At 52.4% G+C, this 115343-nt stretch carries 104 protein-coding genes, 2 tRNA genes, 1 other RNA gene and 1 pseudogene (2 of these 108 running past the window's edge); 59 read left to right on the top strand and 49 right to left on the bottom strand.

Features of this window, described 5'->3' with window-relative positions; all coding sequences use genetic code 11:
• The 3 genes from IPI86_RS22385 to ndk all read left to right on the top strand — a co-directional run.
• Nucleotides 1-594 carry the end of a thymidine phosphorylase gene (locus tag IPI86_RS22385; protein WP_345300247.1) on the top strand. 702 nt of this gene lie to the left of the window's left edge, so the window shows 594 of its 1296 coding nt (coding positions 703-1296); its start codon lies off the left edge, out of view; it ends in the stop codon at nt 592-594.
• A gap of 121 nt (nt 595-715) precedes the next feature.
• Nucleotides 716-4744: a tetratricopeptide repeat protein gene (locus IPI86_RS22380; RefSeq protein WP_345300246.1), complete on the top strand. Its 4029-nt coding sequence runs from the start codon at nt 716-718 to the stop codon at nt 4742-4744.
• 55 nt (nt 4745-4799) lie between these two features.
• Nucleotides 4800-5252, top strand: a complete 453-nt coding sequence (gene ndk / locus IPI86_RS22375; protein ID WP_345300245.1) for a nucleoside-diphosphate kinase — start codon at nt 4800-4802, stop codon at nt 5250-5252.
• A gap of 80 nt (nt 5253-5332) precedes the next feature.
• Here the strand turns inward: ndk and rsfS are convergent, their stop codons facing one another.
• From rsfS to IPI86_RS22360, 3 genes are read right to left on the bottom strand one after another with little or no spacing between them, the layout of a single operon-like run.
• Nucleotides 5333-5650 (bottom strand): ribosome silencing factor, encoded by a 318-nt coding sequence (gene rsfS, locus IPI86_RS22370; protein ID WP_345300297.1) that lies wholly within the window; start codon nt 5648-5650, stop codon nt 5333-5335.
• Between the two features lie 35 nt (nt 5651-5685).
• The gene (thpR, locus tag IPI86_RS22365) at nt 5686-6270 is read right to left on the bottom strand and encodes an RNA 2',3'-cyclic phosphodiesterase (RefSeq protein WP_345300244.1); all 585 of its coding nucleotides are present in this window, start codon (nt 6268-6270) and stop codon (nt 5686-5688) included.
• Nucleotides 6271-6279: 9 nt separating this feature from the next.
• Nucleotides 6280-6660 carry a response regulator gene (locus IPI86_RS22360; RefSeq protein ID WP_345300243.1) on the bottom strand — a complete coding sequence of 127 codons (381 nt, stop codon included), beginning with the start codon at nt 6658-6660 and terminating at the stop codon, nt 6280-6282.
• 129 nt (nt 6661-6789) lie between these two features.
• On the opposite strand from IPI86_RS22360, the gene IPI86_RS22355 reads away from it, so the two are divergent.
• Nucleotides 6790-7296: a DUF1684 domain-containing protein gene (locus IPI86_RS22355; protein ID WP_345300242.1), complete on the top strand. Its 507-nt coding sequence runs from the start codon at nt 6790-6792 to the stop codon at nt 7294-7296.
• A gap of 49 nt (nt 7297-7345) precedes the next feature.
• On the opposite strand, the gene IPI86_RS22350 is transcribed toward IPI86_RS22355, so the two are convergent.
• From IPI86_RS22350 to IPI86_RS22330, 5 genes are all read right to left on the bottom strand, one after another.
• Nucleotides 7346-7621 (bottom strand): hypothetical protein, encoded by a 276-nt coding sequence (locus IPI86_RS22350; protein ID WP_345300241.1) that lies wholly within the window; start codon nt 7619-7621, stop codon nt 7346-7348.
• Nucleotides 7622-7654: 33 nt separating this feature from the next.
• Nucleotides 7655-8293: an RNA polymerase sigma factor gene (locus IPI86_RS22345; RefSeq protein WP_345300240.1), complete on the bottom strand. Its 639-nt coding sequence runs from the start codon at nt 8291-8293 to the stop codon at nt 7655-7657.
• Nucleotides 8294-8429: 136 nt separating this feature from the next.
• Nucleotides 8430-9857: a phosphoglucomutase/phosphomannomutase family protein gene (locus tag IPI86_RS22340; RefSeq protein WP_345300239.1), complete on the bottom strand. Its 1428-nt coding sequence runs from the start codon at nt 9855-9857 to the stop codon at nt 8430-8432.
• A gap of 49 nt (nt 9858-9906) precedes the next feature.
• Nucleotides 9907-11310, bottom strand: coding sequence for a hypothetical protein (locus tag IPI86_RS22335; protein WP_345300238.1), 1404 nt, complete (start codon nt 11308-11310; stop codon nt 9907-9909).
• A 105-nt stretch (nt 11311-11415) separates the two neighbouring features.
• Entirely contained in the window at nt 11416-12480 is a 1065-nt protein-coding gene (locus IPI86_RS22330) for a helix-hairpin-helix domain-containing protein (protein ID WP_345300237.1), read from the bottom strand.
• A 78-nt stretch (nt 12481-12558) separates the two neighbouring features.
• Here IPI86_RS22330 and IPI86_RS22325 point away from each other — a divergent pair, with 78 nt between their 5' ends.
• From IPI86_RS22325 to mltG, 4 genes are all read left to right on the top strand, one after another.
• Nucleotides 12559-13713, top strand: a complete 1155-nt coding sequence (locus tag IPI86_RS22325) for a cysteine desulfurase family protein (protein ID WP_345300236.1) — start codon at nt 12559-12561, stop codon at nt 13711-13713.
• Between the two features lie 113 nt (nt 13714-13826).
• On the top strand, nt 13827-15317 hold the full coding sequence (locus IPI86_RS22320) for a baseplate J/gp47 family protein (RefSeq protein ID WP_345300235.1): 1491 nt from the start codon (nt 13827-13829) through the stop codon (nt 15315-15317).
• Nucleotides 15318-15354: 37 nt separating this feature from the next.
• Nucleotides 15355-15780 carry a Holliday junction resolvase RuvX gene (gene ruvX / locus IPI86_RS22315; protein ID WP_345300234.1) on the top strand — a complete coding sequence of 142 codons (426 nt, stop codon included), beginning with the start codon at nt 15355-15357 and terminating at the stop codon, nt 15778-15780.
• Nucleotides 15780-16943: an endolytic transglycosylase MltG gene (mltG, locus tag IPI86_RS22310; RefSeq protein ID WP_345300233.1), complete on the top strand. Its 1164-nt coding sequence runs from the start codon at nt 15780-15782 to the stop codon at nt 16941-16943. Before ruvX ends, mltG begins: the two co-directional genes overlap by 1 nt.
• 47 nt (nt 16944-16990) lie before the next feature.
• Here mltG and IPI86_RS22305 read toward each other — a convergent pair whose 3' ends face one another.
• The 17 genes from IPI86_RS22305 to IPI86_RS22225 form a co-directional block, all read right to left on the bottom strand.
• Nucleotides 16991-18151, bottom strand: a complete 1161-nt coding sequence (locus IPI86_RS22305) for a hypothetical protein (RefSeq protein WP_345300232.1) — start codon at nt 18149-18151, stop codon at nt 16991-16993.
• Between the two features lies 1 nt (nt 18152).
• Nucleotides 18153-19271 carry a hypothetical protein gene (locus IPI86_RS22300; protein ID WP_345300231.1) on the bottom strand — a complete coding sequence of 373 codons (1119 nt, stop codon included), beginning with the start codon at nt 19269-19271 and terminating at the stop codon, nt 18153-18155.
• A gap of 13 nt (nt 19272-19284) precedes the next feature.
• Nucleotides 19285-20019 carry a hypothetical protein gene (locus IPI86_RS22295; protein ID WP_345300230.1) on the bottom strand — a complete coding sequence of 245 codons (735 nt, stop codon included), beginning with the start codon at nt 20017-20019 and terminating at the stop codon, nt 19285-19287.
• A gap of 146 nt (nt 20020-20165) precedes the next feature.
• Nucleotides 20166-21170 carry a hypothetical protein gene (locus IPI86_RS22290; RefSeq protein ID WP_345300229.1) on the bottom strand — a complete coding sequence of 335 codons (1005 nt, stop codon included), beginning with the start codon at nt 21168-21170 and terminating at the stop codon, nt 20166-20168.
• Between the two features lie 97 nt (nt 21171-21267).
• Nucleotides 21268-23247: an amidohydrolase family protein gene (locus IPI86_RS22285; protein WP_345300228.1), complete on the bottom strand. Its 1980-nt coding sequence runs from the start codon at nt 23245-23247 to the stop codon at nt 21268-21270.
• Between the two features lie 103 nt (nt 23248-23350).
• Entirely contained in the window at nt 23351-24328 is a 978-nt protein-coding gene (locus IPI86_RS22280) for a M14 family zinc carboxypeptidase (RefSeq protein WP_345300227.1), read from the bottom strand.
• Nucleotides 24328-25455 carry a CinA family nicotinamide mononucleotide deamidase-related protein gene (locus IPI86_RS22275; RefSeq protein ID WP_345300226.1) on the bottom strand — a complete coding sequence of 376 codons (1128 nt, stop codon included), beginning with the start codon at nt 25453-25455 and terminating at the stop codon, nt 24328-24330. Before IPI86_RS22275 ends, IPI86_RS22280 begins: the two co-directional genes overlap by 1 nt.
• 57 nt (nt 25456-25512) lie before the next feature.
• Nucleotides 25513-26667, bottom strand: coding sequence for an FAD-dependent oxidoreductase (locus tag IPI86_RS22270; protein WP_345300225.1), 1155 nt, complete (start codon nt 26665-26667; stop codon nt 25513-25515).
• A gap of 79 nt (nt 26668-26746) precedes the next feature.
• Nucleotides 26747-27454: an ABC transporter ATP-binding protein gene (locus tag IPI86_RS22265; RefSeq protein WP_345300224.1), complete on the bottom strand. Its 708-nt coding sequence runs from the start codon at nt 27452-27454 to the stop codon at nt 26747-26749.
• A 14-nt stretch (nt 27455-27468) separates the two neighbouring features.
• Nucleotides 27469-28245, bottom strand: coding sequence for an ABC transporter ATP-binding protein (locus IPI86_RS22260; RefSeq protein WP_345300223.1), 777 nt, complete (start codon nt 28243-28245; stop codon nt 27469-27471).
• Between the two features lie 9 nt (nt 28246-28254).
• Complete coding sequence (locus IPI86_RS22255; RefSeq protein ID WP_345300222.1) at nt 28255-29829, bottom strand: branched-chain amino acid ABC transporter permease; 1575 nt, start codon at nt 29827-29829, stop codon at nt 28255-28257.
• Nucleotides 29830-29837: 8 nt separating this feature from the next.
• Nucleotides 29838-30953, bottom strand: a complete 1116-nt coding sequence (locus tag IPI86_RS22250) for a branched-chain amino acid ABC transporter permease (protein WP_345300221.1) — start codon at nt 30951-30953, stop codon at nt 29838-29840.
• A 77-nt stretch (nt 30954-31030) separates the two neighbouring features.
• A complete protein-coding gene (locus IPI86_RS22245) occupies nt 31031-32362 on the bottom strand; it encodes a branched-chain amino acid ABC transporter substrate-binding protein (protein WP_345300220.1) in 1332 nt (443 codons plus the stop codon).
• Nucleotides 32363-32610: 248 nt separating this feature from the next.
• The gene (locus IPI86_RS22240; RefSeq protein ID WP_345300219.1) at nt 32611-33120 is read right to left on the bottom strand and encodes a cyclic nucleotide-binding domain-containing protein; all 510 of its coding nucleotides are present in this window, start codon (nt 33118-33120) and stop codon (nt 32611-32613) included.
• 61 nt (nt 33121-33181) lie between these two features.
• Nucleotides 33182-34597: a peptidoglycan DD-metalloendopeptidase family protein gene (locus IPI86_RS22235; protein WP_345300218.1), complete on the bottom strand. Its 1416-nt coding sequence runs from the start codon at nt 34595-34597 to the stop codon at nt 33182-33184.
• Nucleotides 34598-34713: 116 nt separating this feature from the next.
• Complete coding sequence (locus tag IPI86_RS22230) at nt 34714-35085, bottom strand: DUF192 domain-containing protein (protein ID WP_345300217.1); 372 nt, start codon at nt 35083-35085, stop codon at nt 34714-34716.
• 57 nt (nt 35086-35142) lie between these two features.
• A complete protein-coding gene (locus IPI86_RS22225) occupies nt 35143-35538 on the bottom strand; it encodes a response regulator (RefSeq protein WP_345300216.1) in 396 nt (131 codons plus the stop codon).
• Between the two features lie 112 nt (nt 35539-35650).
• Here IPI86_RS22225 and IPI86_RS22220 point away from each other — a divergent pair, with 112 nt between their 5' ends.
• Nucleotides 35651-36421, top strand: a complete 771-nt coding sequence (locus IPI86_RS22220; RefSeq protein WP_345300215.1) for an exodeoxyribonuclease III — start codon at nt 35651-35653, stop codon at nt 36419-36421.
• 5 nt (nt 36422-36426) lie between these two features.
• On the opposite strand, the gene IPI86_RS22215 is transcribed toward IPI86_RS22220, so the two are convergent.
• The gene (locus tag IPI86_RS22215) at nt 36427-37353 is read right to left on the bottom strand and encodes a cation diffusion facilitator family transporter (RefSeq protein ID WP_345300296.1); all 927 of its coding nucleotides are present in this window, start codon (nt 37351-37353) and stop codon (nt 36427-36429) included.
• Between the two features lie 248 nt (nt 37354-37601).
• On the opposite strand from IPI86_RS22215, the gene ftsH reads away from it, so the two are divergent.
• Entirely contained in the window at nt 37602-39464 is a 1863-nt protein-coding gene (gene ftsH / locus IPI86_RS22210) for an ATP-dependent zinc metalloprotease FtsH (RefSeq protein ID WP_345300214.1), read from the top strand.
• 64 nt (nt 39465-39528) lie between these two features.
• On the opposite strand, the gene IPI86_RS22205 is transcribed toward ftsH, so the two are convergent.
• Together IPI86_RS22205 and miaA are read right to left on the bottom strand one after the other, a co-directional pair.
• Entirely contained in the window at nt 39529-41229 is a 1701-nt protein-coding gene (locus IPI86_RS22205; protein WP_345300213.1) for a long-chain fatty acid--CoA ligase, read from the bottom strand.
• Nucleotides 41230-41269: 40 nt separating this feature from the next.
• The gene (gene miaA, locus IPI86_RS22200; protein ID WP_345300212.1) at nt 41270-42202 is read right to left on the bottom strand and encodes a tRNA (adenosine(37)-N6)-dimethylallyltransferase MiaA; all 933 of its coding nucleotides are present in this window, start codon (nt 42200-42202) and stop codon (nt 41270-41272) included.
• Between the two features lie 160 nt (nt 42203-42362).
• Here miaA and IPI86_RS22195 point away from each other — a divergent pair, with 160 nt between their 5' ends.
• Nucleotides 42363-43217, top strand: coding sequence for a metal-dependent phosphohydrolase (locus tag IPI86_RS22195; RefSeq protein WP_345300211.1), 855 nt, complete (start codon nt 42363-42365; stop codon nt 43215-43217).
• Nucleotides 43218-43508: 291 nt separating this feature from the next.
• On the opposite strand, the gene IPI86_RS22190 is transcribed toward IPI86_RS22195, so the two are convergent.
• Together IPI86_RS22190 and IPI86_RS22185 are read right to left on the bottom strand one after the other, a co-directional pair.
• Complete coding sequence (locus tag IPI86_RS22190; RefSeq protein ID WP_345300210.1) at nt 43509-44216, bottom strand: aldo/keto reductase; 708 nt, start codon at nt 44214-44216, stop codon at nt 43509-43511.
• Between the two features lie 17 nt (nt 44217-44233).
• Nucleotides 44234-44455 (bottom strand): aldo/keto reductase, encoded by a 222-nt coding sequence (locus tag IPI86_RS22185; RefSeq protein WP_345300209.1) that lies wholly within the window; start codon nt 44453-44455, stop codon nt 44234-44236.
• A gap of 180 nt (nt 44456-44635) precedes the next feature.
• Here IPI86_RS22185 and rnc point away from each other — a divergent pair, with 180 nt between their 5' ends.
• Nucleotides 44636-45343, top strand: coding sequence for a ribonuclease III (gene rnc / locus IPI86_RS22180; protein WP_345300208.1), 708 nt, complete (start codon nt 44636-44638; stop codon nt 45341-45343).
• An 81-nt stretch (nt 45344-45424) separates the two neighbouring features.
• The gene (gene smc, locus IPI86_RS22175) at nt 45425-49036 is read left to right on the top strand and encodes a chromosome segregation protein SMC (protein ID WP_345300207.1); all 3612 of its coding nucleotides are present in this window, start codon (nt 45425-45427) and stop codon (nt 49034-49036) included.
• 123 nt (nt 49037-49159) lie between these two features.
• Here the strand turns inward: smc and IPI86_RS22170 are convergent, their stop codons facing one another.
• The 5 genes from IPI86_RS22170 to IPI86_RS22150 form a co-directional block, all read right to left on the bottom strand.
• Entirely contained in the window at nt 49160-50581 is a 1422-nt protein-coding gene (locus IPI86_RS22170) for a peptidylprolyl isomerase (protein WP_345300206.1), read from the bottom strand.
• A 339-nt stretch (nt 50582-50920) separates the two neighbouring features.
• The gene (gene rpsR / locus IPI86_RS22165; protein ID WP_345300205.1) at nt 50921-51208 is read right to left on the bottom strand and encodes a 30S ribosomal protein S18; all 288 of its coding nucleotides are present in this window, start codon (nt 51206-51208) and stop codon (nt 50921-50923) included.
• Nucleotides 51209-51225: 17 nt separating this feature from the next.
• Nucleotides 51226-51648, bottom strand: a complete 423-nt coding sequence (locus IPI86_RS22160; RefSeq protein ID WP_345300204.1) for a single-stranded DNA-binding protein — start codon at nt 51646-51648, stop codon at nt 51226-51228.
• A gap of 42 nt (nt 51649-51690) precedes the next feature.
• On the bottom strand, nt 51691-51975 hold the full coding sequence (gene rpsF / locus IPI86_RS22155; RefSeq protein WP_345300203.1) for a 30S ribosomal protein S6: 285 nt from the start codon (nt 51973-51975) through the stop codon (nt 51691-51693).
• Nucleotides 51976-52189: 214 nt separating this feature from the next.
• Nucleotides 52190-53251 carry a CehA/McbA family metallohydrolase gene (locus tag IPI86_RS22150; RefSeq protein WP_345300202.1) on the bottom strand — a complete coding sequence of 354 codons (1062 nt, stop codon included), beginning with the start codon at nt 53249-53251 and terminating at the stop codon, nt 52190-52192.
• Nucleotides 53252-53390: 139 nt separating this feature from the next.
• Here IPI86_RS22150 and secG point away from each other — a divergent pair, with 139 nt between their 5' ends.
• From secG to IPI86_RS22130, 4 genes are all read left to right on the top strand, one after another.
• Nucleotides 53391-53615: a preprotein translocase subunit SecG gene (secG, locus tag IPI86_RS22145; protein WP_345300201.1), complete on the top strand. Its 225-nt coding sequence runs from the start codon at nt 53391-53393 to the stop codon at nt 53613-53615.
• Nucleotides 53616-53696: 81 nt separating this feature from the next.
• A complete protein-coding gene (locus tag IPI86_RS22140) occupies nt 53697-55385 on the top strand; it encodes a peptide ABC transporter substrate-binding protein (protein ID WP_345300200.1) in 1689 nt (562 codons plus the stop codon).
• A gap of 38 nt (nt 55386-55423) precedes the next feature.
• The gene (locus IPI86_RS22135; protein ID WP_345300199.1) at nt 55424-56791 is read left to right on the top strand and encodes a dipeptidase; all 1368 of its coding nucleotides are present in this window, start codon (nt 55424-55426) and stop codon (nt 56789-56791) included.
• Between the two features lie 13 nt (nt 56792-56804).
• A complete protein-coding gene (locus IPI86_RS22130; protein ID WP_345300198.1) occupies nt 56805-57683 on the top strand; it encodes a DUF1385 domain-containing protein in 879 nt (292 codons plus the stop codon).
• Between the two features lie 135 nt (nt 57684-57818).
• Here the strand turns inward: IPI86_RS22130 and der are convergent, their stop codons facing one another.
• From der to coaE, 4 genes are all read right to left on the bottom strand, one after another.
• Entirely contained in the window at nt 57819-59186 is a 1368-nt protein-coding gene (gene der, locus IPI86_RS22125; protein ID WP_345300295.1) for a ribosome biogenesis GTPase Der, read from the bottom strand.
• A gap of 122 nt (nt 59187-59308) precedes the next feature.
• On the bottom strand, nt 59309-60556 hold the full coding sequence (locus IPI86_RS22120; protein ID WP_345300197.1) for a CdaR family protein: 1248 nt from the start codon (nt 60554-60556) through the stop codon (nt 59309-59311).
• Nucleotides 60557-60634: 78 nt separating this feature from the next.
• Nucleotides 60635-61510, bottom strand: coding sequence for a diadenylate cyclase CdaA (gene cdaA, locus IPI86_RS22115; protein ID WP_345300196.1), 876 nt, complete (start codon nt 61508-61510; stop codon nt 60635-60637).
• A 159-nt stretch (nt 61511-61669) separates the two neighbouring features.
• Nucleotides 61670-62824 (bottom strand): dephospho-CoA kinase, encoded by a 1155-nt coding sequence (gene coaE / locus IPI86_RS22110; protein ID WP_345300195.1) that lies wholly within the window; start codon nt 62822-62824, stop codon nt 61670-61672.
• Nucleotides 62825-62967: 143 nt separating this feature from the next.
• Between coaE and rnpB the strand changes: the two genes are divergently transcribed.
• The 4 genes from rnpB (at nt 62968) to IPI86_RS22090 (ending at nt 65062) form a co-directional block, all read left to right on the top strand.
• Nucleotides 62968-63405: RNase P RNA component class A (gene rnpB / locus IPI86_RS22105), an RNA gene on the top strand.
• 61 nt (nt 63406-63466) lie between these two features.
• Nucleotides 63467-63781 (top strand): hydrogenase/urease maturation nickel metallochaperone HypA, encoded by a 315-nt coding sequence (locus IPI86_RS22100; RefSeq protein ID WP_345300194.1) that lies wholly within the window; start codon nt 63467-63469, stop codon nt 63779-63781.
• Between the two features lie 48 nt (nt 63782-63829).
• Nucleotides 63830-64651 (top strand): SDR family oxidoreductase, encoded by an 822-nt coding sequence (locus tag IPI86_RS22095; protein ID WP_345300193.1) that lies wholly within the window; start codon nt 63830-63832, stop codon nt 64649-64651.
• 66 nt (nt 64652-64717) lie between these two features.
• Nucleotides 64718-65062: a rhodanese-like domain-containing protein gene (locus tag IPI86_RS22090; protein WP_345300192.1), complete on the top strand. Its 345-nt coding sequence runs from the start codon at nt 64718-64720 to the stop codon at nt 65060-65062.
• Between the two features lie 147 nt (nt 65063-65209).
• On the opposite strand, the gene recJ is transcribed toward IPI86_RS22090, so the two are convergent.
• A complete protein-coding gene (gene recJ, locus IPI86_RS22085; RefSeq protein WP_345300191.1) occupies nt 65210-66934 on the bottom strand; it encodes a single-stranded-DNA-specific exonuclease RecJ in 1725 nt (574 codons plus the stop codon).
• Between the two features lie 88 nt (nt 66935-67022).
• On the opposite strand from recJ, the gene IPI86_RS22080 reads away from it, so the two are divergent.
• The 11 genes from IPI86_RS22080 to IPI86_RS22030 all read left to right on the top strand — a co-directional run bounded on the left by IPI86_RS22080 (nt 67023) and on the right by IPI86_RS22030 (nt 76608).
• Nucleotides 67023-67538, top strand: coding sequence for a hypothetical protein (locus IPI86_RS22080; protein ID WP_345300190.1), 516 nt, complete (start codon nt 67023-67025; stop codon nt 67536-67538).
• Nucleotides 67539-67606: 68 nt separating this feature from the next.
• Nucleotides 67607-67680, top strand: a tRNA-Pro gene (locus tag IPI86_RS22075).
• A gap of 184 nt (nt 67681-67864) precedes the next feature.
• Nucleotides 67865-68209, top strand: coding sequence for a 30S ribosomal protein S16 (gene rpsP / locus IPI86_RS22070; protein WP_345300189.1), 345 nt, complete (start codon nt 67865-67867; stop codon nt 68207-68209).
• A gap of 146 nt (nt 68210-68355) precedes the next feature.
• A complete protein-coding gene (locus IPI86_RS22065; protein ID WP_345300188.1) occupies nt 68356-68592 on the top strand; it encodes a KH domain-containing protein in 237 nt (78 codons plus the stop codon).
• Complete coding sequence (gene rimM, locus IPI86_RS22060; RefSeq protein ID WP_345300187.1) at nt 68589-69140, top strand: ribosome maturation factor RimM; 552 nt, start codon at nt 68589-68591, stop codon at nt 69138-69140. The genes IPI86_RS22065 and rimM overlap by 4 nt, the downstream gene beginning before the upstream one ends.
• Before the next feature lie 24 nt (nt 69141-69164).
• On the top strand, nt 69165-70271 hold the full coding sequence (gene dprA / locus IPI86_RS22055) for a DNA-processing protein DprA (RefSeq protein ID WP_345300186.1): 1107 nt from the start codon (nt 69165-69167) through the stop codon (nt 70269-70271).
• 69 nt (nt 70272-70340) lie between these two features.
• Nucleotides 70341-71432, top strand: coding sequence for a mannose-1-phosphate guanylyltransferase (locus tag IPI86_RS22050; protein WP_345300185.1), 1092 nt, complete (start codon nt 70341-70343; stop codon nt 71430-71432).
• A 198-nt stretch (nt 71433-71630) separates the two neighbouring features.
• A complete protein-coding gene (topA, locus tag IPI86_RS22045) occupies nt 71631-73925 on the top strand; it encodes a type I DNA topoisomerase (RefSeq protein WP_345300184.1) in 2295 nt (764 codons plus the stop codon).
• Nucleotides 73926-73981: 56 nt separating this feature from the next.
• Entirely contained in the window at nt 73982-74167 is a 186-nt protein-coding gene (locus IPI86_RS22040) for a hypothetical protein (RefSeq protein WP_345300183.1), read from the top strand.
• The gene (locus IPI86_RS22035) at nt 74154-75542 is read left to right on the top strand and encodes a class I SAM-dependent methyltransferase (RefSeq protein ID WP_345300182.1); all 1389 of its coding nucleotides are present in this window, start codon (nt 74154-74156) and stop codon (nt 75540-75542) included. Before IPI86_RS22040 ends, IPI86_RS22035 begins: the two co-directional genes overlap by 14 nt.
• Nucleotides 75543-75612: 70 nt before the next feature.
• The gene (locus IPI86_RS22030; protein WP_345300181.1) at nt 75613-76608 is read left to right on the top strand and encodes a hypothetical protein; all 996 of its coding nucleotides are present in this window, start codon (nt 75613-75615) and stop codon (nt 76606-76608) included.
• 95 nt (nt 76609-76703) lie between these two features.
• Here the strand turns inward: IPI86_RS22030 and greA are convergent, their stop codons facing one another.
• From greA to IPI86_RS22015, 3 genes are all read right to left on the bottom strand, one after another.
• Nucleotides 76704-77168, bottom strand: coding sequence for a transcription elongation factor GreA (gene greA / locus IPI86_RS22025; RefSeq protein ID WP_345300180.1), 465 nt, complete (start codon nt 77166-77168; stop codon nt 76704-76706).
• Nucleotides 77169-77247: 79 nt separating this feature from the next.
• Nucleotides 77248-78399, bottom strand: a complete 1152-nt coding sequence (locus IPI86_RS22020; RefSeq protein WP_345300179.1) for a deoxyguanosinetriphosphate triphosphohydrolase — start codon at nt 78397-78399, stop codon at nt 77248-77250.
• 77 nt (nt 78400-78476) lie between these two features.
• Nucleotides 78477-78560, bottom strand: a tRNA-Leu gene (locus IPI86_RS22015).
• Between the two features lie 236 nt (nt 78561-78796).
• On the opposite strand from IPI86_RS22015, the gene IPI86_RS22010 reads away from it, so the two are divergent.
• Nucleotides 78797-81379, top strand: a complete 2583-nt coding sequence (locus IPI86_RS22010; protein ID WP_345300178.1) for a DUF87 domain-containing protein — start codon at nt 78797-78799, stop codon at nt 81377-81379.
• Nucleotides 81380-81524: 145 nt separating this feature from the next.
• On the top strand, nt 81525-82112 hold the full coding sequence (locus tag IPI86_RS22005) for an isoprenylcysteine carboxylmethyltransferase family protein (RefSeq protein ID WP_345300177.1): 588 nt from the start codon (nt 81525-81527) through the stop codon (nt 82110-82112).
• A 163-nt stretch (nt 82113-82275) separates the two neighbouring features.
• On the opposite strand, the gene IPI86_RS22000 is transcribed toward IPI86_RS22005, so the two are convergent.
• Together IPI86_RS22000 and IPI86_RS21995 are read right to left on the bottom strand one after the other, a co-directional pair.
• A complete protein-coding gene (locus IPI86_RS22000; protein WP_345300176.1) occupies nt 82276-82533 on the bottom strand; it encodes a hypothetical protein in 258 nt (85 codons plus the stop codon).
• 21 nt (nt 82534-82554) lie between these two features.
• A complete protein-coding gene (locus IPI86_RS21995) occupies nt 82555-83091 on the bottom strand; it encodes a hypothetical protein (protein ID WP_345300175.1) in 537 nt (178 codons plus the stop codon).
• Between the two features lie 95 nt (nt 83092-83186).
• Between IPI86_RS21995 and IPI86_RS21990 the strand changes: the two genes are divergently transcribed.
• Nucleotides 83187-84002, top strand: a complete 816-nt coding sequence (locus IPI86_RS21990) for an SGNH/GDSL hydrolase family protein (protein WP_345300174.1) — start codon at nt 83187-83189, stop codon at nt 84000-84002.
• Between the two features lie 54 nt (nt 84003-84056).
• Here the strand turns inward: IPI86_RS21990 and IPI86_RS21985 are convergent, their stop codons facing one another.
• The 4 genes from IPI86_RS21985 to IPI86_RS21970 form a co-directional block, all read right to left on the bottom strand.
• A complete protein-coding gene (locus IPI86_RS21985; RefSeq protein ID WP_345300173.1) occupies nt 84057-84962 on the bottom strand; it encodes a c-type cytochrome in 906 nt (301 codons plus the stop codon).
• Nucleotides 84963-85117: 155 nt separating this feature from the next.
• Entirely contained in the window at nt 85118-85585 is a 468-nt protein-coding gene (locus IPI86_RS21980) for an RNHCP domain-containing protein (protein WP_345300172.1), read from the bottom strand.
• The gene (gene rsgA / locus IPI86_RS21975) at nt 85582-86562 is read right to left on the bottom strand and encodes a ribosome small subunit-dependent GTPase A (protein ID WP_345300171.1); all 981 of its coding nucleotides are present in this window, start codon (nt 86560-86562) and stop codon (nt 85582-85584) included. The genes IPI86_RS21980 and rsgA overlap by 4 nt, the downstream gene beginning before the upstream one ends.
• A 614-nt stretch (nt 86563-87176) precedes the next feature.
• Complete coding sequence (locus tag IPI86_RS21970) at nt 87177-87428, bottom strand: RNA-binding protein (protein ID WP_345300170.1); 252 nt, start codon at nt 87426-87428, stop codon at nt 87177-87179.
• 322 nt (nt 87429-87750) lie between these two features.
• Between IPI86_RS21970 and IPI86_RS21965 the strand changes: the two genes are divergently transcribed.
• The 24 genes and pseudogenes from IPI86_RS21965 to thrC form a co-directional block, all read left to right on the top strand.
• Nucleotides 87751-89127: an 8-oxoguanine deaminase gene (locus IPI86_RS21965; RefSeq protein ID WP_345300169.1), complete on the top strand. Its 1377-nt coding sequence runs from the start codon at nt 87751-87753 to the stop codon at nt 89125-89127.
• A 31-nt stretch (nt 89128-89158) separates the two neighbouring features.
• The gene (locus tag IPI86_RS21960; RefSeq protein ID WP_345300168.1) at nt 89159-89464 is read left to right on the top strand and encodes a hypothetical protein; all 306 of its coding nucleotides are present in this window, start codon (nt 89159-89161) and stop codon (nt 89462-89464) included.
• A 38-nt stretch (nt 89465-89502) separates the two neighbouring features.
• The gene (locus IPI86_RS21955) at nt 89503-89814 is read left to right on the top strand and encodes a hypothetical protein (protein ID WP_345300167.1); all 312 of its coding nucleotides are present in this window, start codon (nt 89503-89505) and stop codon (nt 89812-89814) included.
• A 43-nt stretch (nt 89815-89857) separates the two neighbouring features.
• Nucleotides 89858-90172, top strand: coding sequence for a hypothetical protein (locus IPI86_RS21950; RefSeq protein WP_345300166.1), 315 nt, complete (start codon nt 89858-89860; stop codon nt 90170-90172).
• Nucleotides 90173-90192: 20 nt separating this feature from the next.
• Nucleotides 90193-91983 carry an adenine deaminase gene (gene ade / locus IPI86_RS21945; protein ID WP_345300165.1) on the top strand — a complete coding sequence of 597 codons (1791 nt, stop codon included), beginning with the start codon at nt 90193-90195 and terminating at the stop codon, nt 91981-91983.
• 7 nt (nt 91984-91990) lie between these two features.
• On the top strand, nt 91991-92707 hold the full coding sequence (locus IPI86_RS21940; protein ID WP_345300164.1) for a GntR family transcriptional regulator: 717 nt from the start codon (nt 91991-91993) through the stop codon (nt 92705-92707).
• Nucleotides 92708-92794: 87 nt separating this feature from the next.
• Nucleotides 92795-93988: a YgeY family selenium metabolism-linked hydrolase gene (locus tag IPI86_RS21935; RefSeq protein ID WP_345300163.1), complete on the top strand. Its 1194-nt coding sequence runs from the start codon at nt 92795-92797 to the stop codon at nt 93986-93988.
• A gap of 46 nt (nt 93989-94034) precedes the next feature.
• On the top strand, nt 94035-94556 hold the full coding sequence (locus IPI86_RS21930; protein WP_345300162.1) for a histidine phosphatase family protein: 522 nt from the start codon (nt 94035-94037) through the stop codon (nt 94554-94556).
• Nucleotides 94557-94581: 25 nt separating this feature from the next.
• The gene (locus IPI86_RS21925; RefSeq protein ID WP_345300161.1) at nt 94582-95583 is read left to right on the top strand and encodes a BMP family ABC transporter substrate-binding protein; all 1002 of its coding nucleotides are present in this window, start codon (nt 94582-94584) and stop codon (nt 95581-95583) included.
• Between the two features lie 61 nt (nt 95584-95644).
• Nucleotides 95645-96633 (top strand): annotated as a pseudogene (locus IPI86_RS21920) (ornithine carbamoyltransferase).
• Nucleotides 96634-96686: 53 nt separating this feature from the next.
• The gene (arcC, locus tag IPI86_RS21915) at nt 96687-97637 is read left to right on the top strand and encodes a carbamate kinase (protein ID WP_345300160.1); all 951 of its coding nucleotides are present in this window, start codon (nt 96687-96689) and stop codon (nt 97635-97637) included.
• A gap of 39 nt (nt 97638-97676) precedes the next feature.
• A complete protein-coding gene (locus tag IPI86_RS21910; protein ID WP_345300159.1) occupies nt 97677-99644 on the top strand; it encodes a hypothetical protein in 1968 nt (655 codons plus the stop codon).
• 133 nt (nt 99645-99777) lie between these two features.
• The gene (locus IPI86_RS21905; protein ID WP_345300158.1) at nt 99778-101073 is read left to right on the top strand and encodes a BMP family ABC transporter substrate-binding protein; all 1296 of its coding nucleotides are present in this window, start codon (nt 99778-99780) and stop codon (nt 101071-101073) included.
• Between the two features lie 99 nt (nt 101074-101172).
• Nucleotides 101173-102762: an ABC transporter ATP-binding protein gene (locus IPI86_RS21900; protein WP_345300157.1), complete on the top strand. Its 1590-nt coding sequence runs from the start codon at nt 101173-101175 to the stop codon at nt 102760-102762.
• Nucleotides 102755-103885, top strand: a complete 1131-nt coding sequence (locus tag IPI86_RS21895; protein WP_345300156.1) for an ABC transporter permease — start codon at nt 102755-102757, stop codon at nt 103883-103885. Before IPI86_RS21900 ends, IPI86_RS21895 begins: the two co-directional genes overlap by 8 nt.
• A 7-nt stretch (nt 103886-103892) precedes the next feature.
• Nucleotides 103893-104861 (top strand): ABC transporter permease, encoded by a 969-nt coding sequence (locus tag IPI86_RS21890; protein WP_345300155.1) that lies wholly within the window; start codon nt 103893-103895, stop codon nt 104859-104861.
• A 172-nt stretch (nt 104862-105033) separates the two neighbouring features.
• Entirely contained in the window at nt 105034-105765 is a 732-nt protein-coding gene (locus IPI86_RS21885; RefSeq protein WP_345300154.1) for a GntR family transcriptional regulator, read from the top strand.
• 56 nt (nt 105766-105821) lie between these two features.
• Nucleotides 105822-106967: an ABC transporter permease gene (locus tag IPI86_RS21880; RefSeq protein WP_345300153.1), complete on the top strand. Its 1146-nt coding sequence runs from the start codon at nt 105822-105824 to the stop codon at nt 106965-106967.
• Nucleotides 106964-107896, top strand: a complete 933-nt coding sequence (locus IPI86_RS21875; protein WP_345300152.1) for an ABC transporter permease — start codon at nt 106964-106966, stop codon at nt 107894-107896. The genes IPI86_RS21880 and IPI86_RS21875 overlap by 4 nt, the downstream gene beginning before the upstream one ends.
• A 37-nt stretch (nt 107897-107933) precedes the next feature.
• The gene (locus tag IPI86_RS21870; RefSeq protein ID WP_345300294.1) at nt 107934-109064 is read left to right on the top strand and encodes a BMP family protein; all 1131 of its coding nucleotides are present in this window, start codon (nt 107934-107936) and stop codon (nt 109062-109064) included.
• Between the two features lie 78 nt (nt 109065-109142).
• Complete coding sequence (locus IPI86_RS21865; protein ID WP_345300151.1) at nt 109143-110699, top strand: ABC transporter ATP-binding protein; 1557 nt, start codon at nt 109143-109145, stop codon at nt 110697-110699.
• Between the two features lie 166 nt (nt 110700-110865).
• The gene (locus IPI86_RS21860; protein WP_345300150.1) at nt 110866-111738 is read left to right on the top strand and encodes a xanthine dehydrogenase family protein subunit M; all 873 of its coding nucleotides are present in this window, start codon (nt 110866-110868) and stop codon (nt 111736-111738) included.
• 182 nt (nt 111739-111920) lie between these two features.
• On the top strand, nt 111921-114716 hold the full coding sequence (locus IPI86_RS21855) for a molybdopterin cofactor-binding domain-containing protein (RefSeq protein WP_345300149.1): 2796 nt from the start codon (nt 111921-111923) through the stop codon (nt 114714-114716).
• Nucleotides 114717-114811: 95 nt separating this feature from the next.
• Nucleotides 114812-115343, top strand: partial view of a threonine synthase gene (thrC, locus tag IPI86_RS21850; RefSeq protein ID WP_345300148.1) — the 5' portion only. The gene runs 737 nt beyond the window's last position; the window shows 532 of its 1269 coding nt (coding positions 1-532); its start codon is at nt 114812-114814; its stop codon lies beyond the right edge, outside the window.

The raw sequence follows: 115343 nt of genomic DNA, 5'->3' as shown, positions 1-115343 counted from the left end.
CTGATCTCAGACATGAATCAACCGCTGGGCTCTGCGGTGGGTAATGCGCTCGAAACGATCGAAGCCATTGAGCTACTCCGCGGGCGTGCCCCGCATGATTATTATGAACACTGTCTGCATGTTACTGCGCATGTGCTGGTTTTAGGTCAGCGCGCAAAGGATTTGGACGAAGGCCGCGCGATGGCCGAGAAATCCATCACAGATGGTAGTGCATTGGAGAAATTCCGCGTGCTGGTTCAGGCACAGGGCGGTGATGTTTCGTATGTGGACGACATTTCCAAATTCGAGCAGGCAAAATACGTCGAGGTGGTGAATGCCCCTCGAAGCGGATTCATTTCACAGGTCCACGCCAGACTCGTAGGCGAGGCCTCAGTACTGCTTGGGGCGGGACGATCCAAAAAGACCGATCCCATCGACCATGCGGTCGGCTTCCTTATCCACAAAAAAGTGGGGGATCGCGTGGAGGCAGGCGAGCCTTTATTTGAGATCCATGCGAATGATGAGGCAAAATTGGCCGAAGCACGCAAGGCCGTGCTTGCGGCGCATGCGTTTAGTGATGAATTTGTATCGCCATTGCCGCTGTTTTACGGGTAAAATAGCGTATAGCCTTGCGAATTATCTGCGAATCAGGCATACTTAAACTGTAATGCTATCTGGCAGTTTACCCAAAAACTTTGAATATCATAAAAACAGGCAATAAACTAGGAAAACGGTAATGGCAAAAGTTTCTTTGAGAATCTACAACCGCGAAATCGAAGGGCTCATTGATCAAGCTCACATCAATGAAGCCATAGCACATTGCCACCATATCTTAAAAACCTTCCCCAAACATCTTGCAACCTATCGTCTGCTTGGCAAGGCCTATCTTGAATTAAAACGCTATAACGATGCGATTGATATTTTCAGCCGCATTTTGATGTCGGTTCCCGATGATTTTGTTGCGCATGTAGGCATGAGCATCATCCGTGATGAAGAAAACAAACTCGATGACGCCATCTGGCACATGCAGCGCGCTTTCGAAGCGCAGCCTTCCAATTCAGCCATTCAAGGCGAGTTGCAAAGACTTTATGGCCGCCGTGACGGCATGGAGCCGCCCAAGATCCGTATGACGCGCGGCGCACTTGCCCACATGTACGTGCAGGGCGAGTTATATCCACAGGCGATTGCCGAAATTCGCGCTGTACTTGCGCAGGAACCTGACCGTACCGATATGCAGGTATTGCTGGCGCGCGCTTATTTTCATGGCGGTCAAAAGGCAGATGCCTCCGATATGTGCATGCAGTTGCTGAAGCGTTATTTATATTGCTTCGATGCGAATTGCATCATGGTGGATTTGCTGCCTGCCACGGCCGGTGCGGTGGAAAGCACACAGGTGTATCGTATGCGTGTGGGGGAGTTGGATCCGTATACGGCTTTTGCCAAAGGCTCTGTTTTTCAAGCGAACGAAGTTCCCGATGCCTCCATTAACCTGGAGCGATTGGATTATAAAGACGAAGAACCGCCAGCCACTCAAAGTTGGGGATCATCTTCCCTGGGTCTCAGCTCTGGCGCTTCATCGGCCCCGATGCTTTCTTCATCCAACAGCGAGCCTGATTGGCTGAAACAGGGTTCGACGCAATCGTCAGATCAAGGCGCTTCCAGCGAAGGTATTCCAGATTTTCTCCGCGCCGCTGGCTGGGGAGAATCCACGAATCCCGAACAACCCTCCTCTTTTTTTGATGAAGAACCTGCCGGCGGTGACTTGACCCCTGCCGATATTCCTGACTGGTTGAAAGGTCAGGTGCCGACGAACGTTTCGCAGCCTACCGCGCCTCAGCCTGCTTCAGCGCAATCGATAGAAACTCCCGATTGGTTGAGTGGACTCGATTCTGGCTCTGGAGCCTCTTCTAAACCCGCGGACATCCCTGATTGGTTAAGCGGACTTGGTACTGCAGGAGCTGTTGCTGCCGCCGCTTCAACACAACCCGAACCCACTCCTGCACAGCCGGGCAATGTCCCTGATTGGCTGAGCGGACTTGGAGATGCCGAGACAACCCCTGAACCTGTCAGTTCCATTCCACCTGCACAACCGGGCAACGTCCCTGATTGGCTAAGTGGACTTGGCGATGTGGAAACAACCCCTGAACCTGTCAGTTCCATTCCACCCGCACAACCGGGCAATGTCCCCGATTGGTTGAGTGGACTTGGCGATTCTGATTCATCCACCTCTGCCAAGCCTGCACAAACCGATGATGTCTCAGATTGGTTAAGCGGACTCGATGCTCCCAGCACCCCTGCCGCTTCTGCTCCCGCTTCACCCGCACAACCTTCTTCCGATGTCCCTGAATGGCTAAGCGGGCTTGGCGATGCAGAAACCGCAGACTCCATACAATCGGATGATGTCTCCGATTGGTTGAGTGGACTCGATGCTCCCAAAGCCGCTACACCCGCGCCTGCCCCGTCAGGTGATGTTCCTGATTGGCTGCGCGATATTGACGATTCTCAAACTCCAAGCGGCAATGGCCCTGATTCGTTATTTGCAAGTTCCCAGCCGATCGAATCTACACAATCGGATGTCCCTGAGTGGATGAGTGGATTAGGCGAGGCAGGACAGCCCGCTACTTCACAATCCAGTGATTTGCCTGCGTGGATGTCCGGTGTTCCTGATGCCCCGTCTGATGAAACTGCTCAAACGGGCGAAACCTCCGAATGGGTGCACAGTGTGGATGCGCCATCCTCCGCTCCTTCTATTGAAAGCCTCGGCTCGACCGCGCAAGAGCAGGATGATGCCGTGGCATGGCTTGAGTCCCTCGCGGCCAAGCACGGAGCCAAACCCGAAGAATTGGTCACCGACCCGAACAAGCGCAGCGAAACCCCGCCCGAATGGGTCTCGCAGGCTCAGAATATCGAACAGCAAGTTCCCGTCGCTCAAACTCCTGCTCCTGTTGAAAGCCTCGGCTCGACCGCCCAAGAGCAGGACGATGCCGTAGCATGGCTTGAGTCCCTCGCGGCCAAGCACGGAGCCAAGCCCGAAGAATTGGTCACCGACCCGAATAAGCGCAGTGAGATCCCGCCCGAATGGGTCTCGCAGGCTCAAAATATCGAACAGCAAGTTCCCATCGCTCAGACTCCAGCTCCTTCTGTGGAAAGCCTCGGCTCGACCGCCCAAGAGCAGGATGATGCCGTGGCATGGCTCGAGTCCCTTGCAGCCAAGCACGGAGCCAAACCCGAAGAATTGGTCACGGACCCGAATAAGCGCAGCGAAACCCCACCCGAATGGGTCTCACAGGCGACGAATATCGAACAACAAACTCCCGTCGCTCAGACTCCAGCTCCTTCTATTGAAAGCCTCGGCTCGACCGCCCAAGAGCAGGACGATGCCGTAGCATGGCTTGAGTCCCTCGCGGCCAAACACGGGGCCAAACCCGAAGAATTGGTCACCGACCCGAACAAACGCGGTGAAACCCCGCCCGATTGGGTCTCGCAAGCGCAATCCATTGGTGAAGCGCAGGCTTCGCAAAAGGCTGAAGAAGAAAAGCCTGTTCAATCGGAGGCTGTTGAAAACGCACTCAATATCGGCGAACAGCTTTTCGCTGAATTTGAAAATGCTTCCAAGGGTATTCCCTCGTCCGCAGGCGCTGGTGAGGAAACCGAGGCGTGGCTTCGTAAATTCGAGGAGCAGGAAAATCAAGCCGAGTTTCCCCCACAGCCTGAGGCATTCGAGAAACAGGGCCAGCATCGCAATGACATTCCCGATTGGTTGAACGATACCCCGCAGTCTGGTACCGACAATCAATTCGATTTCTCCGATCAAAGTTCTGATGCGCAAAAATCAGAACTGCCCAGTTGGCTCAGCGGTGTTGAGGATGATTCCTTTACGCAAGGTGTCGCTGCCGAACAGAGTAAGCCTCAAAACGATCTTTCGAACTGGTTGAACAGCTTGGATAACGAGCCGGGTCTTCCGTTCGATGAAATGCCCACGCCAGATTCCATTTTGAATGCTTCCAAAGCCTCCTCAAGAAGGAAGCCTATGGATGATGAACCCGTGATGAAGAAGCCAGACCTGCCCGATTGGTTAAACAATGCGGATTCACAGGACGACGCAGTGCTCGAAGACGACTGGCAGAAGCCCATCGAAACTTCCGCTTCACGACCGACCGAGGAGCCTGTCACTGCCAACGAGACAGAGAATCTACCCGACTGGCTGCAGAGCATCGAAGACGAAGAATCTGCGATCGTGGATGAAGACTCGCCACGTTTGGCGGATCGTCCAGCTTCGCCCGCCGATTGGAAGCATGTCGAGGCGCAACAAACACCAGAACCGAAAAAGGAAGTACCTCCAGTGGAGACGCGTAAACCCTTTGTACCGCCCCCGGCTGAACCTCGCGTAGAGGCCCAGCCTCAAATGGAAAGACCCGTCGTTGAAGAACGACGCGCGCCGGAGAAACCGTCTGCGCCTTCCCGGAAGAAAGCCGGGTTGCCTGCGAAACAGCGCCAGGCTGAGGGGCAGGGAACTTCCGCTTCGCTTGGTCAGGCCAAGGCTGAGTTGGACCGGGGCGACATCCCCGCCGCGCTCGATCATTACCGCAAGCTTATCAAGAAGGGCAAGCATCTGGATGAGACGATCCGTGACCTGACCGAATCGATCTATCGTTATCCTGTTGAGGTTGGCATCTGGCAGACTCTGGGTGACGCCTATATGCGTGCCAATCGTTTGAAGGAAGCACTCGAAGCCTACAACAAGGCTGAAGAATTAATTCGCTGATCTGCTGAATCATTGATTCGCTGAATCGTTATACATTCTATTTGGAGGATTTTCTGTGGAAAGAACGCTCGTACTTGTTAAACCCGATGGTGTGCAACGCGGACTCATCGGCGAAGTGATTGCCCGTTTTGAACGTCGTGGGCTTCGGCTCGTTGCGGCAAAGTTCATTCAAGTCAGTACCTCGCTGGCTGAATCGCATTATGCCGAACATAAGGGCAAGCCTTTTTATGATGGTTTGATCCAATACATTACATCCGCGCCTGTCATGGCGATGGTTTGGGAAGGTTCGAATGCTGTGGCCGCTGTGCGCCAGACCGTCGGCTCGACCAAGCCCGCCGAATCTGCGCCAGGCACCATCCGCCACGATTATGCGCTCGAAGTTGGCCGCAATTTGATCCACGCTTCTGATAAGCCCGAAACCGGCGAACGCGAAGTTGCGCTCTGGTTCAAGAAGGAAGAGCTTGTGGATTGGAAACGTGCCGTCGATCAATGGATCTTTGAAAAATAAGCGATCGTAGCTGAAATAGAAAAATCCCGTTCAATTTTTGGTTGAACGGGATTTTTGTTATTGCAAGAGAATCTTCTATTTTATTGCAGGCGCAATAATACCTTTCCATCTTTCCACAATTCTTCAAGGTCATAAAATTCGCGCTGATCGGGGGAGAATAGGTGCACGACTACGTCACCGTAATCGATGACCACCCAGCCGTCGCTGGAGATGCCCTGTCTCTTCCCTTTCTTTTTATGGTCGGAATTAATGCTTTCGATGGTGGAATTGGCCAGCGCATCAAGCATGCGGTCACTGGTGCCGGTACACAGGACGAAATAGTCGGTAAAGGATACGATGTCTTTTAAGTCTATCAGGACGATGTCCTCTCCCTTTTTGTCTTCAAGGGAATTTACGATTTCACGAGCAAGTTCAAGTGCGTTCAGGGTTCACCTCATGGTTTGGATAATTGGACGGAAAATAATTTTGTGTAGACCGACCCACCGGGCTGCAGGTCGCTTTTGAAAAGATGGACGGTATCCATTCTGGCTGTGCCGATATTGCCAAGCTGGGTCGAATCCATTGCGGTTCGGATTTTTTGCAGTTCGGTCAGGCCAATGTTCTGTTTGGCGCGGCCGATGGTAAGATGCGGGGAGAAGGCTCGTTCCTCTTGCTGGTAACCCAGACGTGAGGCTCCCGTTTCAATGCTTTTTTGCAGGGAGGCCAGCTCTGCCGGGGCGTGGATCCCGATCCATAAAATGCGCGGCCGTCTTGAGGTCGGGAATGAGCCGAGTCCGCCAAGTTGCAGGTCAAACTGTTTGTGAGATTCCGCTTCACGAGTCAGCAGCTGCTTGAGAAAGTCAATATGTGAGACGGCGATGTCTCCAATGAACTTCAAGGTCAGATGCATATTTTGGGTGGGAACCCAGCGGACGATGTCATTCCCCAATGTTTGGCGCAGTCGGGCGGTTTGTCTTTCAATGGCGTCCAGTGTACTTGCAGGAAACTCAATGGCAATGAAGGCGCGCAAAAGACTCATGCGATGATTTTATGCCTTCTGTAATACCTGTTCGACGGCCTGCTTGAGCTCGAGGAACCCAACAGGCTTGGTGAGGTACAAGGATGCGCCCGCTTCAAGGCCGGTCTTGATGTCACTGGGCATGCTTTTGGCGGAAATGACAATTACCGGGATGGAGACCAGGTCGGGTTCACGGCGCATGTAGCGCAGGACTTCGAGGCCGGAGATATCGGGCATCATGATATCCAGGATGATGACATCGGGTTTTTCCTGTATGATCATTGGGATGGCGGGCGCGCTGGAGAACATTTTCATTACGCGGAAGCCGTTTACACGCATCATTTCACCAAATAATTCGGCGGCTTCGGGTTCATCTTCGATGATCATAACTGTTTTCTGCAGAGTGGTCATTTTGTACCTCATTACTAAAATAGCATAAACTGCATGAATTGGCAAGGGCGACCCCGGCGTTGGAAATGCTTTCGTAAGAATCCAACCCACATGCCAGTCTATTGAGCATAATATTACTGGAGGAACAAAATGACAGAGTTGGAAGCATTTCGCGCGGAGAAGGATGATTTTTTTGGCAGCCATCCGCAAAGCCCGCTGACACGCGAGCAGAAGAAGGATTTTAATGGATTGAACTATTTCCCTGAGAATGAGTCCCTGCGCCTTGAGGTAAAGGTGGATGAATTCCCCGTGAAGACGAGTTTTGAGATGCAAACCTCGACGGGCGGCGTTCAAACCTATGAGCGGTTTGGCAAGTTCAGTTTTGTAGTGGATGGCGTGCAGGCGGAATTGACGATTTACCAGAGCCAGCATGGATTCTTCCTGCCCTTTGTGGATTCGCTGGCGGGCACTGAAACCTACCCTGCGGGGCGTTATCTTGAGCCTGAGGCCCTGCCTGGCGGGCGCTTTATCGTGGACTTTAATGTGGCGTACAATCCTTATTGTGCCTACAACGAGATGTGGTCCTGCCCGATCACGCCTGCCGAGAATCGATTAAAGGTGGCTGTTCGTGCGGGTGAGAAATTATTCCACGAATAAGCTGACTGGACAATAAAAAGCGACGGGAAATCAAATTTCCCGTCGCTTTTTATTTTGTGTTTTCTAGAATGGCCAGCAGTGCTTCGTATTCTTCGTTGCAGTCCGGGCACATGTCGAGGTGTTCGCGAATGAGTGGGGTGATCTTGTCTGCGTCTTTCGACTGCACTTCCGTTTCAACGAACTCGTCGAGACGGGCATACGTTTCACTACAGGTCAATTCCTCAGCGCGGATGTTTTCCAGAACCTGCAGGAATTTGATGACAACCTCATCCTGTAGTTGTTCCCTTGGTTTGAAGATGCTTTGAATGATATGTTTGATATTCATGCTTCCAGTTTGACGATTAATCTAATCTTAATCTTACTTTTGTTCAAAGGCTGTTAGCAGATCCTGGGGAGTGATATCTTCGAGGGCGAGACGTTTTTTCAGGCGCAGGCGGGCATCGTGCAGGAGCTTGTACAGCGCGTTGCGGTTGGTCTTCATCCGCTTTGCGGCATCTTCCATGGGCATATCCTGCAAGCCAAGCAATACCAGCGCTTCACGCTGCTTGGGTGTAAGTTCCTCTTCCAGAATGCGGCGGACACGTACGAGCATGTCTGATCGCTCTGACGAGGTTTCGGGAGATGCCTGGGGATCAGCGAGCAGGCCAGGGGGCGGGGGAGCGTCTTCGTTTTCAGTCAACTCATCGAGGGAGGCATCGCGCCAACGCTTTCGGCGCAATTCGGTCAACGCAATGCGGATGGCGATTTTGTGAACCCAGGTGGTGAAAAGGCTGCGGCCTTCGAAGGTGTCCAGTTGGTCGAGCACGCGCAGGAGGGTTTCCTGCGTCACTTCTTCCACAAGCGGTTGGAAAAGGGGATTGTCCGAGGAAAGCCAGCGGGAGAGGGCATACGGCAGGCCTTTTTGAATGACATCGCGCAGGTCATTCAATGCCTCCGCGTGTGCCAGCCCGGTAGTCCGTAGATCTGCAAGCCAGATTTCATTGGTACGTGTGGTCATGATGTTTGATTATAAGAGAAAACTGACTTGTAAACGGGGATTCTTATAAAAGTTTGAGACTTTTTGATAGTTGCCCAAAAAACGAACTCACCCGATATTTCGCAGGTGAGTTCGTTTTTAACCATTTTGTGGGAATTTACTTGATTCCTGCGACCTTCAATCCGTCTTGCAAGATGCCCTGCACCTTGTCTTTGTGTCTGGTTTCGCAGTATACGCGCAGGATGGGTTCGGTTCCGCTGAAGCGGATCAACATCCAGCCGCCGTCTTCGAGCTTGAATTGGAAGCCATCTACGGTGACGAGTTCGGTGACTTTCAAACCGCCGAGAGTCTTGGGGTTGTTATCCATGATGATCTTCTTGCGCGCATCGGGATCGCCGCTGAAGGGACTATCCACACGGTCGTAGAAATATTCGCCGCCGACTTTCGCGAACAGGTCTTTCAGGAGTTCGGTCGGCTTCTTGCCGGTCTTGACCATGAAATCGAGCATGTACAACCCAGCCAGGATGCCATCACGCTCGGGCACGTTTCCGCGGAAGGCGTAGCCGCCGCTCTCTTCGCCGCCGATCAGGGCATTGGTCTCGGTCATCTTCGGCGCGACGAATTTGAAACCCACTCCCGTTTCGTGGACGGGAACGCCGTACAGTTCGCCCAGCTTATTCAACATGCCCGTTGTGGACAGGGTCTTGACGATGTCACCGCGTTCGCCGCGGACTTCGAGCAAGTAGTAGGCGAGCAGGGCATAGACGCGCAATTGGTTGATGAATTCGCCGTTCTCGTCGCCAATGCCGCAGCGGTCAGCATCACCATCTGTGATGAGCAGTACATCGGCTTTGTTATCAACAGTGGCTTTCAGGCCCACGTCAATGTTTGGCTGAATAGGTTCGGGGCGCTTCATCTCTGGGAAGGAGGGATTGCGTTCGTTGTGAATTTCGATGACCTTGGTCTTTCCACCCGCCAGCAGGCGTGGGAACCAGCCAGCGCCGTTGCCCCACATGGTGTCGACCATCACGGTCAGACCCGCGTCTTTGATTGGCTGCAGATCGATTAAACCGTCACGGGTAAGGTGTTCAATGTACGGAGTGGCCGCATCGAATTTGACGATCTCGCCAGCGGCAACGGCTTCCTTATAATCCTTGCGTTTGACATCTTTCAAGTCATCGGGGATGGAGGCTTCGATAAGTTTCAATCCTTCGGGGTCGATCGCGCCGCCCGTATCATTGCGGACCTTGAATCCGTTATCTGTCGGCGGGTTGTGGCTGGCGGTAATGTTGACCGCACCAGCGGCCTTTTTATCGAGTACAGCATAAGCAATGACCGGGGTGGGTGTGGCTTCCTCAGTCAGGTAAACCTTCAATTCGTTCCCTGCCAATACCTCTGCGACTGCCGCCGCAAAATGCTCACTGCTGAATCTCTTGTCGTGGCCCACAATGACCCACTGTCCCTTTTTACCGACCGAGAGCATGTACGTTGCAAATCCCTGCGCACAGCGGCGCACGTTGTCGAAGGTGTAATCCTCTGCGATCACCCCGCGCCAACCATCGGTACCGAATTTTATTTTGAACATTGGACTACTCCTTTGATTGAAATAAATTATGTTGTGACTTCGATAAACTTTATCGGCTGCCTAAAAACTCAAAGATCCCGAGCACTTCTCTGATCCTGACTGTGGGAAGGGCGATCAATATGCTTGCCAAAACAGAGAAAATAAATAATACAACAGCCAAAATTAAATATCCTCGGCTTGATTTCGTCAGCAGGGAACCCTGCACGAATTGCATCGCGGCAAGCAGGAGCAGCCCGGGCATGAAATCGAAACTGAAACGCATGGCTGTGAAGTAATACAGGAGAATTATAACCAATGAAATGAGAGATGCCCCGCCCAAAGCGATGACCAGCCATTTTTCGCGCGGATTTTCGTTTTGCGCGCGCAGACGGAAAAGACGGGCCAGCGGTATCAACAGGAACAAAAGATAGGGAGAAGTATAGGGCAGGCCCGCGAGCCTGTCATTCGAGACGATATTTTCCACGGTGCTGATATACGGAAATTCTGCCTGAATTTGATACGGGCGTAGGAAATAATTCAATAGGTTTTCCCATAAATAGCGGATGGAGAACAGATCGTCGAATTCGTTATAGTTCACACTGGCTAGTTGATATTTCAACCCGAATTCGAAAATGGAATCAAACCTGGCCCAGTTGTACCAGCACAGGCAAAGTGCCGCGATAAAAAGCGGAGTTCCCATGGCCCACAAAGCGGCCGTGACCTTTTTGTTTTGCAGCCAAATATAAACTAGAATCGTCGCCCCAAAAAAGATGACCGCAGGCAGGATAATGGTTCTCGTCCCCACCGCAAGCGCCCAATGCAGACTGGCAATGGCAAGTTTCCAGGAATCAAGCTGACCATCCCTGCTGATTGCGCTATATGCCCAATAACAACCGCCGATAAAAAAGAACTGACTGCCGACAATCGCCGCTTCATAAATTTTAGGATGACCGAGCATCAGAGTGGCTGGGCTGGCGAGTCCGATCGCCAGCAGGGCAAGTCCAATGGTCCACGTTGGTAGGTTGTGTGGGAATTTGCGCCAGAAACTCACAAAAATCAGCATCGAATAAATAAATAACCCAAACATGAACGGGAAAACAAGATGCTGGTCGCCGAGCCTGTTGAGCAGCCCAACGGGGAGTATGGTCAACAACACCGCTGGGACTGGCCCCCAATAAATATAGAATCTGCCATTGTAAAGAGAAACATCCCATGGAAAATCCTCCACGCCGCTCTCTTTTCGAAGCACATAATTGTATGGGTCGCTGAGCGAAAGCAATGCGGAAGATGGCTGTTCAAGCAAATGGAGCTGGCCCCGCTTAAACCCAAGCGCAAGCTGGGGATAATAGTTGGTTCCCGATCTTTCGAGGCTGGGGAAATTCAACCAGCCATAAACGAAAGCCACCATGACCGCTGCAAGCAATGCAAAAAGATACACTTGCATGGAGGATGTCAACTTGGTGGGTTTGTTCATTTAGGGTTGATGTGATTTTGCTCGTGGATTTGCGCTTCAATTCGAAACGCGAGCGGATTATAACATTTGAAAAAGAACCCCGAGAAAATGCTCGGGGTTCCGAATTTATGGAATTGCTGTTGGGGTGGGAGTGATTTCCAGTACGGGTGCTGGCGTGGGCGTAAAGGTGGCGGATGGTTCGAGCACAGTCGTGGGCGTGAATGTTGGCGGCGGCAGGGGCGTGGATGTCGGCACGATCTCGGCTTCGCTTTCAGGCAGGCCCATCATCATCAATTGCCAGGCAATGTCCACGTCATCTGCCGCGATGACGGGGAAGGCGGGCAGGTTGCCCAGTGCCAGGTCAAGGCGCATAAGGATCTGATTGAACGCATCTACTTGATAGGTTGGGGCATCCATCAACAATTCGGCCAGGAGATCGCGTGCCGATTGCACATCTGTTTTTGCCAGCCCGAAATTACTTTGCGAAAGATACAATCGCGCCCGCGAAATGGTCTCAATCGCGCGCGTGTACATCACCTCGCGTTTCAACGCAACCATCACGCTGTTATTTTGCGTTGTTATTTCCTCTTCGAGGGTCTTTTGCATTTCCTCCAGCCTTGCAATGCTGGCCGACTGGGTCTCGATCGTTTTCTCAACCGCATCCACGCGTGCATTCATTTCATTCAGTTCCGTCTGCAAAATTTCAATCTCGTCGCGAAGTTCGCGAATGCCCGTTGTATTTTGTTCGATGGGTACGATCACATTCTGATTGATGAACGGCAATCCGTAGTAAAATGCCGCCCCAATCCCTGCAATGATGATGGCCAGAGCGATCAATTGCATCAGCGCACGGAAAAAAACGAGGAGGGCCCGCCCCAATCTCGTCAAGAAGGATGGTTCCTCCTCACGGGCTGATTCTTGTGCAGGCTGATGCCTCTCAATGGGCGCGGGCTTCGGTTCTTCCTCCACTGTGACCATGGCTCTGCTTTCTGAAACATTTTCTTCCCCTTCAAAAGTGGACTGTAACCGTGTAAGCAGGTTTTTCCCCATGCCGCGCACTTTCAGGCAGTCATCAACCGAATCGAACGGCCGCCCTGCGATAATCCCTCCCGCAATCGGACGTGTAATGCCAGGAGTCTTTGTCAGTGTATCAAGGTCGGCCGTATTAAGATAATTGAGGAAGTCGCTCATTCTGCACCTGATTTCGATTGATTGTATTTTCTTATCTATTTTATCACCCCGACAAAATTGTTTGCTATAATCCCTTTCATGATTTATCTCGATTATGCCGCCACAACCCCCGTTGACTCGCGTGTCTTGGATGCGATGCTGCCGTTTTTCCGCGAAACCTATGGAAATCCGTCTTCCGTCCATCGCTTTGGGCAAAAAGCTGAGACCGCCATCGAAGAAGCCCGCGAAAAGGTGGCGTCTGTTTTGCACTGCCGCGCCGATGAGATCATCTTCACCTCCTGCGGCTCCGAATCTGATAACCTTGCGCTTCGCGGCGCCGCCATGGCAAGGCGTAGCACCTCAGGCCAGAAATGGATTTTGACCTCCAAAACCGAGCACCATGCCGTCAGTAAAACTGCCGAACAACTTGAAAAGGAATATGGATTTCTGCTCGAATGGCTCGAAGTGAACGAATTCGGCGGCGTTTCGTCAGAGGCACTTTCCAAGGCAGTTTGCAACGATACGGCACTGGCTTCAGTGATGTACGCGAACAACGAGATTGGCACGATCAACCCCATCGCTGAATTGGCGGGCATTGCCAGATCAAATAATATCCTCTTTCACACGGATGCCGTGCAGGCCGCGGCGTATTTGGATGTCAACACCCAGACCCTCGGCGTGGATTTGATGTCGCTTGGCGGACATAAATTCTACGGGCCGAAAGGCGTCGGCGCGCTTTACGTCCGCAAGGGGACGAAACTTCTCCCGCACATGACGGGCGGGGGGCAGGAATACAGCCTGCGCGCAGGAACTCAGAACGTGCCCTACATTGTCGGCTTTGCCGAAGCGCTCAGCCTCGCTGCCGAAGAACGCGAATCGCGTACGGCTCACGTCAAACCCTTGCGTGACCATATCATTGGCACAGTCCTTGAAGTAATTCCCGAATCGCAATTAACAGGTCATCCAACCAACCGCCTGCCCAATCACGCCTCCTTCGTCTTCAAAGATGTGGATGGTAATCTGCTTTTGCAAATGCTCGACTCAGCGGGGTTTGCCTGCTCCTCAGGCTCTGCCTGCAAAACAGGCAACCCCGAACCCAGCGAAGTCATCACTGCCCTCGGCCACTCACGAGACTGGGCACTCGGCTCCCTGCGCATCACATTAGGAGTCGATTCCACATCTGAACAGGTTGATTCTTTTGTGAAAGAATTGCCTGGGTTGGTTGAAAAAGCCAGAAAGTTAAACCAGAGATAAACGGGGATGAACAAAGATGGACCTACTGTGAAAACACAACTTCGCCGTCTTTCCAATCTCTGTCCTCGAACCCCTAAAATATCCCTGTTTATCTCCGTTCATCAAGGTTATTTTTGAAAACCCAAATCATCACCCTCGAATCACACGATGACCTCATCTCCGTCCGCGATAAATTATCGTGGGCGAAAACGCCGCGCATTTTGCTGGTCTGGCCGAAATACGCGAAGGTCACGCTGCGTATTCTCGATCTCAAAGTTTTGCAACGCCACGCCGATTCACTCGGCGCGCAATTGGGATTGGTTACACGGCGGGCCAAAGTGCGGCGCGATGCCGAATCGCTGGGGATTCCCGTCTTTGCCTCGACGACGACCGCTCAACGCGAACTGTGGCCTGATCCTGTTCCGAGGAGCATGCGCACCCCGAAACCTCCGCGCCGCGACCTGAGAAGAATCCGCGATGAGGTGTATGCAAAAGAACCTGCCTGGCGAACATCCCTGCTCGGGCGCGTGCTCACTTTCACAGTGGGAGTCATAGCCTTCGTAACCGTAGCAGGCCTCTTCGTCCCGCGAGCCGCGTTGACTTTATATCCCGAGACCCAGGTTCAATCCATCATTATTCCTGTTGCGGCAAGTGAATCAGCCGATTCCATTTCGCTTGCTGGCGCAGTCCCCGCGTTGATTGTATCCGTGACTGAACAGGCGGAGCAATCGCTTGCCATTGCCAGTGAAATTTCCGTGCCGAAAGCGAAGGCGAAAGGCGTTGTGCAGATCACGAATTTGAGTCAGAACGAGTTGAGCATCCCTGCAGGGACAGTGGTTACGACCGCTTCTGAAGTGCCTGTAAAATTTGTGACCCTCGAAGACGCCACCCTCACGGCAGGCATTGATGAAGTTGTGGAGATTCCCATCGAGGCACAGCAGGCAGGTACAGATGGCAATGTGCCGAACGATGCAGTGATCGTGGTGGAAGGCCCGCTTGGCCTGACCGTTTCGGTAACCAACCCCGAAGCCATCACGGGCGGCGTGATCTCGCAGGTGACGGGCGCTAACGACGATGACCGTGCGAGATTACGTGAGGTGGTGCTAGAAAATCTGCGCCGCATGGCTGAGGCCGAGTTGCGTTCACAGATCGGCCCTGCTGATGTCTTGTTGGTCGATACGCTTGAGGTCAAACAGATTTTGAACGAGACCTTCGACCCGCCCGCAGGCCAGCCAGGAAAAACGCTGGTCCTGAACATGCAGGTTGAATTTTCTGCGCGCTACGTTTCAGATGATGCCATGAAGGAACTTTCACTAGCCACGCTCAATGCGGCAGGGCAGGATGGATTTGTTTCCACATCAACACCTGATTACAAAGTGATCACCGATCCCTCCACCGATAATTCGGGCATCAGCCATTTCGAGTTGATGGTCACACGCACGCTGTTGCGCGAAGTGGATGAGATGCGTGTCTTCTCCATCGTGCGTGGAGGCAAACCAGACCTGATGAAAGCCGAACTGGCTTCGACCTTGTCCTTGCGCCAATCGCCCGATATTTTGCTTACTCCCTCCTGGTGGCCGTGGATGCCGCTGATTCCGTTCAATATTTCGGTGGAGATGAAATGATCACGAAACAGTGCATCGCGACTAGCCCTCAACGCCTATGAGAATCCTCGCAGTTGACCACGGTGAAAAACGGATCGGCCTCGCCCTGAGCGACCCGACCGCAACCATTGCCAGCCCTTTGAAAGTCGTTGCACATGTTTCGCGCATGATCGATGCCGCACAGGTTGCGGAGATCGCCGCGCAAAACGAAGTCAGGCTGATCGTCATCGGCCAGTCTTATGATGAGGACGGCAATCCCAACCCGGCAGGACGCCGTGCTGGCCGTTTCGCCGATGAACTCAGAAAACAAACTGAACTCCCCATCGAAATGTGGGACGAATCTTTTAGCACTCAGGATGCCCGCGCCGCCCGCATCGAACTTGGCCTATCCCGAAAAAGACGCGGCGGCCATCAGGATGAATTTGCGGCAGTGGCCATCCTGCAATCCTATCTTGAAGCCAAACGGGGAAATGGAAATCCGTAATGAGTGACAGTCAAATCGTAAATCGAAGATCGAGAAACTCAAATCTTCTACGCCGTTATCAACTTCATATCATCCTTGCGGTTGTCGTTTTTTGTTCGCTGACCTGTCTCTACTTTGCGCTAGGCTACGCCCCCGCGCGCGCCTCGCTGTTGTACGGTCCGCCTGCCAACGCGCTTTCCATTTCAGACCGCATCGAATATTCCGCGCGCCTGCTTGCGTATGGAGATACGCTCAAGTCACCGTACGACCCGAACGGTTTCGAGCAATCCTTTTTCGTTGAGCAGGGCGAACTCGTTATTTCGATCGCCAACAGGCTTGAGGAGGCGGGCCTCATTTCAAATGCGCAGGCTTTTTATGATTACGCTGTATATGCAGGCATTGACCTGACAATTCAATCGGGCGAATACACCCTCAGCCCCGCGCTCTCCATCATCGACATCGCCCGCGCCCTGCAGAAATTTTCTCCTTCTGATGCGACCCTCGTGATTCTCCCTGGCTGGCGGATGGAAGAAATTGCCGCATCCATCCCGACCTCAGGCCTGGAATTTTCATCCGAAGCATTTCTCGCCCTTGCGCAGACTCCACCCCCCGCGCTTGAATTTGTTCCCTCATCCTCCAGCATGGAAGGATTCTTCTTCCCCGATTTATATACCCTGCCGCGCTCTACAACTCCCGAGCAATTGTTGGATATCATCGCGCGGAATTTCGCCCAGCACCTCACCGAAGAATTGCGGACAGGTTTTGCCAATCAGGGGCTCGATATCCATCAGGCCGTGACTCTCGCCTCCATCGTCGAACGTGAAGCCATTCATCACGAAGAAGCCCCGCTGATCGCTTCGGTGTACCTGAACCGCCTCGCCATTGGCATGAAACTCGATGCCGACCCAACCGTCCAATACGCGGTGGGGTACAACTCTTTTCAAGGAACCTGGTGGACGAATCCCATCAGCGCCGCCGACCTCGAATTTGACTCGCCCTTCAACACCTACATTTACACAGGTCTGCCGCCCACGCCGATCTCTAACCCCAGCCTTGAAGCATTGTATGCGGTGGCTTACCCGCAGGCATCCACGTATTTTTACTTCCGCGCCGCCTGCGATAACTCAGGCTATCACGTCTTCGCCTCCACGCTGGAAGAGCAGATTGCGAATGGGTGTCCATAAAAAAGCCGCGAATTTCGCGTTCATTCGTGAAATTCGCGGCAAAAATTTTACTTTTTGAAAGGCAGTTTCAAATAGGCATCCCAGTGGGAGAGAGCAAGTTTGTCACAACCGTCACTGCGCTGCAACCCTGTGTAAACCCAAATGGTCGCCAGTTCGCGCACATCCGCAGGCATTTCAGCGATCAGCTTGTCATAGTCAATACCTGTAAAAGCGACAGTGAATTCGAACTGATTTTCAATTGCGTTCTGCATCAGAAAATCAACCCAGCGCGCCTGATACTCTTCGCTGAACTTGTAGTCCTTGCCATAGGCCGAAAAATCATAAGAGGGAGCGCCCGATTCGGTAATGCCGATCGGTTTTCCGAAGGCCAGTGCAGGCGCAAAGAAATCGTCGGGGATCGGGTCAACTTTGCCGCTTTCATACATCCAGCCGTAGGGATAGGCGCTTAATCCGAGCATGTCCAAATAAGGCAGCAGCGTTTCGATCTCGCTTTTTTGTGTGGCCTGATCGCCGCCATCCAATCCGCTCATGTGGCTGATCGTGAATGTGGCGAAGATAGGCAGGTCGGGGTATTCCGCTTTCAAATTCTCGTAAACAAACTTGTGCAATTGCTTGTAAGCCTCCCAACTCTCAGGCGCGTTGACCTGTGCCACGTTCGCTTCGATGCCAATCGCCAGATAATCAGGATGAAAATATTCCACCACGCGGCGCGCGTAATTCAAGTAAGCCGTTTTCACATCCGCATGGTCGAGCGAATAACCATCCCAAGGTTTTGGCAGCGGCTGGTTATCTGACTCTCCCCAATACGACGCCAATTTGGAACGGGTCATATCAAGCGGCGTGATCGAAACCAACAGAGTGTGCTCCGCGGGAATCGCATCTCGCGTTGATCCCCAACTATTCATCAATCCATCGGGTAGGGGAGAATCGGTCAGCGCTTCGGGCCACGGAACACCGCCATCAAAATGCAGGGCGGTCATATCGCCGTAGGTGTTCACGAAGTTGTTCATGCGGGTGATGCCTTCCAGAGTCGCTTCGGGAGGCCAGCGTGTGAAGCCCATGTGAAATGGACGAGATTCCGCTTCCAACGTAACGGTGGAGCTGGTCGCTGCACAAGCGGGTGTCGGCACCGCTGATGCAGTGGATTCTCCGCAGGCTAGCGTTGATATTAACAGCAGAATCAATGCAAGAAAGCTTTTTATTTTCATGTTATTTATTCTTCCGAAATGAATCCCACACCTCAAGCGCAGATTTGGCTGTGCCGTTATATTCACGCAGGCCGACAGAGCCGAACATGCCAAGGGTAGTGATATCATCATCACCGAGTCCCTGCTGTTTCATCATTTTGGCGTAGGAATCAAGGTTGAAATCGTTGAAGAGAAGATAGATCCAAAAGCTCAAACGGCTCCCGATCTGGGTGTGGATGGCATTTAGATAATCCACCTGGCTTTGTTGGTCGCCGTGAAACGGACCTGTGTCAGTGCTGATAAAGCCTCCTTCGGCAACAGCGAGCGGCTTATCGGTCCGCGTGAGAAGCGGGGTGTAATAGTCCGCTGGAATTTGAGAACCATCCTCAAAGGCAATAAACGGATACGACGAGATGACCCACAAATCCAGTCTCGGTTCGAAGATTTCAACCTGATCCCAATTGGTGACGAATTTCTGGCGGCCGATCTCTTCGGGTTGTGGAAATACGTTATTCAAGTCTTCCCATTGAAATGTGACGAAAATTTGCATCTCAGGCGCTTCGGCTTTGACCGCGTCATAAACCTCGTTGTAAAGGCTGACGAAGTTCAGCGCATCTTCGGGGTGGGCATCCATGTAGGTGTTGATCTCGGAGGCCAGCCCAAGGTAGCGCGGATGGAACTCGCGTACGACGCGCAGGGTGTAATTCTTGAATGCAGTGCGGACATCGGGGTTGGCAAAGTTTGCCTCCCAGCCATTGGGCAGGCCCATGAATTCGCGGCGGTTCAGTCCATTGAGCGGGTCAACGACATAAATGATCTCAAGGTTGTTTTGCGAAGCAATGATGTATTGATTGGTGATATCGGTAATGTGCTGTGATTCAACATCAGCGCCCTGCAAAAATTCCTCCCACGGAATTCCTTCCTGAAGCAAAACGACATCCGCATGTGCGCCAAGGTCTTTGTACAATTGAAAGACACTTTCTAGTGACGCTTCGGGCGGGGTCGGGAAGAAGCCGTAGGCAGTTTCGGTCGTATCGAAAACAGATTCTTGCGGCGTGGGCGGGACGGTGGGTGTAGCGCCGCCGTTGCAAGCGAGAATGGCAAGCGCGAGCGCAATTGCCGCGATGATGGTTCGTTTCATTGTGACTCCGAAATTAATTTTGAATGGGTGGAAAGTGAATTGAAGGATGGCTTGGGAAGAGCAGGTTGATCAAAATGGCCCACAGAAAGCCAGATAGAAGCGGAAGAAAAAATGCCAGTATGGCATGCAGGAGATTCGGTTTCCGCGCGCCGCGCTCGGCGGGAATTGTGTAAGCGGGCAGGTAGATCATCAACCCGTAGACAAAGATCCACATGGCGAATTGACTCAAGTTCTGCGCGCCGAATGCAATGGATTCGCCGATGAGTCCCTGTAAACCTAAAAATAGAAAGACCCAGAACGGACTGAAATCGTAACGCTTCAAAATCCATGCCCATGCGAAGAACCACGGGACGAAAACGATGACGCTGTGATGTAGGATGACATCGAAGTAACTGGCCGAGGCGGTGATGTAGGCTTCTCCAACCGCCACGCCAAAGAGCGGCGCGAGATTGGTCATTGTGGTTGTGATGACTTCCTCAATCATGGCCAGCGAAATGCCAAAGAGAATGAACTTGACCTGCCAATTCAACGGAATGCTTTGAACGCAGGTTTTTATTCTGTCGCGGAACAGAACCATGCATGAGCCGCCCAAGGCCACCCAAAGCAGAAGCAGCCCCGAGCCCATCGAGATGATGGCGTGGGACACACGGTCTTCACGTGTGGCAAAATAAACCAGGAGCCAGGTGAGGGAGAGGTATAACCCAAGTAGAACGATGAAACCAGTTTTCAGGCGTTGTGAAATGGACATATCTATAACTGATACAGGCCAATCCCCGAATTTGTTGCAGGAATCAAAAACGGGACTCGTTTTGATTCGAATCCCGTTTTTGGTTTTGGAATGCGGACTTCAGTCTGCAAACGCAAGAGATAACATGGGCTGAAGTCCGCGCTCCTTTAGCGCGTTTGACTTGCTTTTACGAAATACCCGATCAACAGCATCATCAACCCGATCACGGCCATGATCAGTCCCTGCCATAGCACGGGGGTGATCAATGCTTGCAGCATGGTGGCGGCCAGGTCACTGGCGTAGTTTAGAAAAATGGACGGAAGATAATCGGGCAATCTGGAAGTCAATAATCCCTGAAAAATGGCGCTGAAAATAGGCGCGCCCGTGAGACCCATCAAACTTGCGAGTGTTCCTGTCGCCAAAAAAGACGCGCCCCACCAAGTTAACCAACTGGTGAAAGTGTTGACCGCGAAGATGGTCATCAACAGCAGGAAGACAAGCGGCAGAATCGGGCTGAGGCGCATGAATAATCTTGCAATCTGTAATTTTTGGCGCGGGTCATTTTGCAGCGGCGCTTCGTACACGGTGATCTGGTCTGGGATAAGCGTGACCGCTACTTGTAGTTGTGCCTGAATGGCTGGCGTCATTACGGGTTCCAACTCAGCAGGCGGATTGCAGAATTGGATGCTCCCGCCCGAGATCAGGTCAAAGCCCATTTGAGCGAGCTGCATCAGGGTGCAATCGGGCTGTGCTCCCAATATTCCGTAAATGGCTTGCACACCCGAAGGGCCGACCATGCTCGTCTTGAGCGGAACAAGCGAAAGCTGGACGATATCTGCTTGTTGATTGAGGTAGGCAAAGGTCGAGTTTAACAGTCCATCGCCCATGGTCGTAAGCGCATCGGGCGCAAGGATGGTGCGAAAAAACGAATCCCAGGCTTGCACATCCATTCCACTCATTGCAATGGGAAGCTGGCTTTGGTCGGTGGTGATCATCGCTTCGGCCAACACAGTGGGGAGCCTGTTGTAGAAATCGTCCTTTGCGAAGGCCTTATGATAGGTTTCTGCCGAGAAGCCGCGGCGATCAAAATTGAAGAGCAACAAGGCAAAAACCGCGCTCATTACAAAGAGCGCTGCAAAAAGGCCTGCAAGGGATTTTTTGAAAGATTCCATTTTTGTTTTCCAAGGCTGTTTATATAAAACGGCAAGGTTGCGAAACCTTGCCGCTTGAGTGAAATATTATGTGCATCGACTTCGCTTAGCACGAATTTTAGCTGGCTGTCAAAATTTCGATGTAATCCTGGGTTACCACTTCTGCGTTGCCTGCGCCGAGCAGGTCGAGCAGTTCGCTGACCAGTTCGGCTTTGAGGTCGGCATCTTTGCGGCTCCAGGTGCGGCTCTTGATCTCAAGGAAGTGTCCCATGGGCGGTTCTTTGATCTCATCGAGGTTGACGAACAACTCGGTATTCTTATAGCGGATGTGCCAGCGCAAACGATCTTTCGTGATCGAGATCTCTTTCGCAGGTTTGAAATACTCACGATAAAAACGCGCCGTGTGAATGGCAGGCGCAATGAATCGGCTTCGCGAAAGCAGCACATCGTGGCCGATCTCGCCTTCGCGTTTTTGTCCGAGCAAGGTCAGGCGCGAGCGGACATTTTGCGAATTGCCTTTTTCATCGATGAGATTATCTTCACGGAAACGTAGACGTCCTTGGGATGGGTCGTCGAAGAGGAAGTAATCGTCGAATTGCTGGTAATGCTTTTGGGCAGTGACCTCGATCTCGGGGCGCTTCATCGCCTGGACCAATTTGTCTGGTTCTACGATCTTGACCTTGACCTGCACTTCGAAAGATTCCTCCTGCGTCGATCCGCCGAGCGCGATCAGTTTCGAAAGCACGGATTTCTCGCGTTCGATCAGGAAGGTATCGATCTTTCTGGCTACGCCCTGAGCTTCTTTGATCAAGTCCGCTTCGTTGAGGGTGAGCAGGTTGTGGTCACGCATCAGCCACTTGCCGTTGACCATCACATCGGTCACGTCGGTGGATTTGGATGCGAAGACCAATTGTGCATAGGCATTGTTCGGGTCACGGCGGAAACGCGGGGAATTATGGGCAGGGGATGTGTCGACAATGATCAAGTCAGCGCGTTTGCCTGGTTCCAGCGACCCTGTCAAATGTCCGATGTGAAGCGCTTGTGCCCCAAGGCGTGTACCCATTAATAACGCTGTCGCTGCCGGGAGGACGGTTGGGTCATTCGAAGAGGCCTTCGCCACAAAAGAGGCAAGTCGGATTTCTTCGAACATATCGAGGTCGTTGTTGGAGGCGGGGCCGTCAGTGCCGATGCCCACATTCAGGCCGACATCGAGCATTTTTTGCACGGGTGCAAACCCCGAGGCGAGTTTGAGATTCGATGATGGGTTGTGCGAAATGCCCGCGTTTACATGCTGGAGCGTTTTCATTTCACCGACATCAATGTGGACGCAATGCGCGGCAATGACCTTTGCTTCGAGCAGTCCCTGCTTTTTGACGTAAGGCACGACGGGCATGCCCTGTTCGTTGCGCATGTTTTCCACTTCGAAAGCGGTCTCGGAAATATGGATGTGCAGCGGAACATCATATTCTTTTGCAATGTCGGCGCAGGTACGCAGGATCTCGGGTGTGGTTGAATAGGGTGCATGCGGCGCAATGGCTGGGACGATGAGCGGATGTCCCTTCCATGTTTTGATGAATTCACGCGCGTATGCGATGGAATCTTCGAAGGCGGGCGCATCGGGTGCAGGATATTTCATCACCGATTGGCCGCAGACTGCGCGCATGCCCGCTTCGGCTGTGGCTTTTGCAATATCTGATTCGAAGAAATACATATCGTTGAAGGTGGTCACGCCGCTGCGGATCTGTTCGGCGCAGGCGAGTTGGGTGCCGAGGCGCACGAATTCAGGCGAAACGAATTCACGCTCCACGGGCAGCATGTAACCCATCAGCCAGACATCAAGGCGCAGGTCGTCGGCGAGGCCGCGCATGAGGGTCATGGGTACATGCGTGTGCGCGTTGATGAGACCAGGCATGAGCACCCTGCCCTTGCAGTCAATAATCTCATTGGCCGAATATTCGTTTTTGATCTCGGCTTCTTTTCCAACCGCGACAATCGAATCGCCTTTGACGGCGACCGCGCCAGGGTCATATTGGTTCAGGTTGCGATCCATCGTGAGGACGATGGCGTTGATGAATAGTGTATCTACGGTTTGTGTCATTCAGGCTCCTTTTGCAAGTAATTTGTTTTTGGAGTGCGGGCTTTTGTCCGCAATTGTAAAGCCAGGCGCGGATTGAAATCCGCGATCCCGTTTCTGATTGTTTTTATCTGCCCCAATTCAAAAGAATCCCCAATGCGTCTAGGTTTCTTTCGAAATCTGTTTTGGTGTGTGTGGAGAGTTCCATGTCCACTGCAACCGCGCCGCGCTCCACAGCGTAATCGGCGAGAGTGCCTGTGAAGATGCAGCCCGTATCCAGCGGCGGGAATGAGTAATCGGTCACTTCGGCAAGCGCTCTGGCAAAGTCAGTGGATTCTTCATCCCAGGGTTCACCGCCGGGGAAAACACCCAGCGCGGCGCTGTGATAGCTGATGAGCGCCTTGATTCTATGCGATTGCAGGAAGCCCACCAAGGCGCGCGTCTCAGGTTCGGAGCCTGGACCTGTACCACCGGTGGTAGGACCGTAATTCCAACAACCATCGCGATCCCATTCTGCCGCCCAGTTGGTGGGGAAGTTGCGATTCAAATCCACGCCGTGATCGTTGACGCGGCCATCATAGCCATGATCGCGCGCATCGCCATCTGGATTCAAATTGCGCAGGATGTACAGCGTCACATCACTGGGGATGATCTCTGGATTCTCGTAAATGTGGGTGATGAGTTCATCCGCCAACGCGATGGTGTTCCATTCGTAGCCGCCGTGGATGCCAGCCACGATCATGCGCTGACTTTCACCGTTTCCAAAAATATAAACTTCTATGGGGCGTCCCGAAACCGAGTACCCAATGACTTGCGGACGCTTCCCGCCTGAAAGGATAAAGGGTGTGGGTGTTTGCACCACGATCATGGTCGATTTCGGGTTGGGGGTGACCGTCGGCAGATACAGGGCATTCGGGTCTGGTGTAAAAGTGTTTGGCAGGCCTATCGTGGGAATAGGCTGCGCCTCCTGTGCTGAGGCAAAAAAGGTGGGGTGTGTTATCACATAAGCGATTCCCACAAAGGCAATGCCGCCAAGTCCCAGTAGATTCAACGTCCAGGCAAGTGTGACCCAGATCGATTCTTTGCGTTGACGAGGCGCAGGCATTAGTCAAGCTCCTCGATGGTCATTCTCAGCCAGTTCAAAGCCAGGTTCATTGCCCATTTTGGCAAACTGCGCGGTGGACCGCCGTAGGTGATGCGGTGCGTTTTCTCGCCGCGCGGTGTGATCATAGACATTTCAGCAGAGCGGTCTTCAGCGTAAACAGAGACTCCCAGTGCGATGTCTGCTTTTGAGTCGGTTCGGGCGGTGCGTAATGCTTCGAGGAGCTGATCAGGATCGAGATTGGGTAAAGACGCGGTATGTGGAATTTTCCGCGCGAGAATCCCGTCGAGTCCCGATTCGATGGCGGTGAGGGTCCAGCCGCGCTTTGCGATCAAATCCAGTGTAACTTCTTCAAGTTTGTCTTCATCCACACCGAAGACAATTTTTCCGAGTCTTTCGCGAACCTGTGCTTCGATGACTGCGATCATTGCATTTGCTTCATTTTCGTTTTTTGCCTTCGCGGCAATGCGCACATCTACAACGCCTGTGTGCGCAGCGAGTCCAACCGTGGGGTTGCTAAGTTTTTCGAGGTCGGCGATCTTTTCATCGATCATACCTTCACCGAGTCCCGCGCAATGCAATACGCGCACCTTGATGATCTCGTTCAGATTAAATCTTTTTTGCAAATAGGGAATCATGGATTCGTGCAATACATGTTCCATTTCACTTGGGACACCTGGCAGCGAGATGACCGCGTTGCGATTTGTTTCAACAATAAAGCATGGCGCAGTGCCAACGGGATTTTTGATACCGATCGCCCCTTTGGGTACGTACGCCTGCCGTTTTTGATTCTCAGACGGCGTGCGTCCATAGCGCCCAATGGTTTCAACCACCTGCTGCCACAAGTCTTCGCGAAATTCTGTTTCCACGCCCACGGCTTGCGCAACCGCTTCACGGGTCGGGTCATCGACGGTCGGCCCAAGTCCGCCTGTGGTGATGACAATATCCGCGCGTTCCATCGAATTATGGATCGCACTCGCGATACGGTCGGTGTTATCTCCGATGGTGATGGTGCGATACAGATCCACGCCCATGCTTCGCAGTGTGCGCGCGATGTAGCGCGTGTTGGTATCCACGATCTCGCCGAGTAATATTTCCGTGCCGATGGTAATGATTTCTGCTGATGTCATATGCTCTCTTTTTGACCACTGATGAACACAAATAAATCACGTTCATTCACGATTGATTTACACTACATTGTACTCTTGAATTAATCTGCCTTCTTCGAAGCGTTTCAGGTCCAGCATCGAAACATCCACGCTTGAAAATTTTCCATCCAAAATAAACTCGCTCATCAACTTGCCCGAGATCGGTCCATGCATAAAACCGTGTCCTGAAAACCCCGTGCAAAGAAAAAATCCATTCACATCGGTTTTACCGTAGATCGGGTGCGCATCGGGGGTTACTTCATACAATCCTGCCCAGTGCGAAGCGCGGCTTGCTTTCTCCATCAATGGCATGCGCTCGATCGCCGCCTCCAAATTTACCATCTCAAAATCATCGTCCACATTCTGGTCGAAGCCTGGCTTTTCATCCTGGTTGCTCATGCCCACCAGCAGCCCTTCGCCTTCGCGGTGAAAATAAAGTGATTTCGCAAAATCGATCACGAACGGAAAATCAGCGGGCACTTCCTTCAACGGATTTGTCGTAAACATCTGCCTGCGGAGGGGGATGAGCGGGATGTCGATGCCTGCCATTTTTCCAACCTGCCCGGACCAGGGTCCTGCCGCGTTCAGGATCATTCGCGTCTTGATTCCGCCGAGGCTTGTTCGCACCTCTTCAATATTCCCGCCGCTGACAGTGATTCCAGTCACCTCCACGCCCGAGATAGCCTTCACACCCATTTTTTGCGCCGCATTGATATATCCCATTACCACGCCGTTCGGGTCAACCGTGCCGTCTTTCTGGTTGAATGTCCCTGCAATTGCGTCATCGAACTTCATCAATGGCAGCCGAGTGCGGACCTCATCTCCGCTCAGTAATTGGGTTGGAATGCCGAGTCTATTTTGCAGGGCCACGTTGTGCTTGAATTCAGCGAGGTCCTTTTCATTCGTCGCCACGAGAAGGTATCCGCACTGACGATAATTCACCTCCTGTCCGATCTCCTGCTTGAAACGCTCGATCATGGGCAGGCTTGCGATCGAAAGTCTAACGTTGACTTCTGTCGAAAATTGATAACGCACCCCGCCTGCGCATCTGCCTGTGGCACCCTGCCCAAAGAAGTTTTCCTTTTCGAGCAGGACGATGTTTTTGAATCCACGCTGGGCAAGGTGATAAGCCGCACTGGCTCCCATCACGCCGCCGCCGATGATGACAATATCTGCTAAGTTTGGTAGGCTCATGGTTCTCTTTGATTTCGAAAAGACCCGCTTTCACGCCACTGGCGGAAAACGGGTCTTTGACAGTTTCTGTCCTCTTGCTTTATTCCACGCCGAGGTAGGTCTTTTGAACTTCCTCGTTCTTCATCAACTTCTTGGCGTCGTCTGCCAGTACGATCTCGCCAGTCTGCAGCACATACCCGCGATGCGCAATGGAGAGAGCCATCAGGGCGTTTTGCTCCACGAGCAGGATCGTTGTCCCGTCCTCATTGAGCTTCTTGATGATGTCGAAGATTAACTCCACCAGAAGGGGCGCCAAACCCATCGAGGGCTCATCCAGCAGGAGGATCTTGGGTTTGGCCATTAACGCGCGTCCCATGGCAAGCATTTGTTGTTCACCGCCTGAGAGTGTGCCGCCTTTTTGCGTGATGCGTTCTCTGAGGCGCGGGAAGAGCGTTAAAACATGTTCGAGGTCATCTTTGAAGGATGTAATATCCTTGCGGGCATAGGCACCCATTTCAAGATTTTCCATCACTGTCATGCGCGGGAAGATCATGCGGCCTTCAGGGCTTTGGGCTACGCCAAGGGTTGCAACTTCATGGGCGGGGAGTTTGTGTAATTCAATGCCGTCCAATACAACTGAACCTGTACGCGGTTTGTTGAGGCCTTGAATGGTGCGCAGGGTGGTACTCTTGCCTGCACCGTTGGAGCCGATCAGCGTGACGATCTCGCCATCGTTAACCGTAAGGGAAATCCCTTTCAAGGCGTGGATGTTGCCGTAATAAGTGTGGACATCTTTTAATTCAAGCATGTTGTTCCTCGCCTTTATTTGGTGGCAGTGCCTTTACCGAGATAGGCTTCGATTACCCGTTCATTCTTCTGAACTTCAGAGGGTGAACCTTCCGCGATCTTCTCGCCATAATCCAAAACAGAGACGCGGTCTGAAATTGCCATCACGACACGCATGTGATGTTCGATCAACAGGATGGTCAGGTCAAGTTCCCGTCGCAGCCGCTGAATGAAATTGGTCAGGTCGATGGTTTCGTTCGGGTTCATACCTGCGGTCGGTTCATCCAAAAGCAGGAGTTTTGGCTTCGACGCGAGCGCGCGGGCGATCTCCAAACGACGCTGAAGACCATAGGATAGGTTCTTGGCGGTCACTTCGGCGTCATCGCGGCGCAGCCCCACGAATTCAAGCATGTCCAGGGCGCGTGCGCGAGCATCCGCTTCTTCCTTCATGGTGGCGGCGGTATGGAATACCTGTCCGATCAAGTTGGAAGTCAGGCGGCAATGCTGGCCTACCAATACATTTTCAATGGCAGACATATTTGCGAAAAGGCGAATGTTCTGAAAGGTACGTGCGATACCAAGAGCAGTGATATCGAATGGGCGCAGCCCGGAAAGGTCTTTTCCATCGAATTTCATTTCACCGCTGGTTGGGGTGTATACGCGGGTGATCGTGTTGAAGAAGGTTGTCTTGCCTGCGCCATTTGGGCCGATCAGGCTGGCGATCATGCCTTTTTCAATGTTGAAATCAACCTTGTTGACGGCGGTCAGACCGCCAAATGTCATGGTAATTGCTTTTGCTTCGAAGAGAGTCATGTTCGTCTCCTATCCTTTTTTCGCTTTTTTAGACTTAGGAGTCTCGTCTTCAATGGGAGGCGTCTCATTCGAATGCAATTCTGCACGCACTTGGGCATTGGGGATCAATCCTTCCGGTCGAACTGCCATCATAATGACCAGGGTCAAACCGAAAAAGAGGAAGCGGTAAAGGATCGGGTTTGCATTGTCGCTAACCGCTCGTTGTACAACGGGGTCACTGATGGATGGGAGCACAGTGTGGGTCAGGAGTGAGGAGAGGAAATCTTTCAAAGCAGGCAGGAAGAGACGATCCGCTGTCATAATGACCAAACCGCCCACGATCACGCCGTTGATATTACCGATACCACCCAAGATCACCACGCAGAGGATGATGATGGATGCGCTGAAATCGAACACACTCGGGAAAATACCCGCGATATAAGCTGCATAAAATGCACCTGCAAAACCAGAGAAAGTTGCACCCATGGCGAAAGCGGCCAGTTTCGTGGTGACGGGGTTGATTCCCATTTGGGCAGCGGCGAGTTCATCTTCGCGAATGGCCATCCATGCACGGCCGAGGCGGCTATCGCGCAGACGGCGGATGATGAACACAGAGAGCAAAATGATCATGATGATCAGGAAGTACCACGGAATCGGATTGCTGGATTGGAACTCGTAGTTAATAAACGGGATGACCGGGCGACCGATAGGGCTGATTCCTTTTTCACCGGCGGTCAGGTCTTCGTGTTCAACAAATGTGATACACGCCATGGTTGTTTCAGCGCCAAAAAGCCTGATCAAACCGGGTAATATCCAGCAAGTAAAAGGTTCCTTAATGGTTACATCAATCAGATTCCTGAAAAGTACGGGAACGATTTCACCGAACCCCAGTGTAACGATTGCAAGATAGTCGCCTCTTAGCGGCAGGGTGGGGGCGCCGAGCATAAATCCCCAAAGGGCGGCCATTGCGGCAGCGATCCAGATTACCAGCCAAAAGTTCATGAAAATGCCGTGCTGCGGGGATGATAATATGCCAGTTGTGTATGCGCCGATGGCAAAGAAGGCTGCATAACCAAGATCCAGCAACCCTGCATATCCGACTACGATGTTGAGCCCCAAACCTAGAATAACGAAGATCAGAGCGAAGATAATCTGGGCTGTCCAGCGCAAGGCGGTCAATTTATCAACGAAAGGGAATGCCACGATCAAAGCTGCCAGAAGAATCATACGGGCAGTCTGTTCCTGCTTTTCAGGTAAACCACGAAGAGCAGCTAGCAATGTTGTAAAAAGTACGGTTCCCAAGAAGCCGATCAAGTTGCCATACAAAACAGTATTTTCGGCGGCGGGACGTTTCCCGATGGCTTCCTGAACGAAATTATTTTGATAGAGACTCAACCCGACTAGGAGAACGGCAGCAGTCAATGCGGATGGGAGAACAGCCAGAGCTATTTTGAGCGGATCCTTGCGCTCAAACCTTCCAGCCATTCCCATTCCAAGGCCAACGCCCATCAAACAGCCAATGACCGTTACGGACCAGCCGCCGAATAGAAAGGTGAGCAGACCGCCTATAATGCCAAAAGTGATACCTGATCTGATATTTTTCATGGGGCCTCTTAGGCTTTTTGGCCCGTCTGTTCACCAAGTAAGCCGGTGGGACGGAAGAGCAGGATGAGAACAAGTGTTGCAAAGACCAATGCGTTTGTCCAGCGGGCGTTAAGATACCCGTCGCTGAATGATGCCAATAAACCGATTAGGAATCCCCCGAGCATGGCACCGGTGATGTTCCCGATGCCGCCGAGCACGGCTGCTGTGAATGACTGCAAACCTGCGCGGAAACCCATGAACCACCAGGCTGTATTGTTGTACAAACCTGCCATCAAACCTGCTGCACCCGCAAGGCCGCCGCCGATAAGGAAAGTGGCTGTAATTACCCAGTCAATATCAATTCCAAGCATTTTTGCAGCGTCACGGTTTTGTGCAGTGGCGCGCATGGCTTTGCCAAGACGTGTGCGTTGAACAAACAAATAAAGGCCGGTCATTAAAGTAACGGCTAGAATGATAACGAGCAGATCTTTGATTGTCAGTCGAAGCGCCAGCCCGCTGGAAGCCAGTAAATTGACGTCCCAGCCCATACTGGTGAAGAGGACACCGAGCATATCTGGAAACACTTTTTGTGAGGCGCCACCGGTTGTACCGAAGGAGGGAACCAGCCAAGCCTGTGCTGCCCACATGAGGCCGACATTTTCAATGATGAAAGACATGCCAATTGCGGAGATTAGGGGGGCCAGGCGTGGGGCGTTGCGGAGGCGTTTGTATGCGAGCCGCTCAATTGTCGCATTAAGAACTGCACAAACCACAATTGCTATAACCAAAGCAAGAATAAGGCCAAATACGATTTTCCCAGGATCTTTACTTTCCAGAGTGCCTGTTACGGAAAGGACTGTCAGGGAGGTGAACACACCCACCATATAAACATCACCATGGGCAAAGTTGATCAACTCGATAATGCCGTAAACCATGGTATAGCCCAAGGCGATAATGGCAATGATCGCGCCATTGGAAATTCCGATGATAAAAAATTGAACCAATTGAAGCGGGTTGGCTTTGACGGATTCGACGATCACTGGAATATCAAGACCCACGATAGGCCCGATAAGTAACACGATGTATAAAACTGCTGCGGCGATGGCGAAGCGCCTCAAGTTAAATTTCTTCTTGGTGTTTTCCATGGTGCTCCTCTTTTCCTGCTTGTCAAAAAGGATGGGGGGCGGCATTTTCATGCCGCCCCCGAACGTGCGAGAGTTTTTTACTTAAAGGTGCCGACGGCTTCGTACTTGCCACCCTTGACGACATAGAAGGTCATGTCGGTCAGGCTGGTGTCGCCGTTCGCATCGAACGACCAAGTGCCGAGAGCGCCATCAAAATCTTTGATCGCGAACACTGCGGCATTGATTGTAGCGCGGTCGGTGGGGTCGCCACCAGCGGCGCAGACATCTTCGATCGCGCGGAGAGCAACACTCATGGTCTCATAACCATAGACGGAGTAAGGCTCGGTCAAAGGACCATACTTGGCTTCGTAGTCAGTGACGAACTGCTGACCAGAGGCGGGGAGTTCAGCGAAAGGAACACCAGCCACGGAAGCGTAAGCACCTTCAGCGACATCAGCGCCAGCGCCATCAATGAAGGCCTGGGTCTGGATGCCATCGGGACCAACGAATTTGACGGTCTCGTTATCGCCCATGATCGCGACCTTGTCCTTCAAGAGCTGGGAGGCATTGCTGTCAACGACCATACCAACGTAAATGGCATCCGGAGCGGCGCCACCGTTGCTGGTGGAGATCTTGGTCATCAGAGCTTTGTAGTCAGCGGCCTTCGGGTCGATGCCTTCGTGGCCTACAACTGTCAAACCAATTTCAGCGGCGGTTGCTTCGAACACATCAGCAACACCCTTACCGTAAAGTTGTTGGTCATCAAGGATATAAACAGTGGTGGCGCCGAGAGACTTCACGAAGTTCGCGGCAACTTTACCCTGAATATCATCGGCGGCAACTACGCGGGTGTAGGAGCGGGTACCGGTGGGGTAGTAGGAGTCGGTAACACCGGGGAGATCCTTGTCAGCCTTGGTCAAGCCAGGGTTGGTGTTGGCGGGGGAGATCATGGCCAAAGGACCAGCCTGATTCAAAATCGGAATGGACAACTTGGCGGCGCCAGAGTTGAATGTTCCGAGGTAAGCGATGATTGAAGGATCAGCAGCGGCTTTGTTGGCGTTTTCAGTTTCAACTGCGGGATCCCACTGGCCGAGGGCGGCGGAGGCATCATCCCAGGCTTCGTATTCGATGTCATAGGAGCCACCGCAAACCTTGTAGTCAACCTGTTCGAGGCGCAACTGCATGGCGTTAACGATGGTTTGGGTTTGGGTCAGGGAAGAACCGGTCATGGGCAAGCTGGAGACGATCTTCAGGGTTCCCATGGCTTCGGCAGGAGCCTCAGTGGCAGCGGGCTCTTCGGCGGGGGCTTCGGTCATTGCCGGTTCTTCGGCGGGGGCTTCGGTAGCAACAGGAGTTCCACCACCACAGGCTACGAGTACCATGCTGGCGAGAACCAACACGGAAAGTAAAGCGAGCAAACGCTTATTCATTTTTCTTACTCCTCCAAAATATGTTAGGTGAATTCGACGTCCCGCAAAATTCTGCGGGGTTACAAAAAAGAGCGGACAATGCTTACGATGTCAGCCTCACCTCCTTTGGGTGAAATACTTCCTTGTGTTTAAAATAAAACACGAAAACCATAAAATGGATTTTCGCAGCCTACTCTAAACTGGCAAGCCTTCATTTTATTAAACGGCAATGATAAGGGGGTTTTTGTCTAAGGTCAAGAGTTTGTTTTCTATTTTTTGTCGTGTGGTTTATACAACAACTGTTCGCGGATACGCAAATCAGTATTGCGAATTTTCATTGCAAGGTCAGCGGCCAAATTGTACATTAAACGATACCCTAATTGTGGGTAAGTCTCACATAACATAATGAGTTTGTCACGTTGTATGACAAGCAGGCGGGTATCTTTTTGCGCCGCTCTGGCAGATGCGGAGCGCAGACCTTCATCCACAAGGGCGACCTCGCCAAAGGATTGTCCTCGGCGAAGGCGTGCAACGGCTGTTTCCTTTTTATCAGATTCCCCGGTTGCGCCGCGGTTGATCAAAATATCAACCTCACCTTGTGCGATCACATATAACTCTTTGCTGCTGCTGTTTTCCTGAAAGATCAGGTCGCCGGCATTGAAAACAACTTCCTGGCAGAGATTCGCAACCAGCTCGAGTTGAGTAGGTGTGAATTGATAGAAGATATCGCCTTGCTTGAGGAAGTTGACCATGCTGTTCATAGGGCGAGAGTCTAGCATAAATAAAGGCGATGTGCAACCGCCTTTTTCTGCAGAGACAGGCTCGATTAACGCTTCCTGCCTACGGGTAGGTCAGAATCAGCCAATCGAGAGGATCAACCTGAATGCCGTTTACCCACAATTCCCAATGCAGATGCGCACCAGTGACTCGTCCCGTTCCGCCCACCAGCCCAATGACTTCATTTTGCTGTACAACCTGCCCTACTTGAACGTTAATTTGCGATTGATGCCAGAAGCCGCTGTAAACACCCCAACCATGATCGATGATTGTGGCATTTCCACGCACTGTCAGCGGACCGGCGAACACAACCTGACCTGCAGCCGGGGCCGTGATAGGCAGGCCATCGCCGCCGCCGAAATCTAGCCCGGTATGAAAGCCGCTAATCTGCATTTCTGTTCCCTGCCCAATATAGGTGCGACGATTGCCGTATCTGGAGGTGAAATAAGTGGATTCGGCGTATGCGATCGCGGGGGAGATGAAATCGCCGTTCCAGTATTTGATTGGATTTGAAGGCAGGGTGATTTGAATAAGTTGCTGTAATTCAGGTTCGGTTACAGCTGGATCGATGGTGGTAGGATCAACATAGAACAAAGGGTCGTCGGGATAATTGCCCGAGACGATCAAAATGAACTGTTCAAAAGATTGCTTGCTTCCATCTGGAAGTGTGGCTTCCAACCGCAAAGGATAGATACCTGCTGGCAACAAGGCATGCACACCTTGTAATGCCACTTGCGTTCCATCTTCCATTGGAAAGAAATGGAGCGCATGGTCAACGAGGAGACCGTTCAATGTCACATTTGGAATCGTCTTTACCTTGATGACACCAGTACCGCCCTGTTTGATGGGGAGATCGCGTATCTCTGCGCTGATAAAAGCGGATGGTAGGCCGCTGGTTATTTGTTCGCTATTGCTTTCGCCGGGTGTAAAGAGTATGTCGCCTGGCAGGCCATCCCATGAACCCGACAAGTCATTGTTGTGTGCCAATGACCAAACATCCGTATTCTGCTGAACTGCCAGTTCAAGCAGAGATTGACCCTGCGTTGTTGAAATACGCTTATTCAAACCCTGGCTTCCCGATTGCACGGGTACGATCATGCTGACGCCTACATAGAATTCACTTGGGCTTACAACGTGATTTAATTTTTTGAAGAGACTTTCAGGAACCTGTGTCTGCCGCATAAGGCTGCGATACGAATCGCCGAAATTGACGACCTCGGTGCTTAGTGTGCCTGTAACGCCGATCAAGCCCGGAATGACCAGCGGCTGCCCTGCGCTAAGTTGATTGGCATTGGTGATGCCGTTTGCCGTCATGAGGTCGGTAAGGTTTACGCTGAAACGCTCTGCAATGGATGAAAGGCTGTCGCCGGGTTGGACGATGTAAACAGGTCCGCCCGCATCTTGCGCAAGGACGGGCTGAGAGGGGAATATGAAAAAAGACGAAAGAAGAAAGAGGAGAGTGACAATTTTTTTGAACATGGGTTTCCAGAAAAGGATAATTCATCGTAAGCGAAGTCCGCAGCAGTTGAAGGATAGGTTGCAATATACTCAGTATTTGCATCGAGCCATGCTTCGACTTCGCTCAGCGAGGGTGATTACATATTCTTGAATTCGACTTTGTCGCCGATCTCATAATCCCCAAAACGATTCGGGTGAATTTCCAGGGTGTATTTTGCGTCTGCCTTAGGGAAATAAGCAGGATGCCATGATTTCGCCACGATCTTATCGACAACGGTCATTTCAGAGTTGATCCAAAAGACGGCCAGGTCGAATGGGACGAAGAACATGTGGATGGAAGTGTCGAGGCGCGAATCCCGTTTTTCGACGAGGAGCAGGCCATCGTTAAGTTCGAGTCGTTTGCGGAACATCAGTCCGCGCAGGCGGCAGGAAAACGAATCACAATACCCCACATGGGCGGGCTGTTCGATCGGTCGGTTTAAGTTGTGAACAACAATGGGGTGCGGCATGAGGATTATATTAAACAGGGCAGCTTGTTTGCCGCCCTGCCAAAAGTGAAATTGATGTCAGGATGATAATTTATGGCCGATGACTTTTTCGACGCTATCCATCAGTTCCTGCGGACCGAAAGGCTTGGCGATGTAATCATCTACTTTTGCGATGTGCAGGCCAAGCACCTTGTCAATGTTCTGGGCTCTGGCTGTAACAACAATGACCGGGATATCACGTGTGGCAGCATCAGCTTTCATTTGTTGATATACTTCCCATCCGTCCATTTCAGGCATCATCAGATCAAGCAATACAAGATCGGGGAGTAATTCGCGAACCATCTTTAACCCCTCTTTGCCCCCAGGTGCACCATGAACATCAAAACCGCGACGCCCAAGAATGAGTCGTATGAGTTCGATCATTTCTGGTTCATCTTCAATACATACGATATGTTTGACAGATGTGTTATTCATTGTTCTCCTGACTCTTGCAGAGTGCTGCATAAATGGCCGGGTTGTGTAAGATAGTGAATTATGCAACAAGCATTAAAATAAGTTTACCATAAAAAAGAATATGGAATTGCCGATGAGAATCATTACATGGAATGTAAATGGAATTCGTGCCAACCTTGGCAAAAACGCATTGGATTGGGCTTTTGCACAGGAGCCTGATTTTCTTTGTTTGCAGGAAGTGAAAGCGCGCGAAGAACAATTGAATGAAGAGCAGCGCGCCATGTTGAAACTTCCCTTTGTGTGGAATGCAGCACAGCGCCCGGGCTACAGCGGTGTAACGACTTTTTTCAAACAACAGCCCGACGAGATCGTGACAGGCATGGGTGCGGATACCTTCGACGTGGAAGGCCGCGTCATTCAGACCCTTTGGGCTGGTTGCCGTCTATTCAACATTTACTTCCCGAATGGCACCCGCGGACATCACCGCGTGGAATACAAGCTTGCCTTTTACGCTCATCTGCTCGATTTGTGCGATGCCCTTCATGAAAAAGGGGAGAGCCTCATTATCACCGGAGATTTCAATACAGCGCACATGCCGATCGATCTAAAGAATCCAAAACAAAACGAGAAGACATCGGGATTTTTGCCTGAAGAGCGTGAATGGGTGCAAAAGTTCCTCGATCACGGATTTGTGGATGCGTACCGCAGGTTGTATCCAGAAAAGGTCGAATACACCTGGTGGACATATCGTATGGATGCCCGTAAGCGAGGAGTGGGCTGGCGTTTGGATTATTTCCTTGTCTCGGAGAATTTGATGCCCTTCGTAAAAGACGTGATCATCCATGACAAAGTGATGGGTTCGGATCACTGTCCTGTGGAATTGGTTTTGGAATCACATCCCTAATTTAGCTAAGCACGGTCAAGGCTGGTGTCATCCCAGGAGGCGGGGTCGTTGAGCGATTCAAGGTGCGTGAATACTGTAACGTTTGGTAGAACCTTGCGAATATCTGCTTCAATGCTTTCGAGCAGGCGATGACCACGCTGAACTGTCCATTTACCGGGGACAAGGATATGAACCGATACAAATCGCCGCGCACCAGATTGGCGGGTGCGCAGTGCGTGATATTCCACTTCATTTTTTGTATATGAATTCAAGACGTTCTTTACGAGATTTTGCTCTTCAACCACAAGAGCTGTATCCATCAACCCCAGCGCCGACATGCGCACAATGCGGAATCCGGACCAGATGATATTCCCTGCCACGATGAACGCCACGATCGGGTCCAGCCGCTCCCAGCCTGTCAGCACAACGAGGCCGACGCCTGCCAACACGCCGACGGAGGTCCATACATCTGTCATTAAATGATGCGCGTTTGCCTCCAGAGTAATGGAATTGTATTTTTTACTGGCCCGTAATAAGATCAACGCAACGATCAGGTTGGCCAACGAAGCGGCGACTGAAACGCCCAACCCCAATCCAACTTGTTCGAGAGGTTTTGGCGTGATTAATCTTGGAATGGAAGTTGCGATAATGCTGATGGCTGCGATCAGGATTAAGGTCCCTTCGACGCCGCTGGAGAAATACTCGGCTTTGGTGTGGCCGTAGGCGTGGTCTTCATCTGCGGGGCGGGCGGCGATGGTTAACATCGCTAGGGCCATGACTGCGCCTACAAGATTTACGATGGATTCAAGCGCATCTGAGAGCAGACCCACAGAACCGGTGAGAATGTAGGCGGTTGTTTTTAACGCAATGGTGAGTATTGCCGCGCCGATTGAAAGCCAGGCAAATTTTGTCAGGAACAGTCGATCATTTGGGTTGGATTTCGCGGTTTCCATAGGGGTCATTCTATTTTAAAGCCTGCTTCTGGGTTAGTGACATTTATCCTTGCTGGCGGAAATGTGTGGGGATTCTTCGGGGAGATCCGCTTTTGATTGCTTTTGCAAGCAGTTTTCGGCTAAAAATGGCCACGTTGAACCCAGTCAAAACGGGTCGTATTAGAATATCATATAATATTTGCCCAGTACGCGTCATCTAATGATTGGGCTTGGTATAATCCAGCCGTAAGTCATATTTGGAGGATTCCGTGAATTCCCGTAGTCAATCGTTTTTTGTGTACTTCCTTCTGATCGTTGCCATTGGCGCCATGTTCTACATGGGCCTCCGCGAAAATTTGAACACAGAAAAGCCGCTCACCATTAATGAAGTGGCTTTGGCTGTACAAAAGGGTGAAGTCGCCCGTATCGCTATTGATAGCGACGACACTATTCGTGTGATCTTTAAGAACGGTGTGGAAGAAGGCGTTGAGTCTCGTAAAGAACCGGATGCCACGTTTGTGGATCAGCTTCGCAGTCTGGGTGTTACGACGGAGCAACTCGCCCCTGAAAATGTAGTCATCGAAGTGAGCGCTCCCTCTGTTTGGGCGGGTGTTTTAAGCGGTGCAATTTATATCCTGCCTGTCATTTTAATGGCTGGCGTGTTGTGGTTTATCTTCCGTCAGGCGCAAGGCAGCAACAATGCGGCCATGTCCTTTGGCAAGAGCCGCGCGCGTATGTTTAGCGGTGAGCATCCTACCGTTACCTTTGCCGATGTAGCCGGTGCTGAAGAATCAAAGCAGGAATTGGAAGAGATCGTTGAGTTCCTCAAAGAACCGCAGAAATTCATTCAGCTTGGAGCGCGCATTCCGAAGGGCGTTTTGCTCGTTGGCCCTCCAGGAACAGGCAAGACTTTGCTTGCGAAGGCTGTTTCCGGTGAAGCGGGTGTGCCGTTCTTCTCCATCTCTGGTTCTGAATTCGTGGAAATGTTTGTGGGCGTTGGCGCAAGCCGCGTTCGTGATCTTTTCGATCAGGCCAAGAGACACTCTCCCTGTATTATCTTTATCGATGAAATTGATGCCGTCGGCCGTCAGCGCGGTGCGGGCCTTGGCGGTTCACACGATGAGCGCGAGCAGACGCTCAATCAAATGCTTGTTGAAATGGACGGTTTCGGCACCGACACCAATGTCATTATCATTGCCGCAACCAACCGCCCCGACATTCTGGACCCAGCCTTGCTTCGCCCCGGCCGTTTTGACCGCCGCGTCACGCTGGATCGCCCCGATGTGAAGGGACGCGAAGCCATTCTCCGAGTGCATGTGAAAGGCAAGCCATTGGATCCGACGGCTGATCTCGCCACGGTTGCCCGCGGCACGCCCGGATTTGTTGGTGCTGATCTTGAGAACCTTGTTAATGAAGCCGCGATTTTAGCTGCACGCCGCAACAAGAAATCAATCGGTCAGTCGGAAATGGAAGAGGCCATCGAACGCGTGGTGATGGGACCTGAACGCAAATCCCGTCTGATCTCTGACGAAGAGAAACGAATCATTGCCTACCATGAAGCTGGTCATGCCATCGTGGCAAATGCCATCGCTGAAGCAGACCCCGTCCAAAAAGTGACCATTGTTGGCCGCGGACAGGCTGGCGGCGTGACCTGGTTCCGCCCTGATGAAGACCGCATCCTCATGTCTCGCAAGAAGATGCTCGCGACATTGGCCATGGCCCTCGGTGGCCGCGCCGCAGAGGAACTCATCTTTGATGACATCACCTCCGGCGCATCCAATGACATTGAGCAGGTGACCCGCATGGCACGCGCCATGGTCACCCGCCTCGGCATGAGCGCCGAAATGGGCACCATGACCTACGGCCAAAAAGAAGAGATGATCTTCCTCGGGCGCGAGATTTCGGAACAGCGCGATTACTCTGAAGCCGTGGCCGAACAGATCGACCGCGAAGTCCGCAAGATCGTGGAAGAATCATACAAGATCGCCAAGAACACGGTCAAGAAATACCGCAAGCAATTGGATATTGTCGCCAAGCAGCTTCTCGAGGTTGAATCGATCAACCGCGATGAATTTGAAAGACTCTTCCCGTCACCTTTGGGCAAGAAGAGCGGTACTCCGCAGATCGCGTAACAGTTTATAAATTAAGAAGAGGCTTCCCAAACGGGAAGCCTCTTTTGTATTAACCAATTACTGATTACTTTCCACCTTCTTTATGCTGTCGCACCAATTCACGGCGCAGGATCTTTCCAACTGTTGTCTTCGGCAGTTCGGTGCGGAATTCATAGTGGGTGGGGACCTTGTATGGAGCGAGATGTTCCTTGCAGAAGGCCTTGAGTTCGGCTTCGGTCAGGGTTTCGCCGGGCTTTACCACCACCCAGGCTTTGACGGTCTCGCCGCGTTGTGGGTCGGGGATGCCGCCGACGCCCACTTCCAACACCTTCGGATGATCCATGATGGCTTCTTCCACTTCGCGCGGCCATACCTGGAAACCGCCCGGCTTGATGAGTTCTTTCTTGCGGTCGACGATGTAGAAGTAACCATCCTCGTCCATGCGGGCGATGTCACCGGTGAACAACCAGACCTTGCCATCTTTCATCTCGCGCAGACTGTTGGCGGTTTCAGTGGGCATGTTGTGATACCCCTTCATCACCTGCGGCCCGTTGACAATGATCTCGCCGATCTCGCCCTGGGCAAGTTCAGTTTCACCATCATCAAGGCTGATGAGTTTTATATCCACATCGGGTAACGGCATGCCGATCGAACCGACTTTGTTTTCACCTTCAAGCGGATTGCAGTGAGTGGCGGTCGGTGCTTCTGAAAGGCCGTAGCCTTCAAATACTTTGCCGCCCGTTAATTTCTCGAACTGTTCCTTTGTCTCGCGCATCAATGGGGCAGACCCGGAGATACAAGCTTTGATGGAAGACAGGTCGTATTTGCCCGCTTTTACATCAGGATGATTGTTGATGCCGTTATACAGCAGAGGAACGCCGGGGAAAATTGTGGCCTTATATTTGCTGATATTGTCCAGCACATCCTTCAAGTCACGGGCGTTTGGCACCATGACCATGCTTGCGCCGTTCGCCATTGCAAAATTCATCCCTGCCACCATGCCATACACATGGAAGAGGGGAATGCCCATCAATACCACTTCATTCCCAGGATCAAGCGCAGGCATCCATGATTTGATCTGGAGCGTGTTGGCAACTACGTTGCGATGCATTGCCACGGCACCCTTCGGCACACCCGTGGTTCCGCCGGAGTATTGGAACAGGGCTGTGTCGTCGGGAGTCACTTCCACATTCGGTTTCGCGGAGTTCGCGTGTTTGGCAAGCAGGTCTTTCATCCACACATCGCCGCTGGCGAGTGTATCCACGCGGTCGCCTTCCTTCTTCTCTTTAACGAGAGTGAAAAGCAGGCGTGTGAACGGAGGCAATGTCTCCTTGATGTTTGTAACGATGATCTTCTTGAGTTTCGATCTTTCACGCGCCGCTTTCAACTTGTCATAAAAACGACTGAGCGTGAACATGATCTCGATGTTTGCGTCGTTTACTGGAGTGATGATCTCATCCACCGGGTAGGTGGGGTTCACCGCCACGACCGCTCCCCCGGCCTTCAGGATACCGTAATACGCGATCACGAATTGCGGCGTATTCGGCATAAAGATTCCCACCCGATCCCCTTTTTTCACTCCCATCTCAACAAGCGCGGCAGCCATGTGATCAGAAAGCGCATTCATCTCTTTATACGAAATGACCGCACCCTTGAAGATCGTACAGGCGCGGTCAGGATATTTGCGCGCAGCTTCCTCCAAAAAATAGAAAAGCGGCGCTTTCGGGTAATCGATTGTTTGCGGTACACCTTTATCGTAATGCGCTAGCCACGGACGGTTATTCATGAGTTGCTCCTCCTTCAAGGGATATGTGAAGTATATACAATCAAGAATCAAAAGTCAATTGATTGCGGATGTGTTTTTCCACATCAATGCTCACGCCATCTTTGACTTTGAACCATGCAATATTGGGGTCGGACTCTTTGAACCAGTTCGCCTGCCTGCGGACGAAGACCCGCGTCGCTCGCTTCATCTCGACTTTGGCCTGCTCGGTCGTCAATTGACCTTGCACCACGCTGACACATTCCCGGTACCCGATCGCCGACATGCTTGGCAGTGTTGCGGCGTATCCGCTGTCCAGCAGACTCTTTACCTCGTCGATGAATCCAGCCGCGAACATGGCTTCGATGCGTTCATCCACCCGCTGATAAAGTTCCTCGCGCGGCCGTATCAAGCCGACGGTAATTAAATGATACGGCGAGTCGCCTTGCCCGCGCTGTTCTGAAAACTTTCTACCCGTTGTCAAAATCACTTCCAAAGCGCGGATCGTCCGCCGCACATTGCGGGCATCAATTTTTAGCGCAGATTCAGGGTCAAGTTGTGCAAGTTTAGCGTGTAGCCACTCAAATCCTCTTTCATCTTTTATCTTTTCCAGCTCGCCGCGCACCCGCTCGTCTGCTACAACTTCTGGAGGCGTCCATCCCTGCGTGACCGCCCGCACATATTGACCCGTGCCGCCGACCAAAAATGGGAGTTTCTCCCGCGCATGCACATCCTCGATGATCTCTTTTGCTTTTTGCTGAAAGACCGCAAGGCTGAGCGTTTCATCAGGGTTGACGATGTCGATCAAATAATGTGGGACCTGCGCCATCTCTTCTTTGGATGGTTTTGCCGTTCCAATATCCATGCCACGATAGAAGAGACGCGAATCTGCCGAGATGATCTCGCCGTTCATTTTTTTCGCGAGTTGAATCGCAAGTTCGGTTTTACCGACAGCGGTCGGGCCGACAATGAGAATGAGGGGTGGTTTGCTTTGCATGAATGATCGCTTCAAAATGATTGGATTAATCGTCTGTCTTTCTGGTACACTTTTATAAAGTTCTTTCACACTGGGTTTCTCTTGCATCGAATATAGTGCAAAATTTATTGTTTCTATTTTATCTCTTGTTGAACAAATCACGAAATCAAAAGGTGAGCAAATGATCAACTGGCAGGAATTAACCATTGACATGTTCGTCGAGCAATTGCGGACGGTCTATCAGCGCACATACGGCGATATCAACAGTGACTTTGGCCGCATCGTTGCCTGGTGCGGACGGCTTGCATTGGAAAACATTGCCAACTCCGACGCGCTTTATCACGATATTGACCATACCATCATGGTAGCGCTTGCGGGGCAGGCCATCATCGAAGGGAAACATCTGCGCGATGGCGGTATCACGCCCCGCGATTGGATGCATTTTATGATCGCAGTTTTATGTCATGACATTGGTTACGTCAAAGGTGTTTGTAAGAATGATACACAGGATCAATTTACGGTTGGGGTGGGGGATAAGATGGTCTTCATCTCCCCCGAAGGCACCGACGTGGCGCTGACTCCGTATCACGTGGACCGCAGCAAATTGTTCGTCATCGAACGCTTTGGAACGGGCCTGCTTCAAGATATGACCAAATTCCTTGATGCAGAATTGATCGCCTCTTATATTGAAATGACTCGTTTTCCGTCCCCGCCAGGCGAAATGTACAAGGACACAAAAGGGATGGGCGGCCTCGTCCGCGCGGCGGATTTCATCGGTCAACTCGGCGACCCTGATTACTTGCGAAAATCCCCTGCTTTGTTTTACGAATTTCAGGAATTGGGCGTCAACGAAAAATTTGGCTACAAATCGCCTAATGACTTACGCAAGAACTACGCTTCTTTTTACTGGAACAGCGTCAGCCCCTACATTCAAGATGCCCTGCACTATCTCCGCCTCACCGAAGATGGCAAACAATGGATCGCCAACATGCATTCCCACGTCTTCGATGCCGAGCATGATCGTGGGGTGAGATAGATTAAGAGATTAAGTGCGACGCACTCTATATTAAATCACTCACCTTACGCATCCGATCGTGATTCCCTGAGCGATAGCGAAGGGTCTCTGAGACAATCGTAGAGGTTCTTCGCTGCAGCGCAAGTGTCGCTATCGCTCAGAACGACACTGCGTAAAGGTGAGTTAAATCGAAAAGGATACGCTTGAAGCGTATCCTTTTCGATGCTCTCCGTAGATCAGGCTTGCAGCCTGACTTTCCTATGACATGGATGCGGCGGGTTACAAACCCGACCTACAGAAATGCCTCGCAGATTATGCCGCCTTCGAATACTCCCGAATATCATCCGTGGCCTCATCCAACCGGGCTACTTCCTCATCGGTCATGCGCCAGCCTGCGCCGCCTGCGTTGTTCTCGGCTTGTTTCAAGCTCTTCGCGCCAGGGATGGGAAGTGCGCCCTTGCAGATCAGCCAATTCAACGCCACCTGCGAGATGGTTTTATCACCGTGATTCAAACCAATCTCCTGTAATAGCTTTAGCACAGGCGGGAGTTTCTTGAGCAGTTCTGTATACTGTGAGGCGCGCACGCCGGGCGGCGGATTCTCTGAAGAATATTTTCCAGTCAATAAACCTTTTTCGAGCGGGGAATAGGCGATCAGGCGGATTCCCAATTCTTTGCAGCGTGCGAGTGTGCCGTTCTTTTCCACTTCGCGGCTCAATAGGCTGTAATGTACCTGATTCGACGCCAGTGGAATTCCATGCCGCGCCAGCGTGGTGTAGGCGCGGATCATTCTCTTTTCACCGAAATTGGAAACGCCCACCGTGCGGGTCAGTCCGCGCTTCACGCATTCGACCATGCCTTCCATCATCGTTTCAGGACTCAAGATGGGCGAGGGCCAGTGAATTTGATACAAATCCACCGAGTCTAAACCGAGGCGTTCCAAACTGCCTTTCAGTGCGCGTGGCAGGAATCCTTTGTTGAAACGCCACGGCCAGGGAAAGAATTTTGTTGCAACCAGCACGGGCTGATCTATTTCTTTTAAAACTGTCCAAGCAAACGCTCTGAATATCCCGAGCCGTAAATTTCGGCGGTATCTACAAATCGAATTCCGAGCGCCAGTGAGGCGTCGAACGATTCGCGGATTTCCTTGTCGGTGTGTGTCTGCCCATAGCCCCAGACGATTCGGTCGCCCCATTGCCACGCTCCCAGCCCCATTTCGATGGCGTGCAGGAACCTTGTTTCGTTGCTGATTTCGGTCACGATGCCTCCAGTGAAGAACAGCCCCGATTTTATCTTAAAAAACCCCGTTCCAAAAAAATACAGGTTACAATTCAGCCCGCTTAAAATTTTAGTGGAACTGATGGAATGCGAGTCTCTGACTTCCCGCTTTGGGATGGGGCGGGGGCTGGCGTCCCCTGAGTTCCAGGAGGAATCCCTGAAATGCCCAACTTGAATGCGCGGGAAGTTGAATCCGCATCTGACCTAAGCCGACGGCTGGGTCTGCCCTTTTCAAATTTAGCTTTGCTGACGCGTGCCCTGACCCACCGATCCTACGTCAACGAGAATCCGCTGGCCGTGGACGATAACGAACGCCTTGAATTTCTCGGCGATGCCGTGCTTGATTTCATTGTGGGGGCATGGGTGTATAACCGTTTTCCCGAAATGCCCGAAGGTGACTTGACCAAGGTGCGCTCGGCGCTTGTCCGCAATGAGCAGTTGGCGAAGTTTGCCCGCAAATTGGAATTGGGGAATGCCCTGCGTCTCGGGCGTGGTGAGGCGGCTTCCGGCGGTTCCAATCGCGACAATTTGCTTGGGTCCGCTTTCGAGGCGCTGGTTGGCGCATTGTTTTTAGAATCAGGTCTCGGCATGGTGGAAGCGTTCGTTCATCCTATTTTGGAGGATGCCCGCGAACTTATCCTGAACGAGATCCATGATCCAAAAAGCAAACTGCAGGAGTGGGCGCAGGCGCAGAAATTGGGCGCGCCGCGTTACCGCGTGATCGGTACAAGCGGACCCGACCATCTCGTTACGTTTGAGATCGTTGTTGAGATCGCTGGTGCGGCGAAGGGTGAGGGCAAAGGCACAAGCAAGAGCCATGCCGAACACGCCGCCGCGCAGGATGCTTTGAATAAATTGAATGTCATGTGAAAATGTTGGCAGGTTGAAGAGTTTGCAAGTTAACCTTCCAACCTGATAATCTGTAAACCCAAAGAAAATCGAAAATAACCCATGCCTCTTCGTCTAAAATCACTTGAACTGCAAGGATACAAAACTTTCGCATCGCGGACCGTGTTTGAGTTCGCGAGCGGGATCACTGCCATCGTCGGGCCGAACGGTTCGGGGAAATCGAACATTGCCGACTCGCTGCGCTGGGTGTTGGGCGAACAATCGTACACGCTGCTGCGCGGCAAGAAGACCGAAGACATGATCTTCTCAGGTTCAGAACATCGTGCTCGCTCAGGCATGGCGCAGGCCATCATCACCTTTGATAACACTGAGCAGTGGCTGCCCGTGGATTTTTCGGAAGTGGCGCTTTCACGCGCGGCGCACCGTGACGGACACAACGATTATTTGATCAATGGTCAGCATGTGCGTTTGCGCGAAATGAATGAATTGCTTGCGCAGGCTGGTTTGAGCGAGCGGACTTATACGATCCTCGGTCAGGGCCTGGTGGATGCTTCGCTTGCATTGAAAGCTGATGACCGTCGCCGTTTGTTCGAGGAAGCTGCGGGCGTGGGTCTGTACCGTGCGCGCCGCGACGACGCCCTCAAACGACTTGAAAACACTGAGCGAAACCTCGAGCGTGTGCTCGATATCATGGCCGAACTCGAGCCGCGCATTCGCAGTTTGGAGCGGCAGGCAAAACGAGCCATCGATTTTGCGCGTGCCCAAGCGGATATGAAACTGATCCTGCGCGAATGGTACGGTTTTCACTGGCATCGCGCACAGCGTGACTTGACCGATGCGCGCGAGACCGTGCGCGGGCAGGAAGTGCGCGTGCGTGACCTGCGCGTTGTGCATGAAAAGACCCAAGCCGAATACACCGCCTTCCGTGAGAGGCTTTCGGGACTGCGCGCGCAATTGAACGGCTGGCATCGTCAGTCGGCGGATTTGCATAACCAGCGCGAAGCCATCAGCCGTGAACTGGCCGTTCTCGAAGAACGCCGCCGCGCATTGACCAATACACAGGCCGCCATCCTTTCCGATCAGGAACATGCGATGGATGAGTTGCATCTTGCCAATGAACGCTATGGCGAGGCGGAGCAGGATATCACGCGCATTCAAAGCGAATATGAAGAAGCCAGGCAGCAGCTTACGAACGCCCAAAGCGGATTGCAGTCACGTCAGTCTGAGCGGGCCGCGTTGGAAGAGCAGGCCGCGCTCATTCGCAATCAGATCGAAACCTTGAGTCAGCAGCGTGCCGAAAACAGCGCCCGACTGGACGAATTGAAATCGCGCCTCGAATCGCAGACTCAGAAAATTGAACAAACCAAAAATGCCATTTCCAATGGCGAGTCGCTTGCGGCAAAGACGAAGGCGCAATATGAATCCGCGCACACGGCGCGTGAACAGGCTGTCCTCGCTTTGCAGGAAGCCGAAGAAAAAGCAGTCAACAAGAAAAATGAAGTGGATGCGATCGAGCGTGAACGCCGCGCAGCTCTTGAGCGCCGTACTATTGAGGAATCTGATTTCTCGCGTTTGAAGGCGCAGCTCGATGTTCTCGAACAATCCGAGCAGTCGCTGGCGGGATATGCCGAAGGTGCGCGTTATTTGCTCGATGCCGCCCGCAATGCTTCGCAAAAACTTACAGGTGTACGCGGCGCGCTTTCCGCCGCGCTGGATGTTCCCGCCGAATTGGAAATTGCCGTTGCCGCCGCACTTGGCGATACGCTCGATGCAGTGCTGCTCGATGAAAATCAACTTGAAGAAGCGCTGAGTTTGCTCGAATCGGATAACGCCGGGCGGGCGGCTTTGCTGCCGCTCAGCGAGCAAAATGGCGATCTACTTTTCAAACCAGAAGATGCCGATTGCCTTGGGGTCGCCTCTGAACTTGTCAACGCGCCCGATGAATTGCGTAGTGCGGTGCGTTTAATGCTGGGCCAAACCCTGGTCGTGCGCGATCGAAATACTGCGCGCAGGCTGGTGAAGGATTTGCCGAATCATGCCCGTGTTGTGACTCTGCGCGGGGAAGTGTTCCGCGGCGACGGATTGGTCATCGCTGGGAAGACCGCTTCTTCCTCCGCCTTGAGCAGGCCTCGCCAAAAACGGGAATTCGAATCCGCCTTGAGCGGACTCACCGCACGACTGGCTGAATCCAACGAACTCGTGGAACGGCTGTCCAATCAACTTGCGGGCGCACAGCGTGAACTGACACAAGCCGAGACCGATGCCCGCGAAGCCCGCGTCAGACTAGGTGAAATTCAAGAGACCGAGCAGCAGGCCGGGCTTGAGTCAGAATCGACGAATCGTCAGCTTGAGTGGCAGAAAAATCAGTTGAAGCAGTTGGAAGCCGAGGCGTGGGAATCTGCTTCGATCCAGCAAAAAATTACCGAGTCTCAAACCGAAGTGGAGAATCGTTCAGCGGATTCGCAAACGCAATTGAAGGACATCAACGCGAAGCTGAATGAAATGGCCCTCGATGAATTGCAGGATCAGGTTTCATATTGGGGTACGCGCGTGGCTGTGGCCGAGCAAAGTGTGGGAAGTGCCGCCACAAAACGTGACGACCGCGCGAAGGAAATCACGCGGCTCGATGCGCGGCGCGTGGAGCTGGCCTCCCGTTTGCAGGAAGCCGAGAATTCGCTCAACAATCTCGATAACGAAAAAGCACGTTTGCGTGAAAATGAATCAGGCCTGCATGGACAAATTGAAGAAATGCGTGTGCTGATTGAGCCCGCCGAAAAAGACCTTGAAATGGCCGAGCAGGAAGAAGCGCGTTTGCAGGAAGCCGAGGCAGGTGCACAGCGTATCTTCGCCAATGCAGAACGTTCGTATGGCCAGGTTCAATTGGAACAGCTGCGCAAGCAGGAAGCACTCGATAATTTACATCAAAAGATCACCGATGATTTCGGTCTGGTGATGTTCGATTATGCGGCGGATGTCTCTGGCCCCGTGCCGTTACCGCTGGATGGCATGGTCGAGCAATTGCCCGTTGTGACGGAACTCGCGCCCGAGATCGAAGAGCAGTTGACTCATCATCGCGCGCAGTTGCGCCGCATGGGTCCGATCAACCCCGATGCAAAAACGGAATATGATCAGGAAAGTGAACGCTACACCTTCATGAAGTCACAGGTGGAGGATCTGCGCAAGGCCGAATCCGACTTGAAGCAGGTCGTGGCCGAGTTGGATGAGATCACGAAGCAGGAATTTATCCGCACCTTCGATGCGGTGGATAAGCAATTCCGCGAAACTTTTGTGCGTTTATTTGGCGGTGGTTCAGCGCGGCTTGCGTTGACCGACCCTGAGAATCTTGTCGACACTGGTATTGAGATCGAGGCGCGTTTGCCTGGCCGCCGCGAGCAGGGATTGGCCTTGCTTTCGGGTGGTGAAAGAAGTCTCACGGCCATTGCGCTGGTGTTTGCGCTTCTCAAAGTTTCGCCCACCCCTGTCTGCGTGATGGATGAAGTGGATGCAATGCTCGATGAGGCCAATGTGGGCCGCTTCCGCGATCTGCTGATCGATTTGAGCAAAGATACGCAGTTCATCATCATTACGCACAACCGCAACACGGTGCAGGCTGCCGATGTTATTTACGGTGTGACAATGGGGCGTGACTCAGCCAGCCAGATCATCAGCCTGCGTCTCGACCAGGTCACGGATGATATGTTGAAAAGGGGATAAGTGCGAAGGATGAATTGTGTAGGATGAAAAAATCCCGCCTCGTTTCAAGGCGGGATTTTTTGCTCTGAAAAGAATTTGAGAGGAGAAGAATTTTTATTTATCCTTCATCCTTCAACTTTGCATTTACGGCGCTTCGGTTGCAGCTTCCTGTTCTGCTAATGCGGTGTTCTGGGCATTTGCAGCTTCGGTGGCGAGAGTAATGAAGTTCGGCTCGCTGGGAACACGTTCCTGCCAGAAGTCGAAGATTTCCACGCCGTATTCATCAAAAGCGGCGGTCAGCCATTCGCGGAAGACCTTGTCGCGGGCGGCGTTGTATTGATCGACGGAAAGCGGACGTTCCTGCTTTGCGATCAACTGAATGATGTGGAAGCCGTACTGACTCTGAACGGGCGTTGTGGTGAAGTCGCCGGGTTTTTCCAATGCGAAGGCTGCGGTCTCGAATTCGGCTACCATGGCGCCTGCGCCGAACCAACCGAGGTCGCCGCCAAGGGCGCCGGAGCCGGTGTCGGTGGAGAATTCCTGCGCGAGGGCGGCAAAGTCATCACCGCTCTTGAGTTTCTCAATGAGATTGAGCGCGGTTGCTTCATCGCCTACCAGAATGTGACGTGCCCAAACCTGTTCTTCGGTGCGGGCAACATCGGCGGCGATGATGTCCTTGAGTTTCGATTCAAGGAGTTGATTTTCAAAAACTTCCTTGTAAACGTTGCCGTCGAAACCAAGAGCCATCAAACGTTCGTTGGCTTCGCTAAACTGCTTATCGAAGCCTTCTTGCGTGTAGGGGGTGCCAGTCGGCTCAGGGGTGCTGGTGGGACCCGTTGTGGCTGTGACTGTCGCAGTGACGGTCGGGGTGAACGTAGCGGTGGGGACAAGGGTCGCCGTGGCCTCGGGGGTTCCGGTGATCAGGGCGGGGTCAATTGTCGCAGCCGGGGCGCTCGTCGCGGTGCTGGTCGGTTCAGACGTGTTTTCAGGGGTCGCGCTGGGAAGTGGAGTAATGGTCACGATGTCGAACGCGCCGGCAGGCGGCTCGGGCATGGTCACTTCCGTGGGCGTGGTGGAAGGGGTGGGGGAACCGTTCGGGAAGTAACCGAAGGCACCTTCCGTCAATTCATTGACCTCTTCCTCGCTCACGGTAATTCCGCGCTTGGCGGCTTCCTGACGGATGATTTCTTCGTTGATCATCTGGTCAAGCACTGACTTGCCAAGAGAAGAGGGAGAGTCCAGCATGGATTGGATCTGCTGCAACTGTGAATTTACATCAATACCGAACTGGGCATACTGCGTATAGGTTTGGTACTGGGCCAATAACTGCTGGCGCTGTAAACGTACACGCGCCTCGAACTGCTTGGTGAGGATTTCAGTCTCGCCGACCTTTGCGACCGGGCGCTTGAGCTGGAAATAGTTAATATCCAAATAGCCGTACAAAACCAAAAGCAGAACCGCAGCCAGGATCCCGATAAAGGTATATAAAATGATCTTGCTCTGCTGCTGCTCACGTTGAAGGCGTGCAACGTGCTTTTTATGCAAAACGGGATTCTCGTTAGGCATCTTCTTGCTCCTTTATGATGGACAGCCCAAGGGCTGTCGATTGCATATTATTTTTACACAGGCTGCCGTTTAACACATACCCGCCTGGAGATTTTGGTGCCACGAAGACATATGGCCACAGAAGGAAACCGGCGAACGGTTGCCTGGCGGCGTCCCTGGCTTCACCCGGTCATTCCATTTCGGTTTGTGTTTTTCGGGGCAGGTGGGCGTTGAAAGTATCCCGCATAATGCGTTCAAGCAGGATGGCAGCCAGGGCTAATTACGATTTCAGGAATTAGCGGGTGGCATAAATTCGGGGCATGGGAATTGCTCCCATACCCCGCAAGGTTCTTTCGAAAATTATGAACGGTTGTCGTCCAGGGATCGTCCGCTAAAAGGCAGAAATGCCACGTGGCGCGCCTGTTTAACGGCGGCTGCCACAACACGCTGATGTTTTGCGCATGCGCCGGTCTGGCGGCGCGGGCGAATCTTGCCTTCCTCGGTTATATATTTGCGAAGCAGATCGGTCTTCTTGTAGTCGATGACCAGCATCTTGTCGGCGCAAAATTGGCAGAACTTGGGTTTGGCGAAAAATCTGCGGTCACCACCGCCTTCGCCGCCACCCGAATAGTTGCGTTCTTCACTCATGATTTACTCCAAACAAACTAAAACGGAAATTCATCTTCCGCCATGGACGAACCATTTTCGGCGGAGGAGAGATCGGCTTCCTGGGTGTGGTTATTGTTCGCATCGCGACGGTCGCCCAGCATCATCATCTCGTTCGCAACGATTTCCACACTGGTATGCTTCTGACCTTCCTTGTCATCCCAGCGGCGGGTTTGCAAACGACCTTCCACAAAAACCTGCTGTCCTTTCACAAGATACTGCTTGCAGATTTCAGCGAGATTACCCCAGGCCACCACATTGAACCACTCTGTCTCGCTGTGGCGTTCCCCGTCCGCGCTATTCCACGAACGGCTTACGGCCACCGAAAAAGTGGTCACAGGTTTTCCTGATGGGGTGTAGCGCATCTCGGGGTCTTTCCCGAGATGACCGATGATCTGAACTTTATTAAGGCCTCGGCTCATAATAGTCTCCTTGATAAATTACCGGGCAATGCAACAAAAAAATTAACCAACAACAGAAAGCATGTGACGAATGATCGGCTCTTGATAGCGCAGATTGCGTTCAAGATCAGAAGTTGTAGACGGGTTCATGGACAAGTTCAAAAGAACGAACTGACCTTCGCGGTGCTTCTTGATAATGTAGGCCAGCTTGCGACGGCCCCACACATCAACCTTATCCACATTACCGCCTGATTCAGTAACCCAACCTTTCACCTTCTCGAGCACGCTGTTAAAAGCATTCTCGTCCAGATCTGGCTGGATCACACAGACTAATTCATAATTACGCATAGGGAAAACCTCCTTTCCATGGGTTTGTTCCTGTTCAAACCGTTGGCTAGCCAGGAACGGAAAGGCACGCATATAATAACGTACCTAATTTAGCGGGCGAAGTTTACCACAAAACCATTTTATCTGGACGAAAAAACGCCTCATACTTAACTGAAAACTGCTCCCGTCCGAAGGGCATTTTCAGCAGGAGGATAATGTGCGTCGCACCTTCCACCTACCTCACATAGATCGGATTGCTGTAAATCCACCCGCGCAGTTTCCCCAGATATCTGCGATAGGCCTCGATGCGATATACCCCTGCATCTGTCGTAATGTGCACACAGGAAGATTTATTCTTCCAGGTATTGATCACAACCCCATCCTTCAACAGCCGAATCTCCGCATCTGACGGGAGTTTTGCCTGCAATGTGACGCCTCCCTTGGCAGGGATTTCATCGCCCATGATCGCATTTTTCTCCAGTCCTTGCGCCGTGAAATGAAATCCGCGCGTGGGAGCGGGCAGGTCATAACCGACAAAACAATGACCCGCGGCCATGGCTTCATAGATCAGCTTTTTATCGATATTGACGTCGCCGCTCAAAGCCTCAGGCAGGATCAGGTGCGTATTTACCGTGCGGAAGTGAAATTCGTACGGGAAGATCACACGGCTGATCGGTCCCAAACTCATGTGCAGGGCATGAGCATCTGAGCCGCCGATGGCAACCACCTGCGCACCTGTGGAAAGAAGTTCGTCCCATTTTAAAACGGTGTTGGGAATCGGCTGGTGAGCCACCAATGCAGGGAAGAGGGCATAAAACGCCCCGTGGAAAATTGTCGGTACAATGGTCTTTAATTCGCTCAACGCATTCCATAACTCGATTCCCGTGTAGTGACGAACCGACCAGTCCTCCCACGAAATATCCGTTTCCTTGAAGGCGGGTGCGGCAGGGTCATCGGGATGGGCGATGAAAGCCAGTCCGCCAGAAGCCTGCGCTTGATCAATGAGCAGCTGCGGGTCATGGGCGAACGTGGCGAGTTCCCTTCCGCCGCCAAAGACCAGCAGGTGATTCTTCTGCGGGTCCCGCGCCTGATCGTGAACTTCCTCGCCGATCAACATGAGGATCTTTTTGTTCTTTTCCTTATAATAGCCTTCGAAACCCTGCACCAGCACGTTGTGGTCGGTCACGATCACGGCGTCCACACCAGCCGCAAGTGCCGCTTTGGCAATATCCTGGTGGGTACCACTTCCATCGGAGTAGCGTGTATGCATGTGCAAATTGACGATAACTTCGGGCATAAACTCCTCTATAATCAAACTCTTTCCCCTTTCTTCAAAGAAAAGAAGAAAGAGGAAAGACGATTCAAGAAAACCTTTGTTGACGATTCACTTCCGAAACAGGTATAATCTGCCCGCTAAATTTAAGGAGGCATATCGTATGGAAAAGTTTTTGGATATTGCGCTGATTATAACCTCAGTAGGTTTGATCCTTGGCGTCATCCTGCAAAGCAAGGGCGCAGGGCTCGGTGGTCTTACCGGCGCAGATACCGGTGGTGTGTTCACTGCCCGCCGCGGTATTGAACGCATTCTCTTCTGGGTGACCATCGCACTGGCTGTGATATTTTTCGGTCTCGTCTTCGCTGTCATCATTATCGGAGGCTAGAAAACGCAAGCCTGTAAAGGCCGCCGGGCCATTGCCCCCGTGTGGGGCGGCGGCGGCCTTTCTTTATTTTCACAACAAATTATGAAAAAATTACGCTGGCAGATTCTGGTTGTAGCGGTCACGGTTGTGATCGTGGCTCTGCTGTTGCTTAGCCAACAACCAATAAGCACGTCCTTTTTGCCCGAAGCCGCGCCGGGGGGAATCTACACCGAAGCGCTGGTCGGTTCCATGGGACGCCTCAATCCCATGCTGGATTGGAACAACCCTGCTGACCGGGATATCAATCGCCTGATCTTTAGCGGTTTGATCCGCTTTGACGCGCACGGGCTGCCCCAGCCTGATCTGGCTGAAGCATGGGGCACATCTCCCGACGGTACACTCTACAATTTTTCAATTCGATCAAATGCGGTCTGGCACGATGGCCAGCCTGTTACCAGCGACGATGTCATCTTCACCATTGAGATGATCAAGAGCAGCGGTTCGCTGTTCCCGCAGGATATCAAAGACTTGTGGTCGCAGATCGAGATCAAGCGGTTTGACGACAAAACCTTCCAGTTCAAACTCCCTGAACCCTTTGCCCCGTTTTTAGATTACGTCACTTTTGGCGTTTTGCCGAAACACCTGCTCGAAACCATCCCTGCAGACCAACTTGCCACGGCGCAATTCAACCTGCAGCCAGTAGGCACGGGACCCTATAAATTCGACCGTCTCACAACCAGCGGCGGACAGATCACCGGTGTGGTGCTTAATTCGAACGAGGATTATTACCTGCCGGGTCCTTTCGTTGAGCAGATCGTTTTCCGCTTTTACCCTGACTCAGCCTCCGCTCTTGACGCATATCAGCAGGGGGAAGTGCTGGGCGTCAGTCAGATCACCAACGATGTTTTGCAGCAAGCCTTGATGGAGCCGACACTCTCGGTCTACACCAGCCGCCTGCCGCAACTGGGATTGGTCTTCCTCAACCTCAACAATCCCACCGTATCCTTTTTGCAAAGTGACAAGATCCGCCGCGCGTTGTTGCTTGGCATCAACCGCGAGTTGATCGTTTCGCGCATCATGCAGGGACAAGCCATCATCGCCGATGGTCCCATTTTGCCGGGGTCGTGGGCTTACTACGAGGAAATCGAACATTTTGATTATGATCCCGATGCTGCCGCAGCGTTGCTAAAAGCTGAAGGGTATGTGATACCAGCCAGCGGCGGGGATGTACGCGCCAAAGACGGTCAATACCTGACCTTTACGCTGACCCATCCCGATGATGCAGTCCACACCCGAATCGCGCAGTCCATCCAATTGGATTGGTCTTTGATCGGTGTGCGCATCGACTTGCAGGCGGTCTCGTACGATTCGATGGTTAATGATTACCTGACCACGCGAAATTATCAGGCTGCGCTCGCGGATCTGAATACCGCCCGCACACCCGACCCTGATCCGTATCTTTTCTGGCATCAATCTGAAGCCACAGGCGGACAGAATTATTCGCAGTGGGATAACCGCACGGCCAGTGAGTTTTTGGAATCCGCGCGCACCGAAGCGGATTTTTCCTCGCGTTCGCGCTTGTATCGTAATTTTCAAGTACTGTTCACAAAAGACATGCCTTCGCTGCCTTTGTATTACCCCGTCTATTCCTATGGTGTGGATTCACAAGTGCAGGGTGTGCAAGTGGCACCGATGTACGATGTGAGCGACCGCCTCGCTTTGGTCGCGGAATGGTATCTCGTGACAAGGCGCACCCTCGAACAAACACCGGTGCCGACCGTGGCGCCGTAAAAACGACTGAAGTCGTTACTACCTTATAAGGAGTGACAATGTCTGACGCACAAAAAGCAATTGAATATGCTCATCAAAATCGCGAACGCTTTTCCCGCGAATTGACCGAGTTCATCAGAATCGAATCCGTTTCAACTGACGATGAATACAAGCCGCAGGTATTGAAGGCTGCTGAATGGGCTGCCGACCATCTGCGCAAGATCGGAATTGAGAACGTGGCACTCATGCCCACCGGCGGACATCCCGTTGTGTATGGTGACTGGCTGAAGCGACCTGGCGCGCCGACCGTTTTGATCTACGGCCACTATGATGTCCAGCCTGTCGACCCCATTGAATTGTGGGAGACCTCTCCGTTCGAAGCGACCGTGAAAGGTGATTATCTTTTCGGACGCGGCACCTCCGACATGAAGGGGCAGGTCATGGCGACATTGAACGCCGTCGAATCCATTATGAAGACGGGCGACTTCCCCGTCAACCTCAAGTTCATGTTGGAAGGTGAAGAGGAAATCGGTTCGATGAATATGGGTAACTTTTTACCCAAACACAAAGACCTGTTCAAAGCCGATTTTTGTTTGAATCCCGATGCGGGTGCGATCTCTGCCGATGAACCCACCATCACCTTCGGCTTGCGCGGACTCGCTTATTTCGAAGTCCATGTGTATGGGCCAACGCGTGACCTGCATTCAGGTTTGTTCGGCGGCACGGTTCATAACCCTGCGCAGGCACTGGCTGAATTGATTGCGGGCATGCACGATTCCAATGGCACGATCACATTGCCGGGCTTTTATGACTCGGTTCGCCCCGTGACTGATCAGGAACGTGAAGCTACCGCAAAACTGCCCACCACCCCTGAAAGCTATTTGAAACAAACCGAAGTGCCTGCTTTGTGGGGCGAAAAGGAATATACACCTGCCTTGCGCACTGGCGCACGTCCCACACTGGAAGTAAACGGCCTTCTCTCAGGGTGGACTGGTCCCGGTTCGAAGACAGTCTTGCCCGCGAAAGCGATGGCAAAGATCTCTTGCCGCCTCGTACCCGATCAGGATCCCATTGAAGTTCATAAGCAGCTTGTCCGCTACATGGAAGAGCATGCCCCCAAGACCGTCACATGGGAAGTGAAAAATCTGCACGACAGCCCGTGGGCGATTACCGATGTCAACACCAACGGTGTCCGCGCGATGGCTGCCGCGATGGAAACGATCTGGGGCAAGCCGCCCCTCTATCGCCGCGAAGGCGGATCGATCGGTGTGGTCGCCATGCTGCAAAACATCTGCGGCGTCGAATCAGGTCTCGTCGGCGGCGGCCTGCCCGATGACAACGTCCACTCGCCGAATGAGCGTATGCACCTGCCTACGTGGCACAAGAATATGGATGCGTTCATCCATTTCTTTTTCAACATGAAATAGAACAAAGGACTCAATGGAAGACAGAATTATCACTTACGGCGGACAGGCCGTTCTCGAAGGCGTTTTGATGCGCGGACAAAAGGCGTTTGCCATTGCCATGCGCGCACCCGATGGCTCGATCACCATTCACACCGAAAAACTTGCAAAAGTGTACCGCTCGGGAATTACCAAAGTCCCGTTCATTCGCGGCGTCATCCTGTTATGGGATGCCCTCGGATTGGGCATGAAAGCCCTGACCATTTCCGCGAATACCCAAACGGGTGAGGATGAAAAATTGGAAGGCCCCGCTCTTTATCTGACCTTGGGCCTGTCCATGACCATCGGCATTGGACTCTTCTTTTTGCTCCCTGCTGGCATCGGCGGCGCGGCCGAACATTATCTCGGCTGGAGTTCCTGGTTGAACAACCTGACCGAAGGCCTCGTGCGTTTGGGGTTACTGGTCGGTTATGTCTGGGCGATCAGCTTCATGCCCGATGTAAAGCGTCTGTTCATGTATCACGGCGCGGAACATAAAACCATCAACGCCTTCGAAGCAGGCGCGGAATTGACTCCCGAAGTCGTCGCGAAATATCCCATCGAACACGCGCGCTGCGGAACGGCCTTTTTGCTCACGCTGGTTTTGCTTTCCATTTTGGTCTTCACTTTGCTTGGCCCCATGCCGCTTTTGTGGCGCTTGGCCACCCGCATCCTGTTCATCCCCGTCCTCGCAGGCATCGCCATCGAATACATTCGTTGGACAGCGAATCATTTGGATAGCCCCTTCGTCCAATTTTTGATCAAGCCCAACCTCGCCCTGCAGCACCTCACCACCCGCACCCCCGACCTTGCCATGCTCGAAGTGGCAATCCAGTCATTTCAGTCCATGCGCAAAGCGGAGAGCGAAGCAGGGTAATTTCTTCACTCTTTTATAAGAAACAAAAAAACGACTCACCCCAAAGTTAATCTTCGGGTGAGTCGTGTTTTTATGAACCAAATAATGAGACGCTGATCTCTACTTTTCATCAGCGTTTTTCTGCATCCTGTTGAGTTATTCCCTGCGCCCCTTCGTCACAATGCGGATCGGGGTGCCGAGGAAGTTGTGCTGTGCGCGGATCTGATTTTCGAGATAGCGGATGTAAGTGAAATGCATCAACTTGGGCTCATTGACGTAGATCAGGAAGGTCGGCGGGTCAGAGCGAACTTGTGTGCCGTAGAACATCTTGAGTGCGCGGCCTGCATGAGTCGGGTGTGGATGCGCATCTTGAGCCTTGTGGATGATCTCATTGATCGTGGAAGTGGTCAGGCGGGCGAGGCGTTCCTCCTGCACTTGCAATGCCATCGGGAGGACCTGCTCCATACGCTGACCAGTTTTCGCGGAGATAAAGAGAATCGGTACGTAATCCATGAAGTTCAATTCGTGGCGGATCTTGGTCGTGTACTCTTCCATCGTCTCGTTATTTTTTTCGATGGCGTCCCATTTATTGACGAGCACCACACACGATTTCCATTCATCGAGGATGTAGCCTGCAATGTGCGTATCCTGTGCGGTGATGCCTGTAGTGGCATCGATCATCAGCAGGGCTACATCGGCGCGTTCGATGGATTTGAAGGCGCGCAGCACGCTGTACTGCTCCACGCCGTGTTCGATCCTGCCGCGGCGGCGAATGCCTGCTGTGTCGATCAATGTGACGGATAATCCGCCGAATTCCATTTTGGTGTCAATCGAATCACGGGTGGTTCCAGCGATGGGGCTGACGATCACGCGCTCGATGCCAGTCAATTTGTTGAGTAGACTCGATTTTCCCGCATTCGGTTTGCCGACGATGGCGATCTTGATGCTGTCATCTTCTTCTTCGGCTTCGGGTTCTTTGAAGGAAGCCACAAGCGCATCGAGGATGTCGCCTGTGCTTGTGCCGTGAATCGCAGAGATGGGATAGGGGTCGCCCAATCCTAATTCGTAAAATTCACTTGCCTGGTCGCGCCGTTCCTGCGACTCGCATTTATTGACCACCACAAAGATCGGCGGCCAGAAGGTGCCATCGGGCAGTTTTTTTTGCGAGCGGCGCAAAATCTTTGCCACTTCGAGGTCTGGCTCGGTAATGCCGGTCTCGCCGTCATTGACGAATAACACGGCGTCCGCTTCCTGAATGGCGACCTGCGCCTGCCTGCGGATGTCTTCGATAAAATCGACAGAACCAACTGACAGCGGAGTCTTGCCGCCATGGGTTGGATCAATGCCGCCCGTGTCCACAATGTTGAAGGAGCGGCCATTCCATTCCGCTTCACCAAATAAACGGTCACGGGTGGTGCCGGGGGTGTCATCCACGATGGCTAAACGTTCGCCCGCGAGACGATTGAAAAGAGTTGATTTTCCGACATTCGGTCGGCCGACAAGTGCTACGACAGGTTTCATAATTTGTTTTTGATTTCCAGTTTCCGATATTTGACTAACATTACCACAAAGACTCAAAGTCTCGAAGGCGTTTAACCATTTTGGTGGGCCGCCTTCAAGACTTCAAGATTAAGTTCTGTTCGCCGTTAAGGGGTCGGCGTTACGGCTGGTGTGCCGATCAATGAGATCACAACTTCCAGCGTGTTTGGCAAAATTGATTCTACAACAATATCCGAGATCAAGACTTCGACTTTCGGGACAACTTGATGCGTACCGATGCCGAGTCCTGTCAGGTCGACGGTCACTCTTATCCCTTGTCTGGTCAGTGTGTCGAGAAGCGGGAGCGGCCCCGAAAGAATGACATCGACCGTCATGGGGGAGACTTGAGCGGTCAAGCCTGGGTCAATGCCGATGATCTCAACCTTTTCACTTGCAAGAGTCACACTGCTTTCAATGGGGGAGATGCCTGCCTGAATTAAAACAGTTTGCTCACCGACGATGGATATGCCCTCGGGCAGATTCAACGCGAGCCGTGTGTTGATATTTTCCTGTGCATTCTGCAAACTCAATGGCTGTGTTTCCACAATGCCGGGCAGGCTGTTGACCAGTTGCGGGTCTGCCGCGAAGACCGTGACGATGGGCGGGTACACGGAAATATCCGTAAGCCGATAGCCGCTCGCTGCGCGTCCCGACACGATCACTTTGACGGCCACATCGCGATATCCGCCTTGCTGACTGACCGGTAGACTGATATGGATCGAGTCTGGTGAAACAGTGACATCATCGACTCTCTGTCCCTTTTCATCGAGGACTTCAATGGGCAGGGTCTGGTCGAAATCTTCGCGGATGCCGCTCACGTTGACGAAAACCCGTGCCCGCGAAACTTTCTCGACCTGTGACTGGGCGCCCGCTACAATGATCTCTGTCGTTTCAAGAGCCACATCCCCAACCTGATAGCCGATTGCGGCTTCGCCGGAAAGGCTGACATCCAGGCTGAAGGTTTGCGTGGTTAGTGATTCCAGTAAAAATGTGACCGTATGCGGCGAGGCAGAGACGATCTGCACTGGGCGAGCATCAATTTGAATCTGCAGTTCGGTGACGTGTTCCCCGGAGCTTAATCCCGAGAGATCTAAAATAGCGCGGACACTTTGCGGGTCAGATTCGATCACATCCCAAACCGAGCGCGGAGCGCGGAGCGTCAATTCCATTTCAGTTGGCAGTTCGCTGCTCAGCACAAGATTCGGGTTTTGTCCCACCACCTGTATCGGCACACCGGAGGGAAGCGTGCGGGTCTCATCCGGGTCCGCTGAGGTGACGGCAGAAATCCAGACCGCCATTGCCAGCGCAAATGACCATAGAAATGTGCGGTAATTTTCAGAGATCCATCGGAACATGTGCAACTCAACTTATATAGAACATACCACAGGTTTCCTGTTTAGGCCCGATACCCTATGGAATGGCGGGCAATCCTATCATGGTTTATCTTTTTTTGAGGAAACCAACCCCGGGAATATTCTTTCAAACAGATTCGGTTTGTGGCCTTTGCCGTTGGGACGGAAAAAGGCGGTGAGGATGTTTTCGAGTCGGTCCGGGTCAAGGCGGCGCAGCATTCTGCCTGCGTGCGCAATGGAAATGGCTCCAGTTTCCTCGGAGACCACCACGGCGATGGCGTCACTGGTTTCTGAGGTGCCGAGTGCGGCGCGGTGGCGCAATCCCATTTGACGTTCGGGAGAGCGGTTCAAAATTCCACTGGCTGAAAGCGGGAGCACACAGGCCGCCGCAACGATCTGCGAGCCGACGATGATGACGCCGCCATCGTGCAGGGGGGTGTTTGGATAAAAGATTTGGAGTAGTAATTCCGGTGTGACACGGGCGTACATTTGCACACCGCTTTGCGCCAGTTCATCGAGATGATCGAGTCTTTGCATGATGATCAAGGCGCCGTGCTGACGGGCCGATAATCTCGCTGCCGCACTGACGACCGCGCGGATGGTCTGTTCAAGGGCCACATCTGTTGATTTGACGGAAGCAGGCCAAACGGTCCCAGCCCGACCGAGACGCTCCAGCGTCCGTCGAATCTCCGGGGCGAAGATCACCGGCAGGGCAAGTAATAGGGCGGGCAGGGAATTCTGCGCGAACCATGAAAAGGCTGGCAGGTCTACAAGACTGGTCAGTAGAATGAGCGCGACCACAAGCAGGATCATTCCACGCAACAACGCCATGGCCTGTGTATCGCGCAGCGAGTAAAGCAGGCCAAAAAATATCAACGTGACGAGCATGATATCCAATACGCTCAGCCAGCTGATTCTTTGAAATATGAAAAAGACGTTGTTGAGGATTTCAGTCACAGTTTTGGGTGATGGAGGGTATCAGGGAAGGAGATATCCTGGTGTCTGATACCTGCCGCCCAGCCCCGTTGCTTGTTGCATAATTTCCGAACTTCGGGCGAAAGATAGTCGCGAAAATCGGGATTCCGATTGGCAAATTATGCAGTACTTTGTATAACCCTAAATGGGGCGCAAGACACGGTCCTGGCGCAGCTGCTTGAACAGAAGTGCGCTTCCCTCGACCAGGGTTTCGCTGGCTGAATCCTGCCAGGCTTGTACGCCCAGGGTTTCCGGAGTGCGTTTTTCGTACCCGAGTTGTTTCCAGAGTTCATCTTGTGTGGCGAGCTCATTGAGCGGGAAGATCAGCGATGCTTCGCTTTGCAATTCACTTGATGCGCGTTCCACTTCCTTGATCAGCACTTCAAGCGCCTTTTGCGGATTGACATGTTCTTCAAGGAAGATATCTGTGGTGCGCGTTACGAGGTTTTCCACCTGCCAGCCTGCGATGCCGATCATCTTGCCATCAAGCAGCAGGAGCATGTAGGCTTTTTCGCCGAAGTCTTCCATCACATCTACAACGGTGACATTGCGTTTGCCCTTGCTCAGGCGTGTGATCAATTCGGCAATGGCCGGGGAGTGTTTCGGCTTGCCGCGTTGAACGGTGAATGTGCCGTTGGTCGTGACCGGTATTTTCGAGAGAGTTTGCTCGGTTTCCGTGGCTTTTGCCGCGCTGGCAGGGACGATCTCTTTCCATGCCGTGCTGACTTGTCCCCACAGATTTTCGAAGGAACCGGTGTTGGTGATGACGATATTCGCAACCGCCACCTTTGCGCTCTGCGCAGATTGCATGTGAATGCGCTCTTTTGCCTGATCGTGATTCAATCCGCGCTTGCGCATTAATCTTTCGATCTGGATATCTTCTGTGGCATTCGTTACCCAAATGGAATCGCAGACCTTGCGCAGGTCGCCTTCGAGTAATTTGATCGCTTCGATCACGATGACCTTCTGGGTCGACCGTTTAATGAGCATTTCAGTGGCCTGACGAACCAACGGGTGAACAATGCCTTCCAGTTGAGCCAACGCTTCCGAGTCGTTGAATACCAGATTTCCGAGTTTGCTGCGGTCGATCTCGCCGTCTTTGTTGATCAGCCATTTGCCAAATCTGTCGATCACCTGTTGATAGCCCGGAGCGCCCTTGGCATAAGCGCGATGCGTTAACGCATCTGCATCCACGGTATATGCACCGAGATGTTCGAGCATTTTTCGTACAACGCTTTTACCAGTTGCGATATTGCCGGTCAAACCAATGACAAATTTTCCAGGCCAGTTGCTCACAGCGTTTCCTTTGAACAAAAATTGAAATCCATCTCTATTTTAATATCTTTTTATGAAATGTCCACCTTTGGGAGAATTGCCAACGTATATCAAGTTTTCTCAGGTTGACTCTCATCCCCCCAGAGTGTATCATCGAATGACCTCAGGTTGATCGGGCAATCGCGGTCCTGCGTTGTCGGGATCGAGGAAAGTCCGCACTCCATAGAGCACGACGTCGGATAGCACCCGGGACGGGAAACCGCCGAGAGGCGTGAACCTGCCGGAAAAGGGCCACAGAAACAAACAGCCGCCCCGCCCTTACGGGCGGACGGTGATGGTGAAAAGGTGGTGTAAGAGACCACCGGCGTTTGCAGTAATGCAGGCGGCCAGGTAACCCCCGTCGGGAGCAAGGCCAAGCAGGGGCGAAATCGTCTGTGGACGATGGGAGACTGCTCGTCTCCGCACGTGCTCCTTCCAACCGTGGGAGGAGCCAGCCCCGGGTAGGCTGCACCGAGCAGCGCGGCGACGCGCTGCCCAGAGAGATGGTTGCACAGATGGCGCAAGCCATTGGACAGAATGCGGCTTATAGATCGGCCTGAGGTGTTCATTATTGATCGGGGCGGCTTCAACCCCGCCATATTTTTTTCAAAACAGCGTTGACCCATGCAAAAAAATCCGCGGCTTTCAGCCATCATCGACCAGCTCCTTCAAAGACCGACACCCCCCGTGTCGGTTCATGTTGTAGTGGGGGAACTGATTCCGTTTAGTGACGGGCAGATTTTCGCGCAATGGAAGGATAGTCCGCTTATGCACGTTGAGTTGACCATTCGCCGCATCCTGGCGGAACAGCAATGCATGGTGTGTTTCCAAAAATATCATCCTGCCCAGCGGGAGGTGGCCTGTCCGCATTGCGGGGCGCGGGGTGCGAAGGTCATTTCCGGGGAAGAGTTTTTTCTGGAATCGACAGAAGAGAAGTAATAGGTCTGTATTTGGCAACCCCTGAATTCATCACCCACTGGAGAATCTTTGGATATAAAAGGTAAGGTTGTGATCGTTACTGGCGCTTCGTCGGGAATTGGCGAGGCAACTGCACGTGCATTCGGGCGTGAAGGCGCGAAGGTTGTGCTCGCAGCCCGTCGCGTGGACAAATTGCAGTCCATTGCTCAGGAGATCAACGCAATGGGAACGGGTGCAGAGACTCTGGTAGCGCAGACCGATCTCTCCAAATTGGCAGATATTCGGGAGATGATCGCGCATACGCTAAAAAAATTTGGGCGTATTGATGTGCTGGTCAACAATGCCGGGATTGGCCGTTTGGACTGGCTGGAGAATCTTGACCCGCTCAAAGATATCCAGGCTCAATTCGACGTGAATGTCATGGGGTTGATCCAGTCCACGCGGCTGGCTTTGCCGACCATGATCGAACAACGTTCTGGCAGCATTATCAATATGTGTTCCATCGCTGGGTTGGTGGCCACACCTACGTATTCCATTTATGCCGCATCCAAACATGCCGTACAGGGATTTTCCGAAGCCCTGCGGCGCGAGGTCAAACCGTGGGGGATCGATGTCTCCCTGATTTATCCCGGTGGAGTCGCAACGGAGTTTGCCCAACGTGCCGGCGTCAGACGCAAGACCAATGCCAAAACACCAAAATTCATGCTGCTCACCGCTGAACAGGTGGCCGATGCGGTTGTGAGTCTTGTTCATCGTCCACGTCGTATGCGGATCATCCCGTGGTTGTGGGGCGTAACGGTATTGCTGAACAAACTCCTGCCCGGCTTTGTAGATGCCACCACGATCAATCGCTTTACCATTCCCGAGCGAAAAGACGAATTGGCTGCCTGATGACGCGAAAACAAATTTGTGGAATAATACAACAAATTTGTTACATCCCTTTTCTGGAGAAAAATAATGGGTTTCCTATCTGGTTTGTTCGGGCCATCAGTGCCCAAACTTGGGGCGGTTGAAGTAAGCGAAAAGCTGAAATTTGGAAAACATCCGATATTGGTCGACGTGCGTCAGCCCGATGAATTTCGACAGGGGCATATTGCGGGCGCGAAGTTGATTCCGCTGGGTGAATTACGCAAACGGATGAAAGAACTGCCGCAAGGCCGTGAGATCATTTGTGTGTGCGCTTCGGGGAACCGAAGCAGTTCTGCTGCAAAACTGCTGGCAAAAGAAGGCTACACCGTTTTTGATCTGCAAGGCGGCATGCTTGCGTGGCGTCATGCGAAACTGCCTGTGCAAAAAGGATAAGAAAATTTCTGTTGTCAGAAATCAACCGACTCACCCCGGAATTGATACTCCGTGAGTGAGTCGGTTTAAGAACAAATGGAATGCGGATAAACACGGAATTTTGTCGGCGTTTATCCGCATCCCAAATTAATCTGCCTGCCTTTGGTTTTACTCCCCCGAACCCGCCTCTTTGATATCCTTCAAATTCAATTGATAACCGATGCGCCCGTTATATTCATTCACTTCATAGGTGAAAAGAATATCAACACGCGGCGGCATTTTCTTGTGCCAATCGCCAAGCTTGAATCCGATGGCGTCGTGAGTATAGCCTTTTGCGTCTTCGAGGATCAGCTTCAGATGTTTTGCATCCGAGCCAACAGTGCGCGCACTCTTCACCTTGATATTGCGCGCCACAAATGCCGCATTCGGATTCCCGTACCCCGTAGGTTCAAGATATTTCAACGCTTTTTCGAATAACTCCGGGCGGACATCCACAAGCGAGACGACCGCATCTGCCGTAACTGTGGGCCTGAGGTCTTCATTCGACAGTTTATCAGCGGCGATGGTTTTTAATCGCGCTACCAACTCGGACAGATTTTCATTCCGCACGGTGAAGCCCGCCGCCGCCGCATGGCCTCCGTGCCGAACAAGCAAGTCTGCACATTGATCCAGCGCTTCGGTGATATGAAACTCAGGGATGGAACGACACGAGCCGCGTGTTTCCTCTGCACCTTTAAAGGCTACGATGGATGGGCGGTAATAGGTTTCCGTCAGACGCGAGGCGGCGAGTCCGACCACGCCCGAGTTGAAATCTTCATGCGCGGCAAAAAGTAGAAAGGCATTCGGGTCATCATTCATTGCCATTTCTTCGGCGCGGCTTTGAATTTCACGGGTAATGCGTTGACGTTCGCGGTTTTGCAAGTCCAGTGTTTGCGCGAGTTCGCCTGCGCGGAAGACATCCTTTGTCGTCAGCAGCTCGAAGGCGGCCAGCGCTTCTTTTAATCTACCCGCCGCATTCAAGCGTGGACCCAGCGAGAAGCCGATATGCCCTGCATTAACCTTTTCCAGCTTCACTGCCGAAACAGCGGCAAGTGAGAACAATCCCTGCCTCAGGGTTTGTTTCATTTGCCTGAGCCCTCTGCGCACCAACATACGATTTTCACCAACGAGTGGAGCCAGGTCTGCCACGGTGCCCAAGGCTACCAGATCCAGCAGGGAATCGAGATGTGCCGACAATGGTTTGCCTTGAATGCTGAAAAGCGCTTCCGCTATTTTGTAGGCAATTCCCACGCCAGCCAGGTCTTTATCGGGATAAAGATCGCCATGTTGTTTGGGGTTGATGACGGCCAGCGCAGAGGGCAGGTCGCCTTCTGCGGGGTGATGATGGTCACTGATAATCAGATCCAGGCCGAGGGTTAGAGCATGAAGCGCCTCATTTGGGGAACGAATGCCGCAGTCTACGGAGATGACCAGTTTCACGTTGTCCGCTTTTAGTTTATCCATCGCCTCGTTGTTGAGACCGTAGCCTTCTTCAAAGCGGTTGGGAATATAGCCGCGCACATCGGCATTTAAGTATTCGAGCGCCTGAACGAGCAAAGCAGTGGCGGTGACACCGTCTACGTCGTAATCACCATAAATGGCGATGGGTTCATGCTTGTCAATGGCGGTTTGGATGCGTTCGATCGCCGCGCGCATCCCGGTCATTTGAAATGGATCGTTGTCGAAATCGGGTTTGGCGTTCAGGTAGGCGCGCGCTTCGGCTTCGGTTGCATAGCCGCGGTTGAAAAGGATCTGCCGCAAAATGGGTGGAAATACATATAAAGCAGAATCAGCCTCAGGCGTGATGGGAGGCGGGACGATCCAGCGTTTGGTGTTCGATGTGTCAAGTGTCATATAAAAGTTGTGAGGCTTGGAGTATAAACGTTCATACAGGCTCGTGGAAGGGTGTTGTATAATTTGATCGTTACTAAAGGAGCTAACAATGAAGGCACTTGCATACGATGAGAAAATTGCAACTGTAATGGTGTACACCAATTCCATGTTGGTGCGTGGGGATGTGGTCGCGAAGGAAAATGTGCGTGTGAGTATCTGGCTTCGGACTCAGGGGGTTCCAAATTATATTCATCTTCACGGGGCGCAGGTGATTTCCTTCAGCGGTGGGGCGCCGAAGACCTCTTCCCAGAACGAGATCTTTATCCCTACCGTACAGGTAAATTCCTTTCATCTTGCGCCGCCCACCCATGACCCGCTCGATTACGACGCCTCTGAATTGAACCGCACGATGCAGCTGGCGAATGTGATGGTCGGCTCGTTTAATTTCAAGGGGAAAATGCGAATCTCCACCCAAACCGATTTTGGTACAAGCCTGGATGTGATGCGCGCTTCGTGGGCCTCAGTTTATGATGTCGAGATCACCAACCCACTTCTGCCGCAATTCAACCTGCAGGTGCCCATGCTGCTGGTGAACCCAAGCCACGTAATCTTTGGTTTGGTGTAAAACCACCCCGGGCAAATTGAAATTACATATTGGCAAAACAAACCTCAATGGTATAATGCGTACGCTTTCGGGGTGTGGCTCAGACCGGTAGAGCGCACGGTTCGGGTCCGTGAGGTCGAGAGTTCAAATCTCTCCACCCCGACAAGTAGTTCTAAGACTCCCAACCCGAGGGAGTCTTTCTTTTATTACAGGCTATTCACTGAAAGAAAAAATCGTTTTCTCTGGTAAAATATGCCCCTGTGTTTTCAGCTCGCAAGCGCACTCTGCCTGTCTGAGACACAACGTGCCCTGATGGGTATCAAACATTCTAAAGGAGTAAGTAAAACATGGTTCGTCTTCGTTTACGTCGTATTGGTCTCAAAGGCCAACCCACGTACCGCATCGTCGCTGCGGACAAGGAATCCCCCCGCGATGGTCGCTTTTTGGAAATTTTGGGCGTGTACAATCCGCGCACCAACCCCGCCACGATCAATCTCAAGGAAGATCGCATCTTCCACTGGATGAAGAACGGCGCCCTGCCCACAGAATCTGTTGCCCAGGTTTTCAAGGCATCCGGCACCCAGGCTCGTTTTGAGCGTTTGAAGAAGGGTGAGGCCCTCGAAGCGCTCGTCGCTGAAGCGGCTGAAGCCCAGACCAAGCGCGCAGCCCCCGTCAAGACCCGCAAAGACTAAAGCTTTCCCAAAGAGCAGGTAACCACAGGGCGCATGGATGCCACAGAGAAGACGTTGTAAAAATCTTTTTTGTGCTTTCCAGCACTGTCCGTCAGGATAAGTGTTTGAGCTCTGTGGTTATTTTTTTATCAAGGCAGGTAAATATAATGAAAGAACTGATCGAATATATTGCCAAATCCCTCGTTGATCACCCTGAAGATGTGCAGGTGCGCGAAAGCGGAGGCGGTTCCCGCGTCCGCATTGAGCTCAGCGTCTCGAAAGATGACATGGGACGTGTGATCGGCAAAAGCGGCAAAGTGGCGAATTCCATCCGCACCCTGTTGAAGGTGGCGGCTGAGCGCTCTGGCAAACAAGCCACACTGGATGTCATGGAACCCCAATGACGGCGAAGCAAAGATCTACAACACAATCTGAATCAGGCTCGCCCGCGGGCGAGCCTGTGTATTTGGTGATCGGCTACCTGCGCCGTCCGCATGGCATTCACGGCGAGATCATCATGGATCTGCATACCGATTTTCCCGACCGCATCAAATCGGGGCGCCAAATATTTATCGGCGATAAACATCGCCCCGAAACTTTTGGCGGCGTCCGCGAGCACGGTGATGGAGTACTCGTCAAATTTCGCGGAATAGAAACGCCTGAAGATGTCGGCCGATTTCGCAATCAGTGGGTGTATGTCAAAGCATCCGAAGTTCCTCCGCTGCCTGAGGGCAAATACTATCAATACGAAATGATCGGGCTGGATGTAATTGACGACGGCGGAAATCCGCTTGGCAAACTCGAAGAGATATTGGAAACGGGTGCCAACGACGTTTACATCGTCAGGGATGAATCTGGCAAGGAGATTCTCCTGCCCGCAATTCCCTCGGTCATTCTGGACCTGGATATGGGTCGGCGAATACTGAAAGTTCACCTGCTCGAGGGATTGTAAGAGCAGGACTGTTACGGGGAACAAATGGACGATAGAAAATACTGGGTCGGCTTCAATCTGATCAAAGGTATTGGCGCAGTACGAATGCAGGGATTGGTCGCATATTTCGGCGACCTTGAATCTGCCTGGGGTGCTGATCCTGCTGGTTTGGCTGAAGCAGGCCTGGGTGCGAAAGTGATCGAGCGCGTCCTCGCAGCGCGTCAAAAAGTGGACCTCGATCAAATCTGGAACAGGATCGAATCGCAGGGGATCAAAATCCTGACATGGCAGGACGAGCAATATCCATCCCGATTAAAAGAAATTGACCAGCCGCCGCCCGTCTTATATATTCGCGGTGAATATCTGCCCGATGACTTGTTTGCGGTGGCCATCGTCGGCACGCGGCGTGTTACCCCGTATGGGCGGCAGGTGACCGAGGAAATTTCATCCTTTCTTGCCGCAAACGGCATCACCGTGGTGAGCGGACTTGCCCGCGGTGTGGATGCAATCGCGCATCAAACTGCATTAAAGGCAGGCGGAAGAACCATCGGTATTTTAGGCAGCGGCGTAGACAAGATCTATCCGCCCGAGCATCAAAAGCTCGCCGAGCAAATGATGGAACGCGGCGCGGTCATCAGCGATTATGCGCCCGGCACGCCGCCGGATGCTTCCAATTTTCCACCGCGCAATCGGATCATTTCAGGGTTGTCATTGGCGGTGGTTGTCATCGAAGCGGGGGAAACCAGCGGCGCATTGATCACTGCCGAATTTGCCGCCGAGCAGGGACGCGAGATCTTTGCCGTGCCGGGCAGTATTCTTGCCCCGCAAAGCAAGGGCACGAACAAGCTGATCCAAAATGGGGCACAGCCTCTGCTGAGTGCAAACGACCTGATGCAGGCTTTGGATATCACCCGCATCGGTGAGCATAAGACTGCGCGAAAGATGCTGCCAGCCGATGAGACCGAGGCGCGTTTGTTGAACGTCCTTGGCGGGGAACCTTTGCATGTGGATGAGATCCGCAATCAAACTGATTTGCCCATTGAGAGAGTTTCTGCTACACTGGCGCTCATGGAGTTGAAAGGCATGGTGCGCCAGGTAGGTGGTATGAATTACGTATCTGTGCGCGAATCGCAATCAGAATATAAAACTTGAGGAGCATCGTTTCGAATTGCATGAAGCACAAATTAGAAATAGCATGTGATTTGAAACGCCCGAAAAAATATGGAACATACATATGCAGTGATCATGGCTGGCGGAGGCGGCACTCGCCTTTGGCCTATTTCGAGAAAAGAACGCCCGAAGCAATTATTGCCGTTACTTGGTCAGGAAACTTTATTTCAAAGCACGGTAACACGTTTGAAGAATATGTTTCCGTATGAACGCATTCTGGTGGTGACGGTGGAGGAGCAGGCGCGCGAAATGCGCTTGCAGGCTCCTGAAATTCCCGAAGAAAATTACATCATCGAGCCTGCGCCGCGTGGAACCGCTTCGGTGGTTGGTCTGGCGGCGGCGGTTTTACACAAGCGTGACCCTGAAGCACGGATGGCGATCCTGCCGTCGGATCATTTCATCCGCAACCGCGACCTGTTCCACTATTTGCTCAATGCTGCGTTCGATGTGGCGGAAAATGGATACCTGGTGACGTTGGGAATCACACCGACCCAGCCTTCCACAGCGTATGGCTATATTCAGCAGGGCGAGCCGTTGAACGGCGAATACAAATATCCTGCATACAATGTAAAGCGTTTTGTGGAAAAACCCGATGAGCTTACCGCGCAAAAACTGCTCCATACCGGTGACCATTCGTGGAACAGCGGGATGTTCATCTGGCGCGCTGATACAATCCTGGGCGAGATCGACAAGCAGATGTCTGAATTAAGTGCAGTACTGCAGAAGATCGCGGCCGCCTGGGATACCGACCAACAGAATATGATTCTGGATGAGAACTGGCACACCCTCAAGACAGAAACAGTGGATTACGGTATTATGGAGCACGCCGAACGAGTGGCGGTTCTTCCTGCGGGTGGGTTGGGCTGGAGCGACGTGGGGATGTGGTCTTCGCTGTTTGAAGTGCTTTTGCCCGATATGAATGGCAATATTTCAACGAATAGCAGCCTGCATCTGGCACATGAAACTTACAATACGCTTGTTTATGGCGGTAATGGTGACCGTTTGATCGTGACCATCGGTGTGGAAAACATGGTCATTGTGGATGGCGGAGATGTGGTGATGATCTGCAAGACCGATCATGCGCAAAAAGTAAAAGACGTGGTTGGGCATTTGAAGAAGCACAATCAGGAAAAATACTTGTAATAAAAAATGCAGGAGATCGCTCCTGCATTTCAAGTTTTATGGGGATTTTTCGATTTTTGAGGCTTGGGAAATTTGCCCTTCAAAAATTGCATTTGATATATTTCGGAAAATTGCGTAGAATGCGTCTCCAGCATGGAAGAAACCAGGCTTTGACAAACAGACGCATTTTTGCGTGGAGGATCGATGGAAGCTTATTGTATGAAGTGTAAGACAAAACGGGAGATAAAAGACCCAGTTGCGGGATTCAACGCAAAGGGTTCTCCTGTTACAACGGGGGTGTGCCCTGAATGCGGCACAAAACTCTATCGCATGGGAAGGACCGACGCCCACGCGGATATGGTCGCGCCCCCGCGCCCCGCGAAGGTGGTTGTGCGCGATGGAAAATTGGTGATCGTCGAATCGCCCGCAAAGGCAAAGACCGTTGGGCGTTTTCTTGGCAAGGGATATACAGTCCGCGCATCGGTGGGACATGTGCGTGACCTGCTCAAATCGCAGTTGTCTGTGGATGTGGATAATAATTTCGAGCCGAAGTATCGCGTTCCAAATGAAAAGAAGGATGTGGTCAAGGAGATCAAGAAACTCGCTTCAACCGCCGAGGAAATCTATCTCGCAACAGATCCTGACCGTGAAGGCGAATCGATTTCCTGGCATTTGGCGGAAGCCGCGCAGATCGATATGGAGCGCGCCAAACGCGTGGTCTTCCATGAAATTACCGCGCCTGCCGTGGCAGAAGCGTTTGCGAATCCGCGTGAGATCAACATGGACCTGGTCAATGCCCAACAGGCACGCCGCGTGTTGGACCGTCTGGTGGGTTACAGCATCAGTCCCATTTTATGGGAGAAGGTGCGCGGACGTCTGTCAGCGGGGCGCGTGCAATCGGTGGCTCTCAGGCTCATCGTCGAACGTGAACGAGAGATCGATGAGTTCAAACCCGTTGAGTATTGGTCAATTCACGCTGAGTTAAAGCATGGGAGTGCAAAGTCCTCCTTCCTTGCCAAACTGGTGCGCGTTGACGACAAAGAACCGGAACTTCCAAATGAAGAGACGGTCAAACCGATTCTGATCGACATGGAAACCGCCGCGTATGCGGTGACGAAAGTCAAACGGGGCGAGCGCAGGCGGAAACCATCCGCGCCGTTTACAACATCCACTTTACAGCAGGAAGCCTCACGCAAACTTGGCTTCACTGCCAAGCGCACGATGGGGCTGGCGCAGGGATTATACGAAGGCCAGGATGTAGGCGAAGGCGGTACGACGGGTTTGATCACCTACATGCGTACCGACTCGATGAATGTCTCCACCATCGCGCAAAGCGAAGCGCGTGAATATGTGACGGGAAAATATGGCAAGGATTATCTGCCTGCTGAAGCGCCCATTTATAAGACCAAGTCTGCGGGCGCGCAGGAGGCACATGAGGCCATTCGTCCGACCTCTGCCATGCGTGACCCTGAAAAAGTAAAAGAATACCTCGACCCTGCCATGTTCAAGTTGTACCGTTTGATCTGGCAGCGTTTTGTGGCTTCGCAAATGGAATCGGCCGTGTTCGATACCTTGCAGGTGGAAGTGACTGGGAAAACCGCGGCGCATGAATATCTTTTGCGCGCTTCCGGTTCTGCAGTGAAGTTCCCCGGCTTTTTGGTTGTATATGAAGAAGCCAAAAATGAAGACGTGAAAACGGAAGAAGACGAAGAGAACGTTAAAATTCCCGCTGGTATCGCCGAGGGACAGGAGCAGGAATTGGTGCGGCTCATTCCCGAGCAACACTTCACCCAGCCGCCTCCGCGCTTTTCAGAAGCCTCCCTCGTGCAGGCGCTTGAAGAAAATGGAATCGGACGTCCGTCGACGTATGCGCCGACGATCTCCACCATTCAACAGCGTGGTTATGTGGAGCGCGTCGAGAAGCGATTGATCCCAACGGATACCGGCTTGCAAGTCAATGACTTGATGGTGCAATACTTTCCCGAAGTGGTGGATTTCAATTTCACCGCGCATATGGAGGAGGATCTTGACAAGATCGCCTCAGGCGAGATGTTGTGGACCGACGCCATTCGCGAGTTTTACGAACCGTTTGCTGTTGATGTGAAAAAGGCGCAGGCGGAAATGCCTGTCACCAAATCGGGTCCTGAACCGATTGGCCGTGCCTGTCCCACTTGTGGGAAGGAATTGGTCATCCGCTACGGGCGCTTCGGGAAATTCATTTCATGCAGCGGCTTCCCTGAATGCCGTTACACCGAACCCTGGCTGGAAAAGATCGGCGTCTTTTGTCCGAAAGATCACGGCGACCTCGTTGAGCGCAAGACCCGCAAGGGACGCACGTTCTTCGGTTGTATGAACTATCCGAATTGCGATTTCACTTCATGGAAGAAACCGCTTGCCATTCCGTGCCCCAAGTGCGGCGGTCTGTTGGTGATCGCCAACAAGCGCGAAGCCCAATGTACCAATTGTTCCGAATCCTTCCTGCTGGAAGAGATCGTGCCTGAAACGATAGAATAAAAAATGACAGTCACCCGCTTTGCGAGGTGACTGTCATTTGAATGAAGGAGAAGAAAATGCACTTTACGCCACCCCCATATCTCGACCCGGGCTCCGGGAGTTTCATCATTCAAATTTTGATCGCCGCTTTGCTCGGCCTGGGTGTTGCCCTGCGCGCTTCGTGGAGCAAGATCAAGGGATATTTTGGAGTCAAGCCAAAAGCGGAAGAAGAGGATAACGACTCGGCCGATGCAAGCGACTGAAAAACTTTCCGCTTCTTTTCGTGACCCGAGCGGGTTCCTGTTTACTAGAAACGGGATCCTGTACCGACAGATCAACCGCGCCTATGAAAAAGATTACGCGCGGTTGATGGATTCTGGGCTGTACGATAAGCTGGTCAAGGCTGGGTTGCTGATTCCGCATGTTGAGACCGATCAGGCCCCAGCGGACGCGCAGCGCGATGCGGCTTTTAAAGTCATCCAGCCCGAGCGTGTGCCGTTCATTTCCTATCCGTATGAATGGTCATTCAGTCAGTTGAAAGATGCGGCGCTGGCGACCTTGTCCATTCACAAACGCGCGATCAAGATGGGAATGTCGTTGAAGGATGCGAGCGCGTATAACATTCAATTTGTGCGTGGCAAAGCAACATTGATCGACACACTTTCTTTTGAAGTTTATAAAGAGGGTGAGCCGTGGGTGGCGTATCGTCAGTTTTGCCAGCATTTTCTCGCGCCGCTTGCGTTGATGGCTTATTGTGATGTGCGCCTGAGTCAGTTGATGCGCGTGTATATCGATGGTGTGCCGCTTGATCTGGCCAGTAAACTTTTACCAGCAAAAACAAAATTTAATTTTGGTTTGCTCACGCATATCCATGTTCATGCCAGCGCGCAAAAGCGTTATTCTGACAAGGCGATCGAGCCGCGCAAAGGCGCAATGCGAGTGAATCAGCAGGCAATGATTGGTTTGATCGAAAGCCTTGAATCCGCTGTAAAAAAGTTGACATGGAAGCCTGCAGGGACGGAGTGGGGCGACTATTACGAAAATACAAATTACACCGATGGCGCGTTTGAACACAAGAAACAACTTGTGCGCGAATGGTCGCTTGAAAAGAAGCCCGCGCTGGTTTGGGATTTGGGCGGCAACACGGGTGTGTTCAGCCGTGAGGCGGCATCATCGGATGCGTTTACGGTTTCATTTGATATTGACCCCGCCGCAGTGGAACAAAATTATCGGACGGTGAAATCGAAAAAGGAACAGAACATCCTGCCGTTGGTTTTGGATCTGACTAACCCCAGTCCATCGCTGGGTTGGGACCATACCGAGCGCGATTCTTTCGGTGCGCGCGGCCCTGTGGATATGGCGCTGGCGCTGGCGGTCATTCATCATCTCGCCATCTCGAACAATGTGCCGCTGTCCCAATTGGCGTCATTTTTTGCGGCGCGTTCCAAATGGCTTGTCATCGAATTCGTCCCCAAATCTGATTCGCAGGTTCAGAAATTACTCACCTCGCGCGAGGATATTTTCCCGAATTACACCCGTGAGGGTTTCGAAAAGGCTTTTTCCACCTGCTTCACTATCCACAAATCTGAGGTCGTGCGGGATTCGGAACGCATCCTTTATTTAATGGAAACGCGGTAACCATTCTGATATGTGGGCATGAAAAATTGGATGTATAATTGCATAAATATCATCAAACAAGGAGCCTCACATGCAGTTTGTTGTTGCGTTTCTAAAAAAACTGCCCGCCCTTCCAATCGCTTTGTTTGTTGGCGGATTGGTTTTAGGATTGCTGGTCGGGTGGGTGATCTGGCCCACGGAGTACATTAATACAACACCAGACTCTCTGCGCGCAGACTTACAGGAAGATTACCTGCGCATGGCGATCGACTCCTATCGGATTGACCCAAATCCAGACCTTGCCATTCAGCGCTGGTTTAATCTGGGGGCAGGTGCCCAGCAGGCGTTCGCGAGTATTCAGGCCAATCCAGGTAAACTGGATCCCAACACGATCAAAGTCTATGGCGAAACGATCAAGAAGATTCTTGAATCAGGGGCTTTGCCGCCGACGAATCCGGGAAGCGGCTCCACGCTCGTTAAGACAATCACTCTGGCTGTTGGTGGTCTCGTACTTTTAGGCTTACTAGGATATGGCGGTTGGTATTTGTATCGGTTATTGGGCAAACGCGGCAGCGGCGAAGTGACCCCCACGATGCAGGCTGCTGAACTTAGCCGCAGCGCTGAGAAAACCAATTTCGAACAGCTTGGTCTGGCTCCACCCATTACCCAAACCATGACCACGTATGTGCTTGGCGATGACCTGTATGATGAATCATTCAGCATCGATACACAGGCTGGCGAATTTATGGGTGAGTATGGCGTCGGTGTTTCAGAAGCCATCGGCGTGGGCGAACCCAAGAAGGTCACCGCGCTTGAGATCTGGCTCTTCGACAAGAACGACATCAAGACCGCCACAAAAGTATTGATGTCTCAGCATGCGTTCAATGACCCGGCGATTCGTGCCCGCCTCGAACCTAAGGGTGAGTTGATCCTCGTCGAGCCGCAGGCTCAGGTGCTGTTGGAGACTGCCACCCTGCAGCTTCTTGCAACTGTCGTTGACCTTGAATATGGTCACGGCCCGCAGCCATCAGACAGCTACTTCGAGCGCATCACCCTTGAGTTGGCGATCTGGCCGCGACAGGGATAAATCAATAAAAATAAAAAGCCGCTTCCATTTTTATGGAAGCGGCTTTTTGGTTAACACTGTTCTTGCGAGAACCAATCTCGCTTTTTCGTGATCGACTACTCGATGCTGATGATCTTGAATTTGATCTTCCCGCCGGGAGTCTCCGCCTCGGCGATCTGACCGACCTTTTTATCCATCAATGCGCGGCCGATGGGGGATTCGTGCGAGATCCTTCCGTTGCGCGGATCGGCTTCGGTGGCGCCGACCAGGTGATAGGTCTCAGGGTCAAAATCGGCTTCCTGAATCGTCACGCGTGAACCGATCGAGACCACATCCCTGACCTGTGAGCTATCGATAATAACGGCGCTCCTCAGAATGGATTCGAGTTCTTGAATGCGGCCCTCAAGAAAGCCCTGATCCTCCTTGGCTTTGTGGTAATCTGCGTTTTCCGAAAGATCGCCCATTTGAATGGCCGAGCGCAGGCGCTGGGAAAGTTCCTCGCGCTTTGCTCCCTTGAGTTCCTGTAATTCGGCAGTAAGCTTTGCTTCGCCTTCGGGGGTAAGGTAGTTGGTATGTGACATATAAATCGCTCCTTTCTGAAATTGTTATATTGGATGTGAGGGAAGGAAAAAAATACTTTGTTCCCCCTTGATTGAAAAGTTAAGGCTTTTCAGAGGGGTTGAACAGCTTTTGATGTTCTTCAACGGCATAGCGGTCGGTCATGCCTGCAATGTAATCGCAGATGGTGCGTTCGAGTCCGCGCTTTTCGATGAAGAATTGGACATGATCGGGCAGCATCGACGGCTCTGCCTGATAGGCATGGAACAACTCGGAAATGACACGCTCCGCCTTGGTTTGCATGCGCACGACACGGTAATGGCGGTAGAGTTTTTTATAGAGCAGGTCTTTCAATTCGCGGTTGCGGCGCTGCATTTCTTCGCTGTAGCCGATGATGTTGTGTTTGAGCTTTTGAATATCCAGCGCGGTTTTCACCTTGCTGTCTTTGATGCGGACGTCTGTGGCTTGCAGCATATCTGTGACCATCAGTCCAACCAGTTGACGGATCATGCGATGACGTTCCATTTCGCTGAGGATGTGTCCTTGCCACTTGTAGGTCTCACGCAGGATCTCCCACAGGGAAATCCCTTCGAGGATTTGAGGGGTGATCATGCCCGAGCGCAGACCATCATCAAGGTCATGTGTCGTGTAGGCAAGTTCATCGGCGACGTTGGCGATCTGGGTTTCCAGGTTTCCGCGCAGGTCAGGGCTGAAATCGCGGGCATCGGAAATGTCATATTCCGATTCATGTTTGACCATGCCCTCGCGCACTTCCCAGGTTAGATTCAAGCCAGGGAATTCAGGATACCGCTGTTCGAGTTCGGTCACGATGCGCAGGGATTGTTTGTTATGGTCGAACCCGCCGACTTCCTTCATTAATCTTGCCAGCGCGATCTCGCCTGAATGCCCAAATGGCGAGTGACCGAGATCGTGCGCCAGACAGATGGTCTCGACCAGGTCTTCGTTCGCTCCCAAAGCGCGGGCCAATGTCCGACCGATCTGGGCAACTTCCAGCGTGTGGGTGAGGCGGGTGCGGAAGTAGTCGCCTTCGAAATTGATAAAGACCTGTGTCTTGTATTCCAGTCTGCGGAATGCGGTGGTGTGCAGGATGCGGTCACGGTCGCGCTGAAAGGACGTGCGGTAATCTGGTTCGCTATCCAGATAGGCGCGGCCCTTTGAGTCTTTGCTCCGCATTCCATACGAGGCAAGGCTTTTATCTTCTATCTCTTCAAGCTGTAGACGGGTAAAAAACATGATCCTCTCTCTGCTTTAGACGAAACTGTCATTGCGTGCTTTGAGGATTCTCAAGTTCTACGCAATGACATTTTTTGTGGGGCGAGAGGGGGTCGAACCCTCACGGTATCACTACCGACGGATTTTAAGTCCGTTGCGTCTGCCGATTCCGCCATCGCCCCGGTGGTTCATATTTTACCTTAATTTCACTCATATGCTTTCGAAGTCGATGGCTTTGAGGTTTTTAATTCTGCTTGATTCGACGATCGAAAACGATGGTCGTTTTTTAAGTTGCACTTTGGTATAAAATAGAGTAAATTTACACCTAGCACGTACGTTCTAAAGAAAGGCTCTAAGGTTTCCCCCATGGGGATTTTGTAAACCTTTGGAGTCTATAATGAATTTATGGAGATCCCTCATGGCAGACTCGAATTTTTACCTTGGCCGTTTGGTGGATGCAAAAACCGCCAAGCCTACAACCACCACCGTTGAATATGACCCCGCAGATCTGACCACGCATGCCGTTGTAACAGGCATGACAGGTTCAGGTAAAACAGGTTTGTGCGTTGCCCTGCTTGAAGAAGCTGCACTGCAAAATATACCTGCCATCATTATTGATCCCAAAGGCGATCTGACCAATTTGCTTTTACATTTCCCCGATCTGCTTCCGCAGGATTTCCAACCGTGGATCGATCCTGAAATGGAACGCCGTACGGGCAAATCGATGGAAGAGATCGCCAACGAAGCCGCTTCCTCATGGCGTAATGGATTGAATGAATGGGGCATTGGCCCAGACCGATTGTTGGCTCTAAAAAACGCCGCACAATTTGCCATCTACACCCCAGGCTCTGACTCGGGTATTCCTGTCAGCGTACTCTCTTCACTCGCCGCACCAGGCTTGGATTGGGAGAGCAACCGCGAGGTCCTGCGTGAACGAATTTCCAGCACCGTCACCGCCTTGCTTGGGCTTGTTGGCATGAACGATCTCGATCCGCTTCGCTCGCGTGAACACATCCTGCTTTCCAATATTTTCGAAGCGCATTGGAGCGAAGGCAACGATCTCGATCTCACTGAATTGATCCTGCAAACACAAACCCCGCCGTTCCAAAACCTCGGCGCATTTCCTGTTGATACATTCTTCCCGCCCAAAGACCGCATGGAACTTGCGATGGTCTTGAACAACATCCTCGCCGCGCCTGCGTTCGAAACCTGGCGTGAAGGCGAGTCGCTTGACGTACAAAAATTGTTGTTCATGCCCGATGGCAAACCGCGCCATAGCATTTTCTACCTTGCGCATCTTTCTGATGGCGAGCGCATGTTCTTTGTCACGTTGCTGCTCTCCGCCGTTGAAACATGGATGCGCACCCAAAAAGGTTCATCTTCTCTGCGCGCCTTGCTTTACATGGATGAGATCTACGGCTATCTTCCGCCCACCGCTGTGCCGCCTTCAAAAGGTCCGCTGCTGCGCATGTTGAAACAAGCGCGCGCCTTCGGCCTCGGCCTTTTGCTCGCCACTCAAAACCCCGTGGACATGGATTACAAAGCCCTCTCGAATACGGGCACGTGGTTCATTGGCAAACTTCAAACTGAGCGTGACAAGAATCGACTGCTCGATGGCCTCGAAAGCGCCGCAGGCGGCATTCCCCGCGCCGCCATGGACAAACTCATTTCCTCCCTCGGCAAGCGCGTCTTTGTGATGCACAACGTACACGAGAAAATGCCTGTGCTCATGCAAACCCGTTGGGCGATGAATTTTCTCGCGGGTCCCATGACCCGAACACAGATTCCTGATCTCAACCTTCTGGCAGACGCTGATTCAACGCGTCAGACTTTACCTACACCTGCTCCTGTTTCGAGGAGAGAGTCAGCGCCTCAGCCTTCTGTTGAATCGTTCCAGCCTGTCTCGATTCCATCATCACAACCTGCCAACGTTCAACCTGCAGCCTTCCAACCTTTCACCCCACAGCCTGCAACCAACAACCGTCAACCGCAAACTACCAACGGAACTTCCACCAAACCTTCTCTCCCCGCAGGCATTCGCGAATACTTCCTTCCGCAAAATTACAGCTTGCCCGAAGCGTTTCAATCTGCACGGCGCGCCATGCCCCCGCAAGCCATGATCCAGGGAATCGTGTATCGCCCATCCCTGCTGGCTTCCGCGCAGGTTCGCCTGCTCGACCGCAAATATGGCGTGGACTCGGAAATTACCCGCGCCGCACTCGTTGACGTATTGGATCGCCGCGGTATTGTCCGCTGGGATGAATTTTCCTACGGCGGCCCTTCATTGGACAAGGTCGAATCCATGCCTGTTGCCTCGGCCCGCTTCGGCACCATAGACTCGCCGCTCAACGACTCGAAATTGATGACTGCCCTGCAAAAAGATTTCACCGATTGGGTCTTCCGTAGTTCCGAGGTCACTGCGCGCGCCAACGTTAAATTGAAAGTGTTTGGCGGTCCCGATGTCAGTCAGGCTGAATTCATGAAAGCCTGTGCAGATTCCGCGCGTGAAGCGCGCGATGCCGAGATTTCCAAGAAGACCGCTGCCATTGAAAAGAAGATCAACTCGCTGCAAGATAAACTCGCGAAGGAAGAACGTGAACTCCGCGAAGATCAGGCGGACCTGACCAATCGCAACATGGAATCAGGTGCGAACCTGCTTGAACTGGGGGCGGGGTTGGTCGGTTTTGGACGTAAGAAGAGCGTTTCCACGCAATTCACAAAGCATCGTCTTGCTCAAAATGCCAAGGCCGAAGTTGAAGAATCGGAAGACGCCATTGCCCAATTCAAAAAAGACCTAAGCGCCCTGATGCGCGAACGCGATGACATGACCACCGAGATCAATAACCGCTGGGGAAGCCTGGTTAACGAGATCAGTGAAGTAGCGATCAAACCCAAGAAGACGGATATTTACGTCAACCTTTTCGGTGTGGCCTGGAAACCGTACTATCTGATTCAATCCGGCGATGAGGCCATCGAGCTCCCTGCTTTTGGCGCGGAGTAAATCTTCATCTTGAGCAGATCCGCACGTACTTTCTTTTGTGCAGTGTAGCCGGAGGACGGTTTTCCAAGAACGCCCTCGCAAGGATATGAATAATGTAAATAGTGACGACCTCAGGTCGTCACTATGCATTAAAGGACAAAATAAAATGAGCATTTTCATTCTTCTGCTTGCAATGACCCTTTGGGGAGTTGTACATTCATTTCTCGCCTCGCATTTCGTCAAAGGGATGATCTCCCTGAAAGCGGGCGGCGCGGACTTTTACCGCCTTGCCTACAACATTTTCGCCGTCGTCAGTTTTGCGCCGATCCTGTATTTGATGCGGACTTTGCCAGATCAAGCGGTGTACCAAGTGCCCTCCCCGTGGAATTTGGTGATGTTCGGCGGGCAATTATTTGCCATGCTGATGCTGTTGATCGCTTTTCTGCAAACAGACTCGCTTTCTTTCGTTGGGCTGCGTCAGTTATTTGAAAAGGAGAAATCTGGCGACCTGGTCACACGCGGACTGTATCGGATCGTGCGTCATCCGCTTTATACGTTCAGTCTGCTGTTCGTTTGGCTTACGCCGTCTGCCTCACAGAATTCGCTCACAGTTTACATCGGCGCGACGCTTTATATTTTGATCGGCACTTATTTCGAAGAAAGAAAGCTCCTGCGCGATTTTGGCGAAGCTTATGCAAGCTACAAACGCAAAACACCGATGCTGATTCCAGGGCTTGTTTTTGGGAGGAAATAACAACCTCTATTTGGACGCAGATGAACGCTGATAACAGCAAAATCAACATAAAAACATATCTCACCTCGAAAAAAAATCTGTAGGTGAGATATGTTTTTTGATAAGGGGTGGAGAATGTCTGGGTCGATGGAGCAGGCGTCGGCTATAGTGTGAAGCGTGGGTTTCATCTACTGGCTTCTAATCCTTTTTTGCGCCCCTCGTTCAGCGCTTTGTAATTCTCGGCATAGAACTCGGTGTAGCCGCATGCACCGCAAACATCGGCGCGGAAATGGCTTTGCTCACTTTTGGGAATCCACACAAAAGGTTTCTTTTCAGGGTCAGGCTCAATGACGCTGACGTAGGATGGGTGACCTTCTCCGCCGCGAACACTGAGTTGGGAAATGATCTCGTCAGAGTTGCATTTCGGACATTGTTTCATCATTTTATCTCCATGTGGGTTTTGCTATTTGAAGAGTGTTGTCAGGCTGGCGAACACGCCGATCAAAACAGGGAGCATGGTGATGAGAATGATGAACATGACAAAGGCTGTGATACCGCACCCGATCCACATCGACATGCGTGTGACGCTTTTGACGGTTTCGTTGGCCTGAGCCATCATCGGCGCGTACATTTGTTGGACGCTTTGTGTGCTGGATTGGACAAATTGCGAACGTGCGAGATGATCCACGGTATAAGTCGCCGAGGACTCATTGTTGCCTGTCAGCGCCATGTATTTTTTTACAGCTTCCGCCTTGTTCCCATTTTGTGCCAGTTGCACGACCTCGCCCCATTGCGTGCCAAAACCGACCATGGCATTCGTATCGATGCCTGAAAAAATATCGGTTTGTGGAGCGCTGGCGGTTTTCTTTTGCATGCGCAGGCTTTCGGGAACAACCACTGAGCTTTTGCAGTATGGGCAGCTCATGGTGCTTTCACCAGTCGGCGGTGCGAGCGGGCCGCCGCAGGCGGGACATTTCAATAATTGCATACTTTCAGGCATTGGAACTACCTCCATAAATAAAATGAATCATAGATAACGATGCGGTATTATCATCCGCTTTTTTACTTTTCGTAACCATACAAAGGTAGGACTATTTGGTAAACTACCTCTCGATGAAACGCTTCGTCACCCGCTTTCTGACCCTGACCATTTTCCTTGCTGCCTGCACCCGCTCTGTAGTGGATTCCTACACCCCGATCCCTTTATTTGAGACGGAACAGCCGATCACTCTCACCCTGAGTCCTGTTCCTGTTTCGACAGAGACAGCTACCCCGTCATGTGGTGATGCGCAAACCAGTTTGAGGATTATGCCGCTTGGTGATTCCATCACCTACGGCGAAGGGGATCCAGACCGCGGCGGCTATCGCAAAAGACTGAGCGCCCTACTGACAAATGATAAATACGCGTTTGATTTCGTCGGCTCACAAAGGAGCGGGGAGGCGATTCTTGCAGACCCCGATAACGAGGGGCATCCAGGCTGGAGGATCACCAATATCAAGGAGGCCATTGATATGGATGGCTGGCTTGAAACCTATCAGCCTGATGTGATCCTCTTGCACATTGGGTCGAATGACCTTCGGCACGGGAACGGGATTTATGTCCGCGATAATCTTTCAGTATTGCTCGATGACATTCTGATCCGCCTGCCAAATACGCATGTGATCGTGGCGCAGATCATTCCCACGCGCTGGGGCTCCGAAGTGGACCAAAAAATTTATAACGATGCGATCCCAAATGTCGTTGCGGCGAAGGGTCCGCAGGTTTCAGTCGTTGACATGCGCGACATTTTGGTCAAAGATGATTTCATGACTCTGTATCATCCCAACACGAATGGCTATGACAAGATGGCAGTGGCTTGGGTAACTGCCATTCACGCGTTGGATTTGGCGACAGACTGTCTCACTCCGTAGGAACCGTTGCACAATATAAAAAAGACCCTGCCATTTAGGCAGGGTCTTGATCGATTATGGAAGTGTTGTCGCCAACTTGGGCAGCGATTGCAGGTAGGCCCACAATGCTTTCAATTCATCGTCAGAGAAGAACTTGTAGTGTTCCCACGGCATTTGTGCGGGATCCAGCTTATGTCCGCTCTTGGCTTCGCCTTCGCGGATGGCTTTGATGAAATCCGCTTCTTCCCATGCGACCAGTTCACCGCCCGGGGTCAGGTTGGGTGCATTGATCGCCGAGGGATCAGCGCTTTTTCCGCCAGAGAGTGCTGGGCCGTGGCAATCGCGGCATCCACTCACATTGACGAGGTACTCGCCATATTCAGCAGTGACTCCTGCGGGCGGGTATGAAACATTCTCCAGTGGGTTGTCGAGAAGATATTCGGCAACTACGACACTGTCGCCAAACACACCTGCGCCCATCAGCGCCTTACCAAGCGGGTTGAAACTGGGTTCACGCGTCTCATTATCAATCGGCGGCAGGGTTTTTAAGTATGCGATAATCTCGCCAAGGTCTTCATCACTGAAATGCCTGAAAAATTGCGCAGGCATGATCAACAGACTATCTCCTTCTGAACCGACACCATGACGAAGCGCACGGACCCAGTCCTCATCTGTGAATTCGCTGCCAACCCCGCCTTTGCCTGATGTCAAATTCTTGGCATCAATATACCCGAAAGGCGCAGCGAAGAATGGACCGCCCGAAAGGTCATGGCCATGGCAGCCGATGCATTCTGCCATCACCCAATGTTCTCCGCGCGCAACAGCCTCCGCATCGGTGGGGATGGTGATCTTTTCAACCTGTGCATCATATTTTTTATTCAACATGGAATTGCCCTTAAGCATCAGCCCAAGGAAGACGAGAACGATCAAACCGATCAAACTACCCAGCACGATCCCAAACCACTTAAAGAACTTTTTCATACTTGTCTCTCTCCTCATTACTTATAAGATGGTTACCGAATTGATAATACAACCGTTTCTGTCTAATTTCAAGTACTGGCTTGTGAAAACATCCACGTGAACTTGCATGTTTGAAAAACTCGCCCTTGAAAAATCGATTTCAGGGCGAGTCGTTCTTATGCCATTGAATTCTCCACAGCCTGGCCGTAGAGTTGATGATATACAGCATCCATATCGCCAGCGTCCAGCATCGCGATGCCGTTTTGCTCGTAAATGCCATGCTGGCTGACATCGAGCGATGAATGAAACACCGCGAGAATCCTTTCGGGATCATCGTCTGCGGCGATGCGGTTGATCGAGACGGTGTCACATTCCAGACAGGCATGGACCAGCATCAACTCGCCTCGTGGACTTAACTGATACTTGTTCCTGCTCCTCTTCATGGTCAGCCCGATGGGATTCATCGGCGCTTTACAAGCTGAGAGGCGGTCACCTGCGGAATATAGATCGAGGTGACGCGACCACAAACAATAGGGACAGTGGTTGCGATTGTTGACTCCGGAAAGCATCTGCATGCTGGAAACAAGCGCGTGGCAGTTGGCGCACCTGAAGTCTCCGAAGGAAGCCAGTGAATGATTTCTCATAGCTCCTCCCGCAGGCGCAGATAACTTTGATAGCGATACGGGTTGATCTGTTCCGACACCACTGCCTTACGAATGGCACAGCCGGGCTCATGGTCGTGCTGGCAGCTCAAGCCAAATTTGCATTGACCCACGTAGCGTTCCATCTCGGGGAAGAGCGAGGCGAGGTCTTCGCTGCTGATATCCCACAAGCCGAACTCACGCATCCCGGGCGTATCCACCAGCATGCCGCCGAAATCCAACTCGAACATTTGCAGATGACTGGTGGTGTGGCGGCCTTTGCCAACGTCACCCTGACTGACTGCTTTGACGCGCAAGCCAAGACCGGGCTGAAGCGCATTCATCAAAGATGTTTTGCCTACACCGGATTTGCCGATCAGCACAGACATGCGCCCGTGCAAGGCTTGTTTGAGTTCCTCGAGCCCGTCTCCTGTGGATGAACAAACCAGGTGAATTGGGTACCCAATGCGTCGATAGATATCCAGATCCTTTTCGAGCGTTTCGTTCTTATTAGCCAGATCCATTTTGGTAATGATGATTCTGGATGGCAGCCCGGCCGCCTCAGCCGTAACCAGATAGCGGTCGAGCAGTCCCCACTTTGGGGTGGGGCTGGCGGCAGCAAAAACTGTCAGCACCTGGTCTGCATTCGAGACAATGACCTGCTCAAAAACGCGTTGACCGGGAACTGGCATCGGGCGAGAAAGCTTGGAGCGGCGAGGCAGGATCTCGGTAATGAGACCGCGGCCTTGTCCTGCATCCAAAAAGCGGACCTGGTCACCGATCGCGATCGGGTCAATGTGTTCGATCTCGCGCACGGCCTGCACTCGGTGCCTCAGCGAAGTCGGATCGGCGGTGGGATAGATCAGTTGTTTATGTAAACGGGACGAGAGTTCGCAGTCGATCTCCTGCCCGTTGGTGTGGACGGTGTAATGTCCGAGAGATTTTCGAAAAACGATGCCTAGATCGTTTTCGTTTGTCATATTCATTGTATAGAGTTCCTGTAAACATATTCTGTTTCTGCAGAACATGGGTAATTTTAGAAATAATCGGTAAATGTTTTTCGTGCGTACATACGCAGACAGAGATCGAACGAGGGGAGAGGGTTTGGGTCACTTGTGCTGACATATAATTTTTCCTTTCAAAAAATAAAAACCTGCCACGGAAATTTCCCGTGGCAGGTGGTTGCTCAACTCGCGAGCGTCTGTTCCTGAATTTGCTGAATGCGCAGTGAAGAGACGCGGCTGTTGTTCCTGAGTGCCGCAAAAAACGGCAACAAAAAAGCCACGGACATAGGAACGTCCGTGGCAGAAGGTCTACATTAAATATAGATTCTTACTGCTATGCAGAGACGCGCCTATAGGATTGCTCGCAAACAAGCACCGATGCCATATTTAACATAAAACGCGTCTCCTTTCTTTTGAATCTTTGATTTGATGAATTTGACTAACTGAACGATAGTTTATCAGCACAGAAAATTAATGTCAAGATTGTGATACGTGAATTGATAAACTCAGGAAATACTCGATGATAAAAAAAATCCCCGCTCCATTTGGAACAGGGATTTTTTGATGCGATGTTTTTTGTACTTCGCTTGTTAGGCTTTTGGCTTGGCCACATTGACCTTGAGTACTTTATCGGCCAGTGAGTAATCATTGAACATGCTGATGGCCTTGTCTGCTTCAGCCTGTTCGGGCATGGAAACAAAAGCGAAGCCCTTCGACTGTCCCGTTCCCTTGTCCATGACGAGATCGACCGAAGAGACGGTTCCCGCGGTTGCGAACAAGGTATTGATTTCAGCCTGTGTGGTGCTCTTGGCCAGGTTTCCTACGTAGATTCGAATATCCATTTTTTACTGCTTTCTCCGGCACGGCCGGGATTAAAAAAATGACCGCAACCCTATAAGAGGGTCGGCGGTCAAGGTACGACAGGGAGATCCAGTTATTTCTTGCGCTTTCAGTGTAACACACATTCCCTCTGTAGACGCAAGGAGAGGATAGAGGATGGATAGAGGAGCGATATGGGGTGGATATAACGATGGAGTAAAAAGTGTTTCTAATTTTCCAGTCTTACAACTTTATAACCTGATTTGACATCCTCCCCCTTTTTTGCTAAACTAGAAGTTGTCAGACAACTACGCCAATCGCTAACTGCCAGAGGCTACCTTCCCAATGACAACTCTACTCATAAAAAACGCCTATATTGTCACCATGGACGACCATCAGCGGGAGATTCCAGAAGGTGGCATGTTCATTCGTCGCGGCCTCATTCAAGAGGTCGGCCCCATGAACGAACTTCCAACAACTGCCGATGAAGTCCTCGATCTCAAGGGGCATGTCGTCTTCCCGGGCCTCGTCAACACCCATCATCATTTTTATCAAACCCTCACACGCGCCGTCCCCGCCGCGCAGGATGCAAATCTATTCAACTGGCTGAAGACCCTCTACCCGATCTGGGCGCGGCTTCAACCCGATGATATTTTTGTCTCGACTCAGACCGCATTGGCAGAACTCGCCCTTTCGGGATGTACCACCGCATCGGATCATCTCTATCTGTTTCCAAACGGTTCAAAACTGGACGATGAAATTGCTGCGGCCTCCGAGATCGGGGTCCGCCTGCAGGCATCGCGCGGTTCCATGAGCCTCGGTGAATCCAAAGGCGGGTTACCTCCCGATTCAGTCGTGGACACCGAAGACAACATCCTCAAAGATTCCCAGCGTCTCATCGAAAAATACCACGACGCCAAACCCGGCGCGATGACTCAAATTGTCCTTGCACCTTGCTCGCCGTTCAGTGTCACATCAGATTTGATGAAACAGTCCGCAAAGCTGGCGCGCGAATACGGCGTGCATTTGCACACGCATCTCGCTGAGACCGAAGACGAAGAAAAATTCTGCATGCAAATGTTCGGTCATCGTCCTGTGGGATACATGCAGGAAGTGGATTGGGTGGGGGATGACGTCTGGTTCGCGCATGCGGTGTGGGTCAATGACGAAGAGATTCAAGTCTTTGCAAAACATAACTGCGGTGTGGCGCATTGTCCCACCTCGAATATGCGCCTGGCTTCGGGTATTGCACCCATTAAGGAATATCGCAAGGCGGGCGTCAACGTGGGCCTCGGCGTGGATGGTTCCGCCTCCAATGATGGCTCGCATCTGCTGGCTGAAGTCCGCAATGCCATGCTCGTGTCCCGCGTCAAAGAGGGATTAACGGGCTATTCCCTTTCCAACGATCCAAACCGAAAATTGATGACCGCCCGCGAAGCCCTGCATCTTGGCACACGCGGCGGCGCAGCGGTATTGGGCCGAACTGACATCGGCAGCCTCGAAGCTGGCAAGTGCGCCGACTTCTTCGCCATCAACTTGAACAAGCTCGGCTTCGCTGGTATGCACGACCCTGTCTCTGCCGTGGTGTTCGGGCAGCCCGTCAATGCGGACTACACCGTTGTCAACGGAAAATTTGTTGTGAAGGAAGGTCAACTTGCGACAGTGGATCAGGGCAGATTGATCGAGAAACATAACAAGGCAGCAAAACGATTGCTGGCATGATTAGTCCGAATAATTACAGGTTGCCTGAATTATGAGTGAACTCTTTATTGGCTTTTTCCTGGGCTGGCCCGCTGTTGTTGTCACAGCAATACTCGCCGTGATCGGTTTGCTCAGGGATAATTATCGCTTTCTTGTCGCTGCAGCCATTTTGGCGCTTCCTTTTTCGTGGCTTCTGAGCGGATTTCCCATCATTCGGTCGCCTGTGTTTTTATTGCCGTTGCTGCTCTTTGCTTCTGGATACTTTATTAACCGTGGAAGAGAGATGATCGCATGGCTTCTCGCAGTCCCATACTTTTTGACGATCTGGCTGTTGATCAACGCGGTTTCAGCGCAATGAGATCAAATTGACGGGACGAACAATGATTGGCTGCCGACATGAGCCAAATTCTCATTCCTCTGCTTTTTTGGCTGTCCATTCCCGCTTCGTTGACGTTTTCCGTCATCGGCGTGCTGAAAAACAGATATTGGTTTGTGCTGATCGGCGCAGTGCTGATCTTCCCGATCGCTTACTACTTTAATGGTTCTCCGACCTTTTATGGATATGGCCTCTTTCTGCCCGTCTTTCAAGTCATCTCTGCGGCGGCGGTAAAGGAGGGGTACAAATTATGGGCATGGTTGTTTTTAACGCCCGCATTCCTGGTCGTTTTTTGGTTTATTTTCGTCGTGTTATCTTACCAGTTTTCATGAAGTGATTTTGAAAACATAGATTATTGAGAGGAGCTTAGACATCATGTTTGATAGTGTTCTTCCGATCATTTTTAGCTGGCCCTTTGTTGCTTTTTCTTTGATCGCAACGGTGGTCGGTATTTTGTACGAGATCCCGTTCCTGGTGATTCTGGGTGCGATAACCATTGTGCCGTTCTCTTATCAATTGAATAATGTGCAATATTTTCGCGGCGTTGCCTTTTTTCTACCGGTGCTTCAGCTTTTTTCCGCTTGGGCGCTGAAAGAGGAAAGAAACGTTTGGGCTTGGGTTTTGTTTGCGCCCACGATTGCCATCATTCTCTGGCTGTTTGTTATCAACTCGATCATCGGATTTTTCTAGGTCGTTTCACTGGAGACTTTATGACATCGTCCACCAAACTTACCCGCTCACTCGTTGATGTAGCCATGGGGCGAGCGCCCGCTGACCTTGTGATCCGCGGTGGCAAATGGGTGTGTGTGCAATCGGGAGAGATCGTTCCCGATACAGACATTGCCATTGTGAATGGACACATCGCATTTGTCGGGCGGGATGCCAGCCATGCCATTGGCAAGAAGACAAAGGTGATCGAAGCGAAGGGACGTTACCTTGTGCCGGGCCTGCTTGACGGTCACATGCACGTTGAATCGGGCATGGTCACAGTGACAGAGTTCGTGCGGACAGTGGCGGTGCGCGGCACGACAGGCATGTTCATTGACCCGCATGAGATCGCGAATGTCTTTGGTCTTAAAGGCGTGAAGTTGATGGTGGATGAAGCGCAGAAACAGCCCATCCATGTTTGGGTGCAGATGCCTTCCTGCGTGCCCTCGGCGCCTGGGCTTGAAACGCCGGGCTCTTCCATTGGTCCAAAGGAAGTGGCAGAAGCCATGACGTGGAAAGGCATCATCGGCCTCGGTGAGATGATGAATTTCCCCGGTGTGTTCATGGGTGATAAAAAGATGCTCGATGAAATGTCCGCGACCCACGCGGCAGGGAAGACCATTGGCGGGCATTATGCCTCGCCTGATCTCGGTCTTCCGTTTCACGGGTATGTGGCGGGTGGCGCGGAAGATGACCACGAAGGTACCCGCATCGACGACGCTATTGCACGTGTGCGGCAGGGCATGAAACCCATGCTGCGATATGGTTCAGCGTGGCATGATGTGGCGAATCAGGTCAAGGTGATCACTGAAAAGAAAATGGATTCGCGCCGCTTTATTCTTTGCACGGATGATTCTCACGCGGAAACGCTCACCGTCGAAGGGCACATGGACCGTGTTCTGCGTCATGCGATTGGTGAAGGTTTGAATCCCATGACGGCGATCCAGATGATGACGATCAATACCGCCGAGCATTTCGGTCTCACCAAAGAGATGGGTATGATCGCGCCTGGTCGTTGGGCGGACGTGCTTTTGGTGGACGACCTGATGAATTTCAAAGCCGATGTCGTGATCGCAAAAGGACAGGTCATCGCAGAGAAGGGTGAGTTGCTGGTCAAACTTCCTTCGGTGAAATATCCGCGTTGGGCGACGAAGTCGGTGCATTTGAAGCGGCCTCTCAAGGCGGAGGATTTTGCCCTTCGGACGAGAGCAGTTCACGGGTCCGAAGTGGATGCGCATGTCATCGGTGTGATCGAGAATCAGGCGCCGACTCGTCATCTGCGGATGAAGGTCAAAGCTGAAAACGGAGAAGTCAAAGCCGATATTAAACGCGACATCGCGAAGATCGCCGTGGTGGAACGTCATCGCGCGACTGGCAAGGTGATGGTGGGCTTGATCAGCGGACTTGGATTTACGCGGCCGTGCGCAATCGGTTCAACTGTGGCGCATGACAGCCATCATATGATCGTGGTGGGTACGGATGATGAGAATATGGCGATTGCCGCAAATGAACTGGCGAAGTGCGGCGGCGGTCAGGTTGTGGTGATGAATGGTGAAGTGATCGGGCGGGTGGAGTTGCAGATCGCAGGTTTGATGTCGAACGAGCGCGCGGATGTGGTGGCGAAGAAAGCCGCCACGGTGCTCGACGGTTTCAAAATTTGCGGCAGTGAATTGAATAACCCGAATATGCAATTGAGTTTGTCGGCGCTTGTGGTGATCCCCGAATTGCGGATCTCAGACAAGGGCCTTGTGGACGTAACGAATTTTGATTTTATATCCGTGTTGGACGAGTGAGGCGAGAATGTCAAATTTTCCTTTTCAACGATTACAGGTCGACCTGGCAGCATTGATTGCGCGAACTCCTGCGGGTCAGCGCCTGCCTTCGGAACCCGAGCTTGCAAAACAGCTGGGAGTTTCTCGCGCCACACTTCGTGAGGCCATGCGCGCTTTTGAAACGCAGGGCTTGATCCGCAGGCGTCAGGGTTCTGGCACGTTTGTGGTCGGCAAAATGCGCGGCTTGCTTGATAACGGTCTTGAAGTGCTTGAAAGCCTTGAGACCATGGCAAAGCGTTTGGGCCTGGAAGTTTCAGTGAGCGACCTGAGTGTTGAATCGCTTCCCGCTGATGACGATGCCGCGACTGCACTGGGTGTTCCCAGCGGAACGCCCCTGACACGTGTCAGACGTGTGGTGCGCGCCGATGGCAGACCTGTTGCTTATCTTGTGGATATTTTGCCCGAGGCGATTCTGCATGTAGAGGATCTGCCCGTCGATTTTCACGGCTCTGTTCTGGACTTTTTGCTTGATCGCGGCGATCCTTTGAGGACTTCCCGCGCGAATGTCAGTGCCATCGGCGGAACGGCAGAGGTTGCCAAAGCGCTTGAGATCCAGCGCGGCGATGTGCTGCTACATTTTTATTCACAGCTTTTCGATGAAGAGAACAGGATCGTGGATTATTCATTGAGTTACTTCATCCCTGGTTATTTCCATTTCCATATCATGCGCCGTGTGGGTGCGTAAAATAGCGTAATTTCCAACGTATGCATGCAAGGTGTAAAACTTTGCGGACCATCGTTGAATCATTTTTTCATGCAACAAGGAGTTCAAATGTCTATTCAGGAGATACAAAAAAGAGTTCAGGCTTCCCGTGAGGATATTATCGAATTCATGCGCGAGATCGTTGCCATTCCTTCGATGGATTCACAATTGAAGGATGTGGGGGAACGCATCGCCGCGGAAATGAACAAACTTGGCTTCGATGAAGTCCGTTTTGACAAGATGGGCAATATCATGGGGCGCATTGGCAATGGCAAGCGGGTCATTGTGTACGATTCGCATATCGATACGGTGGGTATCGGTGACCCGCACGAATGGGAATGGGATCCGTTCAAAGGCAAGATCGAGGATGGCATTCTATATGCGCGCGGCGCCTGCGATGAAAAAGGCTCCACCCCGGGCATGGTCTACGGCCTCGCCATGGCCCGTGACCTGGGTCTGCTTGAAGGCTGGACCGCCTATTACTTCGGCAACATGGAAGAATGGTGTGATGGCATTGCCCCCAACACCTTCGTTGAAGTGGACCCGAAAGTGAAGCCCGATTTTGTGGTCATTGGCGAGCCGACCAAGATGCTGGTCTATCGCGGGCATAAGGGCCGCCTTGAAATGAAGGTGACCGCCAAGGGTAAATCGGCCCATGCAGCGAGCAATCATCTGGGTGATAACGCCATTTACAAGCTGCTTCCCGTCATCGCGGGCATTCGCGATTTGGAACCCAAACTTGGTGACCATGAATTTTTGGGTCATGGCAAGATCACCGTTTCAGATCTGCATGTGAAGACCCCTTCGATCAATGCGGTGCCCGATGAAGCCGTCATTTTCATTGACCGCCGTATGACCTTCGGTGAGACCAAGGAAGTGGTCAAGAAACAGGTGGAAGACCTCATCCCTGCCGAATTCAAAGACTCTGTGAAGCTTGAGGAATTGTTCTACGATGAACCTTCCTACACGGGCTTTGTCTTTCCCGTAGACAAGTACTTCCCAGCCTGGGCTCTGGAAGCGGAGCATCCGCTGGTGAAGGCTGGTCAGGAAGCCCGCACGCAGATCGGTTTGCCCGAGGCCGCCAGCAGCAAGTGGAACTTCTCCACCAATGGCATTTACTGGGCTGGCAAGGCTGGCATTCCGTCCATCGGCTTTGGCCCCGGCGATGAAGAGACTGCACATACCGTTCGTGATTCTGTTTCGCTGGAAGATATGGTCAAGGCGACAGAGTTCTATGCGATTTTGCCGAGCTTGATTAAATAATTTATTCGTAGGGACACAGCGTCGCTGTGCTCCCTACATGGTGAATATGAAAACCCTCGAGATCCGCCGACACTCCATTCGTGACCATGCAGGTGACCACCTGAATCAAACAGGTGTAACCTTTGCGCGCTTGATCGGACAGAACATTGGTCCATTTGACCGTGTGATCACATCCGCATTGCCGCGTGCATTCGAGACAGCCATTGCAATGGGCTTTGCCGTGGATGAGCAAACTGAATTGCTGAACACCTACGGTCATGCCGTGGAGAAGGAAGCGCCCTGGCCGCAGACTTTTGACTTTTACGCTGAGGTGATCAAACACAACGGCGCGCCTGCGAAGTATGCCCATAAACTGGCAAAGTTTTATGCCAGTGTGATGGATTTTATTTCCGAAGGCCGTTCAGCGCTGGTCGTTACTCATGGCGGAGTCGTTGAATTGGGCATCGTCGGCTGCCTGCCTGGCTTTGATTTTTCGGGTTGGGCAGACCCTGTCGATTATTGCGAGGGCGCAAGACTTTATTGGGATGATAAATTTGTTGATGCTGAAGTATTGCGCGTCAATAGATAAATATAAAAACACTCGAAGGAACTTTATGAATACGAATAGGAAACCACTTTTTCTTTTAACCTTCTTTTTGCTTGCGGCGCTTGTCGCGAGTATTCTGACGGGATGCGGCGGCGCAAAGCCCAAGGTTGCGCTCATGCTTGCGCGCGGTGGACTTGGTGACAAGGCCTTCAATGACAGCGCCAATGAAGGTTTGCAGAAAGCCATGCAAGACCTCGGCGTGGAGGTGAAAACTTTCGATTATCAACAGGATACGCAAAGCGAAAACGTCCGCAAGGCCGCGCAGGAAGGGTATCAACTGGTGATCGGTCTCGGTTCGGAAAATTCCGCGGCCATCACCGAAGTTGCGACAGAATTCCCTGACACGAAATTTGCGCTAGTTGATGCGGTAGCCGAAGGCGCAAATGTCACCTCGGTCACATTCAGCGAACTCGAAGGCGATTTTCTCGCAGGCGCACTGGCGGCATTGTTGAGCGAAAATAACAAAGTTGCCTATCTGGGCGGTGCGGATGTGCTCGTCATTCGCCGCATTCAATTCGGCTTCGAGCAGGGTGTGAAGTACGTCAAGCCTGATGCGGAGATCGTTGTCAAATATGTTGCGGGTAAAGATGATTTCAGCGGCTTCTCGAAACCCGATGAAGCCAATGCGATCGCCGCGCAGCTTTATGCCGATGGAGTGGATCTCATTTATGCAGCGGCGGGTGGGTCCACTCTCGGGGCGATCGATGCCGCTAGATCGGCGAACCGCCTCATCGTTACGACAGGAAGCGATCAGCGTTACATCGCACCCGAGGTCGTGGTGACCAGTCGCACCAAGAATATGAATCAGGCGGTCTTCATGTTGATCGAATTGCTTACGAAGGATGAATTGCAAAGCGGATCGATCCAGCTCGATTACAAATCTGGCGGCATCGGTATTGCGCCTCTTTCCGCGGACCTTGTGCCTGCTTCTGTTTCAAGTGCATTCGAAGCCATTCGGGCCGACCTTGAGTCGGGCGCCATTCAATTGGAGCCGTTTGTTGGTCAGTAAATAACACGGCAGGGTAATACCTGCCTGTGTATTTGTAAAATCAAAATAAGGAGACTAAATCATGCAAACCAATTTTAGAGGCCGCGATTTCATCGGCGACCTTGATTTCACAAAGGAAGAAGTTGAAACTGTTTTGGAAGTGGCCTGGGACTTGAAGCGCAAGCGTGCGCTCGGCGAACCGCATCCCTACCTGCGCGATAAAGTGCTGGCGATGCTGTTCTTCTTCTCATCCACCCGCACCCGTGGATCGTTCGAAGCGGGCATGGCTCAGTTGGGCGGACATGGCGCTTTCATCGACAGCAACACCACACAAATTTCACACGGCGATACTCCCGTGGAAATCGGTGAGATCTTCGGCCGCTATTTCGACGGCATCGCCATTCGTCACTGCGATTACGGCGACGGCAATGCGTATTTGAACGCGGTTGCAAAATCGAGCCGCGCGCCTGTGTTGAACATGCAATGTGATGTGTATCATCCTTCCAATGCCTTGCTGACTTGATGACCATCATGGAAAAGAAGGGCAAGGATCTGCGCAAGAAGAAGATCGTCGTTTCCTGGGCATATGCCGCCTCTTATCTCAAGCCAATCTCTGTGCCGCAATCTTTGATCCTTCAAATGCCGCGCTTTGGCATGGATGTAACCCTGGCTTACCCGCCTGAATTCCCGCTCATGCCTGATATCGTTGAGCAGGCCAAGGAACAGGCCAAGATCGCTGGTACAAGCTTCGAGATCATTGATTCCAAAGATGGCATGACCGAAGCCTGCAAAGATGCCGATGTGATCTACGCCAAGTCATGGGGCCCGTTGTTGACAACCACCGACAAGGTGGAAGGCAAGAAACTCCAGGACATGTACAAGAATTGGATCATGGATGATGCCAAGCTCAAAGTCGCCAAAGAAGGCGCGATCTACATGCACCCATTGCCCGCCGACCGCGATGTGGAAGTCACCAGCAGTGTGCTCGATGGCCCGCAATCTGTGGTGTTTGATGAGGCCGAGAATCGCCTGCACGCCCAGAAGGCCGTGATGGCTCTTACCATGTCCTAAAATAACTATAGGGACACAGCGTCGCTGTGTCCCTATAAATAGGAAATTTACCAATGACCAAAATCGCAGTCGTCGCCATTGGCGGCAATGCTCTTATTAAAGATGACAAGCACGTATCGGTAGAAGATCAGGAAGAAGCCCTTCGCGAAACATCCGTCCACCTTGCAGATATGGTCGAGGCAGGCTGGGAATTGGCCGTCGGCCACGGAAACGGGCCGCAGGTTGGTTTTATTTTGCGCCGCTCTGAGATCGCCGCGAAAGTGGAAGGAATGCACGAAGTTCCGCTGGATGTCTGTGGCGCGGATTCACAGGGCGCCATCGGGTATGAACTCCAGCAGGCTTTACGCAACGAATTTTTCAAACGCAAGGTCAACAAGAAGGCCGCCACCATCGTCACCCAGGTGCGCGTGGAACAAAGCGATCCCGCCTTCCAGAAACCCAGCAAACCCATCGGCTCTTTCATGGACGAAGCGGAAGCCAAACGCCGTGAAAAGGAAATGGGCTGGTCAGTGGTGGAAGATGCAGGCCGCGGCTGGCGGCGCGTTGTCGCCTCTCCGTTGCCGAAGGAGATCGTGGAGATCGATGCGGTCAAGCTCTTGTTGGAGGCAGGCCAGGTCGTCATCACCGTGGGTGGCGGCGGCATCCCCGTGGTGGAGCGCAGCGACGGTGCGTTGATGGGTACTGCCGCAGTGATCGACAAGGATTTTGCGTCATCCCTGCTCGCTCAGGCCGTGAAAGCGGAATTGTTTTTGATCGCCACGGCGGTTGAAAAGGTTGCCATCAACTTTGGGAAGCCCGAGCAAAAATGGCTCGATACCATGACCGTCGCCGAAGCCAAGGCTTATCTTGAAGAAGGTAAGCATTTCGCCAAAGGCTCCATGGCTCCGAAGATCCAGGCGGCCATCTGGTATCTTGAGAACGGTGGCAAGGAAGCCCTCATCACCAATCCTGAAAATATCGGTCGCGCCCTCAAACGCGAAACTGGAACGTGGATCGTTAAATAAAATGTAGGGGCACAGCGTCGCTGTGCCCCAACAACCAATATGAAACGCCTTCATCCCTCGCTAACCCTCCTTGCCGCCGCGATCCTTGCGTATGGCTTGCTCATCCCGCAACTTGGTTTTTATTGGGACGATCTGCCTATGTCTTGGATTCGTTATCAGCTTGGGTTTGAGGCGATGACAAAATATTTTTCGACCAACCGCCCGATCTGGGCGTTGTTGTATCAAGTCACCACACGCATTTTGCCATATCTGCCGATCTACTGGCAGATCTTCGCGCTGCTTTGGCGCTGGCTCGGCGCGGTCGTTTTGTGGAGCATCGCTAAAGAATTATTCCCCCAGCGTGAAAAATTTGCGCTCACGTTGAGTTTGCTCTTTTTGTTATATCCTGGTTTCAACCAGCAGTGGGTCAGTTATCTTTACTCTCATTTCTTCATTGTCCTTTTTTTCTTTCTTCTTTCTCAACTTCTCATGCTGCGGGGCAAAACGATTCCCGCGCTGGTTTTTTCTGCGCTTAATCTTTGGATGATGGAATATTTCTTCGTCCTTGAGTTGATTCGTCCCTTTATTATTTGGACTTCTCTTCGAGATGAATCGAACCCGAAAGAGCGCATCAAACGGACCCTCAGCCTGTGGACGCCGTATCTGGCAGTTTTCGCCCTTGCGGTTTTATCGCGCATCTTCATCTTCAACAATCAGATCTATCAATTCAGCCTGAAGGATGAACTGGTGAGGGCTCCGCTTGAAACGATTCTGATGCTTGCGCAAAATGTCTTCTCCAGTTTTTGGACGGTGACGGTTGCAGCATGGGCGCTTGCATTTCAGTTTCCAAACCCCGCTGTGGATGGTCCGCGTACGATGGCGGTGTATGCCTTTGTGATCGTCACTGTCACGGCGCTGACCCTGTTTGGGGTGTCGAAGCAGGCCCAAGTCCAGGAAGGAAGCGGGCGGGACGCTTCGACTGGCTCCGTGTGGCGGTGGGCGATCCTTCTCGGTGTGGTCATGCTCATTTTGGCGGGGCCGCCGTTTTGGTTGACGAATGTCCCCGTTTCGCTTGGGTTTCCTGCCAATCGTGCCACTTTGTCTTTCGTGCTTGGTGTGAGCTTTATTTTCGCTGGGTTGTTCGATCTGTTTCCACAAAGAGTTCAAATGGTTTTCGTGACGTTGTTTGTCGCACTGGCGGCTGGGCGTCAATTTTTGTGGGCTAATGAATTTCGCCGTGATTGGGCTTATCACAAGAATATGTTCTGGCAGATGACATGGCGTGCACCCGGACTTGAGAAGAATACGATTGTTCTGATGAATGAAGAGCTGTCTTTTTATGCCGATAACTCGCTCGGGGCGGCGCTGAATCTGATCTACGCACCCGATAATCACTCGGATGTGATCGATTACGTTTTGTTCTACCCGACGAACCGCGAAAGCTTGTCTTTGACTTTGGACACGCCAGTTGATTATGATTTTCTGGCTGGAAAATTCTCGGGGAATACCTCACAGGCTGTTGTGTTTTATTATTCACCGCCGAAATGCCTGCGTCTGTTAGACCCTGAGATCGATCTTGAAAACCGTCTGATTCCCGACGACACATTTCTGCGCGATGCCGCACTGCTTTCTTCCACTGCGCCGATCTTGGGCGAGCAAATTTCGCAAATGCCCGCCGCCTATGGGGCGGAGCCTGCACATGGCTGGTGCTACTATTTCGAGAAAGCGGACCTTGCCCGCCAGCTGGGTGATTGGGAAACAGTTACCCAATTGGGTGATGCGGCATTCGCTTTGGACGATTATCCTAACGACCCGATCGAGCGGTTTGTTTTCATCGAAGGCTATGCTCACACAGGGAATTGGGAAAGGGCGGTAGAATTATCCACGGCATCCTATCAGGTTTCCAAGGGGTTTGTCGGCCCGTTGATCTGTAAATTATGGAACCGAATTGCTCGTGAGACGGAGGACACATCAGAGCGGAAAGTCACCTTTGATGTAGTACAAAGTAAACTTGAGTGTTCACCGTAAAAGTTTATAATTTGGTTTTATATGTGGCTGGCCTTATCAGGCAAAATTGTCCCTGCAACTTGAAAGGAGGCCAAAGGCAAAAATTGGTCTTTCATCTGGCACATAGAACAATTATTAAACAAGGAGAAGAAAAATGCGTAAAAATGTAACTCGTCTGTCCATGTTCGCTTTGATCCTCATGCTTGTGCTTTCAGCGTGCGGTGGCGGTCAGTCTGCCCCTGTTGCTACTGAAGCTCCTGCTGGTGGCGATGCCACTGAAGCCCCCGTCGCAACCGAGGCGCCTGCTGCCACTGAAGCGCCCGTTGCTGAAGATGCTGGCGGCTTCCAGATCCCTGATGTAGAAGATGGCAAGTTCAACGTAGCCATGGTCTTGATCGGACCGCACGATGATGGCGGCTGGTCTCAGGCTCACTACGAAGGCCTCGTTTACATTGAAGAGAACGTTCCCAATGTACACACAGCCTATATTGAAAACGTCCCCGAAGGCGCAGATTCCGAACAGGTATTCCGCAGCCTTTCCCGCAAGGGCTTCAACTTGATCTTCGGTACCTCCTTTGGTTTTGGTGATCCGATGGCTGCTGTTGCCGAGGAATTCCCCGATGTGATGTTCATTCACCTCACCGGTATTGCCTCCAACGAGACCAACTTTGGCAACCTGATGGGCGCCATGGAAGATATGAAGTATCTGGCCGGTATGCTGGCCGGTGCCCGCGCCAAAGCCGATGGCAATCCCAAGCTCGGTTATATGGCCACCTTCCCGATCCCTGAAGAAATTCGCCTTGGCAATGCCATTGCGTTGGGCATGAGAAAGACCTGCCCCGAATGTACGATGGATGTCCGCTGGCTCAACACCTGGCATGACCCGATCATTGAGAAGGAAGCTGCTGCCTCCCTGTTCGATGCCGGTGCCCAGGTTGTATTTACCGGTGCTGATACCCCCGCCGTTGCTGACGTTGCTCAGGAAAAAGGCAAATGGGGCGTAACCTATGACTGGTACGGCTCCTGTAAAGTGGACGCCTGTCTCACCGCTCCGTACTGGGTGTGGGGTCCCGTGTACTCTGCGATTACTGAAGAAGTGATCGCTGGTACCTACAAGCCCGGTTGGCAGTACTTTGATGCCGAAACGGGTGCCCTCGGTCTGTATGGCTTCATGGAAGGCCAGGAAATGCAGCCCGGCGTGAAGGACCTCGACCCCGAAGTCCTTGCTATGGTGCAGGAAACCCTTGCCCAAATGCTCGCTGGCGAATTTACCCGCTTCGACGTGTTCACAGGCCCGATCATGGATAATCAGGGTAATGTGGTTCTGCCCGAAGGCCAGAGCCTGCAACAGGTCGACCTTGATGCGTTCCCCGAGTTCGGTCTGCCCTGCTCCATCGATGTTTGTATGAAGTGGTGGGCTGAAGGTATTACCGCCGAACTTCCGCAATAGCTTTTTCAAAACATATTGGGCTGGAACTCCGCAAAGGGTTCCAGCCCTTCGTTAGAATGTATTCCCAAGTAGTGTTTGTTTTATCGCAGGAGCAACCCAGTGACACAGACAACACCTTCCACACCCGAAGCGCCGCTTGCGGTGGAAATGCGCGGCATTGTAAAAAGATTTCCCGGTGTACTCGCCAACGACCATGTTGATTTCGAACTGCGCGCGGGCGAGATCCATGCTTTGCTTGGGGAGAATGGCGCAGGGAAAAGTACTCTTATGAATGTTCTTGCCGGGCTGTATCGGCAGGAAGCAGGAATTATTAAAGTAAAAGGCAATCCCGTGGAATTTTATTCGCCGCGGGATGCGATCAAATCCGGGATCGGCATGGTGCATCAACATTTCATGCTCGTCCCGTCTCAAACAGTCACTGAGAATGTGCTCCTGGGTCTTGATGATCCGCGCTTTTTCATGCGCTTGCCGGAATATGACGCGAAGGTTGCGGCAGTTGGCGAGCGTTTTGGTTTAAAGGTGGATCCGCGTGCCAAGATCTGGCAGCTTTCGGTCGGCGAACAGCAGCGTGTGGAACTGCTTAAAATGTTGTATCGCGGCGCCAATGTGCTCATTATGGACGAGCCAACCGCCGTGCTTGCGCCGCAGGAGATCGATGGCCTGTTCGACATTCTGCGCTCGATGATCTCGCAGGGAAAATCGGTTATTTTTATCAGTCATAAATTACATGAAGTTACCGCGATCGCGGATCGCGTGAGTGTGTTGCGGCGCGGCGTTGCGACGGCTTCCGGTGTGCCCTCCAAGGGTGCGACGAGGCAGGAATTGGCGCGTTTGATGGTGGGACGCGACGTTATTTTTGCGCTGGATAAGAAGCCGGGTAACCCCGGTAATTTGGTTTTGGATGTGAAGGATGTTTACGCTGAGAACGACAAAGGACTGCCTGCCCTGCGCGGTTTGTCATTGAACGTGCGCGCTGGGGAAATCGTCGGTGTGGCAGGTGTGGCGGGTAATGGTCAATCTGAGCTTTCGCAAGTGATCACCGGTCTGCGCAAATGTAAGCAGGGTGAGGTGAAACTGGCTGGCGATCTCGTCAGCAATCGCAATACATTGTTTGGAATTCAACACGGCATGGCTTATGTTCCCGAGGACCGCAATCATGTGGGCAGCGCTCCGAACCTGAGCGTGACCGATAATGTGATCATGAAAAAATATCGCCAGCCTCCGATCTCACGCGCTGGTTTTCTGGATATGGGTGCGGCCACCAAATTGGCCAAGGAACTCAAGGATGCTTATGACATTATTGTCCCAAGCGTCACTACACCTGTGCGGCTTCTCTCCGGCGGCAATTTACAGCGTGTGATCCTGGCCCGCGAAATTTCCGGGCTGCCAAGTTTCATGGTGGCGGTTCAGCCCACCCGTGGTTTGGATGTAGGCGCGATCGAAGGTGTACACCGCTTATTGCTGGCACAACGTGAGGCGGGTGCGGCAGTTCTGCTCATTTCAGAGGAACTGGAGGAATTGCTTTCGTTGAGCGACCGTGTGTATGTGATCTATGAAGGCAAGATCATGGGTGAGGTCAAAGTTGGGGGTGTGGAACCAGATGAAAGTTTGATCGAGATGATCGGTTTGATGATGACCGGCACCCCGTTGGACCAAATCCACAAAGAAGGAGTCGGCGCAAATGACTGAGTCAACTTCGGTACAAAAGAAACGCGCGGGCTTCAAAATTCGCGTCGAGCCGCGGCTGGAAGAGCCTGCGGCCTGGTACCCTTTGGCAGTATCACTGGGCGCGATCGTCGTTGCTCTGATCCTGGGCGGTATTTTGATCTCGTTCGCGGGCGGTGACCCGCTCAAGTCTTATCAACATATTGCCAAGGCCTCCTTCGGCGATACGGGTGTGTTATCCGATACGATCGTGAAGGCAACCCCGATCCTGCTGGCTGCGCTGGCCTGTTCAGTGGCATTCCGCATGAAGTTGTGGAATATCGGTGCGGAAGGGCAATTCATCATGGGAGCGTTCGGTGCGAGCGCAGTGGTGCTGGCTCCGCTTTTGGCCGAGGATACGCCGCGCTGGTTGTTTCTCACCGTGATGGTGCTGGCAGCCATGGCCGCTGGTGCGATTTGGGGTTTTATCCCCGGGTACCTTAAGGCGAAATTTAATGTAAACGAGATCATCAGTACCTTGATGATGAATTACATTGCAATAGCCTGGATCAACTTCTGGATTTTCGGCGTGTGGTCGGAGGGTGGTTTCCAGATGTCGCCGAAATTCCCGAATAATGCGTGGCTGCCGCGTTTACTGGAATACGCGAAAGAATATCCAGCTCTTCGCGGCCTGACAACACATGCGGGTCTGCTGCTAGGTATTGTGGCGGCGATCATTCTCTGGATCATCGTGTATCGCAGCCGCTGGGGATATGAGATTCGCTTGATCGGTGACAATCCGCAGGCGGCGAAGTATGCCGGCATCAATATCACAAGCAATGTTATCTATGTGATGATGCTTTCAGGCGCGTTGGCCGGGCTGGGCGGCATGAGCGAGGTTTCAGGTGTGGTGCATCGTTTGCAGACAGCACCAATTGCTGCTGGTTATGGTTTTACGGGCATCATTGTGGCATGGCTTGCAAAATTGAATCCGCTGGTGATCATTGTGGTGTCGGTTTTGTTTGGTGCGCTGATCCTGGCGGGGCGTGAGATTCAGCCATCGGGTGTGCCGAAAATGATCCAGGGCATCATTCTGGTTTCACTTATTGCCAGTGACTTTTTGTTGCGGTATCGCATCCGCATCGTGCGCGCAGACGCGGAGGAATAATTCAATTATGGATGCAATCATCATTCTTCAGGCAGGTGTTGCCACCGGCACGGTACTGTTGTTCGCCACGATCGGCGAGATCTTTGCTGAGCGTTCGGGTGTGCTGAACCTCGGTGTGGAGGGCATGATGTTAATCGGCGCGATGACTGCCTTCAGTACGACCATTGCCACGGGCAATCCGTGGGTTGGTGTACTCGCAGCCATGTTCGCCGCCGGGTTGATCAGCCAGATCCATGCTTTTATCACGATCACCTTGCAGGCAGATCAAGTTGTCAGCGGGCTGGCGCTCACTTTCCTTGGAACAGGCATCAGCTTGGTATTAGGCGAGGGCTTGAGCAAGGCCGGTACGGTTTCTCTCTTGCCGAATTTTTCTATCCCGTTACTTTCGCAGATCCCATTCCTGGGTCCGATCCTGTTTACGAAACAAAGTGTGATGGTTTACATCGGCTATTTGCTGGTGCCGTTGACCTGGTATTACATCAACCGCACACGCCCCGGTCTTAACCTGCGTTCGGTGGGGGAGTATCCCTCCGCCGCGGATTCGTTGGGCATCAGCGTATTTCGACTGCGCTATTTTTATGTGTTTGTCGGCGGGATGCTGGCTGGGCTGGCGGGTGCAACCATCAGTCTCGCGGTTGCGCCGGGCTGGTTCAGCGAATTAACCACAGCAGGGCAGGGGTGGATCGCGGTGGGTCTTGTTATTTTTGCGCAGTGGGACCCGGTCCGTGCCATGTTCGGTTCTTATGCGTTTGGTGCGTTGCGCCGCCTTATTTTGGATATTCAAGGGCCGACCCTTTTATTGGGTTTCGATAATCCGTTTTATTACAACCCATATTGGGGCTTTTTTCTGCAAATGCTGCCGTATGCGTTCACGGTCATTGTGCTGGTGATCGGTTCGCGCGAAGCCATGCGCAAGCGTTTGGGAGCACCTGCCGCACTGGGTAACCCTTATGTTCGCGGTGAACGCGGCAAGTGATTTGATAGTTACCCTATTTTGAAGCTCTCAATCCCGCAGGCAGACGCTGCGGGATTTTGATTCCTATTGCTATACATTTGACTAAAAATTCTGGAGGAATGTCACTTGTGACAATATGCTCAAATTCTCCATAATGAAAAGGTCAGACGATTGTCATCCAACGATTTTTCTTATGAGCATCATTCAAACAAAATCCGTGGCCGACCAAGTTGAGGAAGTCCTTCGGGAGCGCATTCGCAATGCGACCTATTTGGCTGGCAATCGCATTCCTTCTGAAAGTGAATTATCTGATGAATTGGGGGTAAGCCGCGCCACCGTGCGGACGGTGCTGGCAAAACTGGCTGTCAACGGTTTGATCATTCGCAAACAGGGAGATGGAACCTACGTCAATGCGCGGGTTCAGGAAGTCAGTGCCCATGCTGGGAACTTGTGGGATCTGGTGCGCCTGATCGAAAACAACGGATCGAAGGCGTCCATTCAGCCGCTCTTGATCAGCGAAAAAGCTGCCTCTGAAAAAGAGGCACAGGTGCTGGCGTTGGAAACAGGCGAACCGCTTGTGCAATTCAAGCGGCTGTTTCTTGCCGATCAGCGTCCAGTCATTCTTGCCAACAATGTTGTGCCCCTGTCCTTTTTCCGCGTGCCGCTGGAGCAGATCGATGGTCAGCTTCATTTCCGCGAGATCCTGCATCAATATTGTCATCAGGAAATTGGATTTGTGATCACCGATATTCATTCCGCTTTGGCTGCGGATGAGGTTCGACAGGTTCTGAAGAATCAATCAGCCCTGACGGTTCTGGAATTGCATATGGCATTCTATAGCCGCAACAACCAGCCATTGGCTGTTGGTTTAAATTATTTCGACGATTCTGCTTTACGCTTAAGTTTGGTCCAGGCCTGGAGTTAAGGCCATGCAATCCTATTCTTCTGAAATCTCGATTTGGCTTTGAGGAGGAAGGTTCGATGCGATCACGATTGAACGCTTTGTTCGACGCTTTATTGCCTGTGCTTGCCACACTGGCCGCGCTTGGAGTGGGGGCGGTCATGTTATTAATCCTCAAAGTCAACCCAATCGAGGCTTATGCGGCGCTTTGGGACGGCGCATTCGGCAGTTCCAACGCATTTGCAGAGACGTTGGTCAAGGCTACGCCGCTGCTCTTGGTGGCCTTGGGAATCTGTATTTCGTTTCGCGGTGATGTGATCAACATTGGCGGCGAGGGACAGATGATCATCGGCGCGATCCTTGCGACCTGGGTGGGGCTGACTTTTACCGGGCTGCCCGGCTGGCTGGTGGTGACTATTTCCCTGGTGGCAGGTTTTTTGGGCGGGGCAATTTGGGGCGGTATCCCTGGAGTTTTGAAAGCATATTTCAGTGTCAATGAGATTTTGAGCACCGTGATGATGAACGCCATCGCGGTTCAATTAATGAACTTTCTTTTGCGCGGCCCGATGATCGATCCTTCGCAGGCCGAACTGGCTTCGAAGATTCCCCAGACGGCGCGTTTGCTGGATGCTTTCCGCCTGCCGCGTTTGGCTCCCACGCGTTTACATCTTGGCGCATTAATCGCGGTCATTCTTGCGATCGCGGTGTACATCCTGCTCTGGCGGACGACACTTGGGTACCGCATCCGCGCGGTGGGACAGAATCCGAATGCTTCCCGTTATGCGGGAATCAAAGTTCAACGCTATATGGTTTTGGCGCTCTTGTTGAGCGGAGCTTTTGCTGGGTTGGCTGGCGCGACACAAGTCTTCGGCGTGAATTACCGCATGATCACAGATGGGTCTTCTTCAGGGTTCACGGGCAGTGCGGGCTTCAATGGAATTGTGGCTGCATTGTTTGGGCAGTTGCATCCATTGTGGTCCATTCCTGCGTCCATTTTGTTTGGCGCATTGTTGGTGGGCGCGAACAAAATGCAAAGGGTGGTGCAGGTTCCTTCAGCTTTGGTGATTGCCTTGAATGGTTTGGTGGTGGTCTTTGTGGTTAGCAGCGAAATCCTGCGCAAGAGACGACAGCGCAGAAGACTGGCGGATGCAAGACAGGAGGATGAAACCCCGCCTCCAACAGAATCGGGTGAATCACAAATCAAGCAAGCGGAGACAGGCGCATGATCTCAGACCTTTTTTCTGTCACTGTTCTAATCGGCATTCTCGCCTCTGGAATTCGCCTTGCAACTCCATACCTGTATGCGGCCATCGGTGAAACCTTCAGCCAAAAAAGCGGCGTGCTCAACCTGGGTGTGGAAGGGCAGATGTTGTTGGGTGCCTTCGCCGCTTTTTATGTGGCCTTGTCCACGGGCAGTTTGTGGCTTGGTATGTTGACCGCCATGATCGTGGGCGCGTTGATGGGATTGGCGATGGCATATGTGACCGTCAACCTGCATGCACAGCAGGGCATCAGCGGAATCGGTTTTTATCTTTTTGGGTTGGGTATGAGCGATCTGCTTTTCCAGAAACTGATGGGAAATGTGGAGACGGTCAAAGGCTTTCCGAAAATTTATATTCCTGGTTTGAGCGATATTCCCGGCATTGGCGAGATCTTCTTTAGCCAGAATATTCTTGTGTACGGCGCGTATTTGCTCGTGCCGCTTGCGTGGTTCGTTTTGAACAAGACCACGCTGGGGTTGAAGATCCGCTCGGTGGGTGAGAACCCCGATGCGGCCGACTCGCTTGGCGTGAGTGTGGCGCGCATTCGATATTTCACCATCATTCTTGGCGGCGTACTTTCGGGGATCGCAGGCGCGTCGCTTTCGATCGCTTTATTGAATGTCTTTCAGCAGAACATGACCAGCGGACTTGGCTTCATTGCAGTGGCGCTGGTTTACTTTGGTGGGTGGCGCCCGGTGGGGGTTTTGGGCGGCGCTTTGCTTTTCAGTTTGATCAATTCATTGCAGTTGTGGATTCAGGTATTGGGGATTCCGATTCCTTCCGATATTGCAGTGATGATGCCTTACGTGCTCACGATCCTGGTGCTGGTTGCCACGGTATCGAGAGTCCGCTCTCCGTCTGCGCTGTCGAAACCCTTTGAAAGGGAGAATTGATTTTCAGGAAGAGGAGGTAAATGCCTGCCCTGTGAAAATGAATTTCGAAACTGTATCAAGTGTCCCGTTGAAAGACCCGTATCCATCCATCAAGGAGAAGAAGATGAAAAAGTTCGTATTGACCCTCGTTCTCGCTCTGGCACTCGTTTTGAGCGCCTGCGGAGCTCCAGCCACTGAAGCTCCTGTCGCAACCGAAGCCCCCGCGGAAGTTCCTGCGGCAACCGAAGCCCCCGCTGCCACTGAGCCGCCTGCTGCCCCGGCGGAACCGTTCCGCGTGGCCGTTGTGATGCCCAGCGCCATCAATGACCTGGCCTTCAGCCAGAGCATGTATGATGCCCTCGTCCGTATTCAGGAAGAAATGGGCGGGCCCGAAGCCTTTGAGTTCGTGTACTCTGAAGGCATGTTCGTTGTGGATGACGCCGCTGCGGCCATTCGTGACTACGCCACACAGGGTTATGACCTGGTGATCGCTCACGGCTCACAGTACGGCTCATCTCTACAGGAAATTGCTCCTGATTTCCCCGAGACCAGTTTTGCCTGGGGCACCACTGCCGATACATTCGGCCAGCCCAATATCTTCGCTTATGAAGCGGCTTCTCAGGAAGGCGGCTATGTCAACGGTGTGTTGGCTGCCACCCTTTCCCAGAGCGCGGTGATCGGCGTTGTTGGCCCGATCGAGACTGGGGATGCGAAGTTGTATGTTGATGGTTTCGGCGCTGGTGTTGCAGCGACCAACCCCGATGTCACTGTGAATGTGAATTACATTGGCTCGTTCTCTGATGTTGCCCTGGCTTCCGAAGCTGCGACCACACACATTTCCGCGGGCGCCGATGTTTTGACCGGCACCGCCCAGATGGTCGTCGGCGCGATCGGCAAGGCTGAAGAGAACAATGCTTTGTGGTTTGGTACACAGTCCAACCAATCCTCTCTGGCTCCCTCCATCGTGGTTGCCAGCCAGGTGTATCACTGGGAAGTGACTCTGCGCGAGATCATCTCCCTGATCAATGAAGGCACATTGGGCGGCACTTCCTTCAAGGCCAATCTTGCCAACGGCGGCGAAGTGATCGAGTTCAATCCCGATTACGCGCTCTCCGATGAGGCCAAGGCTCTTGCAGAAACCACCATTCAGGGAATCATCGACGGCACCATTAAGATCACCCTGCCTTAGTATTTAGTATCTAGACCTGACAGGTTTCCGTGAAGCGACCTGTCAGGTCTCCATGAGACTTAATTCAGGATGGCACCCATGACTGAATCAACCAAACTTCCTTCCGGCAAACCCCGCATCGAGACCATCGAAATGCGTGGAATCACCAAACGCTTTCCCGGTGTGATTGCCAATGACAAGGCCGATTTCGACATTCATGCGGGGGAAGTCCATGCTTTGCTGGGTGAAAACGGCGCAGGCAAAAGCACGTTGATGAAGATTCTGTACGGCATGTATCGCCCCGACGAAGGCGAGATTTTGCTGAACGGAAAACCCGTCACCATTGCTTCGCCAAATGATTCGATCAATCTTGGCATTGGCATGATCCATCAACACTTTATGCTTGTGCCAACCCTGACCGTGGCGGAGAATGTCGCACTCGGGCTGCCATCCTCCCGGGGCGCACTTACAGATCTCGACCGCGTTTCAAAGCGGATCGTTGAATTGGCCAGCATCTATGGTTTGAAGATCGACCCATCTGCTTATGTCTGGCAGCTTTCCGTTGGGCAGCAGCAGCGTGTTGAAATTATCAAAGCTCTTTATCGCGGCGCGGCGTTGCTCATTCTCGATGAGCCGACCGCTGTCCTTACCCCGCAGGAAGTGGACGAGTTATTCGTCATCATGCGCCAGATGGTGAAGGATGGTCATGCGCTGATTTTCATTTCTCATAAACTGCATGAAGTCGTCGAGATCAGCAATCGCATCACGGTCTTGCGTGATGGTCGCAGGATCGGTACACGTCTAACTTCAGAGACCACCAAACAAGACCTTGCGAATTGGATGGTGGGTCGTGAGATCGGTTTCGCTCCAGATCGCGGAAAGGTTGAGATCGGTGAAGCCCGCCTGAAACTCGAAAAGGTTGAATGCGGCAGCGACCGCGGCACACCGGGTCTACGCGGGGTCAGCATTGAAGTTCGTTCGGGAGAAATTCTCGGCATTGCAGGTGTCTCTGGCAATGGTCAGCGTGAATTGGCGGAAGCCATCACAGGCCTGCGCAAAGTCACCACGGGCAGGGTTTTCCTCGAAGGAAAAGACATCACCAATTTCGCCCCCGGTGACATTACCGAATTGAATCTTTCCTACATCCCTGAAGAGCGTATGCGCGATGGCATGATCAAAGATTTCACCATTGCCGAGAACATGATCCTGCGCGAACATCACAAGATGCCTTATTCGCGCATGGGCTTTCTCAATTTGAGCGATATCTCAAAACATGCCGATGAATTGATCGCAAAATTCCACGTCAAGACTCCTTCGCGTGAGACTCACGCCAAGAATCTCTCGGGTGGAAATATTCAAAAGGTCGTGCTTGCGCGCGAAATTTCGCGCAACCCGCGCGCCATCATCGCCGCACAGCCTACGCGCGGACTTGATATCGGCGCGACTGAATATGTCCGCGAGCAGTTGCTTATCGAGCGCCGCAAAGGTGTGGCAGTCATGCTCATCTCCGAAGACCTCGACGAAATTCTCGCCCTCTCTGATCGCATCGCCGTTCTCTATGAAGGCCAGGTGATGGATATTGTTCCGCGTTCCGAAGCCACACCTGAAAGGCTGGGTTTGCTCATGGCGGGTGTCCATCCTGAGGTCAGTTCATAACCGAGTGCGTTGCACCCATGTCGAATCGCTCCACTGAATTGTTCATCAAGTAGTAAAATCAAATTCCATTGGTCGGGTGGTCGCTGTTGTGAAATGCATCAGCGGCGTTGGGTCGCGCAGCACCCATCGAAAAGTACCGCCGCCTTAAGTAGAAAGGACACCACCTATGAACCTTTGGCAGGAATACAAACGCCCCGCCTCCGTGATGGAGGCCATTCAAGCACTCACGTCTGCATCTGGCCCCGCCTTGCCCATTGCTGGCGGCACAGATCTGTTGCTTGATTTGAAGCAGGGCCGCCATGCCCCCATTCATACTTTAATTGATCTGACCTTCGTCCCGGAGATGACCGCTCTCGAAGTGAGAGGGGATGAACTCTACATCGGGGCCGCCGTCCCAGTCAACCGCGTCGCACTGGACCCGCTAACGGGTACGCACGCCCAGGCATTGGTCGAAGCCTGTAACTTGATCGCGGGCCCGCAAGTCCGCAATACCGCCACGCTCGGCGGGAACGTGGCGCACGCACTCCCCGCCGCGGACGGAACCATTGCTCTCACTGCGCTAGATGCACAAGCCGAAGTCGCTGGCGTGTCAGGCACCCGCCGAATGCCGTTCACTTCATTATTCCTTGGCCCCGGCAAATCCGCTATTGATAAAGCAAAAGAGATCATTGTCGGCTTTCACTTGCCGCTTTCCACTCCCCACAGCGCTTCCTGCTTTAAACGCATCATGCGTCCGCAGGGAGTTGCGCTTCCCATTTTGAATTGCGCCATCTGGCTCGAACGCGTAGGGGACGTGGTCAAAGATATCCACATTGCCGTTGGCCCCGGCGCATCGACTCCCTTCCGTGCTACTGAAGCCGAATCCGCTTTGCGTGGACAAGCTCTCAACGAAGAATCCATTGACCGCACAGTAGATGCCCTGCTCGGACAAGCCCAGTTCCGCACCAGCGCGAGACGAGCCACATCAGATTATCGCAAACACATCGTCGGCGGCTTGTTCAAGGATGTGCTCAATACCGCGTGGAGTAGAGCAGGCTAACCACTGAGACGCTTTAAAGTTAATTGAGGCTGTGCAAAAAGCGAAGACTTGCTGGATGGCGGATATCGAATAACTTTGTCTTTGACAAGCGGGTGTGTTGAACTCAAGCGGCCCCTTTGACCATCAGCGAAAAAACCCCCCGCCCCCCTGTCCCCCGGGGTTAAAATTTATGAGGAAAACCCATGAACAATAAAATCACTTTTACAGTTAACAGCAAACCATACTCCATCGAAGCAGTTGCAGGCGAAACACTTTCAACCCTCTTGCGCGAAAGACTTCGATTAACGGGTACCAAGATCGGCTGTGAAGAAGCCGAGTGCGGCGCGTGTACCGTCCTTGTGGATGGCGAGCCGATGATGTCGTGTGTCTATCCCGCCGAGCGCGCCGATGGCAAGACCATCGTTACCATTGAAGGTTTGGCGGAACGTGTCCACGAAGAGATGAAATTACATCCGCTACAGGAAGCCTTTGTGGAGCATGGCGCTGTCCAATGCGGATTCTGCATCCCGGGCCAGATCATGACCGCGTACGCTTTGCTCAAGCGCAACCCGAACCCGAACAGCGATGACATCCGCTTTGCATTGAAGGATACGCTCTGCCGTTGCGCGGGATATCCATCCATTGAAAACGCCATCATCGCGGCGGCGCAGGCCTTGCGGACAGGTGAGCCCGTCCAAAAGCCGACGCATATTCCGAATTCCATTCACGAACACAAGACTGTCGGTCATTCACACTTGCGTCCCGAAGCCGTGGAAAAAGTGACAGGTGATGCCATCTACACCGATGACTTGAAATTCGACGGCATGTTGTATGCCAAAGCCAAACGCGCGATGATTCCGCATGGCTTTCTGACGAAGCTCGATATTTCCAAAGCCAAAGCATTGAAGGGTGTAGTGGCGGTTTTGACCGCCTCTGATGTCCCCGCTGAAAAGAATCATGGATTGGTGATTTATGACTGGCCCGTGATGGTTGGAGTCGGTGAACGAGTGCGCTATGTGGGTGATGCACTTGCCATCGTTGCAGCAGAATCTCAGGAGATTGCCGAACAGGCGTCCGCGTTGATTGAAGCGGAGTTTGACCTTCAGCCCGTCATCACCAATGCGGTCATGGCTCGTGAAGAAGGCGTTCCCCAAATCCACGAAAAAGGCAATTTGCTCAAGCACATCAAAGTCCGCAAAGGCGATATGGATACGGGCTTTGGTGAGGCCGATATTGTTCTTGAGCACATCTTCCACACGCCCGCCACTGACCATGCTTTTATCGAACCCGAATGCAGCATTGCTGTGCCGCTGCCCGATGGCCGCATGGAAATTTATGTCGGTTCGCAAATTCCGTACCAGGACCGCACACAGGTTGCGCGTGTGATGGGCTGGCCTGAAGAACGCGTGCGCATTGTTGGGCAGTTGATGGGCGGCGGCTTCGGCGGCAAGGAAGATGTGATGGGACAAATTCACACTGCCATGCTTGCGAACGTAACGCAGCGACCCGTGAAATTATTATTCGACCGCCGCGAAAGTTTGCTTGTGCATCCGAAACGACATGCCACACAAATTCGCGTGAAGATTGGCGCGAAGAAAAATGGCCGCCTCGTTGCTGCCGAGACCGAACTCTACGGTGACACGGGCGCGTATGCTTCGCTCGGCGAAAAAGTGATGACCCGCGCCACCACGCACTCGGCTGGCCCGTACGACATCCCGCACGTCCGCGCCGATTGCTATGCCATGTACACCAACAATCCGCCCGCGGGCGCGTTCCGCGGTTTCGGCGTCACGCAGTCTGCCTTCGCCGTTGAATCGATGATGGACAAACTCGCCGAAGAACTCAACATTGACCCCGTCGAATTGCGCCGCATGAACGCCTTGCACGTCGGCAGTTTCACCAACACGGGACAGGAATTGAAAGAGTCGGTTGGTCTGTTGGAATGTATCGACCGCGTGGATGCGGAGATGCGGAAACAAAACGCGCATCCTTTCAAACCGACAATTGATTCGAAAAACCCGAACCTTGTCCGCGCCTGGGGCTTTGCCTCTGCGTACAAGAACACGGGACTCGGCGGCGGTGCGCCCGACATCTCAGGTGCAGACGTGGAACTTTATGCCGACGGCACTTTCCAAGTCCGCAGTTCTGCCGCAGAGTTGGGGCAGGGACTCGTCACCGTCATGCGTTTGGTTGTCTCTGAAGAAATGGCAGTCGCTCCTGAAAAAGTGCGCGTCCTCGTCATGGACACCGACCTGACCCCGAACGGCGGCCCGACCACAGCCTCACGCCAGACCTTCGTCACAGGCAATGCATCCCGTTACGCCGCGAAGACTCTGCGAGATGAAATCAGTGCAACGATGGCGGAGAAATATGACGTGCGCCCTGAACAGATTCGTTTTGAGGACGGTATTGTCCATGTCAACGGGCATTCCATGTCGTACTCCGAAATTTATAACGAAATGGTTGCTTTGGGCAAACAGCCCAAAGTCCGCTACGAATATGAAGCGCCGAAGACCACGCCATTGGGTCAAGGCGGCGATATGCACTTCGCGTTCTCATTTGGTGTGCAAGCCGCCGAAGTGGAAGTGAACAAAATTACTGGCGAAGTCCGCGTGCTGAAGGTCATCTCTGCCAACGACGTGGGCATGGCGGTCAATCCGCTTGGCTTGCAGGGACAGGTCGAAGGCGGCGTGATGATGGGCCTCGGCAACTGCCTCACCGAAGAATTCATCGTCGAGAACGGGGTTGTGGTCACGGACCAACTGGCGCGCTATCGTGTCCCTGGCATCATGCTCACACCTGAGATTACCGCCATCATCGTGGAGCATCCCATTGCCTCAGGGCCGTATGGCGCGAAAGGCGTCGGCGAAATTTCCAGCATCCCGACCACGCCTGCCATCACCAACGCCATTTACAACGCGGTGGGTGTCAGGTTCGATAAATTGCCCGTCGACCAGGAAGTGATTGCAAGGGAGTTGTGGGAACGGGAAGGGCAGTAAGAAGTAAAGAGTAAAACGTTGAAAAGGACTCTCTAGGCTCAAGCCTGAGTCCTTTTCTAGTCTAGGCTCTGTCTATCGGGTAAAATCATGCCATTATGAAAAACTTCACTGGCTACAAATGCTCACTTTGTGGAACAGAATACCTGCCGGGTCAGGTCACATATACCTGCCCGAAGGATGGCGGAAATCTGGATGTCGTTCTGGATTATGAACTCATCAAGCGGAAATTTCATTACGAAGATATCACTTCACGGACGGAGTCTTCGCTTTGGAGATACCTGCCGCTTTTACCTGTGGATGAACCCGCAGGCGACTCAACCCCTTTGCACGCCGCAGGCTGGACCCCGGTATTTGCCCTGCCGCGACTGGCAGAAAAACTCAACCTGAAACATTTATGGCTCAAGGATGAGTCGCGCAACCCCACGGCCTCCTTCAAGGATCGTGCCAGCGCAGTTGTTGTGACTCGCGCGCGTGAGTTGAAATCCGAGATCGTGGTCACGGCCTCGACGGGGAATGCGGGCGCGGCGTTGGCGGGCATGTCTGCTGCGGTGGGGCAGAAGGCGGTGATCTTCGCACCCAAATCCGCGCCGCCTGCGAAAGTGGCACAATTGCTGGTCTTCGGCGCGA

The sequence above is a fragment of the Candidatus Villigracilis affinis genome, from assembly GCF_016705895.1.
GTDB classification, from domain to species: domain Bacteria; phylum Chloroflexota; class Anaerolineae; order Anaerolineales; family Villigracilaceae; genus Villigracilis; species Villigracilis affinis.
Note: the sequence above shows the minus strand (reverse complement) of the source record. Positions and strands in the feature narration are given on the sequence as shown.

Excerpts from the sequence above, each read along its gene's own strand:
- ruvX (WP_345300234.1), top strand. The coding sequence starts at position 15,355 with ATGAGAATCCTCGCAGTTGACCACGGTGAAAAACGGATCGGCCTCGCC.
- IPI86_RS22035 (WP_345300182.1), top strand. The coding sequence starts at position 74,154 with ATGCAAGCGACTGAAAAACTTTCCGCTTCTTTTCGTGACCCGAGCGGG.
- IPI86_RS22240 (WP_345300219.1), bottom strand. The coding sequence starts at position 33,120 with ATGCTAGACTCTCGCCCTATGAACAGCATGGTCAACTTCCTCAAGCAA.
- IPI86_RS21895 (WP_345300156.1), top strand. The coding sequence starts at position 102,755 with ATGACTGAGTCAACTTCGGTACAAAAGAAACGCGCGGGCTTCAAAATT.
- rimM (WP_345300187.1), top strand. The coding sequence starts at position 68,589 with ATGACGGCGAAGCAAAGATCTACAACACAATCTGAATCAGGCTCGCCC.
- IPI86_RS22170 (WP_345300206.1), bottom strand. The coding sequence starts at position 50,581 with ATGCCTAACGAGAATCCCGTTTTGCATAAAAAGCACGTTGCACGCCTT.
- IPI86_RS22195 (WP_345300211.1), top strand. The coding sequence starts at position 42,363 with ATGATCAACTGGCAGGAATTAACCATTGACATGTTCGTCGAGCAATTG.
- IPI86_RS22325 (WP_345300236.1), top strand. The coding sequence starts at position 12,559 with ATGATTTATCTCGATTATGCCGCCACAACCCCCGTTGACTCGCGTGTC.
- IPI86_RS21955 (WP_345300167.1), top strand. The coding sequence starts at position 89,503 with ATGAGCCAAATTCTCATTCCTCTGCTTTTTTGGCTGTCCATTCCCGCT.
- IPI86_RS22380 (WP_345300246.1), top strand. The coding sequence starts at position 716 with ATGGCAAAAGTTTCTTTGAGAATCTACAACCGCGAAATCGAAGGGCTC.
- IPI86_RS22340 (WP_345300239.1), bottom strand. The coding sequence starts at position 9,857 with ATGTTCAAAATAAAATTCGGTACCGATGGTTGGCGCGGGGTGATCGCA.
- mltG (WP_345300233.1), top strand. The coding sequence starts at position 15,780 with ATGAGTGACAGTCAAATCGTAAATCGAAGATCGAGAAACTCAAATCTT.
- IPI86_RS22150 (WP_345300202.1), bottom strand. The coding sequence starts at position 53,251 with ATGCCCGAAGTTATCGTCAATTTGCACATGCATACACGCTACTCCGAT.
- IPI86_RS22275 (WP_345300226.1), bottom strand. The coding sequence starts at position 25,455 with ATGACATCAGCAGAAATCATTACCATCGGCACGGAAATATTACTCGGC.
- IPI86_RS22065 (WP_345300188.1), top strand. The coding sequence starts at position 68,356 with ATGAAAGAACTGATCGAATATATTGCCAAATCCCTCGTTGATCACCCT.
- IPI86_RS22080 (WP_345300190.1), top strand. The coding sequence starts at position 67,023 with ATGAAGGCACTTGCATACGATGAGAAAATTGCAACTGTAATGGTGTAC.
- IPI86_RS21935 (WP_345300163.1), top strand. The coding sequence starts at position 92,795 with ATGTCTATTCAGGAGATACAAAAAAGAGTTCAGGCTTCCCGTGAGGAT.
- IPI86_RS22215 (WP_345300296.1), bottom strand. The coding sequence starts at position 37,353 with ATGGAAACCGCGAAATCCAACCCAAATGATCGACTGTTCCTGACAAAA.
- IPI86_RS21905 (WP_345300158.1), top strand. The coding sequence starts at position 99,778 with ATGCGTAAAAATGTAACTCGTCTGTCCATGTTCGCTTTGATCCTCATG.
- IPI86_RS22160 (WP_345300204.1), bottom strand. The coding sequence starts at position 51,648 with ATGAGCCGAGGCCTTAATAAAGTTCAGATCATCGGTCATCTCGGGAAA.
- IPI86_RS22140 (WP_345300200.1), top strand. The coding sequence starts at position 53,697 with ATGAAAAAATTACGCTGGCAGATTCTGGTTGTAGCGGTCACGGTTGTG.
- IPI86_RS22270 (WP_345300225.1), bottom strand. The coding sequence starts at position 26,667 with ATGAGCCTACCAAACTTAGCAGATATTGTCATCATCGGCGGCGGCGTG.
- IPI86_RS21995 (WP_345300175.1), bottom strand. The coding sequence starts at position 83,091 with ATGCCTGAAAGTATGCAATTATTGAAATGTCCCGCCTGCGGCGGCCCG.
- IPI86_RS22030 (WP_345300181.1), top strand. The coding sequence starts at position 75,613 with ATGCAGTTTGTTGTTGCGTTTCTAAAAAAACTGCCCGCCCTTCCAATC.
- thpR (WP_345300244.1), bottom strand. The coding sequence starts at position 6,270 with ATGAGTCTTTTGCGCGCCTTCATTGCCATTGAGTTTCCTGCAAGTACA.
- IPI86_RS21870 (WP_345300294.1), top strand. The coding sequence starts at position 107,934 with ATGAATTTCGAAACTGTATCAAGTGTCCCGTTGAAAGACCCGTATCCA.
- IPI86_RS21860 (WP_345300150.1), top strand. The coding sequence starts at position 110,866 with ATGAACCTTTGGCAGGAATACAAACGCCCCGCCTCCGTGATGGAGGCC.
- rpsR (WP_345300205.1), bottom strand. The coding sequence starts at position 51,208 with ATGAGTGAAGAACGCAACTATTCGGGTGGCGGCGAAGGCGGTGGTGAC.
- IPI86_RS21890 (WP_345300155.1), top strand. The coding sequence starts at position 103,893 with ATGGATGCAATCATCATTCTTCAGGCAGGTGTTGCCACCGGCACGGTA.
- IPI86_RS22300 (WP_345300231.1), bottom strand. The coding sequence starts at position 19,271 with ATGAAACGAACCATCATCGCGGCAATTGCGCTCGCGCTTGCCATTCTC.
- IPI86_RS22350 (WP_345300241.1), bottom strand. The coding sequence starts at position 7,621 with ATGAATATCAAACATATCATTCAAAGCATCTTCAAACCAAGGGAACAA.
- IPI86_RS22250 (WP_345300221.1), bottom strand. The coding sequence starts at position 30,953 with ATGGAAAACACCAAGAAGAAATTTAACTTGAGGCGCTTCGCCATCGCC.
- IPI86_RS22360 (WP_345300243.1), bottom strand. The coding sequence starts at position 6,660 with ATGACCACTCTGCAGAAAACAGTTATGATCATCGAAGATGAACCCGAA.
- IPI86_RS22130 (WP_345300198.1), top strand. The coding sequence starts at position 56,805 with ATGGAAGACAGAATTATCACTTACGGCGGACAGGCCGTTCTCGAAGGC.
- IPI86_RS22005 (WP_345300177.1), top strand. The coding sequence starts at position 81,525 with ATGAGCATTTTCATTCTTCTGCTTGCAATGACCCTTTGGGGAGTTGTA.
- IPI86_RS22355 (WP_345300242.1), top strand. The coding sequence starts at position 6,790 with ATGACAGAGTTGGAAGCATTTCGCGCGGAGAAGGATGATTTTTTTGGC.
- IPI86_RS22010 (WP_345300178.1), top strand. The coding sequence starts at position 78,797 with ATGGCAGACTCGAATTTTTACCTTGGCCGTTTGGTGGATGCAAAAACC.
- IPI86_RS22290 (WP_345300229.1), bottom strand. The coding sequence starts at position 21,170 with ATGGAATCTTTCAAAAAATCCCTTGCAGGCCTTTTTGCAGCGCTCTTT.
- IPI86_RS22255 (WP_345300222.1), bottom strand. The coding sequence starts at position 29,829 with ATGAAAAATATCAGATCAGGTATCACTTTTGGCATTATAGGCGGTCTG.
- IPI86_RS22225 (WP_345300216.1), bottom strand. The coding sequence starts at position 35,538 with ATGAATAACACATCTGTCAAACATATCGTATGTATTGAAGATGAACCA.
- IPI86_RS22000 (WP_345300176.1), bottom strand. The coding sequence starts at position 82,533 with ATGATGAAACAATGTCCGAAATGCAACTCTGACGAGATCATTTCCCAA.
- IPI86_RS21940 (WP_345300164.1), top strand. The coding sequence starts at position 91,991 with ATGTCAAATTTTCCTTTTCAACGATTACAGGTCGACCTGGCAGCATTG.
- IPI86_RS22265 (WP_345300224.1), bottom strand. The coding sequence starts at position 27,454 with ATGCTTGAATTAAAAGATGTCCACACTTATTACGGCAACATCCACGCC.
- IPI86_RS22050 (WP_345300185.1), top strand. The coding sequence starts at position 70,341 with ATGGAACATACATATGCAGTGATCATGGCTGGCGGAGGCGGCACTCGC.
- IPI86_RS22280 (WP_345300227.1), bottom strand. The coding sequence starts at position 24,328 with ATGCCTGCGCCTCGTCAACGCAAAGAATCGATCTGGGTCACACTTGCC.
- arcC (WP_345300160.1), top strand. The coding sequence starts at position 96,687 with ATGACCAAAATCGCAGTCGTCGCCATTGGCGGCAATGCTCTTATTAAA.
- IPI86_RS21980 (WP_345300172.1), bottom strand. The coding sequence starts at position 85,585 with ATGAGAAATCATTCACTGGCTTCCTTCGGAGACTTCAGGTGCGCCAAC.
- IPI86_RS22245 (WP_345300220.1), bottom strand. The coding sequence starts at position 32,362 with ATGAATAAGCGTTTGCTCGCTTTACTTTCCGTGTTGGTTCTCGCCAGC.
- IPI86_RS22220 (WP_345300215.1), top strand. The coding sequence starts at position 35,651 with ATGAGAATCATTACATGGAATGTAAATGGAATTCGTGCCAACCTTGGC.
- IPI86_RS22260 (WP_345300223.1), bottom strand. The coding sequence starts at position 28,245 with ATGACTCTCTTCGAAGCAAAAGCAATTACCATGACATTTGGCGGTCTG.
- IPI86_RS22285 (WP_345300228.1), bottom strand. The coding sequence starts at position 23,247 with ATGACACAAACCGTAGATACACTATTCATCAACGCCATCGTCCTCACG.
- IPI86_RS21855 (WP_345300149.1), top strand. The coding sequence starts at position 111,921 with ATGAACAATAAAATCACTTTTACAGTTAACAGCAAACCATACTCCATC.
- IPI86_RS21885 (WP_345300154.1), top strand. The coding sequence starts at position 105,034 with ATGAGCATCATTCAAACAAAATCCGTGGCCGACCAAGTTGAGGAAGTC.
- IPI86_RS22040 (WP_345300183.1), top strand. The coding sequence starts at position 73,982 with ATGCACTTTACGCCACCCCCATATCTCGACCCGGGCTCCGGGAGTTTC.
- dprA (WP_345300186.1), top strand. The coding sequence starts at position 69,165 with ATGGACGATAGAAAATACTGGGTCGGCTTCAATCTGATCAAAGGTATT.
- IPI86_RS21970 (WP_345300170.1), bottom strand. The coding sequence starts at position 87,428 with ATGGATATTCGAATCTACGTAGGAAACCTGGCCAAGAGCACCACACAG.
- recJ (WP_345300191.1), bottom strand. The coding sequence starts at position 66,934 with ATGACACTTGACACATCGAACACCAAACGCTGGATCGTCCCGCCTCCC.
- IPI86_RS21875 (WP_345300152.1), top strand. The coding sequence starts at position 106,964 with ATGATCTCAGACCTTTTTTCTGTCACTGTTCTAATCGGCATTCTCGCC.
- IPI86_RS21960 (WP_345300168.1), top strand. The coding sequence starts at position 89,159 with ATGAGTGAACTCTTTATTGGCTTTTTCCTGGGCTGGCCCGCTGTTGTT.
- IPI86_RS21965 (WP_345300169.1), top strand. The coding sequence starts at position 87,751 with ATGACAACTCTACTCATAAAAAACGCCTATATTGTCACCATGGACGAC.
- IPI86_RS22100 (WP_345300194.1), top strand. The coding sequence starts at position 63,467 with ATGCAAAAAAATCCGCGGCTTTCAGCCATCATCGACCAGCTCCTTCAA.
- IPI86_RS22020 (WP_345300179.1), bottom strand. The coding sequence starts at position 78,399 with ATGTTTTTTACCCGTCTACAGCTTGAAGAGATAGAAGATAAAAGCCTT.
- IPI86_RS22120 (WP_345300197.1), bottom strand. The coding sequence starts at position 60,556 with ATGTTCCGATGGATCTCTGAAAATTACCGCACATTTCTATGGTCATTT.
- IPI86_RS21865 (WP_345300151.1), top strand. The coding sequence starts at position 109,143 with ATGACTGAATCAACCAAACTTCCTTCCGGCAAACCCCGCATCGAGACC.
- IPI86_RS22205 (WP_345300213.1), bottom strand. The coding sequence starts at position 41,229 with ATGAATAACCGTCCGTGGCTAGCGCATTACGATAAAGGTGTACCGCAA.
- rnc (WP_345300208.1), top strand. The coding sequence starts at position 44,636 with ATGCCCAACTTGAATGCGCGGGAAGTTGAATCCGCATCTGACCTAAGC.
- IPI86_RS21880 (WP_345300153.1), top strand. The coding sequence starts at position 105,822 with ATGCGATCACGATTGAACGCTTTGTTCGACGCTTTATTGCCTGTGCTT.
- greA (WP_345300180.1), bottom strand. The coding sequence starts at position 77,168 with ATGTCACATACCAACTACCTTACCCCCGAAGGCGAAGCAAAGCTTACT.
- ade (WP_345300165.1), top strand. The coding sequence starts at position 90,193 with ATGACATCGTCCACCAAACTTACCCGCTCACTCGTTGATGTAGCCATG.
- IPI86_RS21925 (WP_345300161.1), top strand. The coding sequence starts at position 94,582 with ATGAATACGAATAGGAAACCACTTTTTCTTTTAACCTTCTTTTTGCTT.
- IPI86_RS22235 (WP_345300218.1), bottom strand. The coding sequence starts at position 34,597 with ATGTTCAAAAAAATTGTCACTCTCCTCTTTCTTCTTTCGTCTTTTTTC.
- rsgA (WP_345300171.1), bottom strand. The coding sequence starts at position 86,562 with ATGACAAACGAAAACGATCTAGGCATCGTTTTTCGAAAATCTCTCGGA.
- IPI86_RS22135 (WP_345300199.1), top strand. The coding sequence starts at position 55,424 with ATGTCTGACGCACAAAAAGCAATTGAATATGCTCATCAAAATCGCGAA.
- IPI86_RS22295 (WP_345300230.1), bottom strand. The coding sequence starts at position 20,019 with ATGTCCATTTCACAACGCCTGAAAACTGGTTTCATCGTTCTACTTGGG.
- rpsP (WP_345300189.1), top strand. The coding sequence starts at position 67,865 with ATGGTTCGTCTTCGTTTACGTCGTATTGGTCTCAAAGGCCAACCCACG.
- IPI86_RS22345 (WP_345300240.1), bottom strand. The coding sequence starts at position 8,293 with ATGACCACACGTACCAATGAAATCTGGCTTGCAGATCTACGGACTACC.
- IPI86_RS21950 (WP_345300166.1), top strand. The coding sequence starts at position 89,858 with ATGTTTGATAGTGTTCTTCCGATCATTTTTAGCTGGCCCTTTGTTGCT.
- rpsF (WP_345300203.1), bottom strand. The coding sequence starts at position 51,975 with ATGCGTAATTATGAATTAGTCTGTGTGATCCAGCCAGATCTGGACGAG.
- miaA (WP_345300212.1), bottom strand. The coding sequence starts at position 42,202 with ATGCAAAGCAAACCACCCCTCATTCTCATTGTCGGCCCGACCGCTGTC.
- secG (WP_345300201.1), top strand. The coding sequence starts at position 53,391 with ATGGAAAAGTTTTTGGATATTGCGCTGATTATAACCTCAGTAGGTTTG.
- IPI86_RS22230 (WP_345300217.1), bottom strand. The coding sequence starts at position 35,085 with ATGCCGCACCCCATTGTTGTTCACAACTTAAACCGACCGATCGAACAG.
- IPI86_RS21930 (WP_345300162.1), top strand. The coding sequence starts at position 94,035 with ATGAAAACCCTCGAGATCCGCCGACACTCCATTCGTGACCATGCAGGT.
- IPI86_RS22305 (WP_345300232.1), bottom strand. The coding sequence starts at position 18,151 with ATGAAAATAAAAAGCTTTCTTGCATTGATTCTGCTGTTAATATCAACG.
- topA (WP_345300184.1), top strand. The coding sequence starts at position 71,631 with ATGAAGTGTAAGACAAAACGGGAGATAAAAGACCCAGTTGCGGGATTC.
- IPI86_RS22330 (WP_345300237.1), bottom strand. The coding sequence starts at position 12,480 with ATGAGCGACTTCCTCAATTATCTTAATACGGCCGACCTTGATACACTG.
- IPI86_RS21985 (WP_345300173.1), bottom strand. The coding sequence starts at position 84,962 with ATGAAAAAGTTCTTTAAGTGGTTTGGGATCGTGCTGGGTAGTTTGATC.
- smc (WP_345300207.1), top strand. The coding sequence starts at position 45,425 with ATGCCTCTTCGTCTAAAATCACTTGAACTGCAAGGATACAAAACTTTC.
- IPI86_RS22090 (WP_345300192.1), top strand. The coding sequence starts at position 64,718 with ATGGGTTTCCTATCTGGTTTGTTCGGGCCATCAGTGCCCAAACTTGGG.
- IPI86_RS21910 (WP_345300159.1), top strand. The coding sequence starts at position 97,677 with ATGAAACGCCTTCATCCCTCGCTAACCCTCCTTGCCGCCGCGATCCTT.
- IPI86_RS22335 (WP_345300238.1), bottom strand. The coding sequence starts at position 11,310 with ATGAACAAACCCACCAAGTTGACATCCTCCATGCAAGTGTATCTTTTT.